Source organism: Streptomyces sp. SAI-135 (assembly GCF_029893805.1).
GTDB lineage: Bacteria > Actinomycetota > Actinomycetes > Streptomycetales > Streptomycetaceae > Streptomyces.
Genome location: NZ_JARXYP010000002.1, coordinates 8,108,246 through 8,221,010, shown reverse-complemented (window position 1 = coordinate 8,221,010; position 112,765 = coordinate 8,108,246). Strand labels below are relative to the sequence as shown.

Genomic DNA, 112,765 nt, shown 5'->3' with positions numbered 1-112,765 from the left:
GCCAGCTCGCTCAGCAGCCGGTGCACCTCGGCCTTGGTGCCGACGTCGATGCCTCGGGTCGGCTCGTCGACGATGAGCACCTTGGGGCCGGTGGCCAGCCACTTGGCGAGGACGACCTTCTGCTGGTTGCCGCCCGACAGCGTGTTCACGGTGTCGGCGATCCGGGCGTACTTCACCTGGAGCTTGACGGCCCAGTCGAGGGAGCGGCTGCGTTCGGCGCCGCGGTCCATCAGGCCCGCCCTGACGGTCGTGCGCAGTCCGGTGAGGCCGATGTTGCGCTCGATGGACATGTCCATCACGAGGCCCTGGGCGCGCCGGTCCTCGGGGACCAGGGCGAGGCCCGCGGCCATCGCGGTGGAGGGCGCGCCGTTGACCAGCGCCTTGCCGCCCACGGAGACCTCTCCGGCGTCCCAGCGGTCGATGCCGAACACCGCTCGCGCGACCTCCGTACGGCCCGCGCCGACGAGGCCCGCGAGACCGACGATCTCGCCCTGCCTGACCTCGAACGAGACGTCGGTGAAGACGCCCTCCCGAGTCAGCCGGCGCACCGTGAGCGCGACCTCGCCGGGGCGCACGTCCTGCTTGGGGTAGAGCTCGTCGAGGTCGCGGCCGACCATGCGGCGGACCAGGTCGTCCTCGGTCATGCCCTCGATCGGCTCGCTGGAGATCCAGGCGCCGTCGCGCAGGGTGGTGACCGTCTGGCAGATCTGGAAGATCTCCTCCAGGCGGTGCGAGATGAACAGCACCGCGGCACCCTGCTCGCGCAGCGCCTTGACCACGCCGAAGAGGCGGGCCACCTCGCTGCCGGTGAGGGCGGCCGTGGGCTCGTCCATGATCAGGACCCGGGCCTCGAAGGACAGCGCCTTGGCGATCTCGACGATCTGCTGGTCGGCGATGGACAGGCCGCGCGCCGGGCGTTCGGGGTCGAGCTCGACCCCGAGGCGCTGCATCAGGGCCAGGGTCGCGGTGTGGGTCGCCTTGTGGTCGATCCGGCCGAGGGCGCGCCGCGGCTGGCGGCCCATGAAGATGTTCTCGGCGATCGACAGGTCGGGGAAGAGTGTGGGCTCCTGGTAGATCACGGCGATACCGGCGTCGCGTGCGTCGCCGGGACCGTGGAAGACGACCGGCTCGCCGTCGAGCAGTACCTGGCCGGTGTCCGGCCGGTGCACTCCCGCGAGGGTCTTGATGAGGGTCGACTTGCCCGCGCCGTTCTCGCCGGCGAGGGCGTGCACCTCCCCGGGGAACAGCTCCAGGGAGACGTCCCGCAGGGCGCGAACCGCACCGAAGGACTTCGAGATGTCCCTGAGCGCGAGAACCGGGGCCGGACCCGTGGTGGACGGGTGGGTCATTGGGGGCTCCTCGACGACGCCGGCGGGACGGCCCTCACGGCGTCGTGAAAGGTTTCAACTTGGTTGCCGGGACGTTAGACACGGAGCGCATGTCACGTCAATGGGTTCGTGTCGAAAAACTTTCGATGAACTCAGGTCACGGCCGGGTCACGAGCAACAGCCTTGGTCGCAGGGGTTGACACCCCTGCCAGGTCGCCCTACTTTCCCGTCTTGAATCGTTTCACAGTGAAGCAGTTCGGAACCCCTCAAGACCCGACGTCACAGGAGCCCTCAAGTGACCGAGCTCGCCGCGGTGAAGGCCGCTCTCAAGACCCAGGCCGTCGAGACGCCGTCGTGGGCGTACGGGAACTCCGGAACCCGCTTCAAGGTGTTCGCCCAGCAGGGCGTACCGCGTACCCCGCAGGAGAAGCTGGAGGACGCGGCGCAGGTGCACGCGTTCACCAGGGTGGCCCCGACCGTCGCCCTGCACATCCCGTGGGACAAGGTCGAGGACTACGCCGCGCTGGCGAAGTTCGCCGAGGAGCGGGGCGTGAGGCTGGGCGCCATCAACTCCAACACCTTCCAGGACGACGACTACAAACTGGGCAGCATCTGCCATCCGGACGCCTCGGTGCGGCGCAAGGCCCTCGACCACCTGCTGGAGTGCGTCGACATCATGGACGCGACCGGCTCCCAGGACCTGAAGCTGTGGTTCGCCGACGGTACGAACTATCCCGGCCAGGACGATCTGCGGGCCCGGCAGGACCGGCTGGCCGAAGGTCTGGCCGAGGTGTACGACCGGCTGGGTGACGGGCAGCGGATGCTGCTCGAGTACAAGTTCTTCGAGCCGGCGTTCTACTCGACCGACGTGCCGGACTGGGGCACGGCGTACGCGCACTGCCTGAAGCTCGGGCCCAAGGCGCAGGTCGTCGTCGACACCGGGCACCACGCGCCCGGCACCAACATCGAGTTCATCGTCGCCACGCTGCTGCGGGAGGGCAAGCTCGGCGGGTTCGACTTCAACTCGCGGTTCTACGCCGACGACGACCTCATGGTCGGGGCGGCCGATCCCTTCCAGCTCTTCCGGATCATGTACGAGGTCATCCGGGGCGGCGGTTTCACGCCCGACGTGGCGTTCATGCTCGACCAGTGCCACAACATCGAGGCGAAGATCCCGGCGATCATCCGGTCCGTGATGAACGTGCAGGAAGCCACGGCGAAGGCGTTGCTGGTCGACCGGGATGCCCTTGCGGTGGCTCAGCGCGAGGGGGATGTGCTGGAGGCGAACGCGGTGCTGATGGACGCGTACAACACGGATGTGCGGCCGCTGCTCGCCGAGGTGCGCGAGGAGCTGGGGATCGACGCGAATCCCATCGCCGCGTACAAGCGGTCCGGGTGGGGCGAGAAGATCGTGGCCTCACGGGTCGGTGGGGAGCAGGCCGGGTGGGGCGCGTAAGCGTCTGCCGGGTTCTGTCGTAGGCGGGGTGCGGGTCCGTTGTGGCTGGTCGCGCAGTTCCCCGCGCCCCTAGGGAAGCAATCTCACCCTCTTTTCAGTAAGGACTGGACGTTCATGGCACTCCACCCCGAAGCCGCCGCCCTTCTCGCCCGTTCCCGTCGGCTGGGCTCGGACCCCCGTAACACCAACTACGCCGGGGGCAACGCGTCCGCCAAAGGCACCGATGTCGATCCCGTCACCGGGGGTGACGTCGAACTGATGTGGGTCAAGGGGTCCGGCGGTGACCTCGGGACGCTCACCGAGGCCGGGCTCGCCGTGCTGCGGCTGGACCGGATGCGGGCGCTCGTCGACGTGTACCCGGGGGTGGAGCGCGAGGACGAGATGGTCGCCGCGTTCGACTACTGCCTGCACGGCAAGGGCGGGGCGGCTCCCTCCATCGACACCGCCATGCACGGGCTCGTCGAGGCCGCGCACGTCGACCACCTGCACCCCGACTCCGGTATCGCGCTCGCCTGCGCCGCCGACGGGGAGAAGCTGACCGCGGAGTGCTTCGGCGACACCGTGGCCTGGGTGCCGTGGCGGCGGCCCGGCTTCCAGTTGGGGCTGGACATCGCCGCCATCAAGGCGGCCAACCCGCAGGCGATCGGGGTTGTCCTCGGCGGGCACGGCATCACCGCCTGGGGCGACAGTGCCGAGGAGTGCGAGAAGAACTCGCTGCACATCATCCGGACCGCCGAGAAGTTCCTGGAGGAGCGCGGCAAGGCCGAGCCCTTCGGGCCCGTCGTCGAGGGGTACGGCGCACTCGGCGAGGCCGACCGCAGGGAGCGGGCCGCCGCGCTCGCGCCGTACGTCCGCGCGATCGCCTCCCAGGACAAGCCGCAGGTCGGGCACTTCAACGACTCGGAGCCAGTGCTGGAGTTCCTGGCCCGCGCCGAGCACCCGCGGCTCGCCGCCCTCGGCACCTCCTGCCCCGACCACTTCCTGCGGACCAAGGTGCGGCCGCTCGTCCTCGATCTGCCGCCGACCGCTCCGCTGGAGGAGGCCGTCGCGCGGCTCGGCGAGCTGCACGCCGAGTACCGCGAGGAGTACGCCGCCTACTACCGGCGGCACGCCCTGCCCGACTCCCCGGCGATGCGCGGCGCCGACCCGGCGATCGTGCTGATCCCGGGTGTCGGCATGTTCTCCTTCGGCAAGGACAAGCAGACCGCCCGGGTCGCGGGCGAGTTCTACGTCAACGCGATCAACGTGATGCGGGGCGCCGAGGCGGTCTCGTCGTACGCGCCCATCGAGGAGTCCGAGAAGTTCCGCATCGAGTACTGGGCCCTCGAGGAGGCCAAGCTCCAGCGGATGCCGAAGCCCAAGCCGCTCGCGACGCGAGTCGCGCTGGTGACCGGCGCCGGCAGCGGGATCGGGAAGGCCATCGCGCAGCGGCTGGTCGCCGAGGGCGCGTGTGTCGTCGTCGCCGACCTCAACGGCGAGAACGCGGCCGCGGTCGCCGAGGAGCTCGGCGGCAGCGACAAGGCCGTCGCCGTGACCGTCGACGTGACGGACGAGGAGCAGATCGCCGGGGCGTTCAAGGCCGCCCTGCTGGCCTTCGGCGGGGTGGACCTCGTCGTCAACAACGCCGGCATCTCCATCTCCAAGCCGCTCCTGGAGACCTCCGCCAAGGACTGGGACCTCCAGCACGACATCATGGCGCGCGGTTCCTTCCTGGTGTCGCGGGAGGCGGCCCGGGTGATGATCGCGCAGAAGCTGGGCGGCGACGTCGTCTACATCGTCTCCAAGAACGCCGTGTTCGCCGGGCCCAACAACATCGCCTACTCCGCCACCAAGGCCGACCAGGCCCACCAGGTGCGGCTGCTGGCCGCCGAGCTGGGCGAGCACGGCATCCGCGTCAACGGCGTCAACCCGGACGGTGTGGTGCGCGGCTCCGGCATCTTCGCCGGCGGCTGGGGCGCCCAGCGGGCGGCGACCTACGGGATCGAGGAGGAGAAGCTGGGCGAGTTCTACGCCCAGCGGACCATCCTCAAGCGCGAGGTGCTCCCCGAGCACGTGGCCAACGCCGTGTTCGCGCTGACCGGCGGGGAGCTGACGCACACCACCGGGCTGCACGTCCCGGTCGACGCCGGCGTCGCGGCCGCCTTCCTGCGATGAGCGGGGCCGTGAAGTCGTACGCCGCGGTCGACCTCGGCGCGTCCAGCGGACGTGTCATGGTCGGCCGCGTGGGCCCCGACAGCCTGGAGCTGTCCGAGGCCCACCGGTTCGCGAACCGGCCGGTCCGGCTCCCGGAGGGCCTGCGCTGGGACATCCTCGCGCTGTACGGCGGTGTCCTGGACGGGCTGAGGGCGGCCGGCCAGGTCGACTCCGTCGGCATCGACAGCTGGGCCGTGGACTACGGGCTGCTGGACGCCGACGGGGCGCTCATCGGCAACCCGGTGCACTACCGGGACTCCCGTACCGAGGGGGTCGCGCAGAAGGTGTGGGCGACCGTGCCCGCGCCCGAGCTGTACGCGGCGACCGGCATCCAGTACGCGCCCTTCAACACGCTGTACCAGCTCGTCGCCGAGCGACTCACCGGCGCGCGCAGGCTGTTGCTCATCCCCGATCTGCTCACCTACTGGCTGACCGGCGAGCAGGGCACCGAGCTGACCAACGCCTCGACCACCCAGCTGATCGATCCCCGGACGCGCGGCTGGTCGTACGACCTCGCGGAACGGCTGGGCATCGACCTGGAGTTGTTCGCGCCGCTGCGGCAGCCCGGTGATCCGGCCGGTCTGCTGCGGCCCGAGGTGCTGGAGGAGACCGGTCTCGCGGGGCCCGTGCCGGTGACGGCCGTCGGGTCGCACGACACCGCCTCCGCGGTGGCCGCCGTGCCCGCCTCCGGTGAACGGTTCGCCTACATCTGCACCGGCACCTGGTCCCTCGCGGGCCTCGAACTGGACGCGCCGGTGCTGACGGAGGAGAGCCGGGCCGCCAACTTCACCAATGAGCTGGGGCTCGACGGCACGGTCCGGTATCTGCGGAACATCATGGGGCTGTGGCTGCTCCAGGAGTGCGTACGGGCCTGGGGTGACCCGGACCTGGGTGAGCTGCTGGCGGAGGCGGCCGAGGTGCCGGCGCTGCGGTCGGTCGTGGACGCGGGGGACGCGAGGTTCCTCGCGCCGGGCCGGATGCCGGAGCGGATCGCCGAGGCGTGCCGTGCCTCGGGGCAGCCGGTGCCGGTGACACCCGCCGAGGTGACCCGCTGCATCCTCGACTCGCTGGCCCTCGCCCACCGCAAGGCGGTCGAGGAGGCGCAGCGGCTGGCCGACCATCCCGTCGACGTGGTGCACGTCGTCGGGGGCGGTACGCGCAACGCGCTGCTGTGCCAGCTCACCGCCGACGCCTGCGGGCTGCCGGTGGTGGCGGGGCCGACCGAGGCGGCCGCGCTCGGCAACGTCCTGGTCCAGGCGCGGGCCCACGGGCTCGTGAGCGACCTCGCGGACGGGCGCGCTCTGCTCACCCGGACCCAGCGGCTCACGCGGTACGAACCCCGGGGCGACACCGCGCGCTGGCGCGAGGCCCAGGCCCGGCTCGGCGGGAACTGACCGCGGCCTCCCCCGGGCTCCCGTCCCGGACTACGCTTCACTCATCCGATGACCGACCACAAGGAGCCGCGATGCGTGTCGCCCTGTTCCTGACCTGTGTCAACGACACGCTCTATCCGGACACCGGGCGCGCTGTGGTGAAACTGCTGACCAGGCTGGGCGTTGACGTCGACTTCCCGATGTCCCAGACCTGCTGCGGGCAGGCGCACTACAACACCGGCTACCGGCACGAGGCGGAGCCGCTGGCCCGGCATTTCTCCGATGTCTTCCGGGACTACGAGGCGATCGTGACACCGTCCGGATCGTGCGGGGCGATGGTGCGCGAGCTGTACCCGCGGATGGGTGAGCGGGCCCGGGCCGAGGGGCGCGGGGAGGGCCTCGCGGCCACGCTGGCGCCCGTGGTGCCCAAGACGTACGAGCTCACGGAGTTCCTGGTGGACGTGCTGGGGGTGACGGACGTCGGGGCGCACTACCCGCACACGGTGACGTACCACCCTACCTGTCACGGGCTGCGCGGCCTCGGGCTCGGAGACCGGCCCCGGCGGCTGCTCCAGGCGGTCAAGGGGCTTGAGCTGAAGGAGCTTCCGGGCGCCGGCGAGTGCTGCGGCTTCGGCGGCACCTTCGCGCTGAAGAACTCCGATGTCTCGGCGGCGATGGGTGCGGACAAGGTGCGCAACGCCGAGTCGACGGGCGCCGAGGTGCTGTGCGCGGCCGACAACTCCTGTCTGATGCACATCGGCGGCACGATGGGCCGGCTGGAGTCGGGCATCCGGCCGGTGCACATCGCGGAGATCCTGGCGAGCACGGAAGAGGAGCCGGCCGTATGAGCGGGACGTTCGTAGGGATGCCGGCCTTCCCCGAGGCCGCGCACGAGGCAGTGCACAACCAGACCCTGCGCGGCAACCTGCGCCACGCCACGCACACCATCCGCGCCAAGCGGGCGAAGGCGGTCTCCGAGGTCTCCGACTGGGCGGAGCTGCGCGAGGCGGGCAAGCGGATCAAGGACCACACGCTGCGCCGTCTCGACCACTACCTCGTGCAGTTGGAGGAGTCGGTGGTGGCGGCGGGCGGCACCGTGCACTGGGCCGCCGACGCCGACGAGGCCAACGAGATCGTGACCCGGCTCGTCAAGATGACCGGCGAGTCGGAAGTCGTCAAGGTCAAGTCGATGGCCACGCAGGAGATCGGGCTCAACGAGGCGCTGGAGGCCGAGGGCATCCGGGCCTACGAGACCGATCTCGCCGAGCTGATCGTGCAGTTGGGCAAGGACCGGCCCTCGCACATCCTGGTCCCGGCGATCCACCGCAACCGGGGCGAGATCCGGGACATCTTCGAGCGCGAGATGAGCGAGTGGGGCCGCCCGGCCCCCGAGGGCCTCACCGACACGCCCGCCGAACTGGCGGAGGCGGCCCGGCTGCATCTGCGGGAGAAGTTCCTGCGGGCCAAGGTCGGCATCTCCGGCGCCAACTTCATGGTCGCCGACACCGGCACCCTGGTGGTGGTGGAGTCCGAGGGCAACGGACGGATGTGCCTGACCCTGCCCGAGACGCTGATCTCGGTCGTCGGTATCGAGAAGATCGTGCCGACCTGGCAGGACCTGGAGGTCTTCCTCCAGACCCTGCCCCGCTCCTCGACCGCCGAGCGCATGAACCCGTACACGTCCACCTGGACGGGCACGACGGACGAGGACGGCCCGCAGAACTTCCATCTGGTGCTGCTCGACAACGGCCGCAGCGACACCCTCGCCGACGAGGTCGGGCGCCAGGCCCTGCGCTGCATCCGCTGCTCGGCCTGTCTGAACGTCTGCCCGGTGTACGAGCGGGCAGGCGGGCACGCCTACGGCTCGGTCTACCCGGGCCCGATCGGTGCGATCCTCAGCCCCCAGCTGCGGGGCACGGCCAGCGAGATCGACGCCTCCCTGCCGTACGCCTCCTCGCTGTGCGGGGCCTGTTACGAGGTGTGCCCGGTCGCCATCGACATCCCCGAGGTGCTGGTGCACCTGCGCGAGCGGGTCGTCGAGGGCGGGCCGGTGGTCCGCGAGGGCAACAAGGTGGTGCTCAAGCCCGCCAAGGGACACGCGGCCGAGCGGGCGGCGATGCGGGCGGCCCGCTGGGCGTTCACCCACCCCGGGGTGCTGCGCACCGGACAGCGGGCGGCCTCACGGACCCGGCGTCTGCATCCCCGCACACTGCCGGGTCCCGGCCGGGCGTGGAGCGACACCCGGAATCTGCCGCCGGTGCCCGCGGAACCGTTCCGCGACTGGTGGCAGCGCACGAACGGCGGCAAGGAGGGCGGCAAGTGAGCAGCAGGGAGCGGATCCTGGGCCGGGTGCGGCGCGCACTGGCCGACGCGCCGGGCGAGGACGTCCCGGTCGAGCGCGGGTATCTGCGGGAGCACGGCGACCGGAGCGTCGAGGAGACGGTCGAGCTGCTGGCCGAGAACCTCGCCGACTACCGGGCGATCGTGCACCGCTGCACGGCCGCCGGCCTGCCGGCGACACTCGCCGGGATGCTGGCGGCCCGGGGCGCGAAGACGGTCCTCGTGCCCCCCGGCCTTGAGCCGGCGTGGCTCGCGGACGCCGGCACCGAGCAGGTCCCGGACCGGGCCGGAAGCACCCCGCACGAACTGGACCGGGTCGACAGTGTCGTCACGGCGTGCGCGGTGGCCGTCGCCGAGACCGGCACCCTGGTGCTGGACGGCGGCCCGGACCAGGGCCGCCGCCGCATCACCCTGGTCCCGGACCACCACATCTGTGTCGTGCGCGTCCCGGACCAGGTGGTCTCCTCCGTGCCGCAGGCACTGGAACGGCTCGACCCGGTACGCCCGTTGACCTGGATCTCCGGTCCTTCGGCGACCAGTGACATCGAGCTGGACCGGGTCGAGGGGGTGCACGGTCCGCGCACCCTGGAGGTGGTGCTGGTGGGCTCTCAGCCGAGCGAGGACGTCAACTCGTAGGATCCCGAGGGGAGTTCATAGGAGGCGACGCCGTCCTCGAAGCCCAGGTACGCCACCTCCCCGACCTGTGCCAGGGGTGTGCCGCCCTCGCGCACGGAGTCGGGGTCGGCCGTGGGCACGCGCAGGGTCGCGGTGCTGTTGGCGGGGACCGCGACCCGGTGCGTGAACGTGCTGTCCCGGACCGTCCATGCGCTGACGATCTCGCCGTACGGCGACCGGTGCGAGCCGGTGACCCGGGTGATCCTGCCGGTCGGGTCGAGGTGGGGCCGCAGGAAGAAGTGCTTGAAGCCCGGGTGGGCCGCGTCCTTGGCGATGCCGGCCATGCTCTCGTACATCCACTCCATGATCGCGCCGTAGGCGTAGTGGTTGAAGGAGTTCATCTCGACCGGCCCGAAGCCGTCCTCCCTCGCGTACGAGTTCCAGCGCTCCCAGATGGTGGTCGCGCCGTTGCGCACCGAGTACAGCCAGGACGGCATCGCGTCCTGGTGGAGCACCTCGTAGGCCAGGTCGGCGTGTCCCTCCTCGGTGAGGACCGGGGCCAGGACGTTCACCCCGAGGAAGCCCACGGAGAGGGTGTTCTCGGCGTACTCGACGCGGGTGCTGTCGGGGTGGGCGGCCTTGTAGTGGGCGGAGTTGCCGATGTTCTGGACGAGGAGATCGACGATCGCGCGCCGCTGGGCGTCGGTGTCGTACAGGCCGAGCTTGAGGACCCAGAGCAGGGCGGTCTGGCTGTCGTCCTCGGTCCGGGTGGGGCTGCCGCCGGGTGTCCACGGCGGCGGGGAGCCGAGGCTGGAACGGACGGTGAGGCGACCGCCGTCGGTGCTCAGGTACTTGGTGACGAAGGCCCGCTTGATGCGGGCGAAGAAGTCCTCGTAGGTACGGGCCTCGGCGGTGCGGCCGGTGGCGCGGGCCATGTCGGCCATGAGCCGGGCGCTGTAGGCGTAGTAGGCGTCGCTGACCAGCTGGGTGCTGGTGACCTGGAAGGCCAGCCAGTCGCCGAAGATCGCTCCTTGTCCGGCCCAGGTGTCGCCGGTGCGCGCCCGGATCCAGTCCATGTAGGCCGTCATGGCGTCCCAGCTGCGGTCGACGACGGTGGGGTCGCCGCTCATCTGCCACACCGTCCAGGGCAGCACGACCCCGCAGTCCGCCCAGCCGCTCGCCGGGTCCGGATCGTTGTAGCGGGCGCCGGGGGCGATCCAGGTGAACTGGGCGCCGTCCGCGCCGTAGGTGCGCTGCGAGTCGATCAGGGTGTCCTGGAAGTGGCTCAGGAAGGCGACCGAGTCGGCGTTGTAGAGCCCGGTCTGGGCGAAGACCTGGGTGTCGCCGGTCCAGCCGCAGCGTTCGTCGCGTTGCGGGCAGTCGGTGGGGATCCAGAGGTAGTTGCCGCGCTGGCCCCAACGGACGTTGCTGATCAGCTGGTTGACGTCGGGGGCGTCGGTGGTGACGTCCCCGATGTCCTGGAGGGCGGAGGTGGCGACCTTGCCGGTCAGTCCGGTGAGGGTGACCGTCTCGGACGTGGTGACGCAGATGTGGCGGAAGCCGTAGAAGGTCAGGGAGTCCTGGTGGGTCTCGCCCTGCGGGTCGCCCTTGAGGATGTAGGTGCTGGTGGCCTCGGCGGTGCGGAGGTTGGCCCGGTAGACGGAGCCCGGGGGGCCGTCCGCGCCGGCGCCGGCGTCGTTGAGCATCTCCCCCGGCCGGAAGGCGACTTCGGCTCCGGCGGGGCCCCGGAGGGTGTAGCGGAGGACGCCGACCATGTTCTGGCCGAGGTCGAACACGGCGGTCTCGCCGGGGTTCAGGGTGAGGGGGGCGGTGGCGGCCTCGCCGGGGTCGGTGACGGTGCGGGCGGGGTCGGCGACGGGATCACCGTCACCGGTGTACACGGTGATCGTCCGCGGCCCGCGGTCCCACCGGGGCATCAGCCGGGCCGACTCGCCCGGGTAGGCGACCAGTCGGGAGCCGGGGAACCGGGTGGTGAAGTCGTGTTCCTCGGTCGCTGACCAGGCGGAGGTGTCGAAGCCGTTCGCGGTCCAGCCGGGCAGTTCCCGGCGGGCGTCGTAGGTCTGGCCGTCGTAGATGTCGTCGGCGCGGTACGGACCGCTGTCCGTGGCCCTCCAGTCGTCGCCGGGCGTGGTCACGACGGTCTGGGCCGAGCCGTCCTCGTAGCGGATCAGGAGCTTGGCCTTGAGGGCCAGGGGGTTGCCGGCCTCGGAGTAGTAGACGCTGTTGGCCGAGACGCGGCCGTTGTACCAGCCGTTGCCCAGGACGGCGGCGAGGGTGACCTGCGGCTGCCCGGCCAGCAGGTCCGTCACGTCGTAGGTGAAGTAGCTGACGGTGGTGTCGTAGTTGGTCCAGCCCGGGGTGAGGAGTTCGTAGGTGGTGCCGCCGTCCTGGGGCACGCCGACCCGGTGTCCGTTGACGTGGACGTCGTACACGCCGAGCGCGGAGACGTAGAGCCGGGCCTCGCGCACCCGGCCGGGCCGGAGGGAGGTCTGCCTCCGCAGGAGCGGCGCGCCCGCGCTGTTCGGCGCCTTGCCCGCCATGCAGATCCACCGCGCGCCGTCCCAGCCGGTGACGCCGTCGGTGCTGAGCAGGCCGGTCTCGAAACGGGCCACCGGAGCGTCGGGGAGCCTGCGGCCGTGCTCGTCCCAGACCTGGACCGTCCAGTGGTAGCGGGTCGAGGCGTGCAGCTCGGGGCCCGCGTAGCGCACGGCCACCGAGTCCGGCGCGTCGGTCCGGCCGCTGTCCCAGACGTCCGCGCGGCCCTCGGCCGGCAGACCGGGGCTGGACGCGACCAGGATGCGGTACGCCGTCTGCCGCCGGCCGCGCACCTTGGACGCGGTGCGCCAGCCGAAGCGCGGCCGGGCCGCGTCCGCGCCGAGCGGATCCGTGCGGTGCTCCACCGTGAGGCCCTCGACGGCGGTGGGGTGGACTCCGTCGGTCATGCCGTGGTCCCTTCGGCGGCTCGGGGTTGTATCGATTCAGTCGGTCCGGCGGTTGAAGCTACTGGCGAATACAGCGGGTGTCCACTGTCCGCGGCGTGGATTGAACCGTTCAAAGACCTGACGGACCTTCTGGGCCGCGGCCGGGTCAGCTGTAGACGATCGGGCAGCCGCGGCGCAGGCAGTGCTGGGCGGCGCGCAGGTACAGGGCGACGTAGAACGCGGCGTCGAGGTCCTCGGCCCAGGGTCCGGGACGCGCGGCAGCGACCCGCTTCGCCTCGCCGTCCAGGAACCACATGGTGAGGTCGAGGTTGTCGCAGGCCTCGGGTATCTGATCCACCGGCAGGCCGACGGCCCGTGCGAGCCGTTCGGCGAGGGCGAGCACCCGCGGGGCACCGGCGACCATCGTCGTGTCGGCGTAGGAGTTCTCGACCGGCAGCCAGATCTCCTCCTCCAGTGCGAACGGCACCAGGAGCGACCAGCCGCAGATCACCTCGTACTCCTCCTGCGACAGATGCGCGAGGCACAGTGCCCCGAAACCGTCCATGGGAGGCACCAGCTTCTCCTCGAACGAGAGGCCCGCCCCGCGCACCGCCCGCTCCGGCTCCTCCGGTACGGACGCGTACGGCGGCAGGCCCCGCCGGCTCAACTCCTCGTCGAGCGCCGCGGCGAGGGTGCCCCGGCCGCCCTCGTCCTCGTCCGCGTCGAACCACTCCCGCGCGCCCACGCTCACCAGATAGATCCCCATGCGCCGAAGTTACAGCGCCCCACCGACAACGCCTCCGCGTCCCCTCAGGGGCCGGTCAGCAGGAGCGTGGGCAGGGTGTCCTCCAGGATCCGCTCGCGGGGCAGGGTGAGGCCGAAGTGCCGCTGGAGCACCTCCAGGCACGCCCGGTGCACGACACGGTGCTCCAGGTCGTCGTCGGGAAGCCCGGCGGCGGTGAGCCGCTCCTGGACGGCGGCGGTCACCCCGGGATCACCCTCGGGACCGCCGCCGCCCCAACTGCCGTCCAGGTGCAGGTTGAACGCGCACATCAGGTTCTCGTCGTGGCGGTAGGCGAAGTGCGGGGGCACCGGCTTGCCGTTCTCCTCCTCGTACTCCAGGTGGTAGACGTGCAGACCGCCGCGGTCGACCGGCCGGCTGCCGGTGCCGAACTCGCCCTGCCAGCCGCCGTACTTGATGACGTACGACCACTCGTCGAGCTCGCCGTGGCGCAGGGCGATGCCGCCCAGGACGTCTCCGTACAGGCCTTCCAGCAGATCCTGCACCTGGCGGCCGGTGAGTTCGCCGATGGAGCGGGGCCGGCAGGGCCGGTGAGCGGTCTCGGCGACGCGCCTCGCCAGCGATTCCGATTCGAGGTCGAGGGCGATCACCACGCTGTAGCCGCCCCAGGCGATGGACTGCGGCTGGGCGAGCCAGGCTATTCCGTCGGTCATGACGGTCAACCCTGCCGTATCCACCGGGGGGTGTCACTGAGTGCACCCCGGAAGACGGGTTCTGCGCCCCCTGTGCCCCGGCCCGCGGCTCCGTAGCTTCTTCAGCGAGGCACACCGCGTGCCGGACGAAGGGGGACGAGGATGTTTCGCACAGGTTCACGAGGCGCGCCCGACGCGGGACCCGCCGCGGAAGCGCTGCGGCTGGTGAAGGTCACCAGGACCTACGGCACGGACGACAGTGCCGTGACCGCCCTGGACGGGGTCACCCTGAGCCTCGGCCGGGGCACCTTCACCGCGGTGATGGGGCCGTCGGGGTCCGGCAAGTCCACGCTGCTGCAGTGCGCGGCCGGTCTGGACCGGCCGGACAGCGGGATCGTACGGGTGGACGGCACGGAGCTGACCGGTGGCGGCGAGGCGGAGCTGACGAGGTTCCGGCGCGGGCGGGTGGGGTTCGTGTTCCAGCAGTACAACCTGCTGGAGACGCTGACCGTCGCACAGAACACCGTCCTGCCGCTGAAGCTGGCCGGCCGGCGGATCGACCGGCGGCGGGTCACGGAGGTCCTCACGGCCGTCGGTCTGGGCGACCGGCTCGGCCACCGACCCGACCAGCTCTCCGGAGGTCAGCGCCAGCGTGTGGCGATCGCCCGTGCGCTGGTCTCGGACCCCCGGGTGATCTTCGCGGACGAGCCGACCGGCGCCCTGGACACCCGCAGCGCGCGGGACGTGCTGCGGCTGCTCCAGGAGGCGGTACGGGTGCACGGCCGGACCGTGGTGATGGTGACCCACGACCCGGTCGCCGCCTCCTTCGCCGACTCCGTGCTGTTCCTCGCGGACGGCCGGCTCGCGGGCCGGATGGAGGCGCCGACACCGGCGGCGGTGGCCGAGCGCCTCGCGCACCTGGGCGACGACGTGACAGCGGAGGTCTGAGCGATGTTCATGCTGGCGATGCGGTCGATACGGCAACGGCCCGGACGGTTCGTCTCGACCCTGCTGGCCGCCTTCCTGGGCGCGGGGGTCGTCATGACGTTCAACTCGCTGTACGACACGGCGAACCAGCCGGGTGTCGACCCGGTGAGCTCGGACACCCTGACCCTGTCCGCGAGTGTGGTCGGCGGCTACGGCACCCTCCTGGTGTTCTTCGCCGTGGCGTCGACCCTGACGGTCAACGTCCGTCAGCGGGCGGATGAGCTGGAGCTGCTGCGCTGTTCGGGGGCGACACCGGGTCAGATCAGGCGGATGGTCGTGGGCGAGGCGGTGGCGGTCGCCCTCGCCGGTGCCGTGCCGGCGATCGGTGCGGCGGTGCTCGGCGGGCGGGCGCTGCTGGACGTCTTCCGGGACAGCGGTCAGGTCGCGGAGAACGTCGAGCCCTCCTTCGGTCCCGTCGCGCTGCTGTCGGGCACCGTCATCACGCTGGCCGCGGCGGCGGGCGCCGCCTTCCTCGCCGTACGACGGGCCACGCGCGGGCCCCGGCAGCAGGGCCGGGCGCGCACGTTCCTCGCGTACGCAGCGCTCGGCGCCGGGGCCGTGTCGGTGACGTCCATCTTCGCCTTCTCGGCGACGGACGAGGCGCTCATGGCGACACCGGCGTACGGGGCGATCCTGCTGTCGGTGGGGTGCGCTCTGCTCGCGCCGCGGCTGCTGAGGGGTGTCCTGGACCGGCTGCCGCTGAGCGGTGCGAGCGGCTGGCTGGCCGTGCGGAACCTGCGCCGGCGGGCGGACCACGTCTCCGGGATCCTGATGTCGCTGATCCTGTTCACCGCGGTGTCCGTGGCCACGCTGTACATGCAGGGTGTGGAGAGCGACGCCATGACGGCCTCGGGCGCGGTCAGGACGGTCGACGCGAAGAACCTTCAGACGCTGAACCTCACGGTCGTCGGCATCATCGTGGTGTTCGTGTGCGTGATGCTGGTCAACTCGCTGTACGCGGCGACGACCTACCGCGGCGAGGAGTTCGGCCGGCAGCGGCTGGCCGGGGCGAGTCCGGGGCAGGTGCTGGGCACGGTGGGGGTGGAGGGGCTGATCCTCACCGCGGTCGGGCTGTTCTTCGGGACGGTGGCGGCGCTGGCCGGGATCATCCCGTTCACCGCCGTCCGCACCGACTCGGTGCTGCCCCACCAGGGGCTCGGCATCTGGCTGGCGGTGGTGGCGATCGCGGTGGCCGCGACGATCGGGACGAGCCTGGCCACGGCCCGCGGGGTGCTGCGTACTCCCGCGGTTAAGGCGGTGGGCCCTGCCGCGTGAGAAGCCCTGCGGGCGACGGGCGTCACTTCGGTGACGCCCGTCGCCGTGCGCTCTCCCACCCCGTGACAGAACCGGTGAACAAGCGCTTAGATAGTCGGCGGAACGAGTTCGCGCCGCCCGGGAGGCCCCGTTGCTGTTCACATCCGTCGACGACGTCTCCGCACGCCTCGCCGAGACCGGTTACCTCGCCTCCCCCGCGGTCGCCACGACCGTCTTCCTCGCCGACCGGCTCGGCAAGCCGCTCCTGGTCGAGGGCCCCGCCGGGGTCGGCAAGACCGAGCTGGCCAAGGCGGTGGCCGAGGTCGCCGGGGCGCGACTGGTCAGGCTCCAGTGCTACGAGGGCGTGGACGAGTCCCGGGCGCTGTACGAGTGGAACCACGCCAAGCAGCTGCTGCGCATCAGCGCCGGCCGCGACGAGACCTGGGACGAGGCCCGCACGGACATCTTCAGTGAGGAGTTCCTGCTCTCCCGGCCCCTGCTCACGGCGATCCGCGGCGACGAGCCCAAGGTGCTGCTGATCGACGAGACCGACAAGGCGGATGTCGAGGTGGAGGGCCTGCTCCTGGAGGTGCTCAGCGACTTCCAGGTCACGGTCCCCGAGCTGGGCACGATCACCGCGTCCCGCCGGCCCTTCGTCGTCCTCACCTCCAACGCCAGCCGCGAGCTGTCGGAGGCCCTGCGCCGGCGCTGTCTGTTCCTGCACATCGGGTTCCCCGAGCAGGAGCTGGAGCGGCGGATCGTACGGCTGAAGGTGCCGGGCCTCGACGAGACGCTGGCGAAGTCCGTGGTACGGGTCGTGGGGGCGCTCAGAGCCATGGACCTGCGCAAGGTGCCCTCGGTCGCGGAGACCATCGACTGGGCCCGGACGCTGCTCGCGCTCGGTGCGGACCACCTCGACGAGACGGTCGTACGGGACAGCCTGGGGGTGCTCCTCAAGCACCAGGACGACATCCTCAAGGCCGGGGCCAAGCTCGACCTGGACGCGGTGTGAGCACCGCCGAGCGGCTCACCTCCCTGGTCGGCGCCCTGCGCGCGCACGGGGTGCGGATCGGGACGGGTGAGACGGTGGACGCGGCGCAGGCGGTCGAGGCGCTCGGACTGTCCGACCGCGAGCTGCTGCGGGAGGGGCTGGCGGCGACCCTGCTGCACAGCACTGCCCAACGGCAGGTGTTCGACCCGGTCTTCGATCTGTACTTCCCGCGGGGTGTCGGCGCGCCCGGCACCGGCCCCGCGGACCGGGAGGAGCTGCGCGAGCGTCTTGCCCGGGCGCTCGCCACGAACGACGAGACGCTGATGGCGCGCCTCGCGGCGGAGGCCGTCGACGGGTTCGGCGGATACGGCAACTCCCCTTCCTCGGACGGCTGGTCGTCGTACCAGACACTGGACCGGCTGCGTCCGCAGACCCTGCTCGCGCGCGTCCGGGACGACGTGCGGGGGCGGCAGGGCATGTCCGGGTTCACGGACCGGCTCCTGGAGGACGAGATCCGGCGGCGCATCGAGGCGTTCCGCGCGCTGGTGGCGGCGGAGGCCCGGCGGCGGGTCGCGGAGCGGCGCGACCGGGACGAGATCGCGCGGCGGGCGGTGGCCCCGACGACCGACCGGGTCGACTTCCTGTTCGCCGGCAAGGACCGGCTGGCCGAACTGCGGCGCACGGTACAGCCGTTGGCCCGCAAGCTCGCCACCCGGCTCGCGGCCCGTCGCCGTCGTGCCGCCCGGGGCAGTATCGATCTGCGGCGGACCCTGCGCGGTTCGCTGTCGACGGGCGGGATGCCGATGAAGCCGGTACTGCGCAGGCGCCGGCCGGCCCGGCCCGAACTGGTGCTGCTGTGCGACGTGTCCGGCTCGGTGTCGGGGTTCTCGGACTTCACGATGCTGCTGGTGCAGGCGCTGCACGACCAGTTCGGCAAGGTGCGGGTGTTCGCGTTCGTCAACCGCCTCGACGAGGTCACCCCGCTCCTGCGGCACGGCGCGGCCGACCCGGAGGGGCTCGGCGCCCGCATCCGGGCCGAGGCCACGCTCACGGGGTGGCACGGCAGCAGCGACTACGGTGTGGCGCTGGGCGAGTTCGCGTCGCTGTACGGGGACGCGCTGAGCCCGCGCACCACGGTGTTCGTCCTCGGCGACGCCCGCACCAACATGAGCGACCCGAACCTGCCCGCCGTCCGCGAGATCACCGAACGGGCGCGCCGCGTCTACTGGTTGAACCCGGAGGCACGCGCCCAGTGGGGCACGGGCGACTCGGCCGCGTACGAGTACGCCGAGCTGGTGGAGATGCACGAGTGCCGCAACGTCCGCCAGCTCAGCGCCCTGGTGGGGCGGCTGCTGCCGATCTGACCCCCGCCCCTCGGGCGAGGCGAGGGCCCCGCAGGTGGCTCAGGCCGCCAACTGCGGGTACAGCGCGCCGAGATCCGCCGCGAGGCCCGCCTTCACCTGGCGGGACAGATCGTCGGCGAGGACCTCGAAGGCGCCGGACTCGATGCCGTCGAGGGCCTGCGCGGCCACGCTCTCGGGGGTGACCTTCGGGGCGTCGATCCTCGCGGTCATGTCCGTGTCGACGTATCCGACGTGCAGTCCGGTGACCTCGATGCCGCGCGGCTTCAGGTCCAGGCGCAGGGAGTTGGTCTGGGACCACAGGGCGGCCTTGGAGGCGCTGTAGGAGCCGGCGACGCCGAGCCAGGACAGCACCGAGTGGACGTTGAGGATGTGGCCGCCGCCGTTGCGTTCGATGACCGGGACGAAGGCGCGGGTCACGAGGAGCGGGCCGTAGAAGTTGGTCTCGAACTCGCGGCGGACGTCGTCGACGGGGGCGTCCAGGAAGTTCGCGCTGACCGCGGCGCCGGCGTTGTTGATCAGGAGGGTGACGTCCTGGGCCTGTTCGGCGGCGGCCGCCACGGAGGCGGGGTCGCTCACCTCCAGGGCCAGCGGCACCGCGTCGGGGTGGGTCACGGTCCGCGGGTCGCGGGCAGTGGCGTACACCTTCTTCGCGCCGCGCTCGTACAGGGCGGTCACCAGGGCCCGGCCGATGCCGCGGCTGCCGCCGGTGACCAGGGCGACGGAACCTTCGATGGTGGTCATGGGAGTCTCCGGGAACGTCGAGAAACCGATTGGTTTACCTACGTCCCGTAGCGTAAACCGATCGGTTTCCGATGGCAAGGCGGGGCCCCTTCCCTACGCTCCGAAACGACGGAGGGGGTCCCATGAAGGCAGTCGTCCAGGACCGGTACGGCTCGGCGGACACACTGGAGCTGAGGGAGGTCGAGCAGCCCGTGCCGGCCGCCGACGAGGTGCTCGTGCGCGTGCACGCGGCCTCGGTCAACGCCTACGACTGGCACTACCTCCGCGGCGACCCGAAGATCGCCCGACTGGCGTTCGGACTGCGCGCGCCGAAGGTGCGGATCCGGGGCCGGGACTTCGCGGGCCGCGTCGAGGCCGTCGGCGCCCAGGTCAAGGGCCTGCACCCCGGGGACGAGGTGTACGGCGAGGCGGACGGGACCTTCGCCGAGTTCGTGTGCGCCAAGGACAGCCGGACGGACCTCAAGCCCGCCGCCTTCTCGTTCGAGCAGGCGGCCGCGATGCCGGTGGCCGCGAACACCGCGCTCATCGGACTGCGGGACGTGGCCGGGGTCCGGGCCGGCCAGTCCGTCCTGGTGAACGGCGCGTCGGGCGGGGTGGGGACCTTCGCCGTGCAGCTCGCCAAAGCCTTCGGCGCCGAGGTGACCGGCGTGTGCAGTGCGCGCAACGTCGAGCTCGTCGGCTCGCTCGGCGCGGACCAGATCATCGACTACACCCGGGAGGACTTCACCCGCGCCGGACGCCGCTACGACGTGGTGCTGGACCTGGTGGGCAATCGTTCACTGGGCGAGCTGCGGCGGGCGACGGCTCCCGCCGGCACGGTCGTGCTGTCCGGCGGGGGCGTGTACGAGGGCGGCAGCGTCCTCGGTCCCGTGTGGCTCACGCTGCGCGGAACGCTCCTCTCCCCCTTCGTGCGCCAGCGCGTGCTCCAGCTTCCGGCCAGGGCGCGCAAGGAGAACCTCACGGCCCTGCGCGAACTCGCCGAGGCAGGCGAGATCGCGCCGGCCGTCGAGCGGACGTATCCGCTGGACCGGGCGGCCGAGGCCATCCGGCATCTGGAGGTGGAGCACGCCCGCGCGAAGATCGTCGTCACGGTGCCGGAGGTGACACCACGGGACGGGTCGGACGAGCCTCACTTGCCCTTCGCGTAGTCCTTCGCCATGCCACCCGCGAAGTCGTACACCACACACTGCTCGTCACCGACGACCCAGGCGTCGTGCCCGGGTGACACCACGAAGACGTCGCCGGGGCCCACTTCACCCTCGCCGCCCTCGTCCATGGTGATGTGCATGCGGCCCGAGACCACGTAGCCGTTGTGGTGGACCTCGCAGCTCTGGGTGCCCGCGATGGGCGCCACGGACTCGGACCAGCGCCAGCCGGGCTCGAAGGTGCCCACGGCGAAGTCCAGTCCGCTCATGTGGACCGCTTCGAGGTGGCCCCGCGGGAAGTCCCGGCGCTCGTCCGGCTTGTCGGTCGTCTTCACCTCAAACATGACGGCTCTCCCTTCCGGCCGTGTTGCGGTACGGCCGGGGCCGGTCTCCGTCTCCCACCCTGCCTGGGCGGCACCGGCGGGGGCCGGGCCCCATCACTCCATGGTCCGCCCGGCCGCCCGGGCCTGCCATTCGGGTGACGGAGGCCGGCTTCAGTCCCCGCCCGCGCAGAGCCGGGCGAAGCGGTCCGCGTCGACATTGCCGCCGGAGACGATCACCCCGATCCGGTCCGGGAGGCCCCTGACCCGGCCGCTGAGCAGGGCGGCCAGCGGAGTCGCGCCGCTCGGCTCGACGACGATCTTCAGTCGCTCGAAGGCGAAGCGCGTGGCCGCGCGGATCTCGTCGTCGGAGACCAGCGCGATCTCGTCGACCAGCCGCCGGTTCACCGAGAAGGTCAGCTCGCCGGGTGTGCGCAGGGCCTGTCCGTCCGCGATGGTCTTCGGCACCGGGATGCTGATGCGTCGCCCCGCCGCCAGGGACCGCAGGGTGTCGTCGCCGGCCTCCGGTTCCACCCCGATCATGCGGATGCCCGGATACAGGCCCTTGGCCGCGGTCGCGCTCCCCGCCATCAGCCCGCCGCCGCCGACCGGCGTGAGCAACGCCCCCAACTCCCCCGTCTCCTCCAGGAGTTCCAGGGCGGCCGTGCCCTGCCCCGCGATCACGTGCGGGTGTTCGTACGGCGGGATGAGGGCCAGGCCCCGCTCGGCGGCCAGGGCCTCGGCGATGGCCTCCCGGTCCCCGGTGTAGCGGTCGTACGTGACGATCTCGGCGCCGTAGCCCTCGGTGGCCGCCCGCTTGGAGGCGGGGGCGTCCTCGGGCATGACGATCACCGCCGTGGTCCCGAGTTCGCGGGCGGCCAGGGCGACGGCCTGGGCGTGGTTCCCGGAGGAGTAGGCGGCGATGCCCCGGGCCAGCTGCTCCGGGGTCAGCCGGGAGGCCGCGTTGTAGGCGCCGCGGAACTTGAAGGCGCCGACCCGCTGGAAGTTCTCGCACTTGAGGAGCACCTCGGCGCCGACCCTCGCGTCGAGGGTGCGGGAGCGCAGCACCGGTGTGCGGTGGGCGACGCCCTGGAGCCGGGCGGCCGCGTCCCGGACGTCGTCCAGGGTGACCGGTGGGATGGTGGTCGTCACGAGTGGCCTCCGGTGTTCGCCTGTTTCCGGGACTGGGACAGATAGCTGTAGGCGGAGGCACGGGAGATGCCGAGCCGTCCGGCCACCTGCTCGATCGCCCGCCGGACCGCGAACACGCCCCGCTCGTCCAGGCTGCGGAACAGGTCGAGGCGTCCGGCGCGGTCGAGCAGCGCCCACGACTGGTGCCGGTGCGCGTCGAGCATGACGTCGACGACGGAGTCGATGTCGTCACCGAAGGTGGTCACGGGCGGTTCCTCGGGGGCGGTGCCGATCCCGGCCAGGGCTCCCAGCAGGGCGTGGACCTCGCTCGCCGCGGTGACGTCGACATTGACGCACAACGCGCCGAAGACCGCGCCCGAGGAGTCCCGCAGCAGCATCGTCGACGACTTGACGAGCTTGCCGGTGCCGGTCCGCGTGAGGTAGTTCAGCTCGTCGGCGGCCTCGTCGCCCCGGGCCACCATCCGCAGGCCGATCTCGCTCATCGCCCCGCCCACCGTGCGCCCGGTCACCGAGCCAGCGATGGCCACCACCGAGTTCTCCGGTCGCCGGTAGTCGTGCAGCACCACCTCACACACCGGCCCGAAGGTCGCCGCGATCCCGTCGACGACCGGTCTGAGCGCGGCGATGATCGCGTCCCGCTCGGCCTCCATCGCACCCTCCTGCCTCCACCAGTTCTTCTAGACTAGCAATCCAATCCCTGGACCACCAGTCCAACCAAACGATCCCCCACCCCATCGCCCACGGATCTTGACGGCTGGGATGTTACCGGTAACATCACTCTCCATGTCCTCGACACTGGCACCCGCGCGCACTCCGGTCTTCAGCCCGGCCGCAGTGGTCGCCTCGTGCGTCGGTTTCGTGCTCATCGGCGCCCTCCAAGCGCTGTACGGCCCGGCGATCCCCGCGTTCCGCGAGGAGTTCGGCCTGTCCCCCTCCGCGGCCGGGCTCGGACTGAGCGCCCACTTCGTGGGCGGGGTGGCGGGTGTCCTGCTCTTCGACCGGCTCTTCGGCCGGATCGGCAACCGGCGGATCCTGGGCGCCTCGTACCTGCTGATGGCGCTCGGCGCGGCGGGTTTCGCGCTCGCCCCGAACTGGCCCGCCGCCCTGACCGCCGCACTGCTCGCCGGTCTCGGCTTCGGCGGCGTCGACTACGGCCTGAACCAGCTGTTCGCGGTCGGCTTCGGTCACCGTTCCACCGCCATGCTGAACATCCTCAACGCGCACTTCGGGGTGGGCGCCGTCCTCGGTCCGGCGCTGATCGGCGCGGTCGGGGCCGAGCACTATCCGGCGGTCTTCCTCGGCTTCGCTCTCGTCGACCTGCCGTTGCTGCTGTGCCTGAAGGGCGTGCGGGACCAGGCCCCGCAGCCGTCCGGCACGGTTCCCGGCACACCCCGCGTCCTCGGCCGCAGCCTGGCCTCCGTGCTCTGCGTGTTCGTCGCGCTGTACGTCCTGAACGTGGGCATCGAAGCGGGCGTCGGCGGCTGGGAACCCACCCATCTGGAGACCGTCGGATACGGCGCCGGGGTGGCCGCGACCGCCACCTCCGTCTACTGGCTGATGATGACCGTGGGCCGCTTCCTGGTCGCCCCGATCGCCCTGCGCTTCTCGGCGCAGACCATCGTCACCGTGTCCTGCGCGGGCATGACGGCCTGTCTGCTCCTCGCGTCCGTGCGGGAGTTGGCGCCCTACGCGTACGCGGGTGTCGGTCTGTTCATCGCGCCGATCTTCCCCACCGGCCTGCCCTGGCTGCACCGGGCGGCCCCCGGCGCCCGACGGGCCGGTGCCCTGGTCATCGCCGCCTCGATGATCGGCGGCGTGGCGGCGGGACCCACGCTGGGCAAGGCCATCGAGTGGTCCGGGATCCGGGCCGTCCCCCTCCTGCTCAGCGGAGTCTCGGCACTGTGCCTGGCCGCGACGCTCTGGCTCGTCCGCGGCACCCGAACCCACTGACCCCCGCCGACTCGAAGGGATGCCCCGCATGCCCGCTCTGACGACGTCCTCTGACGGTTTCCTGCTGCACGGCGAGCCGTTCCGGATCATCTCCGGGGCCCTGCACTACTTCCGCGTCCACCCCGACCAGTGGGCCGACCGGCTGCGCAAGGCACGGCTGATGGGCCTCAACAGCGTCGAGACGTATCTGCCGTGGAACCTCCACGAACCCGAGCCCGGCCGTCTCGTCCTGGACGGCTTCCTCGATCTGCCCCGCTGGCTGCGCCTCGCCCAGGACGAGGGCCTGCACGTCCTGTTGCGCCCCGGGCCCTTCATCTGCGCCGAGTGGGACGACGGCGGTCTGCCCGCCTGGCTGCTCGCGGACCCCGGCATCAGGCCGCGCAGCAGCGACCCGCGGTTCACGGCGGCGTTCGACGGCTACCTGGACCGACTGCTGCCCGCACTGCGCCCGTTCATGGCCGCGCACGGCGGTCCGGTGATCGCCGTGCAGGTGGAGAACGAGTACGGGGCGTACGGCGACGACACCGCGTATCTCAAGCACGTCCACCGGGCGCTGCGCGACCGCGGGGTCGAGGAGCTGCTGTACACCTGCGACCAGGCGAATGCCGGGCACCTGGCGGCCGGCTCCCTGCCGGGCACGCTCGCCACGGTCACCTTCGGCAGCCGGGCCGAGGAGAACCTGGCCGCCCTGCGCGCCCATCAGCCGCAAGGCCCGCTGATGTGCGCGGAGTTCTGGATCGGCTGGTTCGACCACTGGGGCGGCCCGCACCACGTGCGGTCGGCCGCCGACGCCGCCGCCGACCTGGACCGCCTGCTGTCGGCCGGCGCCTCGGTCAACATCTACATGTTCCACGGCGGCACCAACTTCGGCTTCACCAACGGCGCCAACCACAAGCACGCCTACGAGCCCACCGTCACGTCCTACGACTACGACGCCCCGCTCACCGAGAGCGGCGACCCGGGCCCCAAGTACCACGCGTTCCGCGAGGTGATCGCCCGTCACACGGGCTTGCCCCGGCAGCCGTTGCCGTCCCCGGCGCCCAAACTCCCGCTCACCGAGGTCGACCTGGACCACCGGGCGGCACTCCTGCCGTACCTGCGCGGGCTGCCGTCGACGGACACCGGGACACCGGTGACGATGAACCAGCTGGGCGTGCACACCGGTTACGTGCTCTACCGCACCGCGCTTCCCGGCTCCGGCGACGGTCTGCTGCACTTCCCGGGCGGGGTCGGGGACCGCGCCCAGGTCTTCGTGGACGGCGCCCCGGCCGGCGTACTGGAGCGTGAGCGGCACGACGAGACCCTTGCCGTACGGGTGCCGCACGCCGGTGCGATCCTGGAGGTCCTGGTCGAGAACATGGGCGGGGTCAACTACGGTCCCCGCATCGGGGCGCCCAAGGGACTGCTCGGCCCGGTGTCCTTCCAGGGCGCCGAACTGCGCGGATGGGAGTGCCGGGCCGTGCCCCTGGACGACCTGGCCGCCGTGCCGTTCGGCCCGTCCGGGGCCACCACGGACGCGGCGCCCGCCTTCCACCAGGGCACCTTCGAGGTGGCGGACCCGGCGGACACCTTCCTGTCCCTGGCCGGCTGGACCAAGGGCCAGGCCTGGATCAACGGCTTCCACCTCGGCCGCTACTGGAACCGGGGCCCGCAGCGCACGCTGTACGTCCCCGCCCCCGTGCTGCGCCCCGGCGCCAACGACCTGGTGCTGCTGGAGCTGCACGCCACCACCGGCACGCGTGCCCTGCTCACCGGCACGCCCGACCTCGGACCGGAGACCGACTGATGCCCCAGCCGCACCACGTGCGCCTCCCCTCCCCCGCCGGGCCCCCGCTGACCGGCCACCTGCCCTTCGCGGACGCCCCCGGGGTGCCCGACCCGATCGCGGTCACCAGCCGCTGGCTCACCCGCGGCGGCCGCCCCTGGTTCCCGGTCTCGGGTGAGTTCCACTACTCCCGCTGCCCCGCCGGGGAGTGGGAGGAGGAACTGCTGAAGATGAAGGCGGGCGGGGTCACGGCCGTCGCCAGTTACGTCATCTGGATCCACCACGAGGAGACCGAGGGGCGCGTCCGCTTCGACGGCGACCTCGACCTGCGCCGCTTCGCCGAGCTGTGCGCCCGGCACGGGCTGGACTTCGTCCCGCGCATCGGCCCCTGGTCGCACGCGGAGGTCCGCGGCGGCGGGCTGCCCGACTGGGTGCTGGCCCGCGACTGCGTGCCCCGCACCGACGATCCCGCGTACCTGGCGGCCGTACGCCCGTGGTTCACGGCGATCGCCGAACAGCTGGCGGGTCTGGACCGGGCCCACGGCGGCCCGGTCGTGGCCATCCAGATCGAGAACGAGCTCTACGACCAGCCCGGCCATCTGCTGACCCTGAAGCGGATGGCCCAGGAGGCCGGCCTCAGCGCGCCCCTGTGGACCGCGACCGCCTGGGGCGGTGTCCGGCTCCCGCCGGACGAACTGCTTCCGCTGTACGGCGGCTACACCGAGGCGTTCTGGACCGAGGCCGACGGCGGCTGGCCCGACACCTGCCGCAAGCACTTCTTCTTCACCCACCAGCGCGACGACGAGGGCATCGGGTCCGACCTGCGCCCGGTGCGGGTGCGCGGCAGCGAGCCCGACGCGTTCGCGGACCGATTCCCCTGGGCCACCTGCGAGTTGGGCGGCGGCATGGCGGTGTCCTACCACCGTCGGCCGTACGTCGGCCCCGACGACATCGGTGCCCTCGGCCTCACCAAGATCGGCTGCGGCTCGGTCTGGCAGGGCTACTACATGTTCCACGGCGGCACCAACCCCGCCGGTGAGCTCAGCACGCTCCAGGAGTCGCACGCCACCGGCTACCCGAACGACCTGCCCGTCCTGACGTACGACTTCCAGGCACCGCTCGGCGAGTACGGCCAGTACCGGCGGACCTATCACGAACTGCGCCTCCAGCACTTGCTGCTGGCGGACTTCGGCCAGGTGATCGCACCGATGGAGTCCACGTTGCCCGAGCGGCGGCCGGACGGGCAGTTCGACCGGGAGACCCTGCGCTGGGCGGTGCGCGGTGACGGCACCTCGGGCTTCCTGTTCGTCAACAACCACCAGCCGCACGAACAGCTCCCGGAGCACCCGGAGACCTCGTTCACGGTCGCCTTCGCGTCCGGCGGGGACGAGTTGGCGCTGCCCAGCGCTCCCGTCACGGTTCCCAGCGGCGCCTACTTCTGCTGGCCGCTGCGTCTCGACGTGGCCGGTCTGCGGCTGGAGTGGGCCACCGCGCAGCCGGTGTGCACGGTCGACGTCGACGGCCGTACGGTCCTGGTGCTGGCCGCCACGGACGGTATCGCGCCCGAACTCGCCCTGGACGCGGCCACGGTGTCGGCCGTACGCACGCCCACCGGGACTGTCACCCCGGCCGGGGGCCGGCTGCTGGTGACCGGACTGCGCCCCGGCACCGACGCCCTCGTGGAGGTGGACACCGCCGACGGCGGGAGGGCCGGCCTGCTGGTGCTGGACGCGGCGACGGCCCGCACCGTCTACCGGGGCGAGGCCTGGGGCGCCGAGCGGCTGGTCCTGAGCGGGGACGGGGTGGTCTTCGACCGGGACGAGGTACGGCTGCACGGTTCGGGTGCGGCGACGTCGTTCGCGGTGCTGCCCGCGCCCGGGCGGCCGCCGGTGGTGGACGGGGTGACGGCACAGGCGGTCGCGGACGGGGTGTTCGTCCGCTACCGGGTCCCGGCCGCCGCGTCGGCCGTCCAGGAGTCCGCACCCGAGGTCACCCTCGTGCGGGCCGCCGGACCCGCCCCGGAGACCGTCACCGGCGTCCAGGGCCGGGCGAGCGCACCGGCCGACAAGTACTTCGACACCGTGGCCGCCGAATACCGGGTCGGCGTCCCGGACGGGCTGCCGCCCGGGACGCTCCTGCGGCTGCACTGGCACGGGGACGTGGGGCGGGCGTACGTGGGGGACACACTGGTCGCCGACCAGTTCTGGGCGGGACGGGTCTGGGACATCGGCCTGGACCGGCTGCCCGCGGACGCGCTGCGCGCCGAGGGCCTGCGGCTGCGGGTGCTGCCGCTGCACGCCGAGGCGCCGGTCCGTCTGCCGGAGCAGGCACGGGGCGAGCGGGGGACCGCAGCCGTCACCCGCGCCGAGTGGATCACCCGGCACACCCGGTCGGTCCTGGCGGGCTGACCTGCCCCGGAGCCCGGTCCGCCGGCCCGCCTATGCTGTGCTCCCCGGGCGGGCCGGGACCGCCGTACCACTGCCACCACGTCGAGGAACTCGCCATCATGACCCCAAGCGCCGCCGAGGGAGCCGTGCCGAAGGGGCGCAGCCGACGCAACTTCGCCGGCTCGCGCCCGGTGATGGACGACGTGGCCCGGCTCGCCGGTGTCTCCAAGCAGACCGTGTCCCGGGTGCTCAACGAGCATCCGTCCGTCCGCCCCGAGACCCGCGAGGCGGTCCTGACGGCCATGCGGAGCCTCGGCTACCGGCCCAGCCGCAGCGCCCGCTCGCTGGCCAGCGGACGGACCCGGATGCTCGGGGTCATCAGCTTCGACGCGGCCCGCTACGGACCGGCCGCGATCCTGACCGCGATCAACACCGCCGCGCAGCAGGCGGGTTATCTGCTCAGCTCCATCTCCCTGGACTCGGCCGAGCACGACACGGTAGTCGAGGCCGTCGACCGGCTCCGCGCCGAGGGCGCGGACGGGGTGATCGCCATCGCCCCGCAGCTGTGGGTCGGCCACGCCCTGGCGGACACCCGTCTGGACACCCCGCTGGTGGTGCTGGAGAACGGCTTCGACCCCGAGAGCGAGCGGGTCACCGGGGACTCACGGGAGGGTGCCCGCAAAGCCACCGAGCATCTGCTGGGGCTCGGCCACCCCACTGTCTGGCACATCGCCGGACCGAGCGGCTGGACCTCCGCCGACCAGCGCCTGGCGAGCTGGCGCTCCACGCTGGAGGCGGCCGGGGCACCCGTGCCCGAGCCCCTGTTCGGCGACTGGAGCGCCGACTCCGGCTACCACCTCGGGCGCCGGCTGGCCCGGCGCGGGGACGTCACCGCTGTGTTCGCGTCCAACGACCAGATGGCCCTCGGGGTCCTGCACGCCTTCCACGAGGCGGGCCGTCCGGTGCCGGGCGAGGTCAGCGTGGTGGGGTACGACGACATCCCCGAGGCCGCGCATCTGCTGCCGCCGCTGACGACCGTGCGCACGGACTTCGCGGAGATCGGCACCCGTTCGCTGCGGCTCCTGCTGAGCCGGATCGACGACTCGGCCGAGCCGCCCCGTCCCGCTTCCCTCGTCCCCGTCGACCTCGTGATCCGTGCCAGCAGCGGGCCGGCTCCGGGACGCTGAGCGCGGTACCGTCCCGACGCCTCACGAACGCGTCGACGCCCGCACGGTCGTCTCGATGGCCAGGGTGCGGGCGGTGCCGGCCTTCGTCTCGCCGGCGAGGATCTCGCAGAGCAACCGGACGCATTCCGCGCCCATGTGACGGGGCCTCAGGTCGATCGCCGTGATCGGCGGTTCCGCGGTCCGCATCGCCAGGCTGTCGACGCAGGACGCCAGCAGCAGGTCCTCGCCCACGACCCGGCCCGCCGACCGGATCTCGGGCAGGACGGCCGCCGCGGCCCCGTCGGCGGCACACACGATCGCGTCCGTGCCGGGCACTTCGGCGAGCAACTCCCGCACGACGGACCGGAGCACCTCGGGTGAGGCGCCGAACGAGGCTTTGCGCAGCAGGTCTTGGACACCGTGCGCGTGGCACCAGCGCGCGTAGGTGCGCTGGAGCGTGAGGGCCCAGTCGGCGGTGGTGTCGGAGGCGATGAACGCGGGCCGGTGGGCGCCCCTCGCCCGCAGGTGGTCCAGGAGTTCGGTCAGCGAGGTCTCGTGGTCGGACCAGATCACCCCGGCGGGCCGGCCGTCGCCGCCGTAGCGCTCGGCCGTGACGACCGGCAGCCCCGCCTTCATCAGCCGGTCCACGACCGGGTTGTCCGGCATCGGGTCGCACAGGATCACCCCGTCGACCTGCGGGAGGCGGCCGGAGGACACCAGGGTCACGTTCAGCCCGGCCCGCGCGGCCTGCTCGGCGACCCCGAACACGAACGCCATGTAGTACTCGGCGCTGGTGAGGAACTCCGGGATGTGCAGCGCGATGGTCTCCGTCACGGAGGTGCGCAGGCTGCGCGCGCTGCGGTTGGGGGTGTATCCGAGGCGCCGGGCCGCGTCCAGGACGGCCCGGCGGGTCGCGTCGGACACCCGGCCGTGGCCGCGCAGCGCGTCCGACGCGGTGGTCTTGGAGACGCCCGCTTCCCGCGCGACGTCGGCGATGGTGGCGGGCGCGCCCGGTCCGGTCGGGGTGCGGGGGGTGCTGGCCGGCACGCCGCTCACCAGCCGTGGGTCAGCACGTCGTCCAGCGCGGCGGTGAACACGTCGGCGCTGTGCCGGGTCAGGCACAGTGGCGGCTTGATCTTCAGGACGCACTGCCGGTCCGAGGTCGGCTGGACGATCACGCCGAGCTCACGCAGGCGGTCGCAGATCGCGGCGGTCTCCTCGGTCGCCGGTTCCAGGGTCTCGCGGTCCCGGACGAACTCGACGCCCAGATACAGCCCGGAGCCGTGCACCGCGCCGATCAGCGGGTGCCGCTCGGCGAGTTCCTCCAGCCGCCGCTTCAGGTACCCGCCCGTCCGCACGGCGTTGTCCTGGAGCCGTTCGTCCCGCAGCACGTCCAGCACGGTCAGCCCGACCACGCTGCTGACCGGGCTGCCCCCGGCCGAGGAGAAGAAGTAGCCCTGGGTGCGGTAGGCGTCGGCGATCTCCCGCCGGGTGATCACCGCGCCCAGCGGATGGCCGTTGCCCATCGCCTTGGCCACGGTGACCACGTCCGGTACCACGCCCTGCTGCTCGAACCCCCAGAAGTGGGTGCCGAGCCGGCCGTAGCCGACCTGCACCTCGTCCGCGATGCACAGACCGCCGACGGCTCGGGTGGCGTCGTAGACGTGCCGCAGGTAGCCGTCGGGGAGGGGCAGGCCGCCCGCGTTGCCGTAGAACGGCTCACAGATGAAAGCGGCGGGCGGGTGGCCCTGGTCGGCGAGTGCGGTGATGCGCGCGGCGGCCTCGGGGCCGTACCGCCGTGCCTCGGCACCGCGGTGGCGGCCTCGGTAGGAGTTGGGGGCGGCCACGGTGTGCACCCAGCCCGGGCGTGAGGAGAGGGCGTTCGGGTTGTCCGCGATCGAGGTGGAGACCGCGTCGCTCGCGTAGGTCCAGCCGTGGTACGCCTCCTCGACCGCGACCGTGTCCTGCCGGCCGGTCGCCGCCCAGGCCAGGCGCAGGGCGAGGTCCACGGCCTCGGAGCCGCTGTTGACGAGGAAGACGGTGTCCAGTTCGGCGGGCAGCAGGGCGGTGAGCCGCTCGGAGAGTTCCACCACCGAGCCGTAGTGGAAACGGGAGTTGGTGTTGAGGCGCCGCCACTGCCGGTGCACGGCGTCGCTGAGCGCGGGGTGGCCGTGACCGAGGATGGTCACGTTGTTGAGCATGTCGAGATAGCCGCGGCCGCGGGTGTCGACGAGGTGGTGGCGCCAGCCGCGTTCGATGCGGGGCGGCTCGTCGTAGTAGTGCTCCTGGACTCCGGCGAAGGCACGGTCGCGGCGGTCGAGGAGGTCCTTGTCGGCGGACGGTTCCGCGGGGTCCTGCCCGGTGATCAGCGCCGTGGGGTCCGGACTCACCGCCAGCCAGCCGGCGGCCAGGTCAGGCGTGGCGAAACGCGGTGGGCGCCGGTCGGTCAGGGTCGAGAGCTGGAGGCCGAGGGTGTGCCCGCCGTCCTGCCCGGCGACGGAGCCGAGGCGCTGTCCGGCGGCGACGGGACCGGGTGCGGCCGGGTCGGTGACGCCGTACAGCCACAGGACGGGGTGTCCCTCGCCGCGCAGGTCGAGGGTGCCGTCGGCGTGCCGGGTGAGCGTGCCCGGCCAGGGCGCGCGTACCTCCAGGGGGTCCGCTGGACGCAGGTCCACTCCGAGGGCGCAGGTGGCCGGGGCGTCCGTGGTGTCGAGAGTGGTCCGGGTCAGGCGGAACTCGCCGTGCCGGGTGCGGACCGCCGGCCGGCCGGCGACCAGGGCGGCTTCGGCGTCCGCCGCCAGCCAGCGGCCCGAGTGCAGGTCGTCGCTCTGCGCCGACAGGTCGAGCACCGGTACGGCGTCGGGCAGGCCCGGCAGCATGCGGTGCGCGGGCCGGACCGCGACCCGGGGCAGGGGGCGGCCGAGTGCCTCGCGCAGCCCGGCCGTCATCACCTGCGCCGGGACGGAGACGGCCGACTCGAACATGGCCCACTCCCGGTCCAGGGCGGCGGAGGCGTAGCCGTTGTCCGGGTCCTGGAGGACGTCGTACTGCCCGCTGACCACCATGACGGCCGCCCGCAGGACGACGAGCGGCCACAGCACGGCCACCTCCTCGTCCAGGAGCGGGCGGACGGCGTCGAAGGCGCGGACGGCGGGCAGGACGGAGGCGGGGCCGGCGCCGTGGTGGTGCAGGACGGAGGTGCAGGTCACGGCCGCCTCCGCCACGGTCCAGCCGGTGCCGAGGTCCCCGAAGTCGATCACCCCGACGGGCATCCGCCGGCCGTCGCGTGCGGTCTCGCAGACGACGTTGTTGTCGGTGATGTCGCCGTGCACGAACTGGACCGGGAGGTCCTTCGCATGGGGTTCCACGAGGGCGTACGCGGTGCGGGCCGCACTCAGTACCCGGTCGGCGCGGGCACGGTCGGGCCAGTGCGGGGCGAGGGCCTCGGTCACCGCGAGGGCGTTGCGCAGGTCCCACGGCCGGAAACGGTCGGACTCGGGGGCGGTGAAGTCCGCGAGGGCCGCGGCGATCCGCCCGGCGATGTCGCCGAGGCGCGCCACGACGGCCGGGGCGAGGTAGCCGCTGTCCATGATCGGCTCGCCCGGCACGAACTCCAGCAGCCGGCAGTCGAGCGGGGCTCCGTCCACCGGGAAGGGCTGCACCACGTCGCCGTCGGCGCCGGGGAGCGCCCGCGGCAGCCGGAGACCGGGCAGCGCGCCGGCCAGGTGCTCCACGGCGTCGCACTGCGCCCGCAGCTCGCCCGTTCCGGTGGCGGGGTTGGCGACCTTGAGGACGTACTCCCCCGCCTCGCTGCGGACCCGGTAGTTGCGGTCCTGCTGACTGCCCAGGTCCCGTACGGTGCCCCGCACCCCGAACCGGGTCGTCAGCACGGCCGTGGCGGCGGTTTCGTCGATCGGTGCGACGGGTCGCACCAGCCAGTCCGTGGACGGCAGGCCCATGGGTCCGCTCCGCTTCCGCGGCATGCCGCCGCTCCTGTGCCGGAACGTTCCGGCAGTTCCGTGCGACGACGGTAGGACGAACCCGGTTCCGCGGTCAACGCTCCTCGGCCCGTGCTCCTGGGCCACACACGTCACGGATCGCGAGGATTACCCCGTGGGATACGGGTTACCCGCACGCCGGGTCCCCTGGGGAGCCGCGGCGGCGGTTCACGGTGGCTTGTCCCGAGTGTGCCCGCGGTGTGGGGCTGCTGGCACACAGCGGCGTCGGCCCGCTCAGCAGGTTCGAGCGGGCCGACGCGCACGTTGCCGATGCTCATGGCCCGCTCGTTGCTCTTCGCCCGCTTGACGCTCTTCGCTCGCGCGGCGCCGTCCGTCGTCGTTCCGACGTGAGGGGCGCCGCCGGTGGTGTGCGTGCGGGGGCCCGTCGCCGTTCGCCCGTGGCCGCTACGGCCGCCAGAGGCGCAGGAGCAGAGCCGGGGCCCGGTGGGTGAGCCAGGCGGCGGCCAGGCCGACGGCCGCGCCGCCGGCGACGTCGCTGGGGTAGTGGGCACCCGACTGCACCCGTTCGACCGCGACCATGGCGGCCGGCAGCGCGCACAGCACACCCGCGGTGGGCCAGGTGGGGGCGACCGCGGCGGTGAAGGCGACCGCGGCCGCCGTGTGCCCGGAGGGGAACGAGGACGAGTCGGGCCGGTCGGCGACCTCGTCGTGCGGGATCCACTCCTCGGGCGGCCTGGGGCGGTCGGCCAGCTGCTTGCACAGCCCGTTCGAGACAAGCTGGGCCACGGTCAGGGCCACCAGTCCGGCGGCCGCCGCCCTGCGCCCCCGCCACCCGCCCTTCCACGCCATCGCGACGGCGGCGCCGCACCACAGCTTGGTGCTCTCCGCGGACTCCTCCACCGCCGACAGCGCCTTGGCCACACCCGGCGGGATCCGGGAGGCGGCCTGCCGCGTCAGCACCCCGTCGATCTCGTACAAGTCCGTCAGCAACCTCATGACCTGCGGTTGTCCCAAACTCCCCGAGATAAGCGGCCCGCCTGCGGATCAGTCCGTCACGCCTCGTGCGTCGGACCCGACTCGTCCAGCCTGCGCAGATCCTGCTCGTCCCACGTCCTGGTGTCGCGCGGCTCCGTGTAGGGCTCCCTGTCGGGCGGCAGCCCTCCGGCGATCGCCCGCTGCCGGACGGTCTCGGCGTCGAACTCCAGGCCCAGGAGGATCGCCAGATTGCTGATCCACAGCCAGACCAGGAAGACGATGACACCCGCCATGGTGCCGTAGGTCTTGTTGTACGAGGCGAAGTTGGCCACGTAGAACGCGAACCCGGCGGACGCGACCAGCCAGATGACGAGGGCGAGGAAACTGCCCGGCGTGATCCACCGGAAGCCCTTCACCCGGGCGTTGGGCGTGGCCCAGTACAGGAGCGCGATCATGACCGTGACCAGGACCACCAGGACGGGCCACTTGGCGATCGACCAGACCGTCAGGGCGGTGTCGCCGATCCCGAGCGCCGAGCCGGCCTTGCTCGCCAGGGTGCCGGTGAAGACGACGATCAGCGAACTGACGACGGCGAGCACCATGAGGACGACGGTCAGGCCGACCCGCACCGGGAGGATCTTCCAGATCGGGCGGCCCTCCGGCATGTCGTAGACCCGGTTGGCCGAACGGATGAACGCGGCCACGTACCCGGACGCCGACCACACCGCCAGCACCAGGCCCACGACGGCCATGACCGACCCGACGCCCGCGTTGCCCTGGAGCTGCTCGACGGCCCCGGTGATGATGTCGCGTGCCGAGCCCGGGGTGAACTGCTTGAGGTTCTTCAGCACCGAGTCCGTGGCGGACTTGCCGGTCAGACCGAGCATCGACACCAGGACCAGGATGGCCGGGAAGAGCGACAACAGGCCGTAGTAGGTCAGTGCGGCGGCCCGGTCGGTCAGTTCGTCGTCCTTGAACTCCCGCATGCTGCCCCGCAGCACCGCACCCCAGGCCGTCTTCGGCAGTTCTGACGGTGTGTCCGGAGCACGCTCCTCCACGGCGGGCCCGGGGCCCACCTCCTCGGACGACGGAACCTCGCGTTCCTCATCCTCGTCGCTCCCGTGGTGGTCTTTACGTCCAGGAAGATGCAGCTTCATGCACGCCGAGTACCCTCGGACGCCCGGCCAATCAGCCCGCGAGTGCCTCCGGCGGTGGGCCGGGGATGTCCGCTCCCCTGTGCCGACCGAGCTGACGCGCGGGGCCCTTGCGGCACAACAGGTGGGTGGAAAGGCAGGCCGGGAGCACACCGCCACGGCGCCGGAGCTTGCCGGGGGGGCTGCTTCCGCATCCCGCCGGGTTCCGCTTCCGCCCGCGGGCGGAAGCGGAACGCGAACCGTCGCACGGCACTTGCCCGAGCGGGTGCCACACCCCGCCAACCACACCCGGCTCCGGCCCGAGCGGGTGCCCCGTCGCAAACCCCCGCCCGCCACTCACACGGGCAGTCACCACGACCCGGGCGGCCCAGCCCGTCGCGCGGCATTGGCCCCACCTCGCACCACGCCCCACACTCACCCGAGCGTGCGGCACAGCCCGCAAGCCCCCCCGGCACCGTCACGCCGCATCGAGCCGTCGCCCGGACCCTTCACCAGACCCGCCCTCGGTGCGGGACGGACCCGCTCCACGCACCAACCGCAGGTGACGCCCCCTTGCGTGACGCGGCGGGGACGACCTGGCCGACAATCGGTCCTCGATCCGGTCCATGGCGTACAGCAGCATCCCGAGGGCGGGCAGCAGCGACACAGCGACGGCGATCACAACACGGGTTCCCTCCCGGCCGGCAACACACAGCCGGGTATCCCTTCGGCGCCCGCCAAGGCATCCAGCCGGAAACTTCCCACATCCGACCGACTCCAACCGCCTTCGCTCAGACCTTACTTCATCTCTTGACGTAAGTGGTCCATACCTTTAGGTTCACGGGTCAGCCAGACACACCTCGCGACACCCCACCCCCCATGAAGGGCTCTGCCCATGCACACCCTCACGCGCCTCCGCAGATCCGGCGCCGCCACGCTCGTCACCGTGGCCGCCGCGTCCGCGCTGACCGCCACGACCACCCCCGCTCACGCCGCCGCCACCGCGCTCCCCACCGGCTTCTCGACTGTCATGAACGCGGCAAGCGGGCGTTGTCTGGACGCCAGGTCGGCCGGCACCGCCAACGGCACCGTCGTGCAGCAGTACGCGTGCAACAGCAGCACGGCCCAGCAGTGGAGTTTCACCGCCACCAGCGACGGTTACGTCCGCATCGACAACCGCAACAACACCGCCCAGGTCGTGGACGTGGCCGACGTCTCCACCGCCGACAACGCGCCCGTCCACCTGTGGACCTACGGCGGCGGCGCCAACCAGCAGTGGCTACCCGTCCACGACGGCGGCGGCGCCTACCACTTCGTCAACCGCAACAGCGGCAAGTGCCTGGACGACCCGGGCGCCTCGACCGCCGACAGCGTGCAGTTCGTGCAGTACACCTGCAACGGCAGCGCGGCCCAGCGTTTCCAGGTGGTCCCGGTGACCCAGTCCGCCACCAACCCCGACCTCGGCCCCAACGTGGTCGTCTTCGACCCCTCGATGCCGTCCTCGACGATCCAGTCGAGGCTGAACTCGATCTTCCAGCAGCAGGAGACCAACCAGTTCGGCTCCCAGCGCTACGCCGTCCTGTTCAAGCCCGGCTCCTACAGCGCGGACGCCAACGTCGGCTTCTACACCCAGGTGGCGGGACTGGGCCTGACCCCGGACGCGGTCACCGTCAACGGGGCCGTGCACGCCGAGGCCGACTGGTTCCAGGGCAACGCGACCCAGAACTTCTGGCGCGGGGCCGAGAACCTGTCCGTCAACCCCGTGAACGGCAGCGACCGTTGGGCGGTGTCGCAGGCGGCGGCGTACCGGCGCATGCATCTGCGCGGCAACCTCGCCCTCGACGACAACGGCTGGTCCAGCGGCGGTCTGCTCGCCGACACGAAGATCGACGGACAGGTCAACTCGGGCAGTCAGCAACAGTGGTTGACGCGCAACTCCCAGCTCGGCAGCTGGACCGGCTCGAACTGGAACATGGTCTTCGTCGGCAGTCAGGGCGTCCCCGGCACCACCTTCCCCAACCCGCCCCACACCACGGTCGCGCAGTCCCCGGTGAGCCGGGAGAAGCCGTTCCTGTACGTCGACGGCGACGGCGCCTACAAGGTGTTCGTGCCGTCGGTGCGGTCCAACTCGACGGGCACCAGCTGGGCGAACGGCACCCCGGCGGGCAGCTCCCTGTCCCTGGACACCTTCTACGTCGTGAAGCCGGGCGCGAGTGCCGCGGACATCAACGCGGCCCTGGCGGCGGGCAAGAACCTGCTGGTCACTCCGGGTGTGTACCACCTCAACCAGACGCTCCAGGTCAACCGCGCCGACACCGTCGTCCTCGGGCTGGGTCTCGCCACCTTCGTGCCGGACAACGGCGTCACGGCGATGAAGGTGGCCGACGTCGACGGGGTCAAGGTCGCGGGCGTCCTCTTCGACGCGGGCACCACCAACTCGCCCACCCTGATGGAGGTCGGGCCGGCCGGCTCCGCCGCCTCCCACGCCGCGAACCCGACCTCCCTGCACGACGTGTACTTCCGCGTCGGCGGCGCGGGCGTCGGCAAGGCCACCACCAGCCTCGTCATCAACAGCGACAACGTCATCGGCGACCACATGTGGATCTGGCGCGCCGACCACGGCAGCGGCGTCGGGTGGACCAGCAACACCGCGGACACGGGCCTCGTCGTCAACGGCGACAACGTCACCGCCTACGGCCTGTTCGTCGAGCACTACCAGAAGTACCAGACCGTCTGGAACGGCAACGGCGGCCGCACGTACTTCTACCAGAACGAGATGCCCTACGACCCGCCCAACCAGGCGGCCTGGATGAACGGTTCGACGCAGGGCTACGCCGCCTACAAGGTCGCCGACTCCGTCACCAGCCACCAGGCCTACGGCCTCGGGAGCTACTGCTACTTCAATGTGAACCCGGCCGTGGCCGCGGAACGGGCCATCGAGGCACCGAACACCTCCGGAGTGCGCTTCCAGAGCATGGTGACCGTCTCCCTCGGCGGCACCGGCACCATCCGGCACGTCGTCAACGGCACCGGCGGTCCGTCCAACTCCTCGACCAACGTGGCGAACCTGACCAGCTACCCGTAGGAGCTCCGTCCTTCGGCCGCCCCTCCTCATCGGGGGGCGGCCTCCCCCACCCCCCGCGCAAGGAGCGTGCCCAGCCATGTCCTCATCCCTCCGCAGAGGCCGCCTCGCGGTCTTCGCCGTCCTCGCCGCCGTCCTCACCGCGCTGCTCACGGTGACACCCGCGCACGCCGCCTCCGGCACGATCACCGGCCTCGCCGGCAAGTGCGTCGACGTGGCGGGCGCGTCCACCGCCAACGGCACGGCCGTCCAGCTCTACGACTGCAACGGCACCGGTGCCCAGATCTGGTCCAACCCCGGCGACGGGACCCTGCGGGCGCTCGGCAAGTGCCTCGACATCACCGACCGCAGCACCGCCGACGGCGCCGCCGTCCAGCTCTGGGACTGCTCGGGCGGCGCCCACCAGCAGTGGGTGGTCTCCGGGGCGCGGGACATCGTCAACCCGGCCGCGAACAAGTGCCTGGACGTCCGGGACAACAACAGCGCCAACGGCACCCGGCTGCAGATCTGGACCTGTGCGGGTACGGCCAACCAGAAGTGGAACGCGCCCGCGAGCGGTGGCGGCGGCACACCGTCCGGATTCGTCGTCTCCGAGGCACAGTTCAACCAGATGTTCCCGAACCGGAACTCCTTCTACACCTACAGCGGCCTGGTCGCGGCGCTGAGCGCCTACCCCGGCTTCGCCACCACCGGCAGCGACACGGTCAAGAAGCAGGAGGCGGCGGCCTTCCTCGCCAACGTGAACCACGAGACCGGCGGCCTGGTGCACATCGTCGAGCAGAACACCGCCAACTACCCGCACTACTGCGACTGGAACCAGTCGTACGGCTGCCCGGCCGGTCAGGCGGCCTACTACGGTCGCGGTCCCATCCAGCTGTCCTGGAACTTCAACTACAAGGCCGCGGGAGACGCGTTGGGCATCGACCTGCTCAACAACCCCTGGCTGGTGCAGAACGACTCCGCCGTGGCGTGGAAGACCGGCCTGTGGTACTGGAACACCCAGTCCGGCCCCGGCACCATGACCCCGCACAACGCCATGGTCAACCAGGCCGGCTTCGGCCAGACGATCCGCTCCATCAACGGCTCCCTGGAGTGCGACGGACGCAACCCGGCCCAGGTGCAGAGCCGCGTCGACGCCTACAACCGGTTCACGTCGATCCTCGGGGTCTCCCCCGGCGGCAACCTCTACTGCTGACAGGGGCACACCATGCGCAGGTTGAGATCCCTGGTGACGGCTCTGGGCGCCGCCGCGGCCCTCGTCGTGTCGGTCCCCGCGACCGCCCACGCCAACGTCCTGACCCTGCTCCCGCAGAACGCCGACGGCCTGGAGCAGACCTACTCCCCCGCCTACGACTACGACCGCGACGGCTGTTACGCCACCGCTGCGATCGGCGCCGACGGCACGATCAACCCCGGTCTGAAGCTGGGCGGCGACGTCAACGGCAAGTGCCACGACTACGCCCAGCTCGCCAACGCCAACACCTACTCACGGGCGAAGTGCAACAACGGCTGGTGTGCCGTGATGTACGCCAGCTACTTCGAGAAGGACCAGGCGACGCTGGGTCCGGCGGCCATCGGGCACACCCACGACTGGGAGCACGTCGTGGTGTGGGTGGCCGGCGACCAGGTCCAGTACGTGTCGGTGTCCCAGCACTCCGGCTACCAGGTGGCCGCCCGCTCGGCGGTCCGCTTCGACGGCACCCATCCGAAGATCGTCTACCACAAGGACGGAGTCTCGACGCACTGCTTCCGGTTCGCGAGCGGCAACGACGAGCCGCCCGAGAACGCCACGGGCGGCTGGTTCTTCCCGCGGCTCGTCGGCTGGAACGGCTATCCGGCCGGGTACCGGGAGAAGCTCATCGGCGCCGACTTCGGCTCGGCCACCCTGAAGATCGACGACGGCGACTTCCAGTACGCCCTCGACCACTCCAAGCCGTCCGGCATCCCCTTCGACGCCTACGCCTGATCCGAACACCTCTCGTGCGGCCCCGGGTTGGTCCGAACCCGGGGCCGCACGGACAGTTCAGCGCACCCGGCCCCGCGGCTTCAGCGGCAGGGGCGGGAGTTCCGGAGCGGGCAGCGGGGCGCCGTCGTAGCCCTTCACCTCGCCGAAGCGCGTCCCCGTCATCCAGTCCTCGCGGGCCTGCTCGATCTCCGCCTGGGACCGTCCGATCCAGTTCCAGAACATGACGAGCTCCTCCTCGAACGGCTCGCCGCCCAGGAGCATCAGGCCCGCGTCCGACTCGGCGCGCAGGGGGAGCTCGGTGCGGCCGCAGCCGAGGTAGAGCATGGAGCCGGGCAGCACCGGCACTCCGTCCACGTGTGCCTCGCCGGACATGGACAGGACGGCGTACTCGAAGTCCGGCTCCAGCGGCAGGCGTACGTCCGTGCCGCGGGCGAGGCTCAGGTCGGCGCCGACGATGGGCGTGTACGCCGTTCCGGGTGAGCGCGCGCCGTCGAGCTCGCCGAGGATGAGCGTGGCCGTCAGACCGGGGGCCGTGACCTGGGGAAGCCCGGTGTGGTGCTCGAAGTGCGGGTCGGTGTGGCGGTGCCCGTCCGGGAGGGCGACCCAGAGCTGGGCGCCGTGCAGGAAGCGGGCGTGCGACTTCGGGCTCTCCTCGGAGTGGCTGATCGCGCGGCCGGAGGTCATCAGGCCCAGCTCACGGGGGCGGATGGTCTGGAGGCTGCCGGTGGAGTCGCGGTGCAGGACCTCGCCCTGGTGGAGCCAGCTCACGGTCTGCAGGCCCATGTGCGGGTGCGGGGGCACCTGCATGCCCGGCTCGTCGGCGATGTCGTCGGGGCCGTAGTGATCGACGAAACACCAGGCGCCGACCATACGGCGGCCCAGGTTGGGCAGCAGTCGGCGCACCTCGCTGGACTCGCCCAGCTTCACGCGGCGGGGACTGAGGAGTTCGCGCACGGGTTCCGCCACCACGAAGCCGCGGCCGCCGCACAGGGCGGGAACCGCCTGGCGATCAAGATTGCTCATGCCGCCCAACCTAGTCCCGTGAGGCGCTTCCCGTCAGGCCCCGTCGCCGATAATAGTAGCCATGGCTATAGTAGCCATGTACTGTATCGAGCATGAGTACGGCATCCGAGGGCGCGACGCCCGGTTTCCTGGTCTGGCGACTGTCGATGAAGTGGCGGGTCGCGGTCGACCGCGCGGTGGCGCCGCTCGGCCTGACGCACGCCCAGTACTCGCTGGTGGCCTCGCTGTACGGCATGCAGCGCGGCGGCGACCGCCCCAGCCAGCGACGCCTCGCCGACCGGACCGGCCTCGAACCTCTCTACGTCTCCAAGCTGGCGCGCTCCCTGGAGAGCGCCGGGCTCCTGGAGCGCGCTCGCGACCCGCGCGACCCGCGCGCGGTGCAACTGGCGCTCACCGACGAGGGCCGCGAGCGGACCCGGCAGGCCATCGGGGTCGTCCAGGGGCTGCTGGAGCAGCTGCTGGCGCCTCTCGGCGGCCTGGACAGCGCACGCACCCGGGAGTTCAAGCGTGAGCTGACGGCCCTGCTCGACGCCCCCCTCGATCCGACGAACGAGAACCTCAAGGAGCAGTCATGACCACCACAACTCCCGCGCTCAACCCCCGCGTCATAGCCCTGGCCCACTACGCGGCCCGCGCGCTCCTCGAACACGCCCTGGCCCGCCACGGCATGACCTTCCAGCAGTCCGTCACCCTGCGCCTGGCCGCCGTGGCGGACGGACCGGTCGAGCGTGACCGCGTGATCGAGGACGTCGTCGGCGCGCTGAAGACCGACCCCGCTCAGGCGCGCTCCGTGCTCGACGAACTGGTCGCCGAGGAACTGGTGGCTCCCCACGGGCCGTCCCAGGTGCGGATCACGGACGCCGGCCGGGAGCTGTTCGCGACGACCTCGGCCGCGACCGCGCCCATCACCGCCCGGGTCTACGAGGGCATCCCCGAGGAGGACCTCGTCGTGGCCGGGCGGGTACTGAGCCTCATCACCGAGCGGGCGAACAAGGAACTCGTCGCCCTCAAAGCCTAGTTGGGCCTCAAGCAGCCGTCTTCTTCCCCCGCCTGCGGGCGATCTCGCCGAGGACCACGTCGGCGACGACGAAGCCGGCCAGGGGAATGCCGAGCAGGGGCACGAAGTAGCCGAGGACGGCGACCACCACCACGCCGGGCAGCAGGATCTGCGGCGGGACCTGCTGCCAGGCGCCGCGCGGGATCGGCCGCCCGAACGCGGAGCCCCGGCCGCGCTGCCACCACATGCGGTAGCCCCACACGATCAACAGGACCAGCGCGAGCGCGAGGACCATCAGGGCGAGCTGGTTGACCAGCCCGAACAGGACGCCGGTGTGCAGGTCGATGCCCCAGCGGGTCAGCTTGGCGAGCAGCGGGTGGTCCGCGAACCGCAGCGTGTCGGTGACCTGGCCGCCGGCCGGGTCGACGGCGACCGAGTCCTGCTTCTCGGGCCAGCTGCGCTGCACCTGTCGTACGACGTAGGCCGACGTGTCGTCGGCGGGCGGGACGATCTCTACGGGGTCGCCGAGTCCTTCGGCGCGGGCCGCGGCCAGCACCTTGTCGACACCCACGCCGTGCTCGGCGCCGCCGTCCGCGGCGGAGGCGCCGTGGCCCGCGTGGTCGCCGCCCGCGGCCGCGGAGACCGAGGGCGTGGACTGGCCGAGCGAGGTGCGCAGTTCGTCGATGTTGGCGCCGGCGTAGGCCGACCAGGTCAGTCCGGTCGCCGACAGGAAGACGAAGCCCGCCGCGGCCCACACGCCGACGCTCGCGTGCAGTCCCAGGGTGCGGCGCCGCCCGCTGGTGCCGCGGACCTTGCGCAGGGCCCGGCGGCGGGAGAACCACAGCACGATGCCGCCGCCCGCGATCACCCACAGCCAGCTGGCGGCGAACTCGCTGTAGAGGCGGCCGTTCTCGCCGAGGTGGAGGTCGCGGTGGAACTCGTCGATCCAGGTGCGCAGCGGCAGCGCGCCGGTCGAGCCGTACTGCTCCAGGGCGCCGCGGACCTCGCCGGTGTACGGGTCGACGAACACCGCGAGGGTGTGGTCCGGGTCGACGCCCCGCACGCCCGACAGCATCACCCTGGTCGTCGCGTCGGCCTCGGGCGAGGGGCGTATCGCCGAGACCGTGCCCTCCGGGTGCGCCTTGCGGGCGGCGGACCACCTGCCGGGACAGCGGCAGCTTGGCGTCGCCGACGGCGGCGACGGTCATCTCGTCCCGGTAGACGATCTTCTCGGCCTGGAAGGCGCCCGCGTACAGGAAGCCGGTGACGGCGGCGACGAGCAGGAAGGGGGCGACGAACACACCCGCGTAGAAGTGCAGACGCAGGACGAGCGGGCGCAGCGAAGCCCATCCGCCGGGGGCCCGTGCCGGGGCGGCCGGCTGTGGGGCCTCGTCGGTGGTCGTCGAGGGGGCGAGGGACATCGGCGGCTTCTCCGAAAGCTGGGGACGGTGGCGGTCCAGTAGTCGGAGGGAAGAAGCGTCGAGTTCCCGGGCTCCCAAGTGACCTGTGTCACAAGGTGCTTCATGGCATCCTGGCGCGATGGCAACTCCGAGTCACCCCGCACCCCTTGCCGAGCTGGTCGAGGAACTCCTGGCCACGGACGGCCCGCTGCCGATCGTGGCGGCCGGCGAACCGGTCCTGCGGCGCGGCACCGAGCGCTACGACGGCCAGCTGGAGCCCGCGCTCCTGGCCCGCTTCGTCGAGGCGCTGCGCGTCACCATGCACGCGGCGCCCGGTGTGGGCCTGGCGGCCCCGCAGGTCGGCGTCCCGCTGCGCATCGCGGTCGTGGAGGACCCGGCGCCCGTACCGGAGGAGATCCGGCTGGCGCGCGGGCGGGTGCCGCTGCCGTTCCGGGTCCTGGTCAATCCGTCGTACGAGCCGGTCGGCACCGCACGGGTGGGGTTCTTCGAGGGGTGCCTGAGTGTGCCGGGGTGGCAGGCCGTGGTGGCGCGGCCCGCCGAGGTCCGGCTGAGGTGCGAGGACGAGAACGGCCACGCGGTCGACGAGGTGGTCGGCGGCTGGCCCGCGCGGATCGTCCAGCACGAGACGGACCATCTCGACGGCACCCTCTACCTGGACCGCGCCGAACTGCGCTCCCTGTCCTCGAACCAGGCGGTCGCGGAGCACTGGACGCAGCCGGCGCCGGAGCGGGCGGCCGCGTCCCTCGGCTTCGAGCTGCCCTAGTTGTCCCGGTACGCCTCCAGCAGCCGCAGCCACACCTCGCTGATCGTCGGGAACGCCGGGACCGCGTGCCACAGCCTGCTGACCGGGACCTGGCCCGCGACCGCGACCGTCGCGGAGTGGATCAGCTCGCCGACGCCGGGTCCGACGAAGGTGACGCCGAGCAGGATCTCGCGTTCCAGGTCGACGACCATGCGGGCCCGGCCCCGGTAGCCGTCGCCGTAGAGACCGGCCCCCGACACCGAGGCGAGGTCGTAGTCGACCGCGCGGACGCGGTGGCCCGCCTGCTCGGCCTCCGCCAGGGAGAGGCCCACGGCGGCGGCCTCCGGGTCGGTGAAGACGACCTGGGGCACGGCGTCGTGGTCGGCGGTCGCGGCGTGGGCGCCCCACGGGTCCGCCTGGACCGGGGCCCCCGAGGCGCGGGCGGAGATCGCGGCTCCGGCGATGCGGGCCTGGTACTTGCCCTGGTGGGTCAGGAGCGCGCGGTGGTTGACGTCGCCGACCGCGTAGAGCCAGTCGCTGCCGGTGACACGGAGGCTGTCGTCGACCTCCAGCCAGCTGCCCGGCTCCCGGCCGATGGTGTCGAGGCCGATGTCGTCGGTCTTCGGGGCGCGTCCGGTGGCGAAGAGGATCTCGTCGGCCTCGATGCGGTCGCCGGTGCCGGTGACGACCACGACGGTGCCGTTCTCCCGGGTGACCGACGCGACCGAGGTGCCGGTGCGGACGTCGACGCCCGCCTCGGTGAGCGCCTCGGCGACGAGTTCGCCCGCGAACGGCTCCATGCGGTTGAGCAGGCCCTTGCCGCGCACGAGGAGGGTGACCCGGGAGCCGAGGGCCTGCCAGGCCGTGGCCATCTCGGTGGCGACCACTCCACCACCGACCACGACCAGGCGTCCGGGTACCGCCTTGGCGCTGGTGGCCTCGCGGCTGGTCCAGGGCTTGACCGCGTCGAGGCCCGGCAGGTCGGGCAGGACGGCCCGGGTGCCGGTGCAGACGGCCACGGCGTGCCGGGCGGTCAGCACCTTCCGTGTGCCGTCGGGCGCGGTGACCGTGACCGTGCGCTCCCCGCTGAGACGGCCGTGGCCGCGGTGGATCTCGGCGCCGATGCCCTCCAGCCAGCCAACCTGGCCGTCGTCCTTCCAGTCCGAGGCCCAGTAGTCCCGGCGGGCGAGGACCGCGGCCGCGTCGAGGGGGCCCTGCACCGCGGCGCTCAGACCGGGCAGGCGGCGCGCCTCCGCCTGGGCGATCACCGGCCGCAGCAGGGCCTTGCTGGGGATACAGGCCCAGTAGGAGCACTCTCCGCCGATCAGCTCGCTCTCCACGACCGCGGTGGAGAGGCCGGCCGCACGGGTGCGGTCGGCCACGTTCTCCCCCACGGGACCGGCACCGAGCACCACCACGTCGTAGGTGCTGTGGGCGATGTTTTCCGTTTCCGTCATGGGCCCAGTCTGGTGGGTGGTGTGCGCTCGGGCCACCAGGGGTACGCGCGCCGGATACCGAGTGGTGACAGCTGTGGAATACCCGGCCGACAAGCCGTGTTGTGCCGACGGCTTCGCTCCGAGACCAGGAAGAGGGATCACGTCATGAGCAGCACCGTGGAGCTCACCAAGGAGAACTTCGACCAGACGGTCACGGACAACGAGTTCGTCCTGATCGACTTCTGGGCGTCCTGGTGCGGTCCTTGCCGCCAGTTCGCGCCGGTCTACGAGAAGGCCGCCGAGGACAACCCCGACCTGGTGTTCGGCAAGGTGGACACCGAGGCGCAGCCTGAGCTGGCGCAGGCCTTCGGCATCCAGTCGATCCCGACGCTGATGATCGTCCGCGACCAGGTCGCCGTGTTCGCCCAGCCGGGCGCGCTGCCCGAGTCGGCCCTGACGGACGTCATCGGGCAGGCCCGCAAGCTGGACATGGACGAGGTCCGCAAGGCCGTGGCCGCACAGCAGGCCCAGGCCGAGCAGAACGACCAGTAGTCCCTGAAAGGACTACGTCCAGTCCCTAGAAGGGATACGTCGCCACGTCCGCACGTACCGTCGTCCAGCGCACGTCGGTGAAGGCCTCCACATTGGCCTCGCCGCCGAAGCGGGCGCCGGTGCCGGACGCGGCGATGCCGCCGAAGGGGGCGACCGCCTCGTCGTTCACGGTCTGGTCGTTGATGTGCACGATGCCGGTCGGGATCCGTTCGGCCAGGTCGAGACCGCGGGCCGCGTCCCCGGTGACGATGCCGAGCGAGAGTCCGTACGGCCCCGCCGCGGCGAGCGCCGCCGCCTCGTCGACGCTGCTGAAGGACCGTACGGGTGCGACGGGCCCGAAAACCTCCTCCGCGTAGGCGGGCGTGCTGTCGTCGAGGCCGGCGAGGACCGTGGGGCGGTAGAAGAGCTTGTCGTGCGTGCCGCCGGCGGCCAGCTTGGCTCCCTGCGCGGTGCTGGCGTCGACCAGGCCGCGCACCTTGGCCAGCTGGTTGTCGTCGATGATCGGGCCGAGGTGGACCTGCTCGCGGTTGGGGTCGCCGACGGCGAGCGAGTCGGCCTTCGCCGCCAGCCGCTCGACGTACTCCTCGTACAGCGACGCGTGGACCAGGTGGCGGCCCGTCGTCATGCAGATCTGGCCCTGGTGGAAGAAGGATCCCCAGGCCGCCGTGGATATCACGGCCTCGATGTCGGCGTCCTCCAGGACGATCAGGGCGGAGTTGCCACCGAGTTCCAGATGGGCACGCTTGAGGTGGCGTCCGGCCGCCTCCCCCACCGCCCGGCCCGCCGCGGTCGACCCGGTGAAGGAGATGACGGGGACGCGCGGGTCGGCGACCAGGGCCTGGCCGACGTCCGGGCCGCCCGGCAGGACGTGGAAGAGGCCCTCCGGCAGTCCGGCCTCGGCGAAGACCGCGGCGAGGGAGATGCCGCCGCAGACCGCGGTGCGCGGGTCCGGCTTGAGGATGACCGCGTTGCCGAGGGCGAGGGCCGGGGCGACGGAGCGGATCGAGAGGATCAGCGGGGCGTTGAAGGGCGAGATCACGCCCACGACACCGACCGGGACCCGGCGGGTGTACGACAGCCTCGGCGCCTCGCTGGGCAGGACCTGGCCCGCCGGGCGGGAGGACAGGGCGGCGGCCTCGTAGCACTCCTGGGCGGCCACGTGCAGTTCGAAGTCCGCCTTGCCGGGGATGGAGCCGGACTCCCGGACGAGCCATCCGCGCAGTTCGTCGGCGTGCGCGGCGAACAGGTCGCCGGCCTTGCGCAGCACCCCGGCGCGCACGAAGTGCGGGAGCCTGGCCCATTCGGCCTGGGCGGCGCGGGCGGTCTCGGCGGAGCGCTCCACGTCCTCGCCGCCGGCGAGGGTGACGGTGGCGAGCGTGTCGCCGGTGGCGGGTTCGGTGACCGCGTACTCGGGTCCCGACAGGGTGTGGGGCTGCCAGCTCTTGGGGTCGAGCAACGACATGACGGCTCTCCGTTCGATCACCGGTGGGACTCACACGGGGAGCGGTAGTCCCGTGTAGTTCGCGGCCAGTTCGGCGGCCGCATGGCGGGATGCGGTGATGCGGCGCAGCCGGGTGAGCTGCATCCGGCTCTCGAACGCATCCCCATTTGGTTGAGCATGCAACATCCTAGTCATGTCATCCGAGAAACGGGTGGCCTGCCACACACGAGAAAGGCACAACTGTGAATACCTGTCGATCAGTTGTGTCGATCCTGCGCGGCACGCCTCGGTCAGCGCCCGGGCGAGCACGGACACGTCCGACACGGCGAGGTTGAGCCCCTTGGCCCCGGTCGGCGGCACGATGTGGGCGGCGTCCCCGGCGAGCAGCAGGCGGCCGTGGCGCATCGGCTCGTGGACGTGACTGCGCATCGGGGTCACGGACTTGGCGGTGATCGGGCCCCTGGCGAGGGTCCAGTCGGCGTCGATCGCGAAGCGGGCGGCGAGCTCGTCCCAGATCCGCTCGTCGGACCAGTCGTCGGCGTCGGTGCCGTTGGGGACCTGGAGGTAGAGCCGGGAGACCGAGGGCGAGCGCATGCTGTGCAGGGCGAATCCGCGCTCCCCGCGGGCGTAGATCAACTCGTCGCAGGACGGGGCGACATCGGCGAGGATCCCGAGCCAGGAGTACGGGTAGTCGTGTTCGTACGTCCTGCTCGTCGCCGTCGGGAAGGCCGCGCGGGAGATGCCGTGGAAGCCGTCGCAGCCGGCGACCCAGTCGCAGGTCAGCGTCTGCTCGCGGCCTTGGTGACGGAACCGCACGACAGGGGCCTCGCTCTGCGGCTTCTCGACCGCCAGGGCCTCCGCCTCGAACAGCAGCGGCGGCCCCTCGGCCAGTTGGAGCGCGACGAGGTCCTTCACGATCTCGGTCTGGGCGTAGACGGTGACCGTACGGCCGCCGGTGAGAGCGGGGAAGTCGAGGTGGTGCCGCTCCCCCGCGAACCGCAGCTCGATCCCCTGGTGGACCAGCCCCTCCGCGTCCAGGCGCCCGGCGGCACCGCAGGCGCGCAGGGCGTCGACCGTGCCCTGCTCCAGCATTCCGGCGCGCTGGCGGTGCTCCACGTACTCCCGTGTCCTGCTCTCCAGGACCACGCAGTCGATGCCGGCCAGGTGCAGCAGGCGGGCGAGGAGCAGTCCGGCGGGGCCGGCGCCGATGATCCCGACCGTGGTGCGCATGGCAGGCTCCCTGCGTCAGCTGGAGTCGCGGTGCACGACCGTGGCACCCAGCACCGTGTGCGTCTCGGTCGCGGCGCCCGGTTCACGCACCGCGCGGTCGACCAGTTCGGCGAGGTCACGGCCGGACGGGAGCTCGATGTGGACCGTGCTCAGCCGGGGCCGCAGCAGCCGCCCGAGGAGCAGGTCGTCGGCACCGACCACCGCCGTGTCCTCCGGTATGCGCACGCCCTCGTCTTGGAGGGCCCGCATTAACAGCATCGCGTATTCGTCGTTGTACGCGAACACGGCGTCCAGACCGAGCTCCCGCCAGCGGGCGGCGAGCTTGGCGGCGGACTGCTCCTCGAAGGCGAGGGGCAGCTCCGTCAGGGTGGCGTCCGTGCCGTGCAGGGCCCTGCGCACACCGGCCAGACGGGGCAGCGAGAAGGCCTCCAGACCCGTCTCCTCGGGCACCACGACGCCGATGCGGCGCCGGCCGCGGGCGTACAGGTGGGCGGCGGCGCCGTGGCCGACGCCCGCGTGGTCCATGAGCAGGGCGTGGGCTCCCTCGACCGCCTCGGGGCCGAGGGTGACCACCGCGCGGGCACCGGAGCGGCGGAGCAGGGCGACGCCCTGGGGGCCGAGTCCCGCGCCGGGCACCAGGACGGCGACGGGACGCAGCTCGGCCCAGGCGCGGGCCGCCTCGTCGCCCTGGAGGCCGACACTGCCGTACTGCACGACGGTGTAGTCCAACCGGCCCAGGGCACCCTGGAGTTCGCTGATGAACTGGCTGTAGAGCGGGCCGACCGGGATGGACGGGGCGGGCATCAGGACCATCCGGCTGTGGCCGGCCCGCAGGCTGCGGGCGGCCGCGTGCGGGACGTACCCGAGCTCCTTCGCGGCCGCGTGGACACGGCGGCGCGTAGGCTCGCTGATCCGGACGGCGCTGGTGTTGTTGAGGACGTAGGAGACGGTCGCGCGCGAGACGCCGGCCACGCGGGCCACATCGGCGCTCGTGGGAACCGGGCGCGTGACGGAGGACGCGGACGTGTTCTGTATCTGCACCATGACGATCGTCATCTTTGCAGAAGCTGTGACGACGCCCACATGTGGGGTTGCCGCTTCGCTCAGCGCAGCGGATCGGTGCCGGTCACCCGGGCGACGAGGTCGTTCCAGCCGGCTTCCAGGCGCTCCAGCGGCATTCCGCGCTGCCGGGTGAGGTGGTGGATGAGGGCCGGGTCGAGGTACGCCATGAGCGTGTGGGCCAGGAGCTCGCAGTCGGCGCCCGGGACGCTCTGCCGCAGCAGCATGGCGGTGTGCATGTGCAGTGCGCCGGCCGTGGGGTGGGAGTGGCGGCGGGTCGGCTCGGACTGCGCGGCGAGCAGCAGGTCCAGCTGCTCGGCGTGGCGGTACAGCAGGGCCGTGCCGAGCGCCCGCAGCCGGTCGGCCGGAGGGGCGCCGGGACCCAGCGGCGGCGGGCCGCCGAGGAAGTCCGCCTGGAGCGTGCGCGCGGAGTGATCGAGGAGCGCCATGAGCAGTCCGGTGCGGTCGCCGAAGCGCCTGAAGACCGTGCCCTTGCCGACGCCGGCCGCCGAGGCCACCGCCTCCATGGTGACTCCCGCCACGCCGTGCTCCGCGATCAGCCGGGTCGCGGCCTCCAGCAGACGGGCGCGGTTGCGGGCCGCGTCGGCGCGGAGGCAGGGATCGTCGGGGGCGGAGCCGACCTTCAGGAGCTGGGGCTTGTCGAAGGGCTCCTGAGGCGTCGGGAACGGCGGCACTGTCGCGGACATGAAGCCAGCGTAAAGCATCGGGAAGAAAACTGGACCTCGGTCCGTTTAAGGTGCTAGAAATTAAAACGGACCCCGGTCCGGAACGTTACCGCAGTGTTTCACCACCCCCTGGAGTTACGCATGTCTGTTCGCATCCTTGCGCTCGTCGGATCCCTCCGCGCCGGTTCGCACAACCGTCAGCTCGCCGAGGCGGCCGTCAAGCACGCCCCCGAGGGCGCAGAGGTCGTGCTCTACGAGGGCCTCGCCGAGATCCCCTTCTACAACGAGGACATCGACGTCGAGGGCAGCGTCCCCGCGGCCGCCGCGAAGCTGCGCGAGGCCGCGCAGGCCGCCGACGCGTTCCTGCTCTTCTCCCCCGAGTACAACGGCACCATCCCCGCCGTCCTGAAGAACGCCATCGACTGGCTGTCGCGTCCCTACGGCGCCGGCGCCTTCGGCGGCAAGCCGGTCGCCGTGGTCGGCACCGCGTTCGGCCAGTTCGGCGGTGTGTGGGCGCAGGACGAGACCCGCAAGGCCGTGGGCATCGCCGGCGGCAAGGTCCTCGAGGACGTCAAGCTGTCCATCCCGGGCTCCGTGGTGCGCTTCGCCGAGACCCACCCGGCCGACGACGCCGAGGTCGCCGCCCAGCTGACCGAGGTCGTCGCGCAGCTGCACAGCAACTCGGGCGAGGTCGCCGCGGCCTGAACCTGCGGTGCGTGAGCGGGTTCCCCGACAGGGGCCGGAGTCCTGGTACTCCGGCCCCTGTCGTGTTCTGTCCGCGGGTCGGGGGCTGGTCGCGCAGTTCCCCGCGCCCCTGGGGGCGCCCACCTCGACGCGCCTCAGGCCACCGCCGTGGGTGCCAGGTCTCGTAGTGCCGAAAGCGCGGCCGCGATCGCCGGGCGTTCGTGGCCGCCCTGCCGGGTACAGGTCAGGAGTTTTCGGTGCGGGTCGCCCGCGCAGCGAACCCGCGTGATCGGCAGGTCGGGGGTCAGGTGGGCCAGGCGGGGGATCAGGGCCACGCCCAGGCCGTGGGCGACCAGGTGGGCGGTGACGTCCCAGTCCCGGGCGTGGTGGACCACGCCCGGGGTGAAACCGGCCGCGCCGCAGGCCGACATGACGTGCGTGCGGCAGGGGCTGTCCGCGAAGGGGGCGATCCAGTCCTCGTGGGCCACGTCGGCGAGATCCACGCGGTCGCGGCCGGACAGCGGATGGCCCGCGGGTACGACCAGGTCGAACGGGTCGTCCAGCAGGGGCTGCTGGTCGTAGCGGATGTCGCTCATGGGCGGGTTGTGCGGGGTCGCCTCCACGACGGCCAGATCGATCTCCCCCTCGAAGAGCAGGTCGAAGCTCTCCGGTACGCCCGCTTCCTGGACGCTGACGGTCAGCCTGCGGTACCGCTCGCGCAGCCGGACCGCCATCGGGGCGAGCAGCGCCGAGACGGCCACCGGCAGACCGCCCACCCGCAGCGGTCCTGCGGGCTCGTCGTGGTCGGCCCGCAGATCGAGTTCGGCCTGTTCCCAGCGGGCCTGGATGGCGTCGGCGTGCGCGAGCAGGCTCTCGGCCGCCGGGGTGAGCCGGATCCCCCGGCCCTGGGGTTCGAGGAGGTCGACGCCGAGGTCGCGGGCGAGCTGGCGGATCTGCTGGGAGGCGGCGGAGGGGGTGAAGTGCAGGGCGCGGGCGGCCGCGGTGACCGTGCCGTAGTGGGCGACCGCCCTCAGGACGTGGAGCCGGCGCAGGTCAATCATGAAGCCCACGCTTCAAGGTGACGTCCAGGAAGTCAACCTGGACGTGAACGAAGGCCCCGCCGCATCCTGGGCTGTGTCGCGACGGCCGTATCCGTTCCCGAGGTTGCAGGAGTCACCATGACCAGCACGACTCGCGCCGTCTGCCCGCACTGCGGCTGGCCGGACGGGGCCGAACCCTTCCAGGTGGTGTCCCGGCACGGCACGGCGACGGGCGGAACCGCGTGGACCCGCTGCGCGTGCGGCTCGTTGCAGGTCCGCGTGACGGACGGCCGCGGGACCCGCGTCGTCTCCCGCAGCCGGCCCTCCGCCGCGCGGGCGGGTTAGAGCGTGTCGTTCGGGCGACTCGGCGAGTCGCCGGCCCGGCGCGCACGTCCCCCGAGGGTGCTCCCGCAGCCGCCCGGTCGTCGATGGGCGACTCCCCCGCTCCCGGCCCCGCTCGACCCGGTCGGGACGGGCCGCCACGCGGGCGGTCAGTCCAGTTCCGCGAGCCGCCGTACGGCCGGTGCCGTGAAGCGTTCGATCCATTCGGCGGGGGCGCCGGTGCGCGGGGCGAGGATGACCGTGTCGAGGCCGAGCTTGGCGTAGCCGTCGATGTCCTGGAGGAAGGCGTCCAGGTCACCGTCGTCGGCCGCCTCGCCCGAGTAGGTCATGGTCTTGCGGATGGCGTCGTAGTCCCGCCCCTCGGTGTCGCAGTGGCGGCGCAGCACGTCGAGCTTGTGCGTGACCTCCTCCGGCGTGGTGGCGAAGAGGTTGCAGGCGTCCCCGTAGCGGGCCACCAGGCGGAGCGTCTTCTTCTCGCCGCTGCCGCCGATCATGATCTCCGGGTGCGGGCTGCTGACCGGCGCCGGCACGCACCGGGTCTCGGCGAGCCGGTAATGGGTGCCCTCGAAGGGGCCGTTCGCCGCCGGGTCCCACATCTGCAGACAGATCCGCAGGGCCTCCTCCAGACGCTCGAAGCGCTCCGCGAGGGGCGGGAAGGGCACGCCGAGCCCCTCGTGCTCCCGGTCGTACCAGGCGGCCCCGATGCCGAGCGCCGCCCGGCCGCCGGAGAGCACGTCGAGCGTGGTCGCGATCTTGGCGAGCAGTCCGGGGTGGCGGTACGTCACCCCGGTCACCAGCGCGCCGAGCCGGACCGTCTCGGTGTGGGCCGCGAGGAAGCCCAGGGTCGTGTAGGCCTCCAGCATCGGGTCCTCGGCACCGCCGTTGAACTCCATCTGGAAGTAGTGGTCCATCACCGACAGCCAGCTGACCCCGGCCGCTTCGGCGGCGGCACCCGCGGCGGCGAGCTCGGCCCCGAGAGCGGGTGCGCCCTCGGGGTGGTCGAACCGGTTGATGTGCACACCCACACGCATGTCCGTCTCCGTTCACGGGACCGTCGCCGACCTTGCCGACGCTAGGACTTGAAGTGCTCACGAAGTCAAGGGCGCACCGCTCCGGGAGGCACCCGGGGTGCGCGTCCCGTCACCCCGCGCGTTCCACCTCCGCCCGCTGAAAGGCGAACAACGGATCATGTCCCGGCAAGGAACCGCAGGTCATACCGGACATGGCGGAATCTCGACGCTCACTCCCCGCCGTACGGCGGGCAGGTTCCGCCGTACGGCGGCGCCCCGGGCGGCCGCCGTTGCCCCGATCATGACGCCACGAGCCGCCGCGCCCCCGCGTGAGGAGAAGCCATGACGCATGTGCCGCCCCCCTTCGACCCCGAACTCAGTGCCGCCCTGGATCTGATCAAAGACGTGATCTCCCCCGGCCTCGCCCTGGACGAGATCGACGACGTGCGCCAGGGGCCGGGCATCGCGATGCTGGCCGACCTGGACCTGACGTGGGACGGCTTCTTCGAGGTGGAGGACCGGTCGGTGCCGGGTCCCGAGGGTGCCCCCGAGATCTCGCTGCTGATCTGCCGGCCCGCCGCGCCGTCCGGGGGCACGGGGCGTCCGGTGATCTACCACGTCCACGGCGGGGGCATGGTCATCGGCAACAACCGCGTCGGCGTGGACGGTCCGCTGGCCTGGGCGAGGGAACTCGACGCGGTCGTGGTGTCGGTGGAGTACCGGCTGGCGCCCGAACATCCGCATCCGGCACCGGTCGAGGACGTCTACGCCGGGCTCGTGTGGACCTCCGAGCACGCCGAGGAGCTGGGCGGCGACCCCGGGCGGATCGTGATCGCCGGTGCGAGTGCGGGGGGCGGGCTGTCGGCGGCGCTGGCGCTGCTCAGCCTGGACCGCGGGGGGCCGCGGCCGGTGGGGCAGCTGCTGATGTGCCCGATGCTGGACGACCGCAACGACAGTCCGTCCACGTACCAGATGGCGGGGCTGGGGGTCTGGGACCGTACGGCCAACGAGACGGGCTGGACGGCGCTGCTGGGCGAGGCGCGGGGTGGTCCCGACGTACCGGCGTACGCGGCGCCGGCCCGGGCCGAGGACCTGTCGGGGTTGCCGCCCGCGTTCCTGGACGTGGGGTCGGCGGAGACGTTCCGGGACGAGGTCGTCGCGTACGCGTCCCGGATCTGGCAGGCGGGTGGGGTGGCGGAGCTGCATGTGTGGCCGGGGGGCTTCCACGGGTTCGACGGGTTCGCTCCGCAGGCGGCGTTGTCGCAGGCGGCGCGGGGGGCGCATGTTTCTTGGTTGCGGAGGTTGCTGGGCAGCTAGGGGTTGTGGGGGCGGGGCGGGGAGGACGTGTGCGGGTGCGTCGTGGCCGGTCGCGCAGTTCCCCGCGCCCCTGTCGGGCGGTGGTCCCGCAGTTCTTCGGCTTCTGTGGGGTGCGCTGGGGGTCCTCCTGGAGCATGGCGTGGCGCACCATGGGCGTATGAAAGAGCTGGCCGGGCGTTTGACCGCCCTGGATCCGGATGCCGGGGCCGCGGTGCGGGTGATCGGCTACTTCGATCGGCTGTCGGAGTCACGGGCCGGGCTCGAGGCCTTGGTGCGTGGGGCGGCCGTGCTGGCCGGGGTGCCCGCGCGGCTCGTCGATGCCGAGCGGCGGGTGCAGGTGCGGGTCGAGGCCGACGGGACGCGCCGGGACTCCGGAGCGCCGCCTGATCCCGGCTGGCCTTCCGCCGCGCTGGCGCCCGGTGGGGTGGCCGCGCTGTGGCTGGAGCGGGCCGAAGCGGCACCCAGTGTGGTCGACGCGGTGATTCTGGAGCGGGCCGCGGGGGCGGTACGGCTCGTCCTGGACCGCACCCGGGGACGCGCCCCCCTCGATGACCCCGCCCTGGTGGAGACCGTGCTGGACGCGGCCGCTCCCGAGGACGTACGTCTGCACGCGGCACGTGGGCTGGGGCTGGATCCCTCGGCCGCCGCCCGGGCGCTGGCCGCGCTCGACGGGCGGCCGCGGATCGTGGCCGCCCGGACCGACGCCGGGCTGCCCGCGGGGCGGGTCGGGGTGGGTCCCGCCGTGCCCGTGCTGGAACTGCCGCGGTCCTGGGCGGACGCCCGCACCGCGCTGCGGTTCACCGCGGAGGGCACGGCCCAGGACCCCGGGCCGATGGTCGTGCACGCCGACGAACTGGGCGGTGTCGCACTGCTCGCCGACATCGTCGCCCCGGGGGCGGAACCGCCGCCCGACGTCCAGGTGCTGGAGGCGGCCGGGGCGGGCACACCGTGGCTGCTCGCCACCCTGCACGCCGTGGTCTCGACGGTGAGCCTGCGGGCGGCCGCCGCCGAGATCAACGTCCACCACTCCACGCTCCAGGACCGCCTCTCCCACGCGGAGCATCTGCTGGGCTGGCCCCTGCGCACACCCCAGGGACGGCTACGGCTGCAACTGGCCCTGACGATGCGGCACCTGGCGCGGCCCTAGCGGCGGCGCGGAGGTCGGCGGAACTCGTGCACCACCTCGATCCGGCCCACGATGTGTGCGTTGAAGGCGTCCAGCTCCTCGGCCGGGACCCACAGTTCGAGGATCGTGCGGCCGCCGGCCTGCTGGACCGGGTAGCGGCGCAGAAAGTCCGACTCGACCTCGAAGCGGGTCACGAAGCCGGCGCCGTCGTGCTTGACGTTCCAGTCCCTGGCGATCTTGATCGCGTAGCCCTCGTCGAGGACCGGGTAGAAGATGGGCTGCTCGGGCAGCCTCGGCGGCCAGGCGCGCCAGTCGAGCTGCCGGACCAGGTCCAGCTCCTTGGGGCCGGTGGGGCGCCACAGGGTGGTGGTGGAGGGCCGGGTCGTCATCGGAGTCGCTCTCTGTGGGCGGTGCGGATACGGGTACCGAACATGCGGAGCCCGATAGTTGCGCGCGCACAATAGAAGCAGACGCTGAAAGTTTCAGCGATGCAATATCCTGGGGGTATCCGTATCGGGACGGAGGAAGCAGGCCCCATGACCGCCACAGACCCCTCGCTCACCGCGCTCGCCCAGGGCTGGTGTGCGCTCTCGCTGCTGCACGGGCGGATCGAGGCGCACATCGAGAAGGCCCTGCAGGCCGCCCACGACCTCAGCGTGCGCGAGTACTCCCTGCTCGACGTCCTGGGCCGCCAGCACGACGGCGAGGGCGGCCACCTGCAGATGAAACAGGTCGCCGACGCCGTCGTCCTCAGCCAGAGCGCCACCACCCGCCTGGTCACCCGCCTGGAGGACCGCGGCCTGCTCTCCCGCTACCTGTGCCCCACCGACCGCCGCGGCATCTACACCGACGTCACCGACACCGGCCGCACCCTCCTCGAACAGGCCCGCCCCACCAACGAGAAGGCCCTGCGCGAAGCCCTCGACCAAGCCGCCGGCACCCCCGAACTCGCCCCCCTCGTAAGAGCTCTGGAATCCCTCGGCGTACCGGCCTGAATCAGTGCCAGCTCCGCCGGGTCCGGGAGGAATCGCCGTCGGCCGCCACGGGCAAGGTGTTCAGGTCGGACAGAGCGTCTCGACGAGGAGATCATCGCGCTGCTGGCGCGCCGTCGCGAGATGGCTTCGCAGCTCCCGGCCCCGGCCCGGGCCCGCGCAGTCGACCCCGGCTTCGTCGCGGCCGTACGGGAGATCACCGGCCGCTACCGGCAGGAACTCGGCGGGGCCGGGGAGCTCGTCGCCCGGGCGGTCATGGTGCTGTGCCATCCGGAGCGGCGGAACTGAGCGGCGCCGAGCGACACCGAGCGACGGGGACGGGGGTCGCACCGCGGGGGCTCGGTGATCGTTGACACCCTCTCCGGTCCGGCCGTACAAAGATCCGCATGAGCGTGCCGCAGCTTCCCCTGTCCGGGATCACGGTGGTCAGCCTGGAGCAGGCCGTGGCCGCGCCCTACGCGACCCGCCAGCTCGCCGACCTCGGCGCGCGGGTGATCAAGGTGGAGCGGCCGGGCGAGGGTGATTTCGCCCGCCGCTACGACACGACCGTGCACGGCCACTCCAGCTACTTCGTGTGGCTCAACCGGTCCAAGGAGTCGCTCACGCTGGATCTCAAGGACCCGCGCGGCATCGAGATACTGCACCAACTCCTCGACGGCGCCGATGTGTTCGTCCAGAATCTGGCCCCGGGCGCGGCCGACCGGCTGGGCCTTGGTGTGGACGTCCTCGCCGAGCGCCTGCCGCGGCTGATCCCGTGCACGATCTCCGGGTACGGCACGGACGGGCCGTGGGCCGACCGCAAGTCGTACGACCTGCTGGTGCAGTGCCAGACGGGCCTGGTGTCGCTGACCGGAACCGCGCAGGAGACCGCCCGGGTCGGTATCTCCGTCGCCGACATCGCCGCCGGGATGTACGCCTACAGCGGCATCCTGACCGCTCTGTACACCCGCGCCACCACGGGCAGGGCCCACCCGGTGGAGGTGTCCCTGTTCGAGGCGCTGGCCGAGTGGATGAGCCAGCCGGCCCACTACACCCGCTACGGAGGCAGTCAGCCGCCGCGTCTGGGCACCCAGCACGCCACCATCGCCCCGTACGGCGCTTTCACGGCCGCCGACGGCAAGGACGTGCTGTTCTCCATCCAGAACGAACGCGAGTGGATCGTCCTGTGCGCCGACTTCCTGCGGCGGCCCGAGCTGGCCGAGGACCCGCGCTTCGCCACCGGCTCGGCCCGGGTCGCCCACCGCGAGGAACTCAACGCCGTGGTCGCCGAACGGATCGCGTGCTCCGAGGCCGCTCAGGTGCTGAAGGACCTGGAGGGCATCGGCATCGCCTGCGCGGGCGTCAACGACGTCTCCGCGTTCCTCGACCACCCGGTCCTGGCCGCCCGCGGCCGCTGGCAGGAGGTCGCCCTCGGGGGACGAGCGCACGTACCTCTTCGGTCTCGCGGGTCTGGTGCCGCCGGGCCCGGAGGTGGTGCCCGGGTTCATCACGCCCAGTGTGCAGCGGTTGCTGGACCGGCTGGTCGACACCCCCGTCGCGGTCTCCGATGCGGCCATGACGCTGCTGCTGGCCAACCCGATGTACGCGGCCCTGATGGGTGACCCGTCCGCCCTGCGGGGCTTCGAACGCAACGGCGTGTGGCGCAACTTCACGGGCATGCCGACCCGGGTGCGGCACACCCCGGAGGAACGGCGTGCCTTCGAGACGGGCATGGTCTCCGAACTGCGCGCGACCGCCGCCCGCTATCCCGCCGACCGCCAACTCACCTCGTTGGTAGCGGAGTTGCGCGCCCGGAGTGAGCGTTTCGCGGAACTGTGGGACGCCGGGGTCGTGGGCCGTCTCGCCACCTCGCACAAGACGGTCGAGCATCCGCAGGTCGGCATGCTCACCCTCGACTGCGACCTGCTCCGGGTGGAGGAGAACGACCTGCACATCCTCGTGTACTCGGCCGAGCCCGGCACCGAGGCCGCCGAGAAGCTGCGGCTGATCTCGGTGCTGGGCACGCAGAGCCTGGTGGAGAGCGGCTGACGCGACGTCCGCCAGTACGAATGTGAGCCACCCCACAATCGATACGCTCCCGTCTCGATAGTTCCGGAGCTAGGCTGACTCCCACGAGAACGAAACCGTTTCGTTCAGCATCTTGCGCGCTGGACGAGGATGGAGCACGCACGCCATGACCAGCGTCCTCATCGCCACCGGCCAGTCACTCCAGCGTGTCGGCCTTCGAATGCTCCTCGAGTCCCAGTCCGACCTGACCGTCGCCGGCGAGGCGGCGCACGGGCCCGAGGCGGTCCGGCTGAGCGCACTGCTCCGGCCGGACGTCGTCCTGCTGGACGACCGCGGCACCGGCACCGACACCGTCGAGACCGTCCGCCGCCTCGCCCACGCCCCGGACGGACACGCCCCGCACGTCCTGCTGCTCACCAGCGGCGACGACACCTACCCCTACGGCGCCCTGCGCGCCGGAGCCGCCGGTCACCTTCCGCAGGACGCCACCGCCGACGAACTGGTCGCGGCCGTCCGGGTCGTGGCCGCCGGTGACGTCGTCGTCTCCCCCGGACTGGCCCGCGCGCTCATCGACGTCGTCCGCACCCGGCGCGCCCTCGACGAGAGTCCGCTCCCGGGCAACCGGCTGGACACGCTCACCGACCGCGAACGCGACGTGCTCACCGCGGTCGCCTCCGGCGATTCCAACGCCGAGATCGCCGACCGGCTCTCCATCGCCCCGACCACCGTGAAGTCCCACGTCAGCAACATCCTCACCAAGATCGGTGCCCGCGGCCGGGTCCAGGCGGTGGTGTTCGCCTACGAGTCGGGCCTGGTCCGGCCCACGCAGCACGTGCTGCACGCGTGAGCCCTCTCCGACCTGCCCGCTGTCGCCGCTTCGGCCGGCCGACCCGCGGCGAGGCCGGGACGGCGGGTGCCGCACGCCCGCGGCGGGCCCCGCACGAGCTGCTCCTCGCCACCCGGCTCCGGGGCTCCGCCGGGCGCCGCATGGCGGGGCGGTCGGTCTCAACTCCCCCAGGAGACGGGTGAGTCCACCCGGGCTTCCGCCCTTCCCGCCGACGCCCGCCCAAAGGCGTGCGCGCGGATCGCCGCGCACCGGGAAACCGGGCACACCGGTGCCGACACGCTCCCCTCGCCGATCAGGCCGCCGTGTAACCGAGCTGGCGTCGCATGTAGGGCGTCATGAGGGTCTTCGCCTTGGCCAGGGTGCTGGTGCGGCCGCCGAGCACCGCCGTCTCGCCGCCCGGCACGGGCAGCATGGTCACCCCGTCGGCGGGGCCGAAGGGCACGATCAGCGGAGTGCGGTGGACGGGCCGGTAGAAGCGGGGCTCCTTGCGGTGGCGGCCCGAACTGCGCAGGTGGGCGCGGATGTTCCAGGCGGCGAGGTCGGCCTGGGCGAGCGCGGCCGGGGTGATCTTGAGCTCGGTGGCGTCGTTGACGTCGCCGACCGCGAAGACGTCCAGCTGCCCCTCGGCCCGCAGTGAGCGGTCGACCTTCACGTGCCCGGAGGGGGTCAGCCAGTCGCCGTGTCCGCCCAGGCGCAGCCAGAGCGTGTTGGGAGTGGTGCCGGTGGCCCAGAAGGACAGGTCCGCGGTGAGGACGTCGCCGCGGGCGTCTCGGTAGGTGCCGAAGTCGCTGCCCGGGGACATGAAGGAGTCGAGCCGTACCTCCACGTCGTGCGCCTCCAGCCAGGCGCGCGCCCTGCGGCCTGCCCGTTCGCTGCCCGTGCCGCCGAGCAGCGCGGGACCGGAGTGCGCGAGCGTGACCCGGGCGTCCGGACGCGCCAGCCGGATCTCGGCGCTCAGTTCGACGCCGGAGGGGCCCCCGCCGACGACGAGGACGTGCTCGGCGAAGGCGATCTTCTGCTGGTGCTCGGCGAAGGACTTCATCGCCTCCTCGGTGGTGGTCCCGGCGAACCGGGCCGGTTCCGGGTAGTCGGCGCCGGTCGCGATCACCACCACGTCGTAGGGCAGCCGTGTGCCGTCGGCCAGCACGACCTGTCGCTCGGTGGTGTCGATGCGCACCACCTTGCCCACGACGACCTGGCCGTGGCGCAGCAGCCGGTCGTAGGGGATGAAGGGGGTCGCGCTCCACTCCCTGCGCACTCCCGCGCGCAAAGAGGAGATCCGGTGGAAGAAGACCTCCTTGCGGTCCACCAGGGTGACCCGGGCCGTCGTGTCCAGCCGTTTCGCCAGCCGGACGCCCGCATAGCCGCCGCCGATCACCACTACGTCGCCGTCACTCACGCCGAGTCTCCTGAACCGTGGGGGGAGGGAGTGCCGTGGCGGACGAGCCGCTCCCCCGAGCACTCGGATGACGGCGAGCGTAACGCTTGAAACATAAAGTTACAGCTGGGTCGTGTGAGTTTTCCGTGGAGAACGTGTCACTCCAGCCACGGGCACCGGCCCTGCCTCCTACTCCGGCGGGGTCGGCGTGTCGTGGGTGCGGTACATCGCCTGGACGTCCAGCTCCAGTTGGACCGTGGGGCCGACCACCGCGATGCCCCGGGCCAGCATGGACCGCCAGTTGAGCGTGTAGTCCTCACGGTGCAGCTCCGCCGTCGCGAGGGCCGCGCAGCGCAGTTCCTCGCCGTAACCGCCGTTGACCGTGCCGAGGTAGGTGGTGTCCAGCGCGACCGAGCGGCTCACCCCGTGCATGGTCAGGCTGCCCTGCAAGGTCCACTTGCTGCCGCCCCGGTAGGCGAAACGGCTGCTGACGAAGTCGATGTGGGGGAAGCGCTCCACGTCGAGGAAGTCGCCCGAGCGCAGGTGGTTGTCGCGGGTGGTGTTGCCCGTCGTGATGCTGGAGGCGTCGATGCGGACCTGGACGCGGGACTGGGACATGTCCTGCGCGATCTGGATGCCGCCCTCGAAACGCTCGAAGCGGCCGTGGACGTGCGCCATGCCGACGTGCTTGGCGATGAAACGGATCGCGGTGTGCGGCGGATCGAACAACCAGACGCCGGGTGAGGGCAGTTGCAGGGCCTGGGCCGGCTGGAGCCAGACCCGCTCGGACGGTGCCGCGCCGCTCGGCCCGACCTCGACCGTCTCGCGGTGCGGCTGGAGTCCTTCGGCGGCGGCCAGCAGGCTGTAGCGGCCAGGTGGCAGTACGGCGACGAAGTAGCCGTAGGGGTCGGTCGTCCCGCGGGCCGCGACCCGGTGCGTGTCCAGGGCGGTGACGGTGACGTCCGCGCCCGGCATGGGCGAGCCCATCGGGTCGACGATCTCGCGGGCCACGGCGCCCGCACCTTCGGGGAGGGGGACGGAGAGGCCCGCCGCCTCGGCATGGGCAGCCTTGGACCGCCGGCGCCTGAGGAGTGCGAGGGCCATGATGTTCACCTTTCCTAGGGGACTTGCTGTTCTGCCGCGGCACTCATGGCCGACGGCCCTCGTGGGCCGCCCGGAGCACCGCCCGCACGCCGTCCGCGGTCACGGGACGCGGGTTGGCGTACGGCTGCCCCGCCACCTCTGCGGCCGCCCGGTCCAGGTCGGTCTCCTGGAGGCCGAGTGCGGCGAGGGAGCGTGGGGCGCCGAGGCGGCCGGCCAGGTCCCACAGGGCTCCTGGCGGGTCGTCGGCGTCGAGTGCCCGCCCCAGCGCGGTCAACGCGTCGGGGGCGGCGGGGGCGTTGTAGGCGAGCGCGTACGGCAGGACGACCGTGTGCGTCTCGGCGTGCGGCAGCCCGAAGGTGCCACCCAGGACGTGGCAGAGCTTGTGGTGCAGGCCCATCGTCGTGGCCCCGAGGCACGCCCCGCAGAGCCATGCCCCGTACAGGGCCAGGCCGCGCGCATCCAGGTCCCCGGGGTCGGCGGCCAGCAGGGGCAGCGCCTCGGCCATCGCCCGTACGCCGTCCTGCGCCATCAGCGCGATCAGGGGGGAGGTGTCCGGGGCGTAGAGCGCCTCGGCCGCGTGCGCGAGGGCGTTGATGCCGCTGGTCACGGTGAGCGGTACCGGCAGGGAGAGGGTCAGCTCGGGGTCGTAGACGACACTGCGGGGCTGGACCCTCGGGTCGCGTCCGGTGCGCTTGGCGCCGCCCTCGGTCAGGCCCCACACGGGGGTCATCTCGGAGCCCGAGTAGGTCGACGGCACGGCGATCAGCGGCAGGGCGGTGCGCAGGGCGATCGCCTTGCCGAGGCCGATGGAGGAGCCGCCGCCGACCGCGACGACACCGTCGGCCCCGGTCTCGCGGGCCACCGTCACGGCCCGGTCGGCGTCCTCGGCGGGCACGTGCATGCGGGCCTCGGCGTGCAGCCCGGCGCAGGAGTCGCCGAGCGCGTCCGCCACGGCCCGCGCGACGGACTCGCCCCGGCTGCCGCACACCACCAACAGCCGTCGCAGTCCCAGGTGTTCGGCCTCGCCGGGGGTCGCCGTCACGGCGGCGCCCGGCCGGAACACGACCCGCACGGGACGGCTCTCGTAGGTGAACTCGCCCATGAACGTCATGCGTTCGGCTCCAGGACGAGGTCGAAGCGGGCGTGCCGGAACGGGTTGGGGACGCCGAACTCCGCTGCCAGGGACGGGTCGTCGGTCTCCGCGAAGTCCTGCACCAGACTCCGCTTCACGGCGAAGACGGCGTCGGAGTCGAGGTAGTCGCTGCCCGCGACGAAGATGTGGGTGGTGACCGGCGTGTGGCCCTCGGCGCCGACGATGAAGTGGATGTGCGCGGGGCGGTAGGGGTGCCGGCCGGTGGCCCGGAGCAGGTCGCCGACCGGGCCGTCGGTGGGGATCGGGTACGGCGCCGGCACGCAGGTGCGGAACCAGAAGCGGCCCTCGGTGTCGGCGGTGAACAGTCCGCGTCCGTTGCCCGCGGGCTGGACGTCGGGCTGCTGGACGTCGTAGAAGCCCTGGTCGTCGGCCTGCCAGACGTCGAGGACGGCGCCGGGCAGCGGGGTGCCGTCCGCCGACAGCACCCGGCCGCTGACCACGCACGGCTCGCTGCCGCCCACCAGATCGATGTCGTCGCCGAGTTCCCGGACGGGGGACTCGGTCATGTGGAACGGGCCGAGGACGGTCGACTCCGTGGCGCCCTGCACGCGGTCGCCGTTGACGGTCTCGACGAGCATGGAGAGGCCGAGGACGTCCGACAGCAGGATGAACTCCTGCCGGGTGTCCGTGCACTTCTGCCCGGTCGCCGTCAGGAAGGCGACGGCCTTCTCCCACTCCTCCTGGGTGAGCCGGGTCTCGCGCACGAAGTCGTGCAGATGGCCGATGAGTCCGGCGAGCAGTTCGCGCAGGCGCGGGTCAGCGGTCGCGTGCAGACTGGCGACGGCCTCCTCGGTGACACCGGCCCCGATCGCGTCCGTGGTCATCCCGGCTCCTCCTGGTCGACGTGCGGGTTCTTCCATGGTCGCGCGTCTCAGGCGTGTCCGAGGATCCGACGCAGCGCGCCGGACAGAAGTGCTTCGGCGTCCGGAGCGGCGGTCGCGTGCCGGAAGGCCACGAACCCGTCGGGCCGTACGAGCAGGGCGCCCGCGTCGGAGATCTCCCTGAGCCGCGCCCAGTCGCCGTAGGGGTCCTCGTACTCCTGTCCCGGCCCCACGACCACGGTGGCGATGTCCGCCTGCTGCGCCTCGGCGGCCCGCAGCCAGCACTCGCCACCGATGCCGGTGAGGAGGGTGAAGCGGCCCTTGCCGACCGTGTCCAGGGTGGACACCGTCCGCGTGCTCGAGGTGATCCAGGCGTGCGGGACGCGGGCGCCGGGGCGGGAGGTGGGCTGGTGGTGGAGTTCGGGGTCGCGTGCGAACGTCTCCGCCGGGGTGCCGTCCGGGACGATCGCCTCGGACGTGTAGCGCTGGTTGAGGTCGACGCCGTGCGCGTTGAACTCGTACACCTTGAAGGCGATGGCCTCGCGCAGCCTGGCCCGCTGTTTCTCGGCGGCCTCGGTGGCGTCCTTGCGCGCGGCGATGTTGGCCCACAGCTGTGCGGGGGTCTGCGGGGAGAGTCCGTCCAGGGCCTCGAAGATGGGGGCGGTCTCGCCGATGGACCGGTTGGCGCGGGTGACGACCTGCTTGCCGATGGGGGCGCGTTCGGCGGTGTAGGTGTCGAGGAGCTTCGGGGAGGCCGTGCCGTCGAGGACGAGCTTCAGCTTCCAGGCCAGGTTGTAGGAGTCCTGGATGGACGTGTTGGAGCCGAGGCCGTTGGACGGCGGATGACGGTGGGTGGCGTCCCCGGCGCAGAAGACGCGGCCGTGGGAGTAGCTCTCCGCGTACATCTCGTTGACGGTCCAGGCCGAGGACGACTTGATGGTCACCGGGATCTCGTCGTCGCCGACCAGCTGCCGTACGACGGACTCGGCGTACTCGGTGGTCAGGTCGGGGGCGCCCGCCGTGACGTCGTACCCCCACACGATCAGCCACTCGTTCCAGGGCCGGACGCAGCGCACCAGGCCCGCGCCGATGCCGCCGACGGTGGCGCCCGGGGCGAGGACCCAGTACAGGGTGGCGGGCCGGTGGGCGGTGTACCTGGTCAGGTCGGCCTCGAAGACGATGTTGATGCTGCCGGCCACGCCCATCCGGCCGCCCATCGGGAGCCCGGCGTCCTCGGCGACGCGGGAGCGGCCGCCGTCCGCGCCGATCAGGTACTTCGCCCGGATCTCGTACGTGTCCCCGCGCAGCCGGTCCCGCACGGTGGCCGTCACGCCGTCGGCGTCCTGGGTGTGGGAGAGGTACTCGGTCTCGAAGCGCAGGGCGGTGCCGCGGGCGACGGCCGCGTCGACGAGCACCGGCTCCATGAGGTGCTGGGGCATGTCGCACATGCGGGTGGGGCTGGCGAGTTCGTGGGCGGCCTGGACGAGCGGGTCGTTGCCCCACGAGCGCACCCGGCCGAGTTCCTCGCCGGCCAGGCTGGTGCAGAAGGTGGTGTTGCCCATCAGGTGCTGCGGAGTGGCCCGCGCGATGACGCCCTGTTCGACGCCGAGGTCGCGCAGCACCTCCATGGTCCGCTGGTTGGTGATGTGCGCGCGAGGGGTGTCGGCGAGGCGCGCGTAGCGGGTCACGACGATGTTCGGCACGCCGTAGGTGCTCAGGGCGAGCGCGGCCGAGCCTCCGGCCGGGCCGCTGCCGACGATCAGGACGTCGGTCTCGACGACGGGGGACACGGGCGCTCCAGGCGGGGGCTCACGGACGGGGGCAGTTTTGATCATGCTGGGGAACGGCGGGTCGCGGGTGTCTCAATTCGATACAGCGGCGGCGGGCGGACAGGGGTGAGCGGGGAGGGTGAGTGGGGAGTGGAGCTGCGGCGGCTGCGCCCGCGGCGGCAACCGCGGTCCCTACGGCACCCGGTGGTGCCGTACCGGACACGGCAGCCGCGCAGGGGGGTTGTTGCCTGTTCAACTGCACCGGCTACGGTGGGTACGTCGTGACCGCCACAGAGCCCTCCCCCGCAGTCCGCGCGCTCCCACCCCTGCGAGTGGCGCGCGAGCGCTTCCTGTCCGGGCGCCCGCTGCCCGACGGTGTGCCGGAGGAGGTCCTCGCGGCGTGGCGGCGGGCCCGTTTCTTCGGCGTACCGCACGACTTGCGGGAGCCCGCCGCCGATCCGCCCCGGCCGCCGCGGTCGCCGCTGCTCGGCGCCGCCCGCCCCGTTCTCGAACGGATCGCCCCCACCCTCGGCGCCGGCCCCTCGGTCCTCCTCCTCACGGACGCACGGCTGCGCGTGCTGTGGACGTCCGGGAGCGCGCCCGGGCTCATCCCCTGTTCGGTGCTGTCGGAGCAGGAGGTCGGTCACAACAGCGCGGTCCTCGCCCTGCGCCGCCGCGCCCGTGCCGAGGTGCACGGACCCGAGCACTTCCTCGACGTGTGGCAGGACGTGTCCGCGGTCAGCGTCCCGCTCCTCGCGCCGGCGGGCGGACAGCCGCTCGGCACGCTCACCGTCGCCTCCCGCCTGCGCTCAGGGCGCCCGCCGCACCCGCAGGCCGGGCTCGCCGAGGCCGCCGCCGCAGCGGTCGAGGCCGCACTGCCGGCCCGGGCGGCAGGGCCCGAACGGGTCCTCCTGGAGGCCTACTTGAAGGCGGCACGCTCGCAGGACCGCGCGGTGGTCGCGCTGGACGGCCGCAACCGCCTGATCAACGCGGCGGCGGAGCGGCTGGCGACTCCCGAGGTGCTGCGGGCGCTCGAGCACACGGCGAGGGCGGCACGGCACACGGACGCGCCGGGGGCCGCCGAACTGCCCGAGGGGGCAGGGTGCGACGCCCGGATCGACCTCGTGCGGCAGGAGGGCGCGGTCGTGGGGATCGTGGCCGTCCTGGAGCCGACCGGCGAGAACACGCCGAGGACCCGGCCGCGCCCGCTGCCCTGTCTGGCGGGCTCCTCGCCGCCGTGGCGGCACGCCGCCGAGCGCGCCGCCGGGCTGGCCCGCTCCGCCGGGCCGGTGCTGCTGACCGGCGAACGCGGGACGGGAAAGACCGCGCTGGCCCGTGAGTTGCTGGGCCCGGGCGCCCCGCAGCTGGTCGACGCGGCCGAAGGCGGCTCGCTGGAAGGAGAGTTGGCGCGATGGGCCGGGGATGGCCCGCTCGTCCTCCGGCACGCCGAGCGGCTCACGCAGCCCGCCGTCGCCGCGCTCAACTCCCTGCTCGACGCGCACCCGGACACCCGGCTGCTGGTCACCCACACCCCGGGAACCCCGCCCGGCCCCTGTCTTCAGCGGCTCCTCGACAAGCTGGCCGCCCGTACGGTGGTCCTGCCGCCGTTGCGGGAACGCACGGAGGACATCAGGGAGTTGCTGTCGGCCCTCGCGCCGCGCCCCGCACCGGGCCACCCGCCACTGACCTGGACCCTGGACGCCCTGCGCGCGCTCGAACGGCACCCGTGGCCCGGGAACGTCACCGAACTCGCCCACGTCGTCCAGGCCCTGGCGGAGCACCGACGGGTCTCGGGACCGGTCCGCCGGGCCGAACTGCCGGACTTCGTGCGGGAAGGCCCCGCCGCGCGCCCGCTCAGCCCGATGGAACAGGCCGAACGCGCCACGATCCTGGAGACCCTGCACCGCCACGGCGGCAACAAGTCCCGCGCGGCGACGGCACTCGGCATCGGGCGGGCCACGCTGTACCGCAAACTGCGGGAGTACGGGGGCTGAGGAGGGCCCCGGGGGGGGTAGGACGCCTCCCTCGGCAGCCCGCCGCGTTCCGTGCCGGACCCCACCGGCCGTGCGCGGCACCGGCGGGCCGCCGCCCCATCGCCCCTTCACCCCATCGCCCCTTCACCCCTTCGCCCGGGCCATCCATTCCATGGATGGACCCGATACGGGAATCGGATCGCGTGGAGGATGGCGGTGGACCGCCCGGAGCGTTCATAGTCGTGCCAGCCCGCACGCCGGCGTCCGGAGCAGCCGCCCGTCCGGGCCCGCCTCCGGTGTGCGGACGCCCCCGGCATGCCGAGCGCCCTCCCGGACCCGTCGCTCACCGCATGCCCGCTCCCCGTACGCCTTCCCTGGAGTCGTCATGCCCGGATCCCTGTCCCCGTCCCCCGCCGCGGTGGACGACACCGTCCCCTCCCCCGTCACCGTGTCGGGCCCGGTCCACCGGCTGCGGGTGACCCTGCTGATGGCCGGCAGCTGTCTGCCGATCCTGGGGGCGGTGCTGATCGCCCCGGTGCTGCCGAAGATGCAGGACCATTTCGCGTCGGTGCCGGGCGCGAAGGCCTTGGTACCGCTCGCGCTGACCGTGCCCGCGCTGGCGGTGGCGTTGCTGGCGCCGTTCGCGGGAGTGATCGTGGACCGGCTCGGCCGCAAGCGGCTGCTCATCGCGTCGACGCTGCTGTACGCCGTGTTCGGTACGGCACCGCTGTGGCTGGAGTCGCTGGGCGCGATCATCGCGAGCCGGGCGCTGGTCGGGGTCACCGAGGCCGCGATCATGACGTGCTGCACGACCCTGATCGGGGACTACTACTCGGGGCGGCGCCGGGTGAAGTACCTCGCGCTGCAGACCATGTGCGCGTCCGCGTCGGCGACCGTGTTCTTCGTGCTCGGCGGGGCCGTGGGGTCGGCGGGCTGGCGGGTGCCGTTCTGGGTGTACGCCGTGAGCCTGGTGCTGGCTCCGCTGATGGCCTCGGCGCTGCCCGGCACCGCTGGGCGGGTGGCCGCGGACGTGCGCCCGGCCGGTGCGCAACGGGCCTTTCCCTGGCGGCAGTTGGCCGGCATCTGTGCCCTCACCTTCTTCGGGGCGATGGTCTTCTACACCGTGCCGGTCGAGATGTCGTACCTGCTCGACGACCTCGGGGTGGCGAACTCGGGCGTGATCGGCCTGGCCACGGCGGTCGCCAGTGCGGCCACGGTGGCCGGGGCGGTCGCCTTCGCCCGCCTCAAGCGCGCGCCCGAGCCGATGCTGCCCGCGGTGTTCGCGGTGTGCGCGGCCGGTTTCGGGGTGATGTGCCTCGCGGGGAATGCTCCGTTGCTGGTGATCGGCGCGGTGATCAACTGTGTGGGTACGGGCATGCTGTTGCCGGCCCTCCTCACGAGCGCGATGTCCCGGCTGGCCTTCGAGGACCGGGGCCGGGGGACGGGGTTGTGGACGGCCGCGTTCTTCGGCGGCGAGTTCGTGTGCCCGCTGGTACTGCTGGCCGGGGAGTCGGCTGCCGGGAGCCTGGCCGGTGCGGTGGGGGTGCTGGGAGTGGCCTCGCTGCTGGTCGCCGCGGGACTGACGGGCCTACGGCGACGAGCCGCATGAAGGCGCGGCGGCGCCGGGATGCCGGGACAGCGGTCGGCAGCGCGGGCGATACCGGCACCGCTGCCGTGGCGGTGGTAGGCGGTGCCGATCCGGTACCGGTACGGGTGCCGGGGCAACGCTAGGCAGCCGCCGATCCGATCCCGGCACCCCCGCCCCGGCCGTGGCAGGAGGCGCCGATCCGGCACCGGCACCCCCGCGGGGGCAACGGCAGGCAGCCACCGAGGATCCGGCACCGGCCCCCCACCCGGGCCACGCAGGCAGCCACTCATCCGGCACCCCCACCCCCACCCCGCCCACGCAGGCAGCCGCCGATCCGGCACCCGCACCCCCGCCGGGGCAACGGCAGGCAACCACCCATCCGGCACCCCCACCCCCACCCCGGCCACGCAGCCAGCCGCCGATCCGGCACCCCCACCCCCGCCGGGGCCATGGCGGGAGGCGCCGATCCGGTGCCGGTACCGTTCGCACCCCGCCGTGCGCCACGCGGGCGCTGAGCGGCTGCGCCCCTGTTCCGGCGGGGTGCGACCGGCGGGGCGCCGCCCGGAGCCGGAGCGTGGCTGCATACCGTAGAGGCAGATCACCGTCTGCCCGGGAGCACGCATGACCGGTAGCCGCCGCAAGAGACCCGGCGACACCTTCGACGCCATCGAACCTCCGGGCGACGCCCAGCTGGTCGCCTCGGTGGTGATCGTGACCGGTCTGGTCGAGTTCCTCGGCGCGCTGTCCGGGTCCGAGGTGTGGCTCCTCGGGCTCCTGGTGTTCCTCCCGGGCGCCGCCTCCGCGCTGGGCACGGTCCGGCAGACGGCGTTCGTCGCCGTGTGGACCACGCTCGTCGTCACCGCCAGCGTGCTGCTGCGGGACCGCGACGCGGGCCACTGGTTCGACCGGCTCCTGCTGATCCTGTTCACCGTCGTCCTGGCCGCGACCTCCGTCTACGGCTGCCACCGGCGCATCAGACGCGAGGACGCGATGCTGCGGCTGCGGTCCACCGCCGCGGCCATGCAGCGGCACATCCTGCACCCCCTGCCCCTGCTGACCGACGACGTCCTGGTCAACGGTGTCTACGAGCCGCTCCAGGAGGAGCGGCTGGTCGGCGGGGACATCTACGACGTCGTCGACTCACCCTTCGGGACCCGGGTGCTGATCGGGGACGTGCAGGGCAAGGGGCTGGCCGCGGTGGGCTCCGCGTTCGCCGTCATCGGCGCCTTCCGGGAGGCGGCCCACCGCGAGCCCACCCTCACCGCGCTCGTGGACGCCCTGGACGCCGCCGTGGTGCGGCACAACTCCTACGCCCTGCACACCGGCGACGACGAGCGGTTCGTCACCGCGCTCATCGTCTGCGTCGACGCGGACACGGAGGTGCAGGCGGTCAACTGCGGGCACGTCCTGCCGCATGTGCTGCACGAGGGCACGGTCAGCACGCTCGAACTCGAACCCGGCGTACCGCTGGGCCTGGCCGAACTCGCCCACGAGCCCACGACCGTGGGCTGGTTCGACTTCCCCGAGGGCGCGACGCTGCTGCTGAGCACCGACGGCCTGACGGAGACCCGCTCGGCCGACGGCGCGTTCTACCCGCTCGACGAGCGCCTGACGACGTACGTCGACCTGTCCCCCACCGAGCTGCCGCAGGCCCTGCACGACGACGCCCGGACGTTCGCCGGGAACGGCGGCCCGCACGACGACGTGGCCGTCCTGACGGTCCGCCGCTCCCTGCGCTAGTGAGAACCGCCCGGCCGCGCGGCGCCGACCGTCCTGGTGGCTGATCTGAACAACCACCCCTGTGCGCCGCGTTCTTAGAGGTGCAGGGACGCGAGACGCACCAGAACCGTGAGGCCATCTTGTCGAACGCACCGACCGCCGCCCGCCGGGGCTGGGGAACCCGCAACTGGCGCATGGCCGGGAAACTCCAGGCCGTCCTCCTGATCCCGGTGATCGTGGCCCTCGTCCTCGGCGGCCTGCGCGTCAAGCGTTCGGTGGACACCTGGCAGGACGCCGACGACGCGGTCCGGGTGGCGGAACTGGTCCAGGCGGCCAACAAGTACGCGAGCGACGCCATCGACGAGCGAGACGTCTCGGTCATCCCCCTGGTCAAGGGCGACCGCACGTCGAGCACGGTCGCGAAGGCCCGCGCCGTCACCGACGCGGACGCGAGGAGGTTCGACGAGGCGGTGGAGCGGATGCCGCGGACCGCCGGACTGCTGCGCCGCGTCGAACTCGTCCGCACCGGCGAGAAGCAGCTCGCCTCCGTGCGCGCGAACGCCTTCACCGACCGGCTGACCGGCGTGCAGACCGAGGAGAGCTACCACGCCGTCCAGCACCCCCTCATGGAGATCTCCAACGAGCTCGGCTTCGGCAGCAGCAACCAGGCCAGCTTCGGCCGCACCCTCTACGCCGTCTCCCTCACCCAGGCCGCCGAGTCCCTGATCCGGTCGATCGGCACCCACCTCCTGGTCGAGGACCGCGACAAGCTCGCTCCCGGCGAACTCCAGGCCCAGCTCGGCTCGTTCAGCTCCTACGTCCACCTTGAGAAGGTTGCGCTCCAGGAGTACGCCGGCGCCGGTACCGCCGCGGACCTGGCCCGGTTGCGCAAGGCCCTGTCCGACGCGGAGAAGCAGGGCCGGGATCAGGCCGCCGCGGCCCGGACGCAGGCCCAGGCGGCGGGCAGGACGTTCGTGGCCCCGCCGAGCCTGGACAAGATGACCGGCGAGATCGCCTCGGGCAAGTCGGCCGCACAACTCGCTGCGCAGGGCATCACGGCCGAGACGTTCTTCGCCGCCTCCACCCTCGGTTTCGACGCGTACCGCGATGTGGAGGTGTACCTCACCGACAGCGCCCTGGCGGACGCCCACACCATCGCCGACGACGCCCGCAACGACGCCGTCGTCAACGCCGCGCTGGTCCTCGCCTCGGTCCTCGCCGCCTTCCTGCTCGCCGCCTGGGTGGCCCGGACCATGAGCGGCAGCATGCGCCGGCTGAGCGCCTCGGCCCACGAGATCGCCGGGCAGCGCCTCCCCGCTCTGCTGACCCAGCTCACCCGGACCATTCCGGGGCGGGTCGACGCCCGGGTGACGCCGATCCCGATCACCAGCACGGACGAGATCGGCGAGGTCGCCCGCGCCTTCGACCACGTGCACCGCGAGGCCGTCCGGCTCGCCGCCGAACAGGCCCTGCTGCGCGCCAACATCAACACGATCTTCAGCAACCTGGCCCGCCGCAACCAGTCGCTGATCGAGCGTCAACTCGCCCTGATCACCAGCCTCGAGGGCACGGAGGCCGATCCCGACCAGCTGGAGAACCTCTTCAGACTGGACCACCTCGCCACCCGTGTGCGCCGCAACGGCGAGAACCTCCTCGTGCTCGGCGGCGAGACCCCCGCCCAGCAGTGGGACCAGCCGCTGCCCCTGGTCGACGTGATCCGCGCGGCGGCCTCGGAGGTCGAGCAGTACGAGCGGGTCGATCTGTCGGGGGTTCCGGAGGCCGAGATCCACGGCCGCGCCGTGACCGACCTGGTGCACCTGCTGGCCGAGCTCCTGGAGAACGCGACGACGTTCTCGCCGCCGCAGTCCCGCGTCCTGGTCACGGCGGCGAGGCTGCCGGACGGCCGGATCATGGTCGAGATCCATGACCGGGGCATCGGGCTGCCGGCGGAGGAACTGGCCGACATCAACCACCACCTGGCCGACCCGCCCACCGTGGACGCGGCGATCTCCCAGCGCATGGGCCTGTACGTGGTGGGCCGGCTCGCGGACCGGCACGGCATCCGCGTCCAGCTCCGCCCGTCCGAGGCGGGACAGGGCACCACGGCCCTGGCGATGCTCCCGGACACGATCACCTACCGGGGAACGGCGGCGGAGTCCGACACCGACACCATGGCCCTGGCGGCCTTCACCGACCCGGCCCGCCCCGGGGTCACCGCGCTCGGTCACGAGGCCTGGAACGACAGGTAGGGCACCCGTCGGTAAATCATCTTGGCCCGACTGCTCCTGCCACGGCAGGATGATCGCTCGGTGTCGACCACACGAGGGGAACGACGGATGCGGCGAAACCGGCTCGGCAGGACCGAAGTGCACGTCACGGAGCTGGGCTTCGGGGGCGGTCCGCTCGGCGGGCTCTTCGCACCACTGGACGACGAGACGGCCGCGGCCGCCCTGCAGGCGGCCTGGGACGGCGGGATCCGCTACTTCGACACCTCCCCGCACTACGGCATCGGCCACTCCGAGCGCCGCACCGGCGACCTGCTCCGGGGCAGGCCGCGCGAGGAGTTCACCCTGTCGACCAAGGTCGGCCGGCTGCTGGTCCCGCAGGACTCGGCGGGCCGCATGGACGAGAGCTTCGCCGTGCCGGCCACCCACCGCAGGGTGTGGGACTTCACGCGGGACGGCGTGCTGCGCAGCGTGGCGGACTCGCTGGAGCGGATGGGCGTGGACCGTGTCGACGTGCTGTTCCTGCACGACGCGGAGGAGCGCTTCGAGGACGCCCTGCGCGACGGCTACCCGGCCCTGGCCGAACTGCGCGCCCAGGGCGTGGTGGGGGCCATCGGCGCCGGGATGTACGACCCGGGCAGACTGACCCGGCTGGTCAGGGAGGCGGACGTCGACGTGGTGATGCTGTCCGGCCGCTACACGCTCCTGGACCACAGCGCGCTGGACGAACTCCTGCCCGCCTGCATGGACCGCGGTGTCTCGGTCCTCGCCGCGTCGGTCTTCAACTCCGGCCTTCTGGCCACGGCCCGTCCGACGGAGGGTGCCACCTTCGACTACGCACCCGCCGCACCGCGGTTGCTGGACCGCGCGCACCGCATCGCCGACGTCTGCGAGGCCCACGGCGTGACCCTCCCCGAACTGGCGATGGCGTTCCCGCTCCGGCACCCGGCGGTCGCGGGCATCGTCGTCGGCATGCGCACGGCGGAGGAGGTGCGTCGCAACATGGCGGCGTTCGGTGCGGAGATCCCGGCCGGGCTGTGGGACGACCTGCGCGGCGAGGGTCTCCTGGACGAGCGGGCGCCTGTGACGTAGTTCGCACGCGCATCGACTCTCTTAAATACCCCGATGCTGTCCATGCTCCACCACCTGGCCGCCACCGACCCGGCCCGCCCGGTGACGGTGCTGCACGCCGAGCGCACCCCGGCCGACCACGCCCACCACGAGGAACAGCGCCGACTCGTCGAGGCCCTCCCCAACGCCCGACTGCACCTGTGGTGCGAGGAGTTGGGCGAGAGCAGCCGGGAGGCGACCGTCGGCCGCACCGACGTCACCGCACTCGGCCTGCCGGCGCACGCCGTCCACTACGAGGTGTTCGGCCCCGACCTCTGGCTGGGCACCGAGTAGAGGACTGGGACCGTGGCCGCCGACGTCGTACGGCGCCGGTACCTGGCCTTCGCCGCCGGAGACCCCGGGGAAGCGTGTGCCGGGCCACCGGGCCGGCCGCCTGGCAGGATGGCCGGCATGGAACGAGTGCTCGGCATCGGCGGCTATTTCCTCAGGGCGGCCGACCCCGCGGCCCTGAGCGCGTGGTACCGCGACCATCTGGGGCTGGACGCCGACGAGAACGGCCTGTGGCGGCAGGAAGCCGGACCCACGGTGTTCGCGGCGTTCGAGTCCGGGACCGACTACTTCGGGTCCCGCGACCAGCAGACCATGCTCAACTTCCGGGTCCGCGACCTGGACGCGATGCTCGCGCAGCTGCGCGCAGCCGGGGCGGACGTCGACGAGGAGATTCAGGACATGGAGGGTGTCGGTCGCTTCGGCTGGGTCACCGACCCGGAGGGTCGTCGCATCGAGCTGTGGCAGCCCGCCTGATCCTGCGCCTCACTCGGCGTGCCGGATCCGGAAGCGGCCCGGTTCCTCGGGATCCCGGTCGACGACGCGGACCGGCGCCCGGTCCCACTGCCAGACACTGATGCCGGGCGTGCGGGAGAAGCGGATCAGCCCGCGGGTGCCCTCGACCGCCACGCGCGGCCAGGCCGCGGCGATGTCCGCCCGGTCCGTGCCGTGCGCGCGCAGCACGTCGGCGAGGACGGCGATCGTGTCGTAGCCCTCGAAGGCCACGAAGGAGGGCGCCGCGCCCAGCCGCTCGCCGAGGGCCCTGTCGACCCGTGCACCGAGTGGACCGAGACGCTCGGGCAGATAGCGCAGGAACGGGACCGCGGTGCCGTCGTCCCCCAGCGACGCCGCCCACCGCGCGAACTCGGGTTGTCCGGCCGGAGCGCCGATCATGAGGTCGGCGAGGCGCGGGTCGCGGCGGACGGACCTGACGATCGGCACGGCCGGCTCCGGGAAGCCGGTCAGGAGCAGCAGGGCCGTGGCGCGTCGGCCGACGAGCCGGTCGCACACGGCCTCGGGAGTCAGTGCCCGTGCGTCGAGTTCGATGACCGTGCCGCCGCGTGGTGCGAGATCGTCGTGCAGGATGCGGGTCCCCGCAGCCCAGTAGACGCTAGGTTCGCTCGCCACGGCGATACGGCGGTGGCCCGCCGCGAGGAGGAAGTCCGCGTAGACGCGCCAGCCGTGGGACTGCGGCGGAGGGAGCCGCGCAACCCATTCGGTCGGCTGGTCGGTCAACGCGTCGAGAACGGCGGACGAGCAGAGGAACGGCACCCGGAGGGCGTCGGCTCTGGCGGCCGCGGCGCGGGCGACGACGCTGTGGTACTCGCCCGCCAGCGCGGCCACGCCCAGTTCGGCCAGTTCCTCCACGGCCGCCGTCGCCCGCTGCGGATCGGCCGCGGTATCCCGGACCAGCAGTTCGAGGGGGCGTCCGCCGATCCCACCGGCGCCATTGACCTCGGCGGCGGCCAACTCCAGGCCCGCCAGCAGGTGCCGGCCCGCCTCGACCCAACCGGGCCGCGTCAGGGGGACGAGAACGCCGATCCGGACCGGCTGCGCCGGACGCACCTGGGTGATCATGCAGGACATTGCACCCGCGCTCTCGCCCACGGGCAACCCGTTTACGCCCCCCGAACCGGGAGAGCCCCGGTCGGCGTGCCCGCTCGTGCACGCCGACCGGGGGCCGCTCACTCGTCGTCCGGGAACTCCCCCACGAAGGCGCCGGCCATCCGCAGCCAGGGCTCCGCTTCCTCCCGGCGGCCCTGGCGCTGGAGCGTGCGTCCCAGCATCAGGTGGGCGTAGTGCTCCACCGGATCGTGCTCGACGATCACACGCAACTGGTCCTCGGCGCGCTTGAGTTGGGCGGAGTGGTAGTACGCGCGGGCCAGCAGCAGCCGGGGTCCGGTCTGTTCCGGGGCCTCCTCGACGACGACGGCGAGGAGCTTCGCGGCGGCGCTGTAGTCCCGCGCCTCGAACAGCAGCCGGGCCCGCTCCCAGCGCTCGACGGTGCTCTCCTCGCGCGGCACTCCGACGCCGTTGTCGAACAGGTGCAGCGCGCTGGCCCAGCGGTCGGGCGCCACGCCGCCGGTGGCCGCGTAGGCGTTGAGGTTGTCGGTCATGATTCCTCTCCGTTTCCGGGGTGCGGACGGTCAGACCGCCGGTTCGACGCTCCCGGCCCGCTCCGCCTCGTGGGCGGCGAGCAGGGAGGCATGGGTGGGGGCGTCGGGCACGCCGGCCGGGCGGTTCCTGGCGAACTCCTCGCGCAGCACCGGTACGACCTGCTCGCCCAGCATGTCGATCTGTTCGAGCGCCGTCTTCAGCGGAATGCCACCGCCGTCCACGACGAACAGCTGGCGCTGGTAGTCGCCGGCGTACTCGCGGAAGCTGAGCGTCTTCTCGACGACCTGTTCCGGAGTGCCGACGGTCAGCGGGGTCTGCTCCATGTACTCCTCCATCGGCATCCCGCCTCCCATCACCGGCGAGTGGTCGAAGACCGGGCGGAACTCACGGATCGCGTCCTGGGAGTTGGGGCGCATGTAGACCTGGCCGCCGAGTCCCACGATGGCCTGCTCGGGCGTGCCGTGGCCGTGGTGCGCGTACCGCTCCCGGTACAGGTCGATCAGCTTCCCGGTGTGTTCCCTGGGCCAGAAGATGTTGTTGTGGAAGAAGCCGTCGCCGTAGTAGGCGGCCTGCTCGGCGATCTCCGGCGAGCGGATGGAGCCGTGCCAGACGAACGGCGGTATGCCGTCCAGCGGGCGGGGCGTCGAGGTGAACCCCTGGAGCGGCGTGCGGAACTTGCCCTCCCAGTTCACGACGTCCTCGCGCCACAGCCGGCGCAGCAGGGCGTAGTTCTCGATGGCGAGGCCGATGCCGTCCCGGATGTCCTTGCCGAACCAGGGGTAGACCGGCCCGGTGTTGCCGCGGCCCGTCATCAGGTCCACCCGGCCGTCGGCCAGGTGCTGGAGCATCGCGTAGTCCTCGGCGATCTTCACCGGGTCGTTCGTGGTGATCAGCGTGGTCGAGGTCGACAGGATGATGCGCTCGGTGCGCGCGGCGACGTGAGCGAGCAGGGTCGTGGGCGACGAGGGCACGAACGGCCGGTTGTGGTGCTCACCGGTCGCGAAGACGTCGAGCCCGACCTCCTCGGCCTTCCGCGCGATCGCGACCATGGCCTTGATCCGCTCGTGCTCGGTCGGCGTCCGACCCGTGTGCGGGTCGGTCGCCACGTCACCGACGGTGAAGATGCCGAACTGCATCGCCCTCACCCTTCCTGGTGGTTGATGCATCAACTATAGCCCTGCAACACAGGCCCTCCTCCGGCTATTCCGCTCCCGGCCGGTCAGGCCGGGTCCTCGTCCAGCCTGCCGAGCACGCGCTCGGAGATCTGGGCCAGGACCCGCAGTTCGGCCGGCGTGACGTGGTCGAGGAACAGTTCACGCACGGCCTCGACATGACGCGGGGCCGCCGCCTCGATGGCCGCCCGGCCGGCGTCCGTGACGACCACGAACGCGCCGCGCGCGTCCTCGGCGCACTCCTCCCGGACCACCAGGCCCCGCCCCGCCATCCTGGCGATGTGGTGGGACATCCGGCTCTTCTCCCACTCCAGGGCCCGGGCCAGGTCCTGGTAGCGCTGCCGCCCCTCCGGGGTGTCCGTCAGATGGACCAGCACGGCGAAGTCGGCGGGCGACACCCTGGACTCGGACTGCAGCCTGCGTCCGAGACGTCCGCCGATCCGCTCGTGCAGCCGGACGAAACCCCGCCAGGCGCGCTGCTCCTCGGGCGTCAGCCATCGCACTGTGTCAGCCATGGAAAAAGTGTAGACGTGGTTGACACATCACCATCAGTCCGACGCCGTACGGGCTACTCCGGTACCGCCGGCGGCGGGATGCTGCCCGTCGTGGCCAGTTCCCGGTACCACAGGGCGCTGTCCTTCAGGGTGCGGCGCTGGGTGTCGTAGTCGACGTGGACGATGCCGAAGCGCTTCGAATAGCCGTAACCCCACTCGAAGTTGTCCATCAGCGACCACACGAAGTACCCGCGCAGATCGACACCGGCGGCGAGTGCCCGGTGGGCGGCGAGGAAGTGCCGGCGGAGGTAGTCGACGCGCTCCGGGTCGTGGACGGCGTGACTGCCGTCGGGGCTGGTGGTGACGTGGTCCTCGAAGGCCGCGCCGTTCTCGGTGATCACCAACGGCTGGTCCGGGAAGCGGGCGTGGAGGTCCAGGAGGAGCTCTTCGAGGCCGTCGGGGTCGATGTTCCAGCCCATGGCGGTGTGCGGGCCCTCCTGTGCGACGAACTCGACCTGGGGCGAGCCGGGCCAGGGCGAGCCGCCCATGTCCTTGTGCCCGTCGTTGTTCTGCCGTGCCGTGGCGCCGTCCCACAGCCGGACCCTGGTGGTGGCGTAGTAGTTGACACCGAGCAGGTCCAGGGGCTGGTGGATCCGGGCGAGGTCGCCGTCCTCGACGAACGACCAGTCCGTGATGCCCGCGGTGTCCTCGACGAGATCCTGCGGGTAGTGGCCGCGCAGCAGCGGCTCGGTGAAGGCGCGGTTGGCCAGCGCGTCGATCCGCCGTACGGCCTCCTCGGCGCCCTCCCCCTCACCGCGCAGGACGTGGAAGTTGAGGGTGACCGAGTACTGCGGGTCGTTGCTGGTGACCTCCCGGAGCTGCTGGAGGGCCAGCCCGTGGGCGAGGTTCAGGTGGTGGACCGCGGTCAGCGCCGCGGCCCCGTCGGTGCGGCCGGGGGCGTGGGCTCCGGAGCCGTAGCCGAGATAGGCGGAGCACCAGGGCTCGTTCAGCGTGGTCCAGATCGCGACCCGGTCGCCGAGGGCCTCACCGGCGATACGGGCGTAGTCGGCGAAGGCGAAGGCGGTCTCGCGGCTCGTCCAGCCGCCCTCGTCCTCGAGGGCCTGCGGCAGGTCCCAGTGGTAGAGGGTCGCCACCGGGGCGATGTCCCGCTGGAGCAGGCCGTCGACCAGGCGGCTGTAGAAGTCCAGCCCCTTCGGGTTGACCGGGCCCCGGCCGGTGGGCTGGATGCGCGGCCAGGCAAGGGAGAACCGGTAGGCCTTCAGGCCCAGGGAGGCCATGAGGTCGAGGTCCTCGTCGAGGCGGTGGTAGTGGTCGGCGGCCACGTCACCGGTGTCGCCGTTCCACGTCTTGCCCGGCGTGTGGGAGTAGGTGTCCCAGATGGAGGGGCCGCGCCCGTCCTCGTCGGCGGCGCCCTCGATCTGGTAGGCCGCGGTCGCGGCGCCGAGGAGGAAGTGCGCGGGGAAGGACAGGGACTGGGCTGTCGACATGCGGGTCGCTTTCCGGTGAGAGCCAGGAGATGAGGACGGCGTCCTGGAACCACGGTGATGTTAACGTTAACAAGCTGTCAAGACCCGGAGCGGCGGAACCCGGACCGGAGCCGCGCTTCAGGAGTCCGTACGCGGTACGGCCGTGCTGTGCCGCACGACGAGTCGCGGCGTGAGCTTGTGCCGCTGTGCCGGTTCGCCGGCCACCCTGCGCACCAGCAGTTCGATGGCGCTCCTGCCGAGCTCGGCGAAGTCCTGGCGGACCGTGGTCAGGGCGGGCACCAGGAATCCGGCGCCCTTCATGTCGTCGAACCCGACGACCGACACGTCGTGCGGCACCTTCACGCCCCGTTCGGCGAAGGCCGCCAGCACACCCATGGCCATCTGGTCGTTGCCCGCGAAGACGGCGGTGGGCAGGGCGCCGCCGGCCGCGCAGAGTTCGTGCGCGAGACGGAACCCGCTCTCCGCGCCGAAGTCCCCTTCCAGCAGGGCTCCTCGGGCTCCCGCGGCGGTGAGTTCGGACTGCCAGCCCTCGACCCGGGCCCGCGCGTCGAAGGTGCGCAGCGCACCCGTGAGGTGGGCGATGTCGCGGTGTCCGAGACCGAGGAGGTGCCGGACCGCGAGCCGGGCGCCGAGTTCCTGGTCGACCTCGACGAAGCTCAGCCCGGGGTCGGGCGCGTTGCCGGACATCACGACCGCCACGGGCACCCCGAGGGAGAGGCCGGACAGGGCCTCCACGGTGTCGGGCCGGTCGGCGACGACCGCGATCGCCTCCACCGACTGGTCGGTGAGCCGTTGCAGCGTCTCCAGGAGGTCCGCGGTGGTGCTCTCGCCCTGCCGGCTGGCCAGGCTCACCCAGTAACCCGCCTGCTTCGCGGCCGTCTCCACACCGAGGAGGATGCGCGGCAGCTCGAACAGCTCCGACCCGACGACGACCACACCGATCGTCGAGGAACGCCGGCTCTTGAGGGCCCTGGCGACGCTGTTGCGGCGGTATCCCAGCTTCTGGATCGCCGTCTCGACCCGGGCCCTGGTCTCCGGCCGGACCGAGGGGTGGCCGTTGATGACACGGGAGACGGTGATGTGCGAGACGCCGGCCTCCCGGGCCACGTCCATCATGCCCGGCGGCCGGTCCATGTCACCCGTCCTCTGCCCTCGACCCGAGCGGGCGGCCTCACGCCCACCGCCGATACTGTCACAGGCGCCGGGCCGCCTCCTCGACTGCGGCGGTGTGCGACGCCGTCCGGCCCGGCGGCAGGCCGGCGGTGGCGCACACCGGCGTCAGGACGTGTACCGCGGTGTCCACTGGGTCCTCGTGATCGCCTCGCGGAGGTCGGCCTCCGTCGCCTCGGGGGCGACGCCGTCCTCGACGGCCGCCTGTGCCACCGCGAGCGCGATCTCGCGGGCCGCGTCCCGCATGCTCGCCAGCGGGGGCAGCAGCGGGGTGGCTCCGTCGGTGCCCGCCCGTACCGCGCACTCCCCCACGGCGCGGGCCGCGGCCACCATCATGCGGTCGGTCACCCGCCTGGCCCGGGCGGCGGTCACGGCCAGACCGACGGCGGGGAAGACGTAGACGTTGTTGGCCTGCGCGACCGGCACCTCGCGGCCGTCCACCGTCAGCGGCGGGAACGGCGACCCGGCGGCGATCAGGGCCCTGCCGTCGGTCCAGCGCGCGAGGTCGGCGGGATCGGCCTCGGCATTGGACGTGGGGTTGGACAGCGGCAGGATCACCGGCCGGTCGCAGGAGTCGGCCATGGTCCGCACGATCTCCTCGGTGAACGCGCCGTGTGCCGTGGACAGCCCGATCAGCACCGTCGGCCGCACCTCGCCGACCACCCGGGCGAGGTCGGGCGCGTCCGGGCCGCCCCACTGCCGTACGTCCTCGTCGTCGCGGGCGTAGACCCGCTGCTCGGGGGTGAGGTCGGTGCGGGAGTCCGTCAGCAGGCCGTCGATGTCGACGAACCAGAACCGGTCGGCCGCCTCCTGCGCCGAGAGCCCCTCCTCCACGAGTGCGGTGCGGATCATGTCGGCGACGCCGACCGCCGCCGAGCCCGCGCCCAGGACCACGATCCGGTGGTCGGTCAGGGCCGCCCCGGCGACCTTCGTGGCGGTGGTCAGCGCGCCGAGCGCCACGGCCGCGGTGCCCTGGATGTCGTCGTTGAAGGTGAGGAGCCGGTCCTGGTAGCGGCCGAGGATCGGGCGGGCGTGGGCGGTCGCGAAATCCTCCCACTGGAGCAGCGTGCCGGGGAGTTCGGCCTCCACGGCGGAGACGAACGCCTCGATCATCTCGTCGTAGGCCTCCCCGGTGACGCGGTGCTGCCTGCGGCCCAGATAGTGCTCGTTCGCCAGGAGCTGCTCGTTGTCGGTGCCGACGTCGAGAAGGATCGGCAGGGTGCGCGCCGGGTGGATGCCGCCGATCGCGGTGTAGAGGCTGAGCTTTCCGATCGGGATGCCCATGCCTCCCACGCCCTGGTCACCGAGGCCCAGGATGCGCTGGCCGTCGGTGACGACGATGACGTCGACCTCGCCGCCCGGCCGGTTGCGCAGGATCTCCCGGAAGCGGTGCCGGTCCTCGTAGGTCAGGAACAGCCCCCGCGGCCTGCGGTAGATCTCGCTGAACCTGCGGCAGGCCTCGCCGACCGTGGGGGTGTAGACGACCGGCAGCATCTCCTCCAGATGCCGGGTGAGCAGAGCGTGGAAGAGCACCTCGTTGGTGTCCTGGAGCTGGCGCAGGTAGATGTGCCGGTTGAGCGTCTTGTCGTATCCGAGGAACGCCGCGTACGCCCGGCCCGTCTGTTCCTCCAGCGTCTCCGTCGCCGGTGGCAGCAGCCCGTCCAGGCCGAGTTCGGCGCGCTCCTCGGAGCTGAAGGCGGTGCCCTTGTTGAGGAGGGGGTCGGCCAGCAGGGCCGCTCCGCGGACCTGGGCGGGGCTGTGTGGTGCCATGACGTTCCTCGGGTCGACGGGTTCCGGACCAGCTACTCCTGTGCCCCGTCGGCCGTCATCCGAATCAGCCGCCCCGCTCGGCCCGGCGGGCTCAGGCGTCGTCGGCCGTGTGCACCCGCCGTCCTTCGACGAAGGTCTGGAGGACGCGGGTGGCGGCGATCTCCTCGGGCGGGCCCGCGAACGGGTCGCGGTCGAGGACGACGAGATCGGCCGCTCTGCCCACGGCGATGCTGCCGGTGACGTCGTCGAGGTGGTTCACGTAGGCGCTGCCCGCCGTGTACGCGGCGAGGGCGGTGCCCAGGTCGAGGCGCTGCCCGGGGAGGAACTCCGGGGTGCCCTCGGGGGCGCCGGGGGTAATCCGGTTGACGGCGACATGGATGGCCTGGAACGGGTCGGGGCTGCTGACCGGCCAGTCGCTGCCGGCGGCCAGGGTGGCACCGGCCCGCAGCAGGTCGCCGAAGGGGTACTGCCGTGCCCCGCGCTCGTCGCCGAGGAAGGGCAGGGTCAGTTCGTCCATCTGCGGTTCGTGGGCGGCCCACAGCATCTGGAGGTTGGCGCTCGCGCCCAGGTCGCGGAACCTGGGGACGTCGTGCGGGTGCACCACCTGGAGGTGGGCCAGATGGTGCCGGGTGTCCCGCCGGCCGTTGGCGGTGCGCGCGGACTCCACGGCGTCGAGGGCCTCGCGCACCGCGCGGTCGCCGAGCGCGTGGAAGTGGACCTGGAAACCGGACGCGTCGAGCTCGGTGACGTATTTCCGCAGGTCGTCCGGTTCGACGAAGCTGATGCCGCTGTTGTCCGAGGCACAGCCGCAGCCGGTCAGATAGGGGTCGAGCATCGCGGCGGTGTGGTTCTCCGCGATGCCGTCCTGCATGACCTTCACGGTCCCCGCGCGGAACCGGCCCCGGTTCAACTCCTCGCGCCGTGCGATGAGTTCGGGGATCTGTTCGGCGCCCCGTTCGCGGTCCCACCACAGCGCGCCGACGACCCGGGCGGTGAGCAGGCCGCGGTCGAGGGCCGCCAGGTAGGAGGGCGCCGGGTCGGTCATGTTGGTGTACGCGCCGACGATGGCGTCCTGCCAGGCGGTGACCCCGTACGAGTGCAGCACGGCCTGGGCCCGGAGCAGGGCCGTGAGCTGTTCCTCCGGGGTGGGGTCGGGGACCAGCCTGCCCACGAGGTGGGCGGCGCCCTCCTGGAGCATGCCGGTGGGGTTGCCGTCGGCGTCGCGTTCGATCCGGCCGTCGGCGGGGTCCGGGGTACGGGCGTCGATGCCCGCGCGTTCCAGGGCCCGGCTGTTCACCCAGGCTCCGTGGTGGTCGCGGTTGGGCAGGAAGACGGGCCGGTCGGGGACGACCGTGTCGAGGGCCGCGGCGGTGGGCGCCCCGCCGGGGAACGCCTCCAGGGACCAGCCGCCTCCGGTGATCCACTCGGCGTGCGGGTGCTGGTCGGCGTAGGCCTTGATGCGGCGCAGGTACGCGTCCGGGTCGACGGTGTCGGCGAGATGGCACAGGCCCAGTTCGAGGCCCGCGCCCTGTGGGTGGACGTGCGCGTCCTGGAAGCCGGGGATCAGCAGCTTCCCGGCCAGGTCGACGACTTCGGTGCGCGGGCCGATCAGCTCGTGCACCTCGTCGTGGCCCACGGCGGCGATCCGCCCGTCGCGCACGGCCACGGCGGTGGCGCGGCTGCGGGCGGGATCGACGGTGTGCACGGGTCCGCCGGTGAGGACGAGGTCCGCGGTGTGTGACATGGGGGTGGGCTCCAGAAGGGGTCAGACCGCCGTGCGGTCCATCGGGAGGGTCAGGGACTCGGCGTCGGTGCCGCGCCCCGTGCTGAAGTACGGCGAGTGCCTCACGTACTTGGCGACGGCGGCCATGCCGAGGCCGGCGAGGACGATCGCGGCGGGCAGCGAGAACATGAACCACCCGTTGTCCGGGCTGAGTTCGAAGTGGTCGCTCATGGTCAGGTAGGAGTAACCGAGGTAGCCGCCGAGGCCGAGCAGGATCAGGCCGGACACGGCGGGCACACCGATGGCGAGGAGTGCCTCGCGCGGTCCCTCGCGGCGGGCGGAGCGGAAGCGGACGGCGCAGGCGAGCGCGGTGAGGCCGTAGTAGAGGGCGACGATCAGGCCGATGGCGTTGACGGCGGCCAGCAGCATGTCGCTGAGCCTGGGGATGGCGACGGCGAGCACGGCGATCACACCGGCGACGGCCATCACGACGACCGTGCCGGTGGCGGGGGTGCCCCAGCGCGGGTGGACGCGGGTCCACACCGGGCCCATCGTGCGGTCGCGGCTCATCGCGAACAGGCCGCGTGCCGTGGGGATCAGGGTGGCCTGCACGGAGGCGACCGCGGAGAACATCAGCGCGACCAGGGGGAGGGTGGCCCAGGGTTCGGCGGCCAGTTTCCCGCCGAGGTACGGCAGGGCCTGGGGGCCGTTCCTGACGAGTTCGGCCAGGCTCATCTCCCGCTGGAAGGCGACCGAGGCGAAGAGGAACAGGCCGAGCATCGCGAACAGGGCGATGAGACCGCCGCGGGCCGCGTCACCGGGGCTCTTCGTCTCCTCGTTGACGCTGAACGCCGCGTCCCAGCCCCAGAAGAAGAACACCGCGAGGACCATGCCCTGGGCGAAGGCGGTGCCGCCGGCGATCTCGAAGGGGTTGAACCAGGACAGCGAGAGGGCGTGGTCGCCGGTGATCAGGGCCCAGCCGCAGAAGGCCAGCAGGACCGTGTACTCGAAGACCAGGAGCGCGAACTGGAAGCGGGTGGCGGCCCGCACGCCGGTGACGGCCAGCGCGGTGAGGGCGAGGAGGATCACCAGTCCGACGGCCGTGGTGACGCCGGTGGACGTCGGATCGAGGGCGATCCCGGCGACGCTGTGCAGACCGGCCTTGTCGGCGAAGGCCAGGACGACCGAGCCCATGATCGCGCTGGTGTAGGCGCAGAAGATGACGGAGCCGACCAGGGTGACCCAGCCGGTCAGGAAGCCCGGCCAGGGGCCGAGGGACTTGCCGACCCAGACGTAGCCGTTGCCGCAGTTCGGCTCCGAGCGGTTCAGGCGGGCGTAGGCGGTGGCGATGCCGAGGACCGGCAGGAAGGCCAGGAGCAGCAGTGCCGGGGCCTGGAGGCCGACGACGGCCGCGATCGTGCCCATGCCGATGGCGATGCTGGTGGTGGCCGCCGTGCTGGAGGCGGCGATGGCGACGCCGTCGACCACGCCGAGGGAACGGCGCAGATCCGGGCTCGGTGCGGAGGAGAGGGGCGGTCTGGACGACATGGTGGGCTCCTCGGGGACGGAGGACGAGGAAGAGGGAGTGGGGGGAAGAGCCACGCGGTGAGGTGATGGAACAGCCGGCGTCCACATTGGGTCAACCCTGTTGACGTAAGGCGCCCTGGGGCCGTTCACTGAGGGCCCCCCGGCGAGAGGAGTCCGGTCGTGTCCAGCCGTGTCCCCGAGGAACGCCGACGCCGGCGGCCCACCCGCACCGGCGTCCTGCTGTCCGAGGACCTGATCGTCGAGACCGCCCTGCGGCTGATCGGCGAGCACGGTTCCGAGGCGCTGAGCGTGCGCAGGCTCGGCGCGGCGCTGGGCTGCGACCCGACCGCCCTGTACCGCTACTTCCACGACACCGACGACCTGGTGCTCGCCATCGCGGACCGGATCATCGGCGACGCGATGGCGGGGTTCGTCCCCGGGGACGACTGGGTGGCCTCACTGCGCGAGATGGCCCTGCGGGTGCGGGCCGGATACCTGGCCCATCCGCGGGCGGCCGCCCTGGCCGCGCACCGGGTGACCCGGCGCACCAACGAGATCCGGGCCGTGGACACCGGAATCGGCCTGATGCTGTCCGCGGGCTTCGAGCCGGCCGACGCCGCCCGCCTGTACCTGGCCTTCATCGACACCGTGCTCAGCCACGCCGCCACGGACGCGGCGTTCCAGGCCCTCCCCCGCCGGCAGCGGGAGGCCGACCACCGGGCGTGGCGGGAGGTCTACCAGGACCTGGACCCGGTGGCGTACCCGGCGCTCACCGCGGTACGCCGCGAGCTGCCGGGAATGGCGGACAGCTCCTTCGACGCGGCGGTGGACCTCCTGCTGGAGGCACTGGCGGCACGCGCGCCGGCGTGATGGCCTACGTCTGCGCCTACGACGTGCGCGCCTTCCGCCCCGGGCCCGGCCGGATCGTCAGCACCGGCGTGGCCGGAAAGTTCGCCGTCGGCAACGGCGCGACAGCCCCGACCGATCCCGCGGGCCCCGGCGGCGTCCGCCACCCCACCCTCCGGGCCCCCGGCGCGACCGACCTTCGAGCGGCTTCCCGAGGCCGGCCGACATACGCGCGGCACCGGCTCGGCGGCACGGACCCCGTTCACGGCCAACTCGCCATGCCGGGGCCTGCGTTGAGCGGCGATGCGCCCGACCGGGATGTGCGCGAGGGTGGCGTCCCGGACAAGTGGCGCGAATACGACGTACACCTCTCGCGCCCACCGCACCCCTTGGACATCTGCGCAGGAGCATCACACAGGCTGCACACCGCCTTTCGAAAGCCTCGCTACTTTTGCCTCCGGCTCGATCCCCCGTGCGAACGAGACCGGCCACGGCCATCGGGCCGATGGTGCAGTCGACTCAGGAAGACCAGATGGACTACTGCTCCTCGTGCCGTCGGCATCTCAACGGCGCCCTGGCGTGTCCCGGATGCGGCGCCTACGCCCCGGACATCGCTCCCCCCGCCCACCTCCGTACGACGACCGGCACGGCGGCCGCGACGTGGGACGAAGCACCCAAGTGGCACGAGACGGGCCTCCACGAGGAGCCGGCGACCGGGACCGGCCCCGACGTCGTGTCCGAGGACGTGGTGGACGGGCCCGTGGTCACGGAGGGGCGGGCGGCACGGCGGCGCCAGCGGGCCCGCTGGAAGAAGAACCAGCGCAAGGCCGTGGTCGCCACCGCGGTCGCCCTCGTCGGCGGTGGTCTGACCGTCTCCGCGATGAGCCAGCAGTCCGGCGCCCGGACCCAGGCGGCCACGTCGCCGGACCCCAGGTCCATGGGGATGGCGGAACTGCCCACCTCGGACGACGCCCTGCCGGAGTCGACACCCGCCACGGCACACCAGGCGTCCACGACCACGCCCGCCACGAAGGCCGGCTCGCACCGGCGGACCGACGGAACGGCCTCCACCGCGACCCTGTCGTCGGTGCACACGGACTCCGCCGCCTCCCCCGTGCCCACGGCGACGACCGCCTCGGGGTCCCGGTCCCAGGGGTCGCACTCGACGTCCGTAGCGGCCGGAGGCGGCACCGGGGGCACGACCGGCTCGACCACCACGACATCGGGCACGACCGGCACGACCGGCACGACGACGGACACCTCCTCGTCGTCCTCGTCCACGGCCACCGGCGGCACGACCGACACGGGCACGAGCACGGGCACGAGCGGTGACAGCTCGCAGTCGTCGCAGACGGGCACCTCGTCCGCCGCGACCGATCCGTCCGGACTGTGCGTGCTCAACCTGCTCTGCATCAACTGACCACGGCACCGGGCGCCCGCCACCAGCGGAGCGGAAGCGTGGCCAGGGAGGTCGTCGAGCAGGCGTCCGGATCTGTCGGGCATGAGTCCGGATCTTCGGGGTAGCTGAGTCGATGCTTACCCGGAGGAAGGGCCGTCACACCTGGGGAGGTCGCGGCGGTCCTTCCTCCATTCCTTGCCCGTGGCGGATCCCGGACGGGATCAGCCGAGCTGTTCGGCCAGGCCGACGACGATGCCCTCGGGGCCGCGGACGTAACAGAGCCAGTAGACGTTCTCGTACCGCACGATCTCGCCGACGAGTTCGGCGCCGTGGGCGCGCAGGCGGGCGACGGTGTCGTCGAGGTCGTCGACCGCGAACATGATGCGCCGGATGCCGAGCGTGTTCGTCGGCGCGTCCCGCGGCGCCCCGCCGACCGCCTTCGGCGTGTGGAACTTCGCCAGCTCGACGCGCCCGTGGCCGTCCGGGGTACGCAGCATGGCGACGTCCTGCCGTACGCCGTCGAGGGCGATGATCCGCTCCACCCACCGCCCCTCCACCGGCGACCGGCCCTCCAGTTCCATGCCGAGTTCGACGAAGAACGCGATCACGGCGTCGAGGTCCTCGACGACGATGAGGACGTTGTCCATCCGCTGGATCGTCATGCCGGTTCTCCTTGGTCCGATGAGGGTGGGTCCGTTGACGGTGCTTCCGACGACGGTGTCACACGGCGAACAGACTTCCGGCGTTGTCGTGGCACACGGCCCGTAGCCACTCCGGGCCGAGGTCCAGCCGTTCCAGGGCCTGGAGCTGGTGCAGGTAGGGGTAGGGGATGCTGGGGAAGTCGGAGCCCAGCAGGACGCGGTCACCGAGTGCGGCGAGCCGGGGCAGGGTGCGGCGCGGGAACGGCATGAAGTCCTCGGTGAAGTCGGTGAACGCCATCGTGGTGTCCAGCCGCACCTGGTCGTACCGCTCGGCCAGGTCGAAGAACTCCTCGTACTCGGGCATGCCCATGTGCGCGACGATCAGCCGCAGGCGCGGATGGCGGGCCAGCACCCGCGCGATGGGCTCGGGCCCGGTGTGCTTGCCGGGCGCGGGCCCGGAGCCGCAGTGGATCACCACGGGGACGCCGGCCTCGGCCAGCAGCCCCCAGGTCCGCTGGAGGAGCTCGTCGGCGGGGTCGTAGCCGCCCACCTGGACATGCGCCTTGAAGACCCGCGCGCCTGCCTCGACGGCCTCGCGGACGTACGTCTCGACGTCCGGCTCGGGGAAGAGGGTGGCGGTGTGCAGGCAGTCGGGGGTGCGGCGGGCGAAGTCGGCTGCCCAGCCGTTCAGCCACCTGGCCATGCCGGGCTTGTGGGGATAGAGCATCGCGGTGAAGGCCCGGACCCCGAACCCCCGCAGCAGGGCCGTTCTCTCCGCTTCCGCCTTCCGGTAGGTGATCGGCCATCCCAGCCCGCCGATCAGCGGCCCGTTGGTGTCGAAGTACTCCCAGACCTTGTGCAGGACCCGCTCGGGCATGAAGTGGGTGTGCACGTCGATCAGGCCCGGCAGCCCCAGCCGGCCCCAGAACCGGCGGACCTCGTCGGCCTCGCCGTTCGTCGCCTCGTCGCGATCGCTCATGTCGCCCACCATCGTCCCCGGTGAGGGGCACGGCGACCCTTTCCGCGAGGGGTCAGGTGAGGCATCCGTCACATCCCAGGGCCCGCGTTCGTGAACGGATCACGACCGCGGGCCGGGCGTCGGCGCCGGGTCAGGCCTTCAGTGCCGCCAGCACCACGGACCTGGCCTCCTCCTGGACCTGGCTCAGATGGTCCGGACCGAGGAACGACTCCCCGTAGATCTTGTAGACGTCCTCGGTGCCCGAGGGGCGGGCCGCGAACCAGGCGTTGGCGGTGGCCACCTTGATGCCACCGAGGGCGGCGCCGTTGCCGGGGGCCTCGGTGAGGACCGTGGTGACCGGCTCCCCGGCCAGCGTGTCGGCGGTGACCTGGCTCGGGGACAACTTGGCGAGCAGGGCCTTCTCCTCGCGGGTGGCCGGGGCGTCGACGCGCGCGTAGGCGGGGGCGCCGAAGCGGTCGGTGAGCTCGGCGTAGTGCTGCGAGGGGCTCTTGCCGGTGACCGCCGTGATCTCGGAGGCGAGCAGGGCCAGGATGATGCCGTCCTTGTCGGTGGTCCACACCGAGCCGTCGCGGCGCAGGAAGGAGGCGCCGGCCGACTCCTCGCCGCCGAAGCCGATGCTGCCGTCGGACAGGCCGTCCACGAACCACTTGAAGCCGACGGGCACCTCGACCAGCGTCCGGCCGAGGTCCGCCGCGACCCGGTCGATCATGCTGGACGACACGAGGGTCTTGCCGATCCCGGCCCCCGCTGGCCACTGCTCGCGGTGGGAGTACAGGTACGAGATGGCCACGGCCAGGTAGTGGTTGGGGTTCATCAGGCCGGCGTCGGGCGTGACGATGCCGTGCCGGTCGGAGTCGGCGTCGTTGCCGGTGGCGATGTCGAACCGGTCGCGCTGCTCGATGAGCGAGGCCATGGCGTACGGCGACGAGCAGTCCATGCGGATCTTGCCGTCCCAGTCCAGCGTCATGAAGCGCCAGGTAGGGTCGGTGAGCGGGTTGACCACCGTGAGGTCGAGTCGGTGCTCCTCGGCGATCCGGCCCCAGTAGGCGACGGAGGCACCGCCCAGCGGGTCGGCGCCGATGCGTACCCCGGCGGAGCGGATCGCGTCGAGATCCAGCACGTTCGGCAGGTCGGCCACGTAGGCGCCGAGGAAGTCGTGGCGTCCGGTGCCGGGGGCGGCCAGGGCACGGCTGTACGGGATGCGCCGTACGTCCTTCAGGCCGCCGGTGATGATCTCGTTGGCACGGTCCTGGATCCAGGAGGTCGCCTCGGAACCGGCGGGGCCGCCGTTCGGCGGGTTGTACTTGAAGCCGCCGTCGGCGGGCGGGTTGTGCGAGGGGGTGACGACGACGCCGTCGGCGAGCGCCGAGGTCCGGTGCCGGTTGTGGGTGAGGATGGCGTGCGAGACGGCGGGGGTGGGCGTGTAGCCGTCGGCCTGGTCGATGAGGACGGTCACGTCGTTGGCCGCGAACACCTCCAGTGCCGTGATCCGCGCGGGCTCCGACAGGGCGTGGGTGTCGGCGCCGAGGAAGAGGGGGCCGTCGGTGCCCTGGGCGGCGCGGTACTCGCAGATGGCCTGGCTGGTGGCCGCGATGTGGTCCTCGTTGAAGGCCGCCGCGAGGGACGAACCGCGGTGCCCCGAGGTGCCGAAGGCCACCCGCTGGCCCGGTTCGGCCGGGTCGGGGTGCAGCGTGTAGTACGCCGTCACCAGACGGGCCACGTCGATGAGGTCGTCGGGCCCGGCGACCTGCCCCGCTCGCGCGTTCTGCATTTACCCGCTCCTCCGCAAGGGTCGATCGTTGGGTACGGGGCTCATTCTCCCCTGTCGGGGCGGCGGGGACGCGCTCGGGGGCGCGGTTCCGCCGTCACGTGTTCGCCGTTCGTGCGGCCGCCCTGCCGGGTGCCGTCCGGCGGATGACAGGACCGTCGGAGGGGTGCTCTCCCGGCCGGTACCGCCGCTGAGCCTGCGGGTGTGCACCGGGAGAGGCGGGGTGTCTGCGGTGCGGGGCGCGGGGTGTCTGCGGTGCGGTGAGCGGGGTCGGTCCGGTTCGTGCGCGGCTGGGCGGTCGGCCACGGCGTCACGATGGCCGGGCACCTCTGGGCGGAGACGTCCGCACGGTGCCCGAGGCCGGACTGTCGGTCAGGGCGATGCGGGCGGTGACGCGCTTGCCGAGTGCCAGTCGCTGGACGACGACGTCCTGGGCGATGGCCCGGACGATCTCCAGCCCGTGCCGGCCGACCCGGCCCGGGTCCGCGGGCTGCGCCGACGGCAGGGTGGGGCTGCTGTCCCCGACGACGATCTCCAGGCCGGCACCGGTGACGCGCAGTTCCATGAGGACCGGTCCGGGGGCGTACTTGAGGGCGTTGGTGACCAGCTCACTGACGATGAGCTGGACCATCCCCACGATGGGCGGGGAGATCGGCGGGCCGGACCCCTCGCGGAGCCGGGTGAGGAAGTCGGCGGCGTGGCGCCGGGCCCGCGCGATGCATCCGTCGTCGCCGGACAGGGCGAGGCCGGCGCGCAGGGGGAGGGCACCGCGCCCGGTACAGTCCCCGTCCTCGGATCGCGAGCCCACCGGCATCACCCGTTCCTCCGCTTCTCCGCTTCTCCACGCGTTCTCCGCGCGCGGGTGCCCAGCCTGTCGTACGGGCATGCACATCCGCGACGATGTTCGAACAGAGCCGGACTGGTGCGACCGACCGGTACGGTGCGGCACAATCGTCCACGGACGCTGCCCACGGCAGCCTGGGCTCAGGGTGAGGAACGGTGACCGACATATCGCCAACAGGCCGACCGGAACGGCTGTCCATCGCGCACTCCACCGTCGACGGCATCCGGGTGGTGACCCTGCACGGAGACATCGACCATGACGTCAAGGACGCGCTGACGACCGCACTGCTCCCCGAGGACGGTGCGGACGACGGTTCGGTCCCCCGTGTCGTGGTGGATCTCGGCGGGGTGGCCTTCCTGGACTCCACGGGCATCAACGTCTTCGTCCATGTCCACCACAAGGTCAGCGCGGCCCGGGGATGGCTGCGGCTGGCCGCCGCCCAGGAACCGGTGACACGGGTCGTCCAGCTCGTCGGCCTCGACACCGTCATCGCCTGCCATCCCACGCTCGAACAGGCTCTGAGGCCCTGAGGTCCTGAGGTCCTGACCTCCACGGCCGGACGGCGCGGATCAGCGCTCGGCGTCCGGCCCGGTCCCGACCGGCCAGCGGCGATCGCCGTGCCAGTCCAGGACCAGGACGGTGGCGTCGTCCCGGAGGCTGCCGTGGCAGGCCTCGAGGACCGCGCCGGTCAGGGCCCGGACGGCCTCTCGTGGATGCAGCGCGCCGGTGTCCCGGATGACCGAGGTCAGGTCGGCCGTCGCGGCACCGCGTTCCAGCATGCCGTCGGTGAGCAGGATCAGGCGGTCACCGGGGTGCAGTTGCAGTTCCTGGAGCCGGTAGGAGCCGGGCGCCACCACGCCGAACGGCAGGTTGACGGCGAGCCGGACCTCTTCGACGGTGCCCTCACGCAGCCGCAGCGGCCAGGGGTGGCCCGCGTTGACCAGTTCGCACAGGCCGGTTTCCAGGTGGACGCACAGCAACTGCCCGGTGGCCAGCCCGCGGCTCTGGGTCAGCAGGGCCTGGTGGGCGTGGTCGGCCTGCTTGAGGGCGTCACAGCCGCTGCGGCGCGACCGCCGCAGCGCGCCGACCAGCAGCGTGGCCAGCAGCGCGGAGTTCGTGTCGTGCCCCATCGCGTCGGTGATGGACACATGAAGGGTGTCGCGGTCCAGGGCGTAGTCGTAGGTGTCGCCACCGATGTCGTCGGCGGGCACGAGACCGGCGGCGAGGGTGAACTGGGCCGCCTCGCAGCACGGGGCCGAGGGCAGCAACTGGTGCTGGATCTCCGCGGCCAGGCTGGTCTCGGTGGTGCGCCGGCCCAGGTGGTAGAGGTCGGTGAAGCGCCCGTCCGTGACGATGATGTAGGCCAGCGCGTGTGCCGCGTCGCGGACCTGGCGCAACACGGTCTCGTCGGCGCTCTGCAGGGTCACCTCGAGCACGCCGAGGCAGTCGCCGCGGTTGCTGACGGGCGTGATGACGCACCGTCCGCCCTGGCCGTCCGGTTGCACGTGCTGGCGCTGGGTGCGCAGCACGCTGTCGTAGACACTGCCCCGCAGGGCCATCGGCTCGGCGTCTTCCGCGACATCGGCGCCGGCCGCGACCAGCCGTACCAGCCGCTGACCGATGAGATCGACGAAGAGGAACGACACCCGCTCCGCACCCAGCCGCTTCTGCAGGTCGCGTGCGACCACGTCTACGGATTCACCGGGCGGGGCCGCTTCCGCGGCGGCCAGCAGCTCGCCCAGTTCCAGATCTCCACCCTCCACAGCAACCTCCCATCCGTTGCCGCACCTTCTTCCCCGCATCTGCGCGCCATCACCTCATACGGCCGTCTTGCCTGGTCAAAAGGCCGGCCATGCCCCCTGCGGACCTCCGAGGAGCACGGCATCCGTTGATCCACATCCAGAACGGGTAGACGCGTCGGCATGGCTGAAGTGGTGCAAGCGGGACTGTGGGGGCTGGTGGCGGGCTCGGCGCTGCTGCTCGGGGCCGCGCTGGGATACGGGCTGCGGGTGCCGCAGAAGGTGATCGCCACGGTGATGGCCTTCGGTGCCGGAGTGCTGTTGTCGGCGGTCTCCTTCGAACTGGTCGGGGAGGCGTACGACGAGGCAGGGCTCACCCCCGCGGTCGCCGGCACCCTCATCGGCGCCCTGGCCTACACCGCGGGCAACGTGTGGCTGGCCCGCCGGGGCGCCCGGCACCGCAAGCGCTCCGGTCACGCGGAGTCGGCGGCGCAGCCCTCGGAGGCGCAGCAGGGTGGCTCCGGGGCGGCGCTCGCGCTCGGCGCGCTGCTCGACGGCGTGCCCGAGTCGGCGGTGATCGGCGTCAGCCTGCTCGACGGCGGCGCGGTCAGCCTGGTCACCGTGGCAGCGGTGTTCATCAGCAATGTGCCCGAGGGGCTGTCCAGTTCGGCCGGGATGAAGAAGGCCGGTCGCTCCCAGGGGTACGTCTTCGGCGTCTGGGCCGCGATCGCCGCCGCGAGCACCGTGTCGGCCGTCCTCGGCTACACCGTGGTCGGCTCCTTCTCCCCCGCCGTGATCGCCGCGGTGACCGCCGTGGCGGCCGGAGCGATCCTCGCCATGATCGCGGACACGATGATCCCCGAGGCCTTCGAGGACGCCCACCTGGCCATCGGACTGATCACCGTGAGCGGCTTCCTGGTCTCCTTCGCGCTCTCCCACGTCTGACCGGACGGACCGCGAAAGGGTTCACTTGGGGACAGCGATCAGCTGGGAGGCGGTGCGATCTTGAGTCGGATTCTGGTGACCGGTTCCGCGGACGGACTGGGGCGTGCCGCGGCGGAGGCGCTCCTGTCCACGGGGCACGACGTCGTGGTGCACGCCCGGAACCAGCGGCGCGCGGAGACCCTCGACGCGTTGGCGGCCCGCGGGGCACAGGTGGTGGTGGGTGACTTCGCGGAGCGGGACGCCGTACGACGGATCGCGGCCGAGCTGCACGACGCGGCGCCGCTCGACGCGGTGATCCACAACGCCGGTGTGTGGAGCGGACCCGCCGTCATGCCGGTCAACGTCATCGCGCCGTACCTGCTCACCGCCCTGCTTCCCGGGCCGCGCCGACTGGTGTACCTGAGCAGCGGCTCGCACTTCGGCGGCCGCCCCTCGCTCACCGGGATCGACTGGCGGGGAGGGAGCGCGGGGTCGTACGCCGACAGCAAGCTGTTCGTCACCACGCTCGCGGCGGCGGTGGCCCGGCTGCGCCCCGGTGTGCTGAGCAATGCCGTGGATCCGGGCTGGGCCCCACGAGGATGGGCGGGCCGAACGCGCCGGACGATCTGGAACTCGGTCACCGGACCCAGGAGTGGCTGGCGTCGAGCGACGAGCCGGCGGCGCTGACCTCGGGCGGGTACTGGTACCACCAGCAGAGGCAGGACCCGCACCCGGCCGTGCACGACGAGGAGTTCCAGGAGCGCCTGCTGCGCACACTGGCGGAGGAGACGGGGACGGAACTGGAGGGCGGCTGACACGGGGGCGGGTTCGCGTCAGGAGGTGTCCGGTCCGGTCAGTTCGAAGCCCGCCCGGTCCGGACGGCGTGCAGGAGTTGCCGGAGAAGGTAAGCCGACGCCCCCGCTCGTCAGTCCGCGACGTCGACGCCGTACCGCCCGGCAAGGGCGGCGAGACCATGGTCGTAGCCCTGGCCTACGGCGCGCAGGCGCCAGCGGGGACCGCGCCGGTAGATCTCGGCGAGGAGCAGGGTCCGCTCGGTGGTGGCCGCGTCGAGGGTGGCCTGGACGAGTGGCGCGGCGCTGGTGCCGGGGCCCGAGCTGATGTGGACGGCGCCGACATCACCGAAGGTGCCCGTGCCGTCGATGGCGGCTGCGACGACGACCTTGCGGGTGGCGGGCGGGAGGGTGACGAGGTCGATGCTGATGGTCTGTTCGGTCGGCCCGTCGCTCAGCAGGCGCACGGTCCCGGCCGGGTTCTCGGGCGCCCCGTAGAACACGAAGTCCTCGTCGAAGCAGACCTGTTCGTCCTCGTCGACCACGAAGGCGACGAGGTCGATCTCGTCGGCCGTCCGCTGGCCCCAGGAGGCGCTGACGGTCCAGCGGTCCGGCACTCCGGCCCGGTTGAGGGAGGGCAGGTCGACGACACCGCCGCGGGGCAGCACGTGGGCGGCGTCGCCCCGTCCGCCGGAGCGCGGCTGTGTGGTGGCGACGGGGGCGTCGAGCCAGGCGGCGTCGTGGGTGGGAAAGGCGAGGGAGGTGATCCGGCTCATGCGGCGGTCGGCCTCTCCCCCGTCGAGGAGGACGACGTCGGTGACGCTCGCGGACAGGTTGATGGCGGCGGCCCCGCCCAGTTCGACGACCTGCGTGCGAGCGGCGACCGCTTCGGGGTGCGTGCCGCCCAGAACCAGCACCCGCCGCCCCGACAGTGGACCGCTCAACTTCCTGGAGCGGGCCTGGGGTTGCGCTTCGGGGTCCACCGCCACCGGTTCGGAGCCCACGGCCGGGGCCGGAACGGAAGAGGCGCGAACGGTCGTGGACTCGGCCGGCTCCGGCGGTCGGGGCGCGGGCACGGCGGGCAGCGTGGCCGGCGGCACGGAGGGGACGGCAGGGGCCGCGGACCTGGCCTGCTCGTGCGGGGTACCGGGCCGCACATCGTCCAGCAGCCGGAGGAAGGCGGTTTCGTCGATGACGGGGACGCCCTCGGCCAGGGCCCGCCGGGCCTTGGCCGTTCCGGACGCGGGGTCATTGGTGACCAGCGCGCTGGTGTGCCGGCTCACGGAGCCCACCATGTTGAGCCCGGCGGCGACCGATCGGCCCACCAACTCGGCCCGCGCGGTGCGGGTTTCCCCGGTGACGGCCACCTTCATGCCCTGTACGAGGGGGCCGCCGAGGGTGAGGCGTCCCGGATTGCGGTAGCCGCACGGCGTCTTGGGCGGTTGCGGCGCGAACTGCGGGTCCTGCCGCGGCGGGCAGGTCACCAGCGGCAGCGGAAGGCCGAGGCGCGCGGCCTGTTGCAGTGAGGCGCGCAGGACTCCGGCGAGCACACGGGTGTCGTCGAGTGCGTCGTGCGCCTTCACCTGGGGCACGCCGTAGTGCGCGGCGAGTGTGCCCAGCTTCAGGTCGTCCGTGGGCGGGTCGACGCGTCGGTTCAGTGCGAGGGTGCACAGCCGCCGCGTGACGGGCAGCCACGTACGCGCCCGGGAGAACTCGTGGGCGAGGAAGTCGTAGTCGAACTGGGCGTTGTGCGCCACCAGCACACGGTCCGCGAGCAGCGCGCCGATACGGTCGGCCACCTGGTCGAAGGTCGGCGCACCGCGCAGCCGCTCGGCCGTGAGCCCGTGGACGTGCACCGGACCCGGATCGCAGCCGGGGTTCAGCAAGGTCGAGAACTCCCCCGTCTGTCGGCCGTCCGGTCCCAGCGTCACGACGGCCACGGACAGCACCCGGTCCCGGCGCGGGACCAGCCCGGAGGTCTCCACGTCCACCAACGCCCAGTCGTGGGCGTAGTCGCGCAGGCCGGAGAGGTCGAAGGCAGGGGACGTGAGAGACATGGGGGAAGGATGGTGCGATATCCACCGTCCCTTCAACCCGGATGCCGGTTCATCCCCATATGTCCCTGGTGTGCTCAGAGGAAGTTGAGAACTTCCTGTGCGAGGCTGGCGCGCCTTCGACGCATCGCGTGTGACCAACCCGGTGGAGGAACACCTATGAGCGTGATCAACGGCCTGCCCGCGCACGTCCTTCTCGTGCATTTCGTCGTCGTACTCGTTCCTCTCACCGCACTGGCACTCGGCGTCTGCGCGGTCTGGTCGAGCGCGGCGCAGCGCATGGGCCTCGTACTGCCGCTGCTGGCCCTGGTCACCCTCGTGAGCGTTCCGCTGGCGACGGAGGCCGGGGAGTGGCTGGAGGCACACGTCGACAGCGATGCCCTGGTGCGCCGGCACGCCGCCCTCGGGGACGGCCTGCTGCCCTGGGCCGGCGGCCTGTTCCTGCTGGCGGTGCTCGTCTGGTGGACGGCCCGCCGCACCACCACGTCCGGGTCCGGGACCACGCGCGGCATACGCCGGTCCGCGGCGCCGGTGCGTGTCGCGGTTGCGGTTCTGTCGCTCGTCGTGGCCGTGGGAGCCGCCGTGGACGTCTACCGCATCGGTGATTCGGGGGCGAAGGCCGCGTGGCACGACGGCTACTCCAAGGCGGCGACGGGCGGCGACAGGGACGACGGCTGAGCCTGCTTCGGCTCCCCCGTTCCCCTGTCGAACCGATGACCTGGGGGGTGGTGTCAGCACGGCTCGGAGACCCGTCGGTCAGGGGATCTCACTCATGCGGAACGACAGCCACGGGGCAGCCGACGTGGTGGACGACCGCGTGTGTGACGGGGCCGGTGCGGGCGAGCACCGGGCCCGGGGTGATCCGGCGGCCCACGACGAGCAGATCCGCTCCGGAGGCCGCGCGGATCAGGGGAGCGGCGGGCCGGCCCTCGGCGAGGGTCTCCACGACCTCGACACCGGGGTACTTCTCGCGCCAGGGCGTGAGGACCGCGGCCATGAAGTCCCGCCATTCGTCAGCGCGCCGGGGCCCGTCGATCAGGCCTATCTCGCCGGGTCCCAGCGAGAACGGGGCGGGTGACTGCCAGGCGTGGACCGCCCGGAGCCGGCCCTCGCCACAGCGTGCCGCCTCGAAGGCGAAGTCGATGACCTCCTCGCACGGGTCCGCCAGGTCGAGCCCGAGTACCACGTCCCGCCGCCCGCTCCGCTGGGGCGGGGCGGGCAGGCCGGCGCCCGCGGTCTCCCCGTCCGCCCGCACGAGGACGACGGGCCGGCCGGCACGCGCGACGACGCCCAGGGCGACCGAACCCACCAGAAAGCCCGTGAAACCGCTCAGGCCCCGCGACCCCAGCACCAGGACGTCTGCCTGTTCCGCCGCACGCACCAGCGCCTCCGTGGCGGGACCCTGAACCTGCTCCTCCTCGAAGCGCAGTTCCGGGCAGGCACGGCCGATGCGCTCCCCGGCCTGCCGCAGGGCCCGGCGCGCCATCAGGCGCTGAGCCGCGGTGGCGGGCTCACCGTCCTGACGGGGGTGCCAGCTCCAGGCGTGCACCAGCCGCAACGACCGCTTCCGCCGTACGGCCTCACGGGCCGCCCACTCGGCCGCCGCGAGGCTCTCGGCCGAACCGTCCACTGCGGCGATGACGGGCAGGGGCATGACGCGCACCTCCAGCGCTCGGTCCGCTCCTCGCTTCCAGCCTTGCTCCGGCGCTCCTGTGCGGACATGGGCCGCCAGGGCCGGCGCCGGGTCCGTTCGGCCCTCTTCACGGCCGTCACCGTGGCCGGTCAACGGGGCGGAAGGAGAACCGGCCCTGCGGCACGGGCCGTTCGGCCCCTGTCGCAACGGCCGGCGACGACGCACGGTGAGCGCATGAGGGCGTGCACACGGATCACCGTCGTCGGCGTCGGCAACGAGTTCCGGCGCGACGACGGCGTGGGCTGGGCCGTCGTGGCCCGGCTGCGGGAGCGGGCCGCGCGGCGGCAGTGGCCGCCGGACATCGTGCTCGCCACCTGTGACGGGGATCCCGCACGGCTGATCGCCCTGTGGGAGGGCGTGGATCTGGCCGTCGTCGTGGACGCGGCGCACGCCCACCCGGGCACTCCCGGCCGTGTGCACCGCCTGGCCCTGCATGACGCCCGGCTGTCCGCGCCGACGTCCACCAGTTCGCACGGACTGGGGCTCGGCGAGGCCGTGGAACTCGCCCGGGTGCTCGGCCTCCTGCCGCGCGAACTGGTCGTCTACGCCGTGGAGGGCGCCGACGGTGACTTCGGCACCGGCCTCTCCCCCGCGGTGGCCGCCGCCGTGGACCCGCTCGCCGACGCCGTCGAGAACGACATCGCCCGTCATCCGCACCCCGCGTTCGGGAGCCGGCCGTGAACGCGCGACGCTTCGAGGTCCACGGCACCGTCCAGGGCGTCGGCTTCCGTCCCTTCGTGTACCGCACCGCGGCCGAACTCGGGCTGACCGGCTGGGTGGCCAACGTCAACGGCCACGTGGAGGGCGAGGTCGCCGGGCCCGCCGGCCGCATCGAGGCGTTCGCCGCCCGGCTGCGGTCCGACGCGCCGGCCCTGGCCCGGGTGCGCCGGGTCCGGCTGACCGAGGGCACCGGGCCGTCGTACGGCGAGGGTTTCCACGTGCGCCACAGCGCCCCCGCCGGCCCGGACCCGGCCGCGCGCGAGATCCCGCCCGACGCCGCGATCTGCGACGCCTGTCTGCGCGAACTGCGCGACCCGGGCGACCGCAGACACCGCTACCCGTTCGTCAACTGCACGGACTGCGGTCCCCGCGCCACGATCATCGAGGACCTGCCCTACGACCGGGTCCGCACCACGATGCGGGCGTTCCCGCTGTGCCGTGACTGCGCCGCCGAGTACGCCGACCCGACCGACCGGCGCTTCCACGCCGAGCCCGTCGCCTGTCCCGTCTGCGGCCCCCGGCTCGCCTGGCGGGACCTGCGCGGCGAGGAGGCGCTGGGGGCGGCGGTCGAGACGATCGCCGGCGGCGGGATCGTCGCCCTGAAGGGCCTGGGCGGCTACCAACTGGTGTGCGACGCCGGTGATACGCGCGCCGTGGCGGAGCTCAGGCGGCGCAAGCACCGTCCGGCGAAGCCCTTCGCCGTGATGGTCGACGGGCTGCGCACGGCCTCGCGTCTGGCCATGATCGGCGCGACGGAGGAGCGCGCCCTGACGTCACCGGAGCGTCCCGTGGTCCTGCTGGCCCGCCGCCGGTGGCGCGGGACCCCGCGGCTCGCTCCCGGGGTGCACCCCGGTCTCACGCGGATCGGCCTGTTCCTGCCGACCACGGGCCTGCACCACCTCCTCCTCGACGATCTGGCCCGGCCTCTCGTGGTCACCAGCGGCAACCTGAGCGACGAGCCCATCGCCGTGGACGACAGCGAGGCCCGCCGCGCCCTGGCCGGCGTGGCGGACGGGTTCCTCACCCACGACCGCCCGATCCGGGCCCGCTACGACGACTCGGTGGTGCAGTTCGCCGGCCGGACCCGCATCACGGTCCGGCGTGCCCGCGGCCTCGCCCCCGCGCCGCTGCGCCTGCGCGTGGCGGAGCCGGTCGCCGGGGCCGGGGCCCAGCTCAAGCACACCTTCACACTCGCCGCGGACGGCCGTGCCGTGCTCGGTCCGCACACCGGTGACCTGTCCGACCTCGCGTCCCACGAGGCGTTCGAGGCGTCGTACGGCCATCTCAGACACCTCACCGGCATCGAGCCGCGCGTCCTGGCGCACGACCTGCACCCCGGCTACCTGTCGACGCAGTGGGCCCGGGCGCAGCCGTTGCGCCACCTCGCCGTGCAGCACCACCACGCGCACGTGGCCGCCTGCGCGGCCGAGCACGGGGTGCGCGGGCCGTTCCTCGGCATCGCCTACGACGGGCTCGGGCTCGGGGACGACGGGACCCTGTGGGGCGGCGAGATCCTCGTCGCCGATCTGACCGGCTACCGCCGCGTGGGCAGGTTCGCGACCGCGCCCCTGCCCGGCGGCGACGCGGCGGTACGCCATCCCTCCCGCACCGCCCTCGGCCGGCTGCTCGGCGGCGAGGCACTGGGCTCGCCCCGGCCGTACCCGTGGCTGACCCGCCCCTTCACCGACCGGCTCGACCCGCACGAGGTCAGCGCCGTGACCGCCATGGTGGCCAGGGACGTCAACTGCCCCCGCGCCTCCAGCGCCGGCCGGCTCTTCGACACCGTGGCCGCCCTGCTCGGCCTCGCCGACCACGTCGGCTACGAGGGCGAGGCGGCCGTCCTGCTGGAGGCGGCGGCCGGTGACACGCACGCCGTGCCGCTCGCCCACCGGCTGGTGCGGGCGGACGGATTGTGGGTGTACGACCCGGCCCCGACCCTCGCCGACCTGCTGGCGCGGCAGCTCGCCGGGGAGCCGGTCGCCCTGCTGGCCGCGGCCTTCCATCTGACGCTGGCGATCGTCACCGCGGACCTGGCCGCCCGCGCGGTGGCCGAGGGCGCGCCCCGCACGGTGTGCCTGGGCGGCGGCTGCTTCGTCAACCGGCGGCTGCTGACCGAGGTGCGGCGCCGGCTGCGCGCGCAGGGGCTGCGGGTGCTGGTCGGCGGACAGGTTCCCGTCGGGGACGGCGGCATCAGCTACGGCCAGGCGGCGATCGCGGCCGCCCGGCTGTCCGGGAAGGAGTGAGGGCGGATGTGTCTGGGGATCCCGGGGCGGGTGCTGGAGGTGCACGACGACGCGGGGCTGCGGATGGCGACCGTGGATTTCGGGGGGATACGGCGCGAGGTGTGCCTGAGCTGTACGCCGGACGCGGACGTCGGGTCCTACGTGATCGTGCACGTGGGGTTCGCGATCACCCGGGTCGACGAGGTGGAGGCCCGCCGCACGCTGGACGTGCTGCGGGCGATGGCGGGGGCGGTGGAGGGGGAACTGGGTGAGCCCTTGCCTGCCGCGGAGTCGCCGGCCGTGAGTGATCCGGTCGCAACGGGGCGAGCGGGCCCGCACCGGGGGGCCTGAAGGGCCCAGGAGGGGACGGTCGGCCCATGCCCCGCCCACCGGTCCGTGCCACACGCTGGTAGTGGAGCCGTCCGAGGCGAGGAGGACCGTCATGACCGCCGCCGTCGACACCGCCGTACTGGACCGGGACGGGCTCGGTTCTCTGGTCGACGCACTCGTCGACGAGGGGCGCACCGTCGTCGGGCCGACCGTTCGGGACGGGGCCGTCGTGCTCGCCGAGCTGGCATCCGCGGACGAACTGCCCTACGGGTGGGGCGTCGAGCTGGAGGCCGGGCGGTACCGGCTGGTCCCCCGCGACGACGGGGCCGTCTTCGCGCACAGCGCGGGGCCGCAGTCCTGGAAGTCGTATCTGCATCCGGCGCGGGAGCGGCTGTGGAGCGCCGACCGCGGGCCGGAGGGCGACGTGTCCTTCGAGCGGCACGAGCCCGCGGCGCGGGCGTACGCGTTCCTCGGTGTCCGGCCCTGCGACCTGCGGGCCATCGCGATCCAGGACCGCGTCCTGACGGGCGGCCGGTACGCGGACGACGGCTACGGAGCCCGCAGGCGGGGCGCGCTGCTCATCGCCGCCGAGTGCACCGAGCCCGGCGCGACCTGCTTCTGCGTCTCCACGGGCGGCGGCCCCGCGGCCGACCCCGGATACGACCTCGCCCTGACCGAGGTCGTCGACGACGACGGCCACCGGTTCCTCGTGCGGGTCGGCAGCGAGGAAGGCGCACGGCTGCTGGAGCAGGTGCCCCATCGCGACACCGACATGGTCACCGAGGCCGTCGCCCGCGCCTCGGTCGACTCCGCACGTGACCGTATGGGCCGGGCGCTGCCGCCGGTCGACCTGCGGACGCTGCTGGGCGCGAGCCTGGAGGCCGAACGCTGGGACGATGTCGCCGCGCGCTGTCTGACCTGCGGCAACTGCACCATGGTGTGCCCCACCTGCTTCTGCACCACGACCGAGGAGGTCACCGACCTCACCGGCGACCACACCGAGCGCTGGCAGCGCTGGGACTCCTGCTTCGACCTGGACTTCTCGTTCCTGCACGAAGGCCCGGTGCGCCCCTCGGGGCGGGCCCGCTACCGGCAGTGGCTCACCCACAAACTCTCCACCTGGCACGACCAGTTCGGCAGCTCCGGATGCGTCGGCTGCGGGCGCTGCATCGCCTGGTGCCCGGCCGGCATCGACATCACGGAGGAAGTCACCGCCCTGCACGCCGAGTCCGAGACGGAGGCGTGAACCATGGCTCCCTCGATCGCCCTGCGCCTGACCCACGCCCTGTCCCCCGCGCATCGGGAGCAACTCCTGCGCATGGCCCGGGAGGTGGACCTCCCCCCGGGAACCCGGCTGTTCGACGAGGGCGGGCGCGCCGACCGCTTCTGGATCGTCCGTGACGGCACGGTCGCCCTCGACCTGCACGTGCCCGGCCACCGCACCCCCGTCATCGAGACCGTCGGCACCGGCGACCTCGTGGGCTGGTCGTGGCTGTTCGCGCCGTACGCGTGGCAGCTGGGCGCGTACACGGTCACACGGGTGACGGCCTACGAGTTCGACGCCGTGGCCGTGCGGCTGCTGTGCGAGGACGACGCCGAGTTCGGACGGGCCGTGGCCGTGTGGCTCGGCCGGGTGCTGTCCCAGCGGCTGGGCGCGGCCCGGGTCCGGCTGGTCGACCTGTACGGCGCGCCGGCGGGCGGTGAGGGACGATGACCGCCCTGCCCGTCCCGTATCTCGTGGTCGACCGCCGACGGGAGACCCCGGAGTCGGTCACCCTGTGGGTCGAACCGCTGGCCGAGGCGCTGGACGACTTCGTGCCGGGGCAGTTCGCGATGGTGCACTGCTTCGGGCGCGGGGAGATTCCGCTGTCCGTGAGTTCCGTGCAGTCCACGGGCGGGCTCGCCCACACGGTCCGCGCCGTGGGCGCGGTCTCCGCGGGGCTGTGCGAGGCCCGCACCGGGGACGTGCTGGGGCTGCGCGGACCGTACGGCACCGGCTGGGAGCTCGAACAGGCCCGCGGCCGGGACGTGCTGGTCGTCGCGGGTGGCATCGGCCTCGCCCCGCTGCGGCCGCTGGTCCTGAGCGCGCTGGCCGACCCGGAGGCGTACGGGCGGATCAGTGTGCTGATCGGCGCCCGGACCCCGGCCGACCTGATCGCCCGCGAGGAGCCGGAGCTCTGGCACACCGCGTGCACCGGGGTGACCGTCGACTGGCCCGACGCGGCCTGGCGCGGCGACGTGGGGGTGGTCACCCAGCTCCTGGACCGGGCCCCCTTCGAACCGGCGAACACATGTGCGTTCGTCTGCGGCCCCGAGCCCATGATCCGCGCCACCGCCCGCGAACTGGCCCGGCGCGGCATGCCCCCGCACCGCATCCGGGTCTCGCTGGAACGGAACATGCGCTGCGCGACCGGACACTGCGGGCACTGCCAGCTCGGTCCGCTGCTGGTGTGCCGGGACGGGCCGGTCGTCGGCTGGGACCAGGCCGAACCCCTCCTCTCCGTACGGGAGTTGTGATGAGCGCCCCGACCCTCGCCGTGTTCAAACTGGCCTCCTGCGACGGCTGCCAGCTCACCCTGCTGGACTGCGAGGACGAACTCCTGGCACTGGCGGGCGGGGTGCGCATCGCCCACTTCCTGGAGGCCTCCAGCGCGGTGGAGCCCGGCCCCTACGACCTCACGCTCGTCGAGGGCTCGATCACCACGCCCGAGGACGCCGAACGGATCCGGGCGATCCGCGCGGCCTCACGCCACCTGGTGACGATCGGCGCGTGCGCGACGGCGGGCGGCATCCAGGCTCTGCGGAACTTCGCGGACGTGGACGAGTTCCGGCGCGTGGTCTACGCCCACCCCGAGTACATCTCCACGCTCGCCACCTCCACCCCCGTCTCCGCCCATGTGGACGTGGACTTCGAACTGCGCGGCTGCCCGATCGACCGGCGTCAGCTGCTCGAAGTGATCACCGCGTTCCTCGCCGGACGCAAACCGGACGTGCCGAACCACAGCGTGTGCTTCGAGTGCAAGCAGCGCGGCACGGTGTGCGTCACCGTCGCGCACGGCACACCCTGCCTCGGCCCGGTCACGCAGGCCGGCTGCGGCGCCCTGTGCCCGGCCTACCGGCGCGGCTGCTTCGGCTGCTTCGGGCCGTCCGGGTCGGTCAACCTGCCCGCCCTGATCCCGCTGCTGCGCCGCGACGGTCTCGACGAGGACGCCGTGGAACGCTTCCTGCACACCTTCAACGCGGCAGCTTTCGATGAGGAGTTGAGGTCGTCGTGACGCACCGTGGATCCCGTGTCCTGCATGTCAGCTCGCTCTCCCGGGTCGAGGGCGAGGGCGCGCTGCGCCTGCGTGTCGAGGGCCGCACTGTCACCGAGGCCCACCTGGAGATCTACGAACCGCCGCGCTTCTTCGAGGCGTTCCTGCGCGGCCGCTCCTACACGGAGCCTCCGGACATCACCGCCCGGGTGTGCGGGATCTGCCCGGTGGCGTACCAGATGAGCGCCTGCGCGGCGATCGAGGACGCCTGCGGGGTGAGCGTCGATCCGGTGATCCGCGATCTGCGCCGGCTCCTGTACTGCGGGGAGTGGATCGAGAGCCAGGCCCTGCACATCTATCTGCTGCACGCCCCGGACTTCCTGGGGCGGGCGAGCGCGATCGAGCTGGCGCGGACGCACCGGGCCGAGGTCGAGCGGGGGCTGCGGCTGAAGAAGGCCGGCAACTCGCTGATGGAGGTGCTCGGCGGGCGAGCCATCCACCCCGTCAACGTGCGCCTCGGCGGCTTCCACCGGGCACCTGCCCGCGGCGAACTCCGTTCGCTGTCGGAGGAGTTGAAGCGGGCGCTCGACGACGCCTGGGCGACCGTGCGCTGGGTGGCCGGTTTCGAGTTCCCGGACGCGCACACCGACGCCGTCCTGCTCGCGCTCGCCTCCCCGGACACCTACGCCATCGAGAGCGGCACCCCGACGCTGCTGCGCGCGGACGGCACCTGCGGTTCCTTCCCGGTGCGGGACTTCACCGAGCGGGTCCGCGAGAGCCATGTCCCGCACTCCACCGCGCTGCACTCCCGGCTCGACGGACATCTGCATCTGACCGGTTCCCTCGCCCGGTTCGCCGTCGGCGGCCGCCGGCTGTCACCGGTGGCGGTCCAGGCGGCGATCGAGGCCGGTCTGGGCGATCCACGCGAAGGGGCCGTGTGCCGCAATCCGTACCGGTCCATCCTGGTACGGGCGGTCGAGATCGTGTACGCCGTCGGCGAGGCGCTGCGGATCGTCGAGGCGTACGAGCCTCCCGAGCGCTCCTTCGTCGAGGTGCCGCCGCTCGCGGGCATCGGCCACGGTGCCACCGAGGCACCCCGCGGGATCCTCTACCACCGCTACGAGCTGGCCCCGGACGGCACGGTGACCGACGCGCTGCTGGTGCCGCCCACCGCCCAGAACCAGGGGGCGATCGAGCACGACCTGCTCCGGCTGACCCAGCGGGCCCTCACCGATCACGACCCGGGAGACGAGGAGTTGACGGCCCTGTGCGAGCGGGCCATCCGCAACCACGACCCGTGCATCTCCTGCTCCACGCACTTCCTCGACCTGACGGTCGTCCGCACCCCGGGAGGCTCTCATGCCTGAATCGCCGTACACCGTGAGCGATGTGATGACCCACACCGTCATCGCCGTCGGGCGCGACGCCCCGTTCAAGGAGATCGTCGAGCTCATCGACCAGTGGAAGGTCAGCGCCCTTCCCGTCCTGGAGGGCGAGGGGCGCGTGATCGGGGTGGTCTCGGAGGCCGACCTGCTGCCCAAGGAGGAGTTCCGTGACACCGAGGAGGGCGATCTGGCGGAGCGGGCCAAGGCCGGCGGGCTGATCGCGGACGAGCTGATGAGCACCCCGGCCGTGACCGTGCACGCGGACGCCTCGCTCGCCGAGGCCGCCCGGATCATGGCCCGGCGGCACGTCAAGCGGCTGCCCGTCGTGGACGGCGTGGGACTGCTCCAGGGCGTGGTCAGCCGCGGCGACCTGCTGAAGGTGTTCCTGCGCGGGGACGAGGAGATCGCCGAGGAGATCCGGCACGACGTGCTGTCCCGGCTCCCGGTCACCACCGACTCCCTGACCGTGGCCGTGGCCGAAGGAGTCGTCACGCTGAGCGGCACGCTGCCCGACAGGACCCTGGTGCCCGTGGTGGCCCGCGCGATCCGGGCGGTCGAGGGGGTCGTCGACATCCGGCTGGACCTGACGCACCGATGAGGTACCTCGACGAGTACCGGGACCCCGTGCTCGCCCGGCGCCTGCTGGAGGAGCTGCGGGAGACCGCCACGCGTCCGTGGCGGATCATGGAGGTGTGCGGCGGGCAGACCCACACCCTGGTCCGCCAGGGCATCGACGAACTGCTGCCCGCCGGCATGCGCATGATCCACGGCCCCGGCTGCCCGGTCTGCGTCACCCCGCTGGAGACCCTGGACCGGGCCATGGCCGTCGCCGCCCGCCCCGGCGTGATCTTCACCAGCTTCGGCGACATGCTGCGGGTCCCCGGCACCGAGACCGACCTGCTGTCCCTGCGGGCCCGGGGTGCGGACGTGCGTGTGGTGTACGCCCCGATGGACGCCGTACGCCTGGCCGCCGGACATCCCGACCGCGAGGTGGTCTTCCTCGCAGTGGGGTTCGAGACGACGGCCCCCGCCAACGCCATGGCCGTGCTGCACGCGGCGCGCCTGGGCCTCACCAACTTCTCGATGCTCGTCAGCCATGTCCTGGTCCCGCCCGCGATGACCGCGCTCCTCGACGACCCGGACTGCGAGGTCCAGGCCTTCCTGGCGGCAGGGCACGTGTGCGCGGTGATGGGCTGGCGCGAGTACGAACCGATCGCCGACCGCTACCGGGTGCCCGTCGTGGTCACCGGCTTCGAGCCGCTGGACCTGCTGGAGGGCATCCTGATGGCCGTTCGGCAGCTGGAAGCGGGTCGGCACGAGGTGGAGAACCAGTACGTGCGGGCCGTACGGCGGTCCGGCAACACCGCCGCCCAGGACGCGGTCCGCGAGGTCTTCCGGGTCACCGACCGCTCCTGGCGCGGTATCGGGGCGCTTCCCGCCAGCGGCCTCGAACTCACCGACACCTATGCCCGGTTCGACGCCGCCGGGCGCTTCGACGTGGGCGGACTGAGCCCCGTCGAGGACGCCGAGTGCATCGCCGGGACCATCCTCACCGGGGCGAGACTGCCCACCGACTGTTCCGCGTACGGCACCCGCTGCACGCCCCGTCATCCGCTCGGCGCGCCGATGGTGTCGTCCGAGGGCACCTGTGCCGCGTTCTTCGCGGCCGGACGTACCAGGAGTGCGCCATGACCGTCGAATGCCCCACCCCCCGCCACGAGGACGAGGTCGTGATGCTGGGCCACGGAGCCGGCGGCCGGCTGACGTCGGAGCTGCTCGGCGAGATCGTCCTGCCGTCCCTGGGGGATGCTCCGGGCCCTCTGGAGGACGCGGCGCTGTTGCCCGGCCACCGGGAGCTGGTGATCAGCACCGACAGCTTCGTCGTCAGTCCGCTCTTCTTCCCCGGCGGCGACATCGGCTCCCTGGCCGTGCACGGCACGGTCAACGACCTTGCCATGCGCGGGGCGTGGCCCATCGCCCTGTCGGTGTCCCTCATCATCGAGGAGGGGCTGCCGCTGGCGGAGCTCCGTTCCGTCATGGACTCCCTGGGCAAGGCCGCTCAGGAGGCCGGCGTGCCGGTGGTCACCGGGGACACCAAGGTCGTGGGCCGGGGCGCGGCCGACAGGCTGTTCGTCAACACCACCGGCGTCGGGCAGCGGCACGGCGCGCTGCACCCGTCCGCCGCGCTGGCCCGGCCCGGTGACGCGATCCTGCTGTCCGGCCCGATCGGGCTGCACGGCACGACCGTGCTCAGCACCCGCGAAGGGCTGGGCTTCGAGGGCGACATCGCCTCCGACAGCCGCCCGTTGCACCGGCTGGTACGCACACTGGTGCCGCTGGGTGCCGCGGTGCACGTGCTGCGCGACCCCACCCGGGGCGGACTCGCCGCCGCACTCAACGAGATCGCCCGCGACTCGTCCGTGGCCGTCGAGATCGAGGAGAGCGCGGTGCCCGTACCCGGGCCGGTCGCCGCCGCCTGCGACCTGCTCGGCCTGGATCCCCTGGTCGTCGCCAACGAGGGCTGTCTGGTCGCCTTCGTCGACGCGGGCGCCGCCGGGGACGCGCTCGCCGCGCTGCGGTCGCTGCCGGAGGGGGCCGGGGCCGTGCGGATCGGTGACGTGCTGCCCGAGGGTCCGTCCGGGCGGGTGACCCTGCGCACGCTGGTCGGTGCCCGGCGCATCGTGGACATGCCGTTGGGCGAGCAACTCCCCCGTATCTGCTGACTCCTGTCATAGCCCGAGCGGGACCGGGCCGCGTGTGAGCACGTCGCGGACGGGGCGACGCAGTGTCGGGCAGGTGTGCGGGGGACGGCCCAGGCGCAGCACCAGCTGCGGATGGCGGCCCGCCGTGATGCACCGGCGCACCTCCTGGCGCAGGTCGGGCCGTTCGAGGGGCTGGGTGTGGAAGCCGGCCATGACTCCGTGCCCGGCCGCGCACAGCAGGACGCGCTGGAGCGCCTGTCCCGCGAGGAGCCAGTCCGCGCGGTGGTCGTAGGGCGTGCACAGGACGGCGACGACTCCCGTTCCGCAGCCGCGGCGGCGTGCGGGAACGGTGTACCGGCGGGACAGGCCGAGGTAGTCGCGGCCCGCCAGCAGGGTCAGGTCGGGGTGGGCACGGCAGCCCGCGACCGGCACCCCGGTCGGGCCCACCCGGCCCGCCAGCTCGACGGCACGCCAGAAGTCCGCTCGGTCCGCCCGCTCCGCGGTGTTCACCAGCCGGGCCAGCAGCCCCGCCTTCTCCGGGACGTCGAGGACCTGAAGGACCGCGCCCTCGGCCCGGGCCTGGTCGCGGAGGTCCGAGAGCACTTCCTCCGTCACCGGCTCGGGCCCGAAAGGCCCCCGGTGGGTGTGGCGCAGGGGCACGGCCCGCGCCAGCGACTCCTCCTGCTCCGTGGCCGGGGCATGGGACCCGAAGCCGACCCGCGCCAGGAAGTCCTGGTCCGCGAGCGCGGGCAGGACGTCCACGACCGGCTGGAAGCCCAGGTGCCGCACGGCCATCCTGGCGTTGAAGAGGGCCGCCCCGCACGCGATGACCATTTCCCGGCCGTCCGGGTCGCTCAGGGTCATCCGCCGCCCGGGGTCCGCATGCACTTCGAAGCCCCGGTCATGCCCCTCCTCGACGAAGAACCAGGGCTGGCTGTTGTGCGGCGAGGGAGCGAAGGATGCGGCGCGCGCGAGACGCAGTGCCGCGCGACCGGGCTTCTCGACCATGTCGGTCATCGTGATCACGCCCTTCGTGAGCCGTGGCCTCTCGTCCGACGGTCCGCGGTGCGCAGTGCGCACTGTGCCGGACGTGCGCGACACGCAGACACCCCGGCGCCGGCCCCGCGCGCCGGGGAGCGTCCGTACCGTGCGGTCGTCGGACGGTCAGTCCTTCCGCACGCCTGCCAGATCCTGGGCGACCTGGGCCGCCCACTGCTCGATCGCGGTGAAGTCGCGGAAGTCGCCGCCTTTGCCGTTGCGCAGGATCATGCCCGCGACCCATCCCTTGGCGCCCTCCTCCAGGCAGCCGCCGAAGGTGACGTGCCCACGGGCGCCGAGCCGGGTCATGGCCCGGCCGACTGCGGGCACGGGTGGGATGTCCCGCTCGGACGCCGAGGCGTCGAGCGGGCCGCTGCTGAACAGCCACAGCGGCCGGTCGGCCAGGGCGCGGCGGTGCCGGCGCAGGAAGCGGCGGGCGTCCCTGTGCCAGTGCCCCGCGTACAGGGCGCCGCCGACCACGACGGCGTCGTAGGGGCTGAGGTCGTCGACGGAGGCGGCTGGGCGCACCGAGGCCGTGAGCCCCTCCTTGTTCAGCACCTCGGCCACGGTCTCGGCGATCTGTGCGGTGGATCCGTTCGTGGTGCCGTAGACGACCAGGACGTCGGTGGTCATGGTCCGCCTCCTCTCAGGTGCGGCGCAGCCAGTCGTCGGCCACACCGTGCAGGGCCTGCTCGTCGGGCTGGATCCGGGCGTCGTCCAGCCGGTAGGTGAGCTTGTCGACGACCGCGACGACTCCGTCGACCCGGACGGTCATGGCGACCGCGATCTCGGTCTCGCTCTTGCGTTCCATCTGGCCGGTCAGGGTGACCACGCCTTCGGTCACGGACACGTCCAC

The 112,765-nt window shown here is 72.5% G+C and carries 99 protein-coding genes and 2 pseudogenes (2 of these 101 cut by a window edge); 55 read left to right on the top strand and 46 right to left on the bottom strand.

Translation table 11 applies throughout. From position 1 onward, the window contains the following. A protein-coding gene (locus M2163_RS41605) for a sugar ABC transporter ATP-binding protein (RefSeq protein ID WP_280896621.1) crosses the window boundary here: on the bottom strand, positions 1-1,349 show its 5' portion. It extends 169 nt beyond the left edge of the window; 1,349 of the gene's 1,518 nt are visible here — the first part of the coding sequence; the start codon lies at positions 1,347-1,349; its stop codon lies off the left edge, out of view. Positions 1,350-1,623: 274 nt separating this feature from the next. Between M2163_RS41605 and rhaI the strand changes: the two genes are divergently transcribed. From rhaI to M2163_RS41575, 6 genes are all read left to right on the top strand, one after another. Continuing rightward, positions 1,624-2,784, top strand: a complete 1,161-nt coding sequence (rhaI, locus tag M2163_RS41600) for an L-rhamnose isomerase (protein WP_280896620.1) — start codon at positions 1,624-1,626, stop codon at positions 2,782-2,784. A 114-nt stretch (positions 2,785-2,898) separates the two neighbouring features. Further along, on the top strand, positions 2,899-4,938 hold the full coding sequence (locus M2163_RS41595; RefSeq protein ID WP_280847678.1) for a bifunctional aldolase/short-chain dehydrogenase: 2,040 nt from the start codon (positions 2,899-2,901) through the stop codon (positions 4,936-4,938). Next, entirely contained in the window at positions 4,935-6,371 is a 1,437-nt protein-coding gene (locus M2163_RS41590; protein ID WP_280896619.1) for an FGGY-family carbohydrate kinase, read from the top strand. The genes M2163_RS41595 and M2163_RS41590 overlap by 4 nt, the downstream gene beginning before the upstream one ends. A 71-nt stretch (positions 6,372-6,442) precedes the next feature. Further along, positions 6,443-7,198: a (Fe-S)-binding protein gene (locus tag M2163_RS41585; RefSeq protein WP_280896618.1), complete on the top strand. Its 756-nt coding sequence runs from the start codon at positions 6,443-6,445 to the stop codon at positions 7,196-7,198. Continuing rightward, positions 7,195-8,673 carry a LutB/LldF family L-lactate oxidation iron-sulfur protein gene (locus M2163_RS41580; RefSeq protein ID WP_280847681.1) on the top strand — a complete coding sequence of 493 codons (1,479 nt, stop codon included), beginning with the start codon at positions 7,195-7,197 and terminating at the stop codon, positions 8,671-8,673. Before M2163_RS41585 ends, M2163_RS41580 begins: the two co-directional genes overlap by 4 nt. After that, positions 8,670-9,326: an LUD domain-containing protein gene (locus M2163_RS41575; protein ID WP_280896617.1), complete on the top strand. Its 657-nt coding sequence runs from the start codon at positions 8,670-8,672 to the stop codon at positions 9,324-9,326. Before M2163_RS41580 ends, M2163_RS41575 begins: the two co-directional genes overlap by 4 nt. On the opposite strand, the gene M2163_RS41570 is transcribed toward M2163_RS41575, so the two are convergent. The 3 genes from M2163_RS41570 to M2163_RS41560 form a co-directional block, all read right to left on the bottom strand. Then, positions 9,299-12,268, bottom strand: a complete 2,970-nt coding sequence (locus M2163_RS41570; protein WP_280896616.1) for an alpha-L-rhamnosidase — start codon at positions 12,266-12,268, stop codon at positions 9,299-9,301. The two genes, M2163_RS41575 and M2163_RS41570, sit on opposite strands and share 28 nt — an antisense overlap. A gap of 145 nt (positions 12,269-12,413) precedes the next feature. Continuing rightward, positions 12,414-13,013 (bottom strand): hypothetical protein, encoded by a 600-nt coding sequence (locus M2163_RS41565; protein WP_280896615.1) that lies wholly within the window; start codon positions 13,011-13,013, stop codon positions 12,414-12,416. A 44-nt stretch (positions 13,014-13,057) separates the two neighbouring features. Beyond that, complete coding sequence (locus M2163_RS41560; RefSeq protein ID WP_280896614.1) at positions 13,058-13,702, bottom strand: hypothetical protein; 645 nt, start codon at positions 13,700-13,702, stop codon at positions 13,058-13,060. A 141-nt stretch (positions 13,703-13,843) separates the two neighbouring features. Between M2163_RS41560 and M2163_RS41555 the strand changes: the two genes are divergently transcribed. The 4 genes from M2163_RS41555 (at position 13,844) to M2163_RS41540 (ending at position 18,277) form a co-directional block, all read left to right on the top strand. Beyond that, entirely contained in the window at positions 13,844-14,629 is a 786-nt protein-coding gene (locus M2163_RS41555) for an ABC transporter ATP-binding protein (protein WP_280896613.1), read from the top strand. A 3-nt stretch (positions 14,630-14,632) separates the two neighbouring features. Then, the gene (locus tag M2163_RS41550; protein WP_280896612.1) at positions 14,633-15,943 is read left to right on the top strand and encodes an FtsX-like permease family protein; all 1,311 of its coding nucleotides are present in this window, start codon (positions 14,633-14,635) and stop codon (positions 15,941-15,943) included. 133 nt (positions 15,944-16,076) lie between these two features. After that, complete coding sequence (locus M2163_RS41545; protein ID WP_280854014.1) at positions 16,077-16,934, top strand: MoxR family ATPase; 858 nt, start codon at positions 16,077-16,079, stop codon at positions 16,932-16,934. Next, complete coding sequence (locus M2163_RS41540; RefSeq protein WP_280896611.1) at positions 16,931-18,277, top strand: VWA domain-containing protein; 1,347 nt, start codon at positions 16,931-16,933, stop codon at positions 18,275-18,277. The genes M2163_RS41545 and M2163_RS41540 overlap by 4 nt, the downstream gene beginning before the upstream one ends. A gap of 39 nt (positions 18,278-18,316) precedes the next feature. Here the strand turns inward: M2163_RS41540 and M2163_RS41535 are convergent, their stop codons facing one another. Then, positions 18,317-19,018 carry an SDR family oxidoreductase gene (locus tag M2163_RS41535; protein ID WP_280896610.1) on the bottom strand — a complete coding sequence of 234 codons (702 nt, stop codon included), beginning with the start codon at positions 19,016-19,018 and terminating at the stop codon, positions 18,317-18,319. A gap of 122 nt (positions 19,019-19,140) precedes the next feature. Between M2163_RS41535 and M2163_RS41530 the strand changes: the two genes are divergently transcribed. Then, positions 19,141-20,166, top strand: coding sequence for an NAD(P)-dependent alcohol dehydrogenase (locus M2163_RS41530; protein WP_280896609.1), 1,026 nt, complete (start codon positions 19,141-19,143; stop codon positions 20,164-20,166). Here the strand turns inward: M2163_RS41530 and M2163_RS41525 are convergent. From M2163_RS41525 to M2163_RS41515, 3 genes are all read right to left on the bottom strand, one after another. Beyond that, positions 20,148-20,507: a cupin domain-containing protein gene (locus M2163_RS41525; protein WP_280847691.1), complete on the bottom strand. Its 360-nt coding sequence runs from the start codon at positions 20,505-20,507 to the stop codon at positions 20,148-20,150. The two genes, M2163_RS41530 and M2163_RS41525, sit on opposite strands and share 19 nt — an antisense overlap. A gap of 150 nt (positions 20,508-20,657) precedes the next feature. Continuing rightward, positions 20,658-21,635, bottom strand: coding sequence for a pyridoxal-phosphate dependent enzyme (locus M2163_RS41520; protein WP_280896608.1), 978 nt, complete (start codon positions 21,633-21,635; stop codon positions 20,658-20,660). Then, on the bottom strand, positions 21,632-22,285 hold the full coding sequence (locus M2163_RS41515; RefSeq protein WP_280896607.1) for a PAS domain-containing protein: 654 nt from the start codon (positions 22,283-22,285) through the stop codon (positions 21,632-21,634). Before M2163_RS41515 ends, M2163_RS41520 begins: the two co-directional genes overlap by 4 nt. A 133-nt stretch (positions 22,286-22,418) precedes the next feature. Here M2163_RS41515 and M2163_RS41510 point away from each other — a divergent pair, with 133 nt between their 5' ends. The 4 genes from M2163_RS41510 to M2163_RS41495 all read left to right on the top strand — a co-directional run bounded on the left by M2163_RS41510 (position 22,419) and on the right by M2163_RS41495 (position 28,924). Next, entirely contained in the window at positions 22,419-23,585 is a 1,167-nt protein-coding gene (locus M2163_RS41510) for an MFS transporter (protein ID WP_280896606.1), read from the top strand. Positions 23,586-23,613: 28 nt separating this feature from the next. Continuing rightward, the gene (locus M2163_RS41505; protein ID WP_280896605.1) at positions 23,614-25,371 is read left to right on the top strand and encodes a beta-galactosidase family protein; all 1,758 of its coding nucleotides are present in this window, start codon (positions 23,614-23,616) and stop codon (positions 25,369-25,371) included. Beyond that, positions 25,371-27,758: a beta-galactosidase gene (locus M2163_RS41500; protein ID WP_280896604.1), complete on the top strand. Its 2,388-nt coding sequence runs from the start codon at positions 25,371-25,373 to the stop codon at positions 27,756-27,758. The genes M2163_RS41505 and M2163_RS41500 overlap by 1 nt, the downstream gene beginning before the upstream one ends. Positions 27,759-27,856: 98 nt before the next feature. Continuing rightward, a complete protein-coding gene (locus M2163_RS41495; protein ID WP_280896603.1) occupies positions 27,857-28,924 on the top strand; it encodes a LacI family DNA-binding transcriptional regulator in 1,068 nt (355 codons plus the stop codon). Between the two features lie 21 nt (positions 28,925-28,945). On the opposite strand, the gene M2163_RS41490 is transcribed toward M2163_RS41495, so the two are convergent. The 4 genes from M2163_RS41490 to M2163_RS41475 form a co-directional block, all read right to left on the bottom strand. Further along, positions 28,946-29,950 carry a LacI family DNA-binding transcriptional regulator gene (locus M2163_RS41490; RefSeq protein ID WP_280896602.1) on the bottom strand — a complete coding sequence of 335 codons (1,005 nt, stop codon included), beginning with the start codon at positions 29,948-29,950 and terminating at the stop codon, positions 28,946-28,948. A 5-nt stretch (positions 29,951-29,955) separates the two neighbouring features. After that, positions 29,956-32,886 carry an aminotransferase gene (locus tag M2163_RS41485; RefSeq protein ID WP_280896601.1) on the bottom strand — a complete coding sequence of 977 codons (2,931 nt, stop codon included), beginning with the start codon at positions 32,884-32,886 and terminating at the stop codon, positions 29,956-29,958. Between the two features lie 420 nt (positions 32,887-33,306). Beyond that, positions 33,307-33,858, bottom strand: a complete 552-nt coding sequence (locus tag M2163_RS41480) for a phosphatase PAP2 family protein (protein WP_280896600.1) — start codon at positions 33,856-33,858, stop codon at positions 33,307-33,309. A gap of 56 nt (positions 33,859-33,914) precedes the next feature. Next, the gene (locus M2163_RS41475) at positions 33,915-34,994 is read right to left on the bottom strand and encodes a YihY/virulence factor BrkB family protein (protein ID WP_280847701.1); all 1,080 of its coding nucleotides are present in this window, start codon (positions 34,992-34,994) and stop codon (positions 33,915-33,917) included. Positions 34,995-35,865: 871 nt separating this feature from the next. Here M2163_RS41475 and M2163_RS41470 point away from each other — a divergent pair. From M2163_RS41470 to M2163_RS41460, 3 genes are all read left to right on the top strand, one after another. Next, positions 35,866-38,055 carry an RICIN domain-containing protein gene (locus M2163_RS41470; RefSeq protein ID WP_280896599.1) on the top strand — a complete coding sequence of 730 codons (2,190 nt, stop codon included), beginning with the start codon at positions 35,866-35,868 and terminating at the stop codon, positions 38,053-38,055. Positions 38,056-38,131: 76 nt separating this feature from the next. Continuing rightward, on the top strand, positions 38,132-39,247 hold the full coding sequence (locus M2163_RS41465; protein WP_280896598.1) for a glycoside hydrolase family 19 protein: 1,116 nt from the start codon (positions 38,132-38,134) through the stop codon (positions 39,245-39,247). 12 nt (positions 39,248-39,259) lie between these two features. Continuing rightward, on the top strand, positions 39,260-40,018 hold the full coding sequence (locus tag M2163_RS41460) for an NPP1 family protein (RefSeq protein ID WP_280896597.1): 759 nt from the start codon (positions 39,260-39,262) through the stop codon (positions 40,016-40,018). A gap of 57 nt (positions 40,019-40,075) precedes the next feature. Here M2163_RS41460 and M2163_RS41455 read toward each other — a convergent pair whose 3' ends face one another. Beyond that, the gene (locus M2163_RS41455; RefSeq protein ID WP_053849827.1) at positions 40,076-41,041 is read right to left on the bottom strand and encodes a pirin family protein; all 966 of its coding nucleotides are present in this window, start codon (positions 41,039-41,041) and stop codon (positions 40,076-40,078) included. 92 nt (positions 41,042-41,133) lie between these two features. On the opposite strand from M2163_RS41455, the gene M2163_RS41450 reads away from it, so the two are divergent. After that, entirely contained in the window at positions 41,134-41,616 is a 483-nt protein-coding gene (locus M2163_RS41450) for a MarR family transcriptional regulator (RefSeq protein ID WP_280847705.1), read from the top strand. After that, the gene (locus M2163_RS41445) at positions 41,613-42,059 is read left to right on the top strand and encodes a MarR family transcriptional regulator (RefSeq protein ID WP_280896596.1); all 447 of its coding nucleotides are present in this window, start codon (positions 41,613-41,615) and stop codon (positions 42,057-42,059) included. The genes M2163_RS41450 and M2163_RS41445 overlap by 4 nt, the downstream gene beginning before the upstream one ends. 7 nt (positions 42,060-42,066) lie before the next feature. Here the strand turns inward: M2163_RS41445 and M2163_RS41440 are convergent. Beyond that, positions 42,067-43,459 (bottom strand): annotated as a pseudogene (locus M2163_RS41440) (PepSY domain-containing protein). 118 nt (positions 43,460-43,577) lie between these two features. On the opposite strand from M2163_RS41440, the gene M2163_RS41435 reads away from it, so the two are divergent. Then, complete coding sequence (locus M2163_RS41435; RefSeq protein WP_280896595.1) at positions 43,578-44,222, top strand: peptide deformylase; 645 nt, start codon at positions 43,578-43,580, stop codon at positions 44,220-44,222. Here M2163_RS41435 and M2163_RS41430 read toward each other — a convergent pair. Then, entirely contained in the window at positions 44,219-45,658 is a 1,440-nt protein-coding gene (locus M2163_RS41430; protein WP_280847709.1) for an NAD(P)/FAD-dependent oxidoreductase, read from the bottom strand. The two genes, M2163_RS41435 and M2163_RS41430, sit on opposite strands and share 4 nt — an antisense overlap. Before the next feature lie 144 nt (positions 45,659-45,802). Between M2163_RS41430 and trxA the strand changes: the two genes are divergently transcribed. Then, positions 45,803-46,189 carry a thioredoxin gene (gene trxA, locus M2163_RS41425; RefSeq protein WP_020134976.1) on the top strand — a complete coding sequence of 129 codons (387 nt, stop codon included), beginning with the start codon at positions 45,803-45,805 and terminating at the stop codon, positions 46,187-46,189. Between the two features lie 25 nt (positions 46,190-46,214). Here the strand turns inward: trxA and M2163_RS41420 are convergent, their stop codons facing one another. From M2163_RS41420 to M2163_RS41405, 4 genes are read right to left on the bottom strand one after another with little or no spacing between them, the layout of a single operon-like run. Next, positions 46,215-47,651 carry a benzaldehyde dehydrogenase gene (locus M2163_RS41420; RefSeq protein ID WP_280896594.1) on the bottom strand — a complete coding sequence of 479 codons (1,437 nt, stop codon included), beginning with the start codon at positions 47,649-47,651 and terminating at the stop codon, positions 46,215-46,217. Between the two features lie 30 nt (positions 47,652-47,681). Beyond that, positions 47,682-48,860: a 4-hydroxybenzoate 3-monooxygenase gene (locus M2163_RS41415; protein ID WP_280896593.1), complete on the bottom strand. Its 1,179-nt coding sequence runs from the start codon at positions 48,858-48,860 to the stop codon at positions 47,682-47,684. A gap of 15 nt (positions 48,861-48,875) precedes the next feature. Then, complete coding sequence (locus M2163_RS41410; protein WP_280847712.1) at positions 48,876-49,916, bottom strand: LacI family DNA-binding transcriptional regulator; 1,041 nt, start codon at positions 49,914-49,916, stop codon at positions 48,876-48,878. 47 nt (positions 49,917-49,963) lie between these two features. Further along, entirely contained in the window at positions 49,964-50,644 is a 681-nt protein-coding gene (locus M2163_RS41405; protein ID WP_280896592.1) for a helix-turn-helix domain-containing protein, read from the bottom strand. Between the two features lie 102 nt (positions 50,645-50,746). Between M2163_RS41405 and M2163_RS41400 the strand changes: the two genes are divergently transcribed. Continuing rightward, positions 50,747-51,310, top strand: coding sequence for an NAD(P)H-dependent oxidoreductase (locus M2163_RS41400; RefSeq protein WP_280847714.1), 564 nt, complete (start codon positions 50,747-50,749; stop codon positions 51,308-51,310). Between the two features lie 134 nt (positions 51,311-51,444). Here the strand turns inward: M2163_RS41400 and M2163_RS41395 are convergent, their stop codons facing one another. Further along, positions 51,445-52,350: a LysR family transcriptional regulator gene (locus tag M2163_RS41395; protein ID WP_280896591.1), complete on the bottom strand. Its 906-nt coding sequence runs from the start codon at positions 52,348-52,350 to the stop codon at positions 51,445-51,447. 117 nt (positions 52,351-52,467) lie between these two features. Here M2163_RS41395 and M2163_RS41390 point away from each other — a divergent pair, with 117 nt between their 5' ends. Beyond that, a complete protein-coding gene (locus tag M2163_RS41390; RefSeq protein ID WP_280847716.1) occupies positions 52,468-52,674 on the top strand; it encodes a hypothetical protein in 207 nt (68 codons plus the stop codon). Positions 52,675-52,820: 146 nt separating this feature from the next. Here the strand turns inward: M2163_RS41390 and M2163_RS41385 are convergent, their stop codons facing one another. Continuing rightward, positions 52,821-53,702, bottom strand: coding sequence for an LLM class F420-dependent oxidoreductase (locus M2163_RS41385; RefSeq protein WP_280896590.1), 882 nt, complete (start codon positions 53,700-53,702; stop codon positions 52,821-52,823). A 321-nt stretch (positions 53,703-54,023) separates the two neighbouring features. Between M2163_RS41385 and M2163_RS41380 the strand changes: the two genes are divergently transcribed. Beyond that, positions 54,024-54,998, top strand: coding sequence for an alpha/beta hydrolase (locus M2163_RS41380; RefSeq protein WP_280896589.1), 975 nt, complete (start codon positions 54,024-54,026; stop codon positions 54,996-54,998). A 157-nt stretch (positions 54,999-55,155) separates the two neighbouring features. Further along, positions 55,156-56,145 carry a helix-turn-helix domain-containing protein gene (locus tag M2163_RS41375; protein ID WP_280847719.1) on the top strand — a complete coding sequence of 330 codons (990 nt, stop codon included), beginning with the start codon at positions 55,156-55,158 and terminating at the stop codon, positions 56,143-56,145. Here M2163_RS41375 and M2163_RS41370 read toward each other — a convergent pair. Then, complete coding sequence (locus tag M2163_RS41370; protein WP_280847720.1) at positions 56,142-56,513, bottom strand: hypothetical protein; 372 nt, start codon at positions 56,511-56,513, stop codon at positions 56,142-56,144. The two genes, M2163_RS41375 and M2163_RS41370, sit on opposite strands and share 4 nt — an antisense overlap. 147 nt (positions 56,514-56,660) lie before the next feature. Between M2163_RS41370 and M2163_RS41365 the strand changes: the two genes are divergently transcribed. From M2163_RS41365 to M2163_RS41345, 5 genes are all read left to right on the top strand, one after another. Further along, positions 56,661-57,119 carry a MarR family transcriptional regulator gene (locus M2163_RS41365; RefSeq protein ID WP_280847721.1) on the top strand — a complete coding sequence of 153 codons (459 nt, stop codon included), beginning with the start codon at positions 56,661-56,663 and terminating at the stop codon, positions 57,117-57,119. 120 nt (positions 57,120-57,239) lie between these two features. Next, positions 57,240-57,404 (top strand): hypothetical protein, encoded by a 165-nt coding sequence (locus M2163_RS41360; RefSeq protein WP_280847722.1) that lies wholly within the window; start codon positions 57,240-57,242, stop codon positions 57,402-57,404. A gap of 98 nt (positions 57,405-57,502) precedes the next feature. Then, positions 57,503-58,717 carry a CaiB/BaiF CoA-transferase family protein gene (locus M2163_RS41355; RefSeq protein ID WP_280896588.1) on the top strand — a complete coding sequence of 405 codons (1,215 nt, stop codon included), beginning with the start codon at positions 57,503-57,505 and terminating at the stop codon, positions 58,715-58,717. After that, complete coding sequence (locus M2163_RS41350; RefSeq protein ID WP_280896587.1) at positions 58,614-59,144, top strand: hypothetical protein; 531 nt, start codon at positions 58,614-58,616, stop codon at positions 59,142-59,144. Before M2163_RS41355 ends, M2163_RS41350 begins: the two co-directional genes overlap by 104 nt. 145 nt (positions 59,145-59,289) lie before the next feature. Further along, positions 59,290-59,970, top strand: a complete 681-nt coding sequence (locus M2163_RS41345) for a response regulator transcription factor (protein WP_280896586.1) — start codon at positions 59,290-59,292, stop codon at positions 59,968-59,970. A 292-nt stretch (positions 59,971-60,262) separates the two neighbouring features. On the opposite strand, the gene M2163_RS41340 is transcribed toward M2163_RS41345, so the two are convergent. The 5 genes from M2163_RS41340 to M2163_RS41320 form a co-directional block, all read right to left on the bottom strand. Further along, on the bottom strand, positions 60,263-61,369 hold the full coding sequence (locus M2163_RS41340; protein ID WP_280847727.1) for an FAD-dependent oxidoreductase: 1,107 nt from the start codon (positions 61,367-61,369) through the stop codon (positions 60,263-60,265). Positions 61,370-61,537: 168 nt separating this feature from the next. Beyond that, positions 61,538-62,452 carry a YceI family protein gene (locus tag M2163_RS41335; RefSeq protein ID WP_280847729.1) on the bottom strand — a complete coding sequence of 305 codons (915 nt, stop codon included), beginning with the start codon at positions 62,450-62,452 and terminating at the stop codon, positions 61,538-61,540. A 43-nt stretch (positions 62,453-62,495) separates the two neighbouring features. Beyond that, positions 62,496-63,563 carry a maleylacetate reductase gene (locus M2163_RS41330; protein ID WP_280896585.1) on the bottom strand — a complete coding sequence of 356 codons (1,068 nt, stop codon included), beginning with the start codon at positions 63,561-63,563 and terminating at the stop codon, positions 62,496-62,498. Beyond that, a complete protein-coding gene (locus tag M2163_RS41325) occupies positions 63,560-64,429 on the bottom strand; it encodes an intradiol ring-cleavage dioxygenase (protein ID WP_280896584.1) in 870 nt (289 codons plus the stop codon). The genes M2163_RS41330 and M2163_RS41325 overlap by 4 nt, the downstream gene beginning before the upstream one ends. Before the next feature lie 47 nt (positions 64,430-64,476). Next, entirely contained in the window at positions 64,477-66,216 is a 1,740-nt protein-coding gene (locus M2163_RS41320; protein ID WP_280896583.1) for an FAD-dependent monooxygenase, read from the bottom strand. A gap of 260 nt (positions 66,217-66,476) precedes the next feature. Here M2163_RS41320 and M2163_RS41315 point away from each other — a divergent pair, with 260 nt between their 5' ends. The 7 genes and pseudogenes from M2163_RS41315 to M2163_RS41285 all read left to right on the top strand — a co-directional run bounded on the left by M2163_RS41315 (position 66,477) and on the right by M2163_RS41285 (position 75,575). Further along, positions 66,477-68,189, top strand: coding sequence for a helix-turn-helix domain-containing protein (locus M2163_RS41315; protein WP_280847734.1), 1,713 nt, complete (start codon positions 66,477-66,479; stop codon positions 68,187-68,189). 364 nt (positions 68,190-68,553) lie between these two features. Continuing rightward, positions 68,554-69,777 (top strand): MFS transporter, encoded by a 1,224-nt coding sequence (locus M2163_RS41310; RefSeq protein WP_280896582.1) that lies wholly within the window; start codon positions 68,554-68,556, stop codon positions 69,775-69,777. Between the two features lie 600 nt (positions 69,778-70,377). Further along, on the top strand, positions 70,378-71,496 hold the full coding sequence (locus M2163_RS41305) for a PP2C family protein-serine/threonine phosphatase (protein ID WP_280896581.1): 1,119 nt from the start codon (positions 70,378-70,380) through the stop codon (positions 71,494-71,496). 173 nt (positions 71,497-71,669) lie between these two features. Continuing rightward, positions 71,670-73,724: a nitrate- and nitrite sensing domain-containing protein gene (locus tag M2163_RS41300; RefSeq protein ID WP_280897397.1), complete on the top strand. Its 2,055-nt coding sequence runs from the start codon at positions 71,670-71,672 to the stop codon at positions 73,722-73,724. A gap of 87 nt (positions 73,725-73,811) precedes the next feature. Next, a complete protein-coding gene (locus M2163_RS41295; protein WP_280897396.1) occupies positions 73,812-74,792 on the top strand; it encodes an aldo/keto reductase in 981 nt (326 codons plus the stop codon). 27 nt (positions 74,793-74,819) lie between these two features. Next, positions 74,820-75,104: pseudogene (locus tag M2163_RS41290) on the top strand (hemin transporter); the annotation flags it as partial. A gap of 117 nt (positions 75,105-75,221) precedes the next feature. After that, positions 75,222-75,575, top strand: coding sequence for a VOC family protein (locus tag M2163_RS41285; protein WP_280847738.1), 354 nt, complete (start codon positions 75,222-75,224; stop codon positions 75,573-75,575). A 9-nt stretch (positions 75,576-75,584) separates the two neighbouring features. Here M2163_RS41285 and M2163_RS41280 read toward each other — a convergent pair whose 3' ends face one another. The 9 genes from M2163_RS41280 to M2163_RS41240 all read right to left on the bottom strand — a co-directional run bounded on the left by M2163_RS41280 (position 75,585) and on the right by M2163_RS41240 (position 86,601). Then, positions 75,585-76,676: an ABC transporter substrate-binding protein gene (locus M2163_RS41280; RefSeq protein ID WP_280896580.1), complete on the bottom strand. Its 1,092-nt coding sequence runs from the start codon at positions 76,674-76,676 to the stop codon at positions 75,585-75,587. A gap of 107 nt (positions 76,677-76,783) precedes the next feature. Next, positions 76,784-77,215, bottom strand: a complete 432-nt coding sequence (locus tag M2163_RS41275) for a tetratricopeptide repeat protein (protein WP_280896579.1) — start codon at positions 77,213-77,215, stop codon at positions 76,784-76,786. A gap of 30 nt (positions 77,216-77,245) precedes the next feature. Then, positions 77,246-78,352: an LLM class flavin-dependent oxidoreductase gene (locus M2163_RS41270; RefSeq protein WP_280896578.1), complete on the bottom strand. Its 1,107-nt coding sequence runs from the start codon at positions 78,350-78,352 to the stop codon at positions 77,246-77,248. Between the two features lie 83 nt (positions 78,353-78,435). Further along, a complete protein-coding gene (locus M2163_RS41265) occupies positions 78,436-78,903 on the bottom strand; it encodes a MarR family winged helix-turn-helix transcriptional regulator (protein ID WP_280847743.1) in 468 nt (155 codons plus the stop codon). Positions 78,904-78,956: 53 nt separating this feature from the next. Then, entirely contained in the window at positions 78,957-80,390 is a 1,434-nt protein-coding gene (locus M2163_RS41260) for a GH1 family beta-glucosidase (protein WP_280896577.1), read from the bottom strand. Between the two features lie 117 nt (positions 80,391-80,507). Continuing rightward, a complete protein-coding gene (locus tag M2163_RS41255) occupies positions 80,508-81,524 on the bottom strand; it encodes a LacI family DNA-binding transcriptional regulator (RefSeq protein ID WP_280847745.1) in 1,017 nt (338 codons plus the stop codon). 144 nt (positions 81,525-81,668) lie between these two features. After that, positions 81,669-83,330, bottom strand: coding sequence for an NAD-dependent malic enzyme (locus M2163_RS41250; protein ID WP_280896576.1), 1,662 nt, complete (start codon positions 83,328-83,330; stop codon positions 81,669-81,671). A 91-nt stretch (positions 83,331-83,421) separates the two neighbouring features. Next, complete coding sequence (locus M2163_RS41245) at positions 83,422-85,074, bottom strand: amidohydrolase (protein WP_280896575.1); 1,653 nt, start codon at positions 85,072-85,074, stop codon at positions 83,422-83,424. Positions 85,075-85,095: 21 nt separating this feature from the next. Continuing rightward, on the bottom strand, positions 85,096-86,601 hold the full coding sequence (locus tag M2163_RS41240; RefSeq protein ID WP_280847748.1) for an APC family permease: 1,506 nt from the start codon (positions 86,599-86,601) through the stop codon (positions 85,096-85,098). Positions 86,602-86,760: 159 nt separating this feature from the next. Between M2163_RS41240 and M2163_RS41235 the strand changes: the two genes are divergently transcribed. Together M2163_RS41235 and M2163_RS41230 are read left to right on the top strand one after the other, a co-directional pair. After that, positions 86,761-87,450: a helix-turn-helix domain-containing protein gene (locus tag M2163_RS41235; RefSeq protein ID WP_280847749.1), complete on the top strand. Its 690-nt coding sequence runs from the start codon at positions 86,761-86,763 to the stop codon at positions 87,448-87,450. Positions 87,451-87,931: 481 nt separating this feature from the next. After that, positions 87,932-88,846 (top strand): hypothetical protein, encoded by a 915-nt coding sequence (locus M2163_RS41230; RefSeq protein WP_280896574.1) that lies wholly within the window; start codon positions 87,932-87,934, stop codon positions 88,844-88,846. Positions 88,847-89,046: 200 nt separating this feature from the next. Here the strand turns inward: M2163_RS41230 and M2163_RS41225 are convergent, their stop codons facing one another. From M2163_RS41225 to M2163_RS41210, 4 genes are all read right to left on the bottom strand, one after another. After that, positions 89,047-89,487 (bottom strand): VOC family protein, encoded by a 441-nt coding sequence (locus tag M2163_RS41225; RefSeq protein WP_280896573.1) that lies wholly within the window; start codon positions 89,485-89,487, stop codon positions 89,047-89,049. Positions 89,488-89,545: 58 nt separating this feature from the next. Then, positions 89,546-90,445, bottom strand: coding sequence for an amidohydrolase family protein (locus M2163_RS41220; protein WP_280896572.1), 900 nt, complete (start codon positions 90,443-90,445; stop codon positions 89,546-89,548). Positions 90,446-90,575: 130 nt separating this feature from the next. Next, positions 90,576-92,216, bottom strand: coding sequence for a phosphoglucomutase (alpha-D-glucose-1,6-bisphosphate-dependent) (gene pgm, locus M2163_RS41215; RefSeq protein ID WP_280847753.1), 1,641 nt, complete (start codon positions 92,214-92,216; stop codon positions 90,576-90,578). A gap of 307 nt (positions 92,217-92,523) precedes the next feature. Continuing rightward, on the bottom strand, positions 92,524-93,027 hold the full coding sequence (locus tag M2163_RS41210; RefSeq protein ID WP_280847754.1) for an ATP-binding protein: 504 nt from the start codon (positions 93,025-93,027) through the stop codon (positions 92,524-92,526). A 185-nt stretch (positions 93,028-93,212) separates the two neighbouring features. On the opposite strand from M2163_RS41210, the gene M2163_RS41205 reads away from it, so the two are divergent. Then, positions 93,213-93,587: an STAS domain-containing protein gene (locus tag M2163_RS41205; protein WP_280847755.1), complete on the top strand. Its 375-nt coding sequence runs from the start codon at positions 93,213-93,215 to the stop codon at positions 93,585-93,587. A 39-nt stretch (positions 93,588-93,626) separates the two neighbouring features. On the opposite strand, the gene M2163_RS41200 is transcribed toward M2163_RS41205, so the two are convergent. Continuing rightward, entirely contained in the window at positions 93,627-94,820 is a 1,194-nt protein-coding gene (locus M2163_RS41200; RefSeq protein WP_280847756.1) for a PP2C family protein-serine/threonine phosphatase, read from the bottom strand. Between the two features lie 159 nt (positions 94,821-94,979). Here M2163_RS41200 and M2163_RS41195 point away from each other — a divergent pair, with 159 nt between their 5' ends. Continuing rightward, positions 94,980-95,741 carry a ZIP family zinc transporter gene (locus tag M2163_RS41195; protein WP_280847758.1) on the top strand — a complete coding sequence of 254 codons (762 nt, stop codon included), beginning with the start codon at positions 94,980-94,982 and terminating at the stop codon, positions 95,739-95,741. A gap of 60 nt (positions 95,742-95,801) precedes the next feature. Continuing rightward, positions 95,802-96,407, top strand: a complete 606-nt coding sequence (locus M2163_RS41190; RefSeq protein WP_348540929.1) for an SDR family NAD(P)-dependent oxidoreductase — start codon at positions 95,802-95,804, stop codon at positions 96,405-96,407. Between the two features lie 238 nt (positions 96,408-96,645). Here M2163_RS41190 and M2163_RS41185 read toward each other — a convergent pair whose 3' ends face one another. After that, positions 96,646-98,568 carry a DEDDh family exonuclease gene (locus tag M2163_RS41185; RefSeq protein WP_280847759.1) on the bottom strand — a complete coding sequence of 641 codons (1,923 nt, stop codon included), beginning with the start codon at positions 98,566-98,568 and terminating at the stop codon, positions 96,646-96,648. Positions 98,569-98,724: 156 nt separating this feature from the next. Here M2163_RS41185 and M2163_RS41180 point away from each other — a divergent pair, with 156 nt between their 5' ends. Further along, complete coding sequence (locus M2163_RS41180; protein WP_280847760.1) at positions 98,725-99,243, top strand: DUF2231 domain-containing protein; 519 nt, start codon at positions 98,725-98,727, stop codon at positions 99,241-99,243. An 88-nt stretch (positions 99,244-99,331) separates the two neighbouring features. Here the strand turns inward: M2163_RS41180 and M2163_RS41175 are convergent, their stop codons facing one another. After that, positions 99,332-100,219 carry a universal stress protein gene (locus M2163_RS41175; RefSeq protein WP_280847761.1) on the bottom strand — a complete coding sequence of 296 codons (888 nt, stop codon included), beginning with the start codon at positions 100,217-100,219 and terminating at the stop codon, positions 99,332-99,334. Between the two features lie 213 nt (positions 100,220-100,432). Between M2163_RS41175 and M2163_RS41170 the strand changes: the two genes are divergently transcribed. The 11 genes from M2163_RS41170 to hypE all read left to right on the top strand — a co-directional run bounded on the left by M2163_RS41170 (position 100,433) and on the right by hypE (position 110,892). Continuing rightward, a complete protein-coding gene (locus M2163_RS41170; RefSeq protein WP_280847762.1) occupies positions 100,433-100,939 on the top strand; it encodes a hydrogenase maturation protease in 507 nt (168 codons plus the stop codon). Further along, positions 100,936-103,221 (top strand): carbamoyltransferase HypF, encoded by a 2,286-nt coding sequence (gene hypF / locus M2163_RS41165; protein ID WP_280847763.1) that lies wholly within the window; start codon positions 100,936-100,938, stop codon positions 103,219-103,221. Before M2163_RS41170 ends, hypF begins: the two co-directional genes overlap by 4 nt. Positions 103,222-103,227: 6 nt before the next feature. Beyond that, on the top strand, positions 103,228-103,551 hold the full coding sequence (locus M2163_RS41160; protein ID WP_280847764.1) for a HypC/HybG/HupF family hydrogenase formation chaperone: 324 nt from the start codon (positions 103,228-103,230) through the stop codon (positions 103,549-103,551). A gap of 91 nt (positions 103,552-103,642) precedes the next feature. After that, positions 103,643-104,776: a 4Fe-4S dicluster domain-containing protein gene (locus M2163_RS41155; protein WP_280847765.1), complete on the top strand. Its 1,134-nt coding sequence runs from the start codon at positions 103,643-103,645 to the stop codon at positions 104,774-104,776. A 3-nt stretch (positions 104,777-104,779) separates the two neighbouring features. Further along, positions 104,780-105,244: a cyclic nucleotide-binding domain-containing protein gene (locus M2163_RS41150; protein ID WP_280847766.1), complete on the top strand. Its 465-nt coding sequence runs from the start codon at positions 104,780-104,782 to the stop codon at positions 105,242-105,244. Next, a complete protein-coding gene (locus M2163_RS41145; protein WP_280847767.1) occupies positions 105,241-106,047 on the top strand; it encodes an FAD/NAD(P)-binding protein in 807 nt (268 codons plus the stop codon). Before M2163_RS41150 ends, M2163_RS41145 begins: the two co-directional genes overlap by 4 nt. Further along, positions 106,047-106,805 carry an oxidoreductase gene (locus M2163_RS41140; protein WP_280847768.1) on the top strand — a complete coding sequence of 253 codons (759 nt, stop codon included), beginning with the start codon at positions 106,047-106,049 and terminating at the stop codon, positions 106,803-106,805. Before M2163_RS41145 ends, M2163_RS41140 begins: the two co-directional genes overlap by 1 nt. Then, complete coding sequence (locus M2163_RS41135; RefSeq protein WP_280847769.1) at positions 106,802-108,151, top strand: nickel-dependent hydrogenase large subunit; 1,350 nt, start codon at positions 106,802-106,804, stop codon at positions 108,149-108,151. The genes M2163_RS41140 and M2163_RS41135 overlap by 4 nt, the downstream gene beginning before the upstream one ends. Then, entirely contained in the window at positions 108,144-108,767 is a 624-nt protein-coding gene (locus M2163_RS41130; RefSeq protein ID WP_280847770.1) for a CBS domain-containing protein, read from the top strand. Before M2163_RS41135 ends, M2163_RS41130 begins: the two co-directional genes overlap by 8 nt. Then, complete coding sequence (gene hypD, locus M2163_RS41125) at positions 108,764-109,861, top strand: hydrogenase formation protein HypD (RefSeq protein WP_280847771.1); 1,098 nt, start codon at positions 108,764-108,766, stop codon at positions 109,859-109,861. Before M2163_RS41130 ends, hypD begins: the two co-directional genes overlap by 4 nt. Continuing rightward, on the top strand, positions 109,858-110,892 hold the full coding sequence (hypE, locus tag M2163_RS41120) for a hydrogenase expression/formation protein HypE (protein WP_280847772.1): 1,035 nt from the start codon (positions 109,858-109,860) through the stop codon (positions 110,890-110,892). Before hypD ends, hypE begins: the two co-directional genes overlap by 4 nt. Positions 110,893-110,898: 6 nt before the next feature. Here the strand turns inward: hypE and M2163_RS41115 are convergent, their stop codons facing one another. The 3 genes from M2163_RS41115 to M2163_RS41105 form a co-directional block, all read right to left on the bottom strand. Beyond that, the gene (locus M2163_RS41115) at positions 110,899-111,879 is read right to left on the bottom strand and encodes a hypothetical protein (RefSeq protein ID WP_280847773.1); all 981 of its coding nucleotides are present in this window, start codon (positions 111,877-111,879) and stop codon (positions 110,899-110,901) included. A gap of 156 nt (positions 111,880-112,035) precedes the next feature. After that, positions 112,036-112,542 carry a flavodoxin domain-containing protein gene (locus M2163_RS41110; RefSeq protein ID WP_280847775.1) on the bottom strand — a complete coding sequence of 169 codons (507 nt, stop codon included), beginning with the start codon at positions 112,540-112,542 and terminating at the stop codon, positions 112,036-112,038. A 13-nt stretch (positions 112,543-112,555) separates the two neighbouring features. Further along, a protein-coding gene (locus M2163_RS41105) for a CBS domain-containing protein (protein ID WP_280847776.1) crosses the window boundary here: on the bottom strand, positions 112,556-112,765 show its final stretch. The gene runs 522 nt beyond the window's last position; the window shows 210 of its 732 coding nt (coding positions 523-732); its start codon lies beyond the right edge, outside the window; its stop codon occupies positions 112,556-112,558.

Coding starts and splice junctions, on each gene's coding strand:
- M2163_RS41410 (WP_280847712.1), bottom strand. CDS start 49,916: ATGACGATCGTCATGGTGCAGATACAGAACACGTCCGCGTCCTCCGTC.
- M2163_RS41230 (WP_280896574.1), top strand. CDS start 87,932: ATGGTGCAGTCGACTCAGGAAGACCAGATGGACTACTGCTCCTCGTGC.
- M2163_RS41495 (WP_280896603.1), top strand. CDS start 27,857: ATGACCCCAAGCGCCGCCGAGGGAGCCGTGCCGAAGGGGCGCAGCCGA.
- M2163_RS41300 (WP_280897397.1), top strand. CDS start 71,670: ATGGCCGGGAAACTCCAGGCCGTCCTCCTGATCCCGGTGATCGTGGCC.
- M2163_RS41385 (WP_280896590.1), bottom strand. CDS start 53,702: ATGCGTGTGGGTGTGCACATCAACCGGTTCGACCACCCCGAGGGCGCA.
- M2163_RS41515 (WP_280896607.1), bottom strand. CDS start 22,285: ATGGAGGCCGAGCGGGACGCGATCATCGCCGCGCTCAGACCGGTCGTC.
- M2163_RS41380 (WP_280896589.1), top strand. CDS start 54,024: ATGACGCATGTGCCGCCCCCCTTCGACCCCGAACTCAGTGCCGCCCTG.
- M2163_RS41335 (WP_280847729.1), bottom strand. CDS start 62,452: ATGGCCCTCGCACTCCTCAGGCGCCGGCGGTCCAAGGCTGCCCATGCC.
- M2163_RS41435 (WP_280896595.1), top strand. CDS start 43,578: ATGGCAACTCCGAGTCACCCCGCACCCCTTGCCGAGCTGGTCGAGGAA.
- M2163_RS41595 (WP_280847678.1), top strand. CDS start 2,899: ATGGCACTCCACCCCGAAGCCGCCGCCCTTCTCGCCCGTTCCCGTCGG.
- M2163_RS41450 (WP_280847705.1), top strand. CDS start 41,134: ATGAGTACGGCATCCGAGGGCGCGACGCCCGGTTTCCTGGTCTGGCGA.
- M2163_RS41250 (WP_280896576.1), bottom strand. CDS start 83,330: ATGGCACCACACAGCCCCGCCCAGGTCCGCGGAGCGGCCCTGCTGGCC.
- M2163_RS41265 (WP_280847743.1), bottom strand. CDS start 78,903: ATGGCTGACACAGTGCGATGGCTGACGCCCGAGGAGCAGCGCGCCTGG.
- M2163_RS41360 (WP_280847722.1), top strand. CDS start 57,240: ATGGCTTCGCAGCTCCCGGCCCCGGCCCGGGCCCGCGCAGTCGACCCC.
- M2163_RS41405 (WP_280896592.1), bottom strand. CDS start 50,644: ATGCTTTACGCTGGCTTCATGTCCGCGACAGTGCCGCCGTTCCCGACG.
- M2163_RS41445 (WP_280896596.1), top strand. CDS start 41,613: ATGACCACCACAACTCCCGCGCTCAACCCCCGCGTCATAGCCCTGGCC.
- M2163_RS41460 (WP_280896597.1), top strand. CDS start 39,260: ATGCGCAGGTTGAGATCCCTGGTGACGGCTCTGGGCGCCGCCGCGGCC.
- M2163_RS41280 (WP_280896580.1), bottom strand. CDS start 76,676: ATGATCACCCAGGTGCGTCCGGCGCAGCCGGTCCGGATCGGCGTTCTC.
- hypD (WP_280847771.1), top strand. CDS start 108,764: ATGAGGTACCTCGACGAGTACCGGGACCCCGTGCTCGCCCGGCGCCTG.
- M2163_RS41305 (WP_280896581.1), top strand. CDS start 70,378: ATGACCGGTAGCCGCCGCAAGAGACCCGGCGACACCTTCGACGCCATC.
- M2163_RS41140 (WP_280847768.1), top strand. CDS start 106,047: ATGAGCGCCCCGACCCTCGCCGTGTTCAAACTGGCCTCCTGCGACGGC.
- M2163_RS41485 (WP_280896601.1), bottom strand. CDS start 32,886: ATGCCGCGGAAGCGGAGCGGACCCATGGGCCTGCCGTCCACGGACTGG.
- M2163_RS41550 (WP_280896612.1), top strand. CDS start 14,633: ATGTTCATGCTGGCGATGCGGTCGATACGGCAACGGCCCGGACGGTTC.
- pgm (WP_280847753.1), bottom strand. CDS start 92,216: ATGCAGAACGCGCGAGCGGGGCAGGTCGCCGGGCCCGACGACCTCATC.
- M2163_RS41260 (WP_280896577.1), bottom strand. CDS start 80,390: ATGTCGACAGCCCAGTCCCTGTCCTTCCCCGCGCACTTCCTCCTCGGC.
- M2163_RS41370 (WP_280847720.1), bottom strand. CDS start 56,513: ATGACGACCCGGCCCTCCACCACCACCCTGTGGCGCCCCACCGGCCCC.
- M2163_RS41220 (WP_280896572.1), bottom strand. CDS start 90,445: ATGAGCGATCGCGACGAGGCGACGAACGGCGAGGCCGACGAGGTCCGC.
- M2163_RS41480 (WP_280896600.1), bottom strand. CDS start 33,858: ATGAGGTTGCTGACGGACTTGTACGAGATCGACGGGGTGCTGACGCGG.
- M2163_RS41390 (WP_280847716.1), top strand. CDS start 52,468: ATGACCAGCACGACTCGCGCCGTCTGCCCGCACTGCGGCTGGCCGGAC.
- M2163_RS41365 (WP_280847721.1), top strand. CDS start 56,661: ATGACCGCCACAGACCCCTCGCTCACCGCGCTCGCCCAGGGCTGGTGT.
- M2163_RS41225 (WP_280896573.1), bottom strand. CDS start 89,487: ATGACGATCCAGCGGATGGACAACGTCCTCATCGTCGTCGAGGACCTC.
- M2163_RS41510 (WP_280896606.1), top strand. CDS start 22,419: ATGTCCTCGACACTGGCACCCGCGCGCACTCCGGTCTTCAGCCCGGCC.
- M2163_RS41470 (WP_280896599.1), top strand. CDS start 35,866: ATGCACACCCTCACGCGCCTCCGCAGATCCGGCGCCGCCACGCTCGTC.
- M2163_RS41110 (WP_280847775.1), bottom strand. CDS start 112,542: ATGACCACCGACGTCCTGGTCGTCTACGGCACCACGAACGGATCCACC.
- M2163_RS41330 (WP_280896585.1), bottom strand. CDS start 63,563: ATGACGTTCATGGGCGAGTTCACCTACGAGAGCCGTCCCGTGCGGGTC.
- M2163_RS41475 (WP_280847701.1), bottom strand. CDS start 34,994: ATGAAGCTGCATCTTCCTGGACGTAAAGACCACCACGGGAGCGACGAG.
- M2163_RS41455 (WP_053849827.1), bottom strand. CDS start 41,041: ATGAGCAATCTTGATCGCCAGGCGGTTCCCGCCCTGTGCGGCGGCCGC.
- M2163_RS41400 (WP_280847714.1), top strand. CDS start 50,747: ATGTCTGTTCGCATCCTTGCGCTCGTCGGATCCCTCCGCGCCGGTTCG.
- M2163_RS41170 (WP_280847762.1), top strand. CDS start 100,433: ATGAGGGCGTGCACACGGATCACCGTCGTCGGCGTCGGCAACGAGTTC.
- M2163_RS41525 (WP_280847691.1), bottom strand. CDS start 20,507: ATGTTTGAGGTGAAGACGACCGACAAGCCGGACGAGCGCCGGGACTTC.
- M2163_RS41565 (WP_280896615.1), bottom strand. CDS start 13,013: ATGGGGATCTATCTGGTGAGCGTGGGCGCGCGGGAGTGGTTCGACGCG.
- M2163_RS41310 (WP_280896582.1), top strand. CDS start 68,554: ATGCCCGGATCCCTGTCCCCGTCCCCCGCCGCGGTGGACGACACCGTC.
- M2163_RS41160 (WP_280847764.1), top strand. CDS start 103,228: ATGTGTCTGGGGATCCCGGGGCGGGTGCTGGAGGTGCACGACGACGCG.
- M2163_RS41130 (WP_280847770.1), top strand. CDS start 108,144: ATGCCTGAATCGCCGTACACCGTGAGCGATGTGATGACCCACACCGTC.
- M2163_RS41285 (WP_280847738.1), top strand. CDS start 75,222: ATGGAACGAGTGCTCGGCATCGGCGGCTATTTCCTCAGGGCGGCCGAC.
- M2163_RS41555 (WP_280896613.1), top strand. CDS start 13,844: ATGTTTCGCACAGGTTCACGAGGCGCGCCCGACGCGGGACCCGCCGCG.
- M2163_RS41255 (WP_280847745.1), bottom strand. CDS start 81,524: ATGGACCGGCCGCCGGGCATGATGGACGTGGCCCGGGAGGCCGGCGTC.
- M2163_RS41185 (WP_280847759.1), bottom strand. CDS start 98,568: ATGTCTCTCACGTCCCCTGCCTTCGACCTCTCCGGCCTGCGCGACTAC.
- M2163_RS41505 (WP_280896605.1), top strand. CDS start 23,614: ATGCCCGCTCTGACGACGTCCTCTGACGGTTTCCTGCTGCACGGCGAG.
- trxA (WP_020134976.1), top strand. CDS start 45,803: ATGAGCAGCACCGTGGAGCTCACCAAGGAGAACTTCGACCAGACGGTC.
- M2163_RS41420 (WP_280896594.1), bottom strand. CDS start 47,651: ATGTCGTTGCTCGACCCCAAGAGCTGGCAGCCCCACACCCTGTCGGGA.
- M2163_RS41585 (WP_280896618.1), top strand. CDS start 6,443: ATGCGTGTCGCCCTGTTCCTGACCTGTGTCAACGACACGCTCTATCCG.
- M2163_RS41240 (WP_280847748.1), bottom strand. CDS start 86,601: ATGTCGTCCAGACCGCCCCTCTCCTCCGCACCGAGCCCGGATCTGCGC.
- M2163_RS41530 (WP_280896609.1), top strand. CDS start 19,141: ATGAAGGCAGTCGTCCAGGACCGGTACGGCTCGGCGGACACACTGGAG.
- M2163_RS41570 (WP_280896616.1), bottom strand. CDS start 12,268: ATGACCGACGGAGTCCACCCCACCGCCGTCGAGGGCCTCACGGTGGAG.
- M2163_RS41430 (WP_280847709.1), bottom strand. CDS start 45,658: ATGACGGAAACGGAAAACATCGCCCACAGCACCTACGACGTGGTGGTG.
- M2163_RS41500 (WP_280896604.1), top strand. CDS start 25,371: ATGCCCCAGCCGCACCACGTGCGCCTCCCCTCCCCCGCCGGGCCCCCG.
- M2163_RS41115 (WP_280847773.1), bottom strand. CDS start 111,879: ATGGTCGAGAAGCCCGGTCGCGCGGCACTGCGTCTCGCGCGCGCCGCA.
- M2163_RS41580 (WP_280847681.1), top strand. CDS start 7,195: ATGAGCGGGACGTTCGTAGGGATGCCGGCCTTCCCCGAGGCCGCGCAC.
- M2163_RS41270 (WP_280896578.1), bottom strand. CDS start 78,352: ATGCAGTTCGGCATCTTCACCGTCGGTGACGTGGCGACCGACCCGCAC.
- M2163_RS41535 (WP_280896610.1), bottom strand. CDS start 19,018: ATGACCACCATCGAAGGTTCCGTCGCCCTGGTCACCGGCGGCAGCCGC.
- M2163_RS41145 (WP_280847767.1), top strand. CDS start 105,241: ATGACCGCCCTGCCCGTCCCGTATCTCGTGGTCGACCGCCGACGGGAG.
- M2163_RS41275 (WP_280896579.1), bottom strand. CDS start 77,215: ATGACCGACAACCTCAACGCCTACGCGGCCACCGGCGGCGTGGCGCCC.
- M2163_RS41395 (WP_280896591.1), bottom strand. CDS start 52,350: ATGATTGACCTGCGCCGGCTCCACGTCCTGAGGGCGGTCGCCCACTAC.
- M2163_RS41345 (WP_280896586.1), top strand. CDS start 59,290: ATGACCAGCGTCCTCATCGCCACCGGCCAGTCACTCCAGCGTGTCGGC.
- M2163_RS41355 (WP_280896588.1), top strand. CDS start 57,503: ATGAGCGTGCCGCAGCTTCCCCTGTCCGGGATCACGGTGGTCAGCCTG.
- M2163_RS41415 (WP_280896593.1), bottom strand. CDS start 48,860: ATGCGCACCACGGTCGGGATCATCGGCGCCGGCCCCGCCGGACTGCTC.
- M2163_RS41560 (WP_280896614.1), bottom strand. CDS start 13,702: ATGACCGACGGAATAGCCTGGCTCGCCCAGCCGCAGTCCATCGCCTGG.
- M2163_RS41210 (WP_280847754.1), bottom strand. CDS start 93,027: ATGCCGGTGGGCTCGCGATCCGAGGACGGGGACTGTACCGGGCGCGGT.
- M2163_RS41295 (WP_280897396.1), top strand. CDS start 73,812: ATGCGGCGAAACCGGCTCGGCAGGACCGAAGTGCACGTCACGGAGCTG.
- M2163_RS41175 (WP_280847761.1), bottom strand. CDS start 100,219: ATGCCCCTGCCCGTCATCGCCGCAGTGGACGGTTCGGCCGAGAGCCTC.
- hypE (WP_280847772.1), top strand. CDS start 109,858: ATGACCGTCGAATGCCCCACCCCCCGCCACGAGGACGAGGTCGTGATG.
- M2163_RS41150 (WP_280847766.1), top strand. CDS start 104,780: ATGGCTCCCTCGATCGCCCTGCGCCTGACCCACGCCCTGTCCCCCGCG.
- M2163_RS41465 (WP_280896598.1), top strand. CDS start 38,132: ATGTCCTCATCCCTCCGCAGAGGCCGCCTCGCGGTCTTCGCCGTCCTC.
- M2163_RS41180 (WP_280847760.1), top strand. CDS start 98,725: ATGAGCGTGATCAACGGCCTGCCCGCGCACGTCCTTCTCGTGCATTTC.
- M2163_RS41195 (WP_280847758.1), top strand. CDS start 94,980: ATGGCTGAAGTGGTGCAAGCGGGACTGTGGGGGCTGGTGGCGGGCTCG.
- M2163_RS41245 (WP_280896575.1), bottom strand. CDS start 85,074: ATGTCACACACCGCGGACCTCGTCCTCACCGGCGGACCCGTGCACACC.
- M2163_RS41155 (WP_280847765.1), top strand. CDS start 103,643: ATGACCGCCGCCGTCGACACCGCCGTACTGGACCGGGACGGGCTCGGT.
- M2163_RS41325 (WP_280896584.1), bottom strand. CDS start 64,429: ATGACCACGGACGCGATCGGGGCCGGTGTCACCGAGGAGGCCGTCGCC.
- M2163_RS41375 (WP_280847719.1), top strand. CDS start 55,156: ATGAAAGAGCTGGCCGGGCGTTTGACCGCCCTGGATCCGGATGCCGGG.
- M2163_RS41590 (WP_280896619.1), top strand. CDS start 4,935: ATGAGCGGGGCCGTGAAGTCGTACGCCGCGGTCGACCTCGGCGCGTCC.